The 115,343-nt window shown below is 60.5% G+C and carries 96 protein-coding genes and 3 pseudogenes (1 of these 99 running past the window's edge); 49 read left to right on the top strand and 50 right to left on the bottom strand.

The window, feature by feature from the left end; translation table 11 throughout:
* Positions 1 to 71 precede the first annotated feature (71 nt).
* Positions 72 to 542, bottom strand: a complete 471-nt coding sequence (ybaK, locus tag H097_RS11290; RefSeq protein WP_032859903.1) for a Cys-tRNA(Pro) deacylase — start codon at positions 540 to 542, stop codon at positions 72 to 74.
* A gap of 371 nt (positions 543 to 913) precedes the next feature.
* Here ybaK and H097_RS11295 point away from each other — a divergent pair, with 371 nt between their 5' ends.
* The 11 genes from H097_RS11295 to H097_RS11345 all read left to right on the top strand — a co-directional run bounded on the left by H097_RS11295 (position 914) and on the right by H097_RS11345 (position 13,447).
* Positions 914 to 1,768 (top strand): MIP/aquaporin family protein, encoded by an 855-nt coding sequence (locus H097_RS11295; RefSeq protein ID WP_032859904.1) that lies wholly within the window; start codon positions 914 to 916, stop codon positions 1,766 to 1,768.
* 78 nt (positions 1,769 to 1,846) lie between these two features.
* Positions 1,847 to 3,352 carry a glycerol kinase GlpK gene (gene glpK, locus H097_RS11300; protein ID WP_032859905.1) on the top strand — a complete coding sequence of 502 codons (1,506 nt, stop codon included), beginning with the start codon at positions 1,847 to 1,849 and terminating at the stop codon, positions 3,350 to 3,352.
* Positions 3,353 to 3,449: 97 nt separating this feature from the next.
* Positions 3,450 to 4,205, top strand: a complete 756-nt coding sequence (locus H097_RS11305; RefSeq protein ID WP_032859906.1) for a DeoR/GlpR family transcriptional regulator — start codon at positions 3,450 to 3,452, stop codon at positions 4,203 to 4,205.
* A 294-nt stretch (positions 4,206 to 4,499) separates the two neighbouring features.
* A complete protein-coding gene (glpD, locus tag H097_RS11310) occupies positions 4,500 to 6,038 on the top strand; it encodes a glycerol-3-phosphate dehydrogenase (RefSeq protein ID WP_032859907.1) in 1,539 nt (512 codons plus the stop codon).
* Between the two features lie 385 nt (positions 6,039 to 6,423).
* On the top strand, positions 6,424 to 7,356 hold the full coding sequence (locus H097_RS11315) for a glutamate/aspartate ABC transporter substrate-binding protein (RefSeq protein ID WP_029295166.1): 933 nt from the start codon (positions 6,424 to 6,426) through the stop codon (positions 7,354 to 7,356).
* Between the two features lie 192 nt (positions 7,357 to 7,548).
* Positions 7,549 to 8,295: an amino acid ABC transporter permease gene (locus H097_RS11320; RefSeq protein WP_032859908.1), complete on the top strand. Its 747-nt coding sequence runs from the start codon at positions 7,549 to 7,551 to the stop codon at positions 8,293 to 8,295.
* Positions 8,295 to 8,966 (top strand): ABC transporter permease subunit, encoded by a 672-nt coding sequence (locus tag H097_RS11325; RefSeq protein WP_032859909.1) that lies wholly within the window; start codon positions 8,295 to 8,297, stop codon positions 8,964 to 8,966. The genes H097_RS11320 and H097_RS11325 overlap by 1 nt, the downstream gene beginning before the upstream one ends.
* Positions 8,963 to 9,697, top strand: coding sequence for an amino acid ABC transporter ATP-binding protein (locus H097_RS11330; RefSeq protein WP_032859910.1), 735 nt, complete (start codon positions 8,963 to 8,965; stop codon positions 9,695 to 9,697). The genes H097_RS11325 and H097_RS11330 overlap by 4 nt, the downstream gene beginning before the upstream one ends.
* Before the next feature lie 162 nt (positions 9,698 to 9,859).
* Positions 9,860 to 11,761, top strand: a complete 1,902-nt coding sequence (locus H097_RS11335; RefSeq protein ID WP_032859911.1) for a sensor histidine kinase — start codon at positions 9,860 to 9,862, stop codon at positions 11,759 to 11,761.
* Positions 11,758 to 13,098 (top strand): sigma-54 dependent transcriptional regulator, encoded by a 1,341-nt coding sequence (locus tag H097_RS11340; RefSeq protein WP_032859912.1) that lies wholly within the window; start codon positions 11,758 to 11,760, stop codon positions 13,096 to 13,098. The genes H097_RS11335 and H097_RS11340 overlap by 4 nt, the downstream gene beginning before the upstream one ends.
* Positions 13,099 to 13,108: 10 nt before the next feature.
* Positions 13,109 to 13,447 (top strand): GlpM family protein, encoded by a 339-nt coding sequence (locus H097_RS11345; protein ID WP_032859913.1) that lies wholly within the window; start codon positions 13,109 to 13,111, stop codon positions 13,445 to 13,447.
* A gap of 57 nt (positions 13,448 to 13,504) precedes the next feature.
* On the opposite strand, the gene H097_RS11350 is transcribed toward H097_RS11345, so the two are convergent.
* The 6 genes from H097_RS11350 to H097_RS11375 all read right to left on the bottom strand — a co-directional run bounded on the left by H097_RS11350 (position 13,505) and on the right by H097_RS11375 (position 20,903).
* A complete protein-coding gene (locus H097_RS11350; RefSeq protein WP_032859914.1) occupies positions 13,505 to 14,902 on the bottom strand; it encodes a sigma-54 dependent transcriptional regulator in 1,398 nt (465 codons plus the stop codon).
* Positions 14,892 to 16,670: an ATP-binding protein gene (locus H097_RS11355; RefSeq protein ID WP_032859915.1), complete on the bottom strand. Its 1,779-nt coding sequence runs from the start codon at positions 16,668 to 16,670 to the stop codon at positions 14,892 to 14,894. Before H097_RS11355 ends, H097_RS11350 begins: the two co-directional genes overlap by 11 nt.
* Positions 16,667 to 17,794, bottom strand: coding sequence for a GNAT family N-acetyltransferase (locus H097_RS11360; RefSeq protein WP_032859916.1), 1,128 nt, complete (start codon positions 17,792 to 17,794; stop codon positions 16,667 to 16,669). Before H097_RS11360 ends, H097_RS11355 begins: the two co-directional genes overlap by 4 nt.
* Positions 17,795 to 17,966: 172 nt before the next feature.
* Complete coding sequence (locus H097_RS11365; RefSeq protein ID WP_032859917.1) at positions 17,967 to 18,821, bottom strand: alpha/beta fold hydrolase; 855 nt, start codon at positions 18,819 to 18,821, stop codon at positions 17,967 to 17,969.
* A complete protein-coding gene (locus H097_RS11370) occupies positions 18,818 to 20,212 on the bottom strand; it encodes an aminotransferase class III-fold pyridoxal phosphate-dependent enzyme (RefSeq protein ID WP_032859918.1) in 1,395 nt (464 codons plus the stop codon). Before H097_RS11370 ends, H097_RS11365 begins: the two co-directional genes overlap by 4 nt.
* Complete coding sequence (locus tag H097_RS11375; protein WP_032859919.1) at positions 20,205 to 20,903, bottom strand: MtnX-like HAD-IB family phosphatase; 699 nt, start codon at positions 20,901 to 20,903, stop codon at positions 20,205 to 20,207. Before H097_RS11375 ends, H097_RS11370 begins: the two co-directional genes overlap by 8 nt.
* Positions 20,904 to 21,132: 229 nt before the next feature.
* Between H097_RS11375 and H097_RS11380 the strand changes: the two genes are divergently transcribed.
* Positions 21,133 to 21,897 carry a MipA/OmpV family protein gene (locus H097_RS11380; protein ID WP_032860145.1) on the top strand — a complete coding sequence of 255 codons (765 nt, stop codon included), beginning with the start codon at positions 21,133 to 21,135 and terminating at the stop codon, positions 21,895 to 21,897.
* Positions 21,898 to 22,051: 154 nt separating this feature from the next.
* Here H097_RS11380 and H097_RS11385 read toward each other — a convergent pair whose 3' ends face one another.
* From H097_RS11385 to H097_RS11405, 5 genes are all read right to left on the bottom strand, one after another.
* Complete coding sequence (locus H097_RS11385) at positions 22,052 to 22,465, bottom strand: EamA family transporter (RefSeq protein WP_029297410.1); 414 nt, start codon at positions 22,463 to 22,465, stop codon at positions 22,052 to 22,054.
* On the bottom strand, positions 22,462 to 22,842 hold the full coding sequence (locus H097_RS11390) for an EamA family transporter (RefSeq protein WP_032859920.1): 381 nt from the start codon (positions 22,840 to 22,842) through the stop codon (positions 22,462 to 22,464). Before H097_RS11390 ends, H097_RS11385 begins: the two co-directional genes overlap by 4 nt.
* Positions 22,839 to 23,759 (bottom strand): arginase family protein, encoded by a 921-nt coding sequence (locus H097_RS11395; protein ID WP_032859921.1) that lies wholly within the window; start codon positions 23,757 to 23,759, stop codon positions 22,839 to 22,841. Before H097_RS11395 ends, H097_RS11390 begins: the two co-directional genes overlap by 4 nt.
* Positions 23,760 to 23,902: 143 nt before the next feature.
* Positions 23,903 to 24,556 carry a DsbA family oxidoreductase gene (locus tag H097_RS11400; protein ID WP_032859922.1) on the bottom strand — a complete coding sequence of 218 codons (654 nt, stop codon included), beginning with the start codon at positions 24,554 to 24,556 and terminating at the stop codon, positions 23,903 to 23,905.
* 61 nt (positions 24,557 to 24,617) lie between these two features.
* Complete coding sequence (locus H097_RS11405) at positions 24,618 to 25,637, bottom strand: alpha/beta hydrolase (RefSeq protein WP_032859923.1); 1,020 nt, start codon at positions 25,635 to 25,637, stop codon at positions 24,618 to 24,620.
* Positions 25,638 to 25,819: 182 nt separating this feature from the next.
* Between H097_RS11405 and metR the strand changes: the two genes are divergently transcribed.
* Positions 25,820 to 26,737, top strand: a complete 918-nt coding sequence (metR, locus tag H097_RS11410) for a transcriptional regulator MetR (RefSeq protein WP_032859924.1) — start codon at positions 25,820 to 25,822, stop codon at positions 26,735 to 26,737.
* Between the two features lie 4 nt (positions 26,738 to 26,741).
* On the opposite strand, the gene H097_RS11415 is transcribed toward metR, so the two are convergent.
* The 3 genes from H097_RS11415 to H097_RS11425 form a co-directional block, all read right to left on the bottom strand.
* On the bottom strand, positions 26,742 to 27,380 hold the full coding sequence (locus H097_RS11415) for a LysE family translocator (protein WP_032859925.1): 639 nt from the start codon (positions 27,378 to 27,380) through the stop codon (positions 26,742 to 26,744).
* 25 nt (positions 27,381 to 27,405) lie between these two features.
* Positions 27,406 to 27,819 carry an NUDIX domain-containing protein gene (locus H097_RS11420; RefSeq protein WP_032859926.1) on the bottom strand — a complete coding sequence of 138 codons (414 nt, stop codon included), beginning with the start codon at positions 27,817 to 27,819 and terminating at the stop codon, positions 27,406 to 27,408.
* A gap of 163 nt (positions 27,820 to 27,982) precedes the next feature.
* The gene (locus tag H097_RS11425; protein WP_032859927.1) at positions 27,983 to 29,326 is read right to left on the bottom strand and encodes an HD domain-containing phosphohydrolase; all 1,344 of its coding nucleotides are present in this window, start codon (positions 29,324 to 29,326) and stop codon (positions 27,983 to 27,985) included.
* 254 nt (positions 29,327 to 29,580) lie between these two features.
* On the opposite strand from H097_RS11425, the gene H097_RS11430 reads away from it, so the two are divergent.
* The 4 genes from H097_RS11430 (at position 29,581) to H097_RS11445 (ending at position 35,644) form a co-directional block, all read left to right on the top strand.
* Complete coding sequence (locus H097_RS11430) at positions 29,581 to 31,455, top strand: GGDEF and EAL domain-containing protein (RefSeq protein WP_032859928.1); 1,875 nt, start codon at positions 29,581 to 29,583, stop codon at positions 31,453 to 31,455.
* A gap of 63 nt (positions 31,456 to 31,518) precedes the next feature.
* Positions 31,519 to 32,460 carry a cytochrome c peroxidase gene (locus H097_RS11435; RefSeq protein ID WP_239695283.1) on the top strand — a complete coding sequence of 314 codons (942 nt, stop codon included), beginning with the start codon at positions 31,519 to 31,521 and terminating at the stop codon, positions 32,458 to 32,460.
* A complete protein-coding gene (locus tag H097_RS11440; protein WP_032859929.1) occupies positions 32,457 to 34,262 on the top strand; it encodes a DAHL domain-containing protein in 1,806 nt (601 codons plus the stop codon). Before H097_RS11435 ends, H097_RS11440 begins: the two co-directional genes overlap by 4 nt.
* A gap of 2 nt (positions 34,263 to 34,264) precedes the next feature.
* A complete protein-coding gene (locus H097_RS11445; RefSeq protein ID WP_032859930.1) occupies positions 34,265 to 35,644 on the top strand; it encodes an ATP-binding protein in 1,380 nt (459 codons plus the stop codon).
* Between the two features lie 22 nt (positions 35,645 to 35,666).
* Here H097_RS11445 and H097_RS11450 read toward each other — a convergent pair whose 3' ends face one another.
* On the bottom strand, positions 35,667 to 35,939 hold the full coding sequence (locus tag H097_RS11450) for a type B 50S ribosomal protein L31 (RefSeq protein WP_032859931.1): 273 nt from the start codon (positions 35,937 to 35,939) through the stop codon (positions 35,667 to 35,669).
* Between the two features lie 280 nt (positions 35,940 to 36,219).
* On the opposite strand from H097_RS11450, the gene H097_RS11455 reads away from it, so the two are divergent.
* The 4 genes from H097_RS11455 (at position 36,220) to H097_RS11470 (ending at position 39,758) form a co-directional block, all read left to right on the top strand.
* Positions 36,220 to 37,839: an FMN-binding glutamate synthase family protein gene (locus tag H097_RS11455; RefSeq protein WP_032859932.1), complete on the top strand. Its 1,620-nt coding sequence runs from the start codon at positions 36,220 to 36,222 to the stop codon at positions 37,837 to 37,839.
* Between the two features lie 12 nt (positions 37,840 to 37,851).
* A complete protein-coding gene (locus H097_RS11460; RefSeq protein ID WP_032859933.1) occupies positions 37,852 to 38,136 on the top strand; it encodes a putative quinol monooxygenase in 285 nt (94 codons plus the stop codon).
* Between the two features lie 59 nt (positions 38,137 to 38,195).
* Positions 38,196 to 38,492, top strand: coding sequence for a cupin domain-containing protein (locus tag H097_RS11465; protein WP_032859934.1), 297 nt, complete (start codon positions 38,196 to 38,198; stop codon positions 38,490 to 38,492).
* A 132-nt stretch (positions 38,493 to 38,624) separates the two neighbouring features.
* On the top strand, positions 38,625 to 39,758 hold the full coding sequence (locus H097_RS11470) for an OpgC domain-containing protein (RefSeq protein ID WP_032859935.1): 1,134 nt from the start codon (positions 38,625 to 38,627) through the stop codon (positions 39,756 to 39,758).
* Positions 39,759 to 39,946: 188 nt separating this feature from the next.
* Here the strand turns inward: H097_RS11470 and H097_RS11475 are convergent, their stop codons facing one another.
* Positions 39,947 to 41,365, bottom strand: a complete 1,419-nt coding sequence (locus H097_RS11475; protein ID WP_032859936.1) for an amino acid permease — start codon at positions 41,363 to 41,365, stop codon at positions 39,947 to 39,949.
* Positions 41,366 to 41,853: 488 nt separating this feature from the next.
* Between H097_RS11475 and H097_RS11480 the strand changes: the two genes are divergently transcribed.
* The 3 genes from H097_RS11480 to H097_RS11490 all read left to right on the top strand — a co-directional run bounded on the left by H097_RS11480 (position 41,854) and on the right by H097_RS11490 (position 55,681).
* The gene (locus H097_RS11480) at positions 41,854 to 44,955 is read left to right on the top strand and encodes a transglycosylase domain-containing protein (RefSeq protein ID WP_032859937.1); all 3,102 of its coding nucleotides are present in this window, start codon (positions 41,854 to 41,856) and stop codon (positions 44,953 to 44,955) included.
* 391 nt (positions 44,956 to 45,346) lie between these two features.
* Entirely contained in the window at positions 45,347 to 50,269 is a 4,923-nt protein-coding gene (locus H097_RS11485) for a DUF6543 domain-containing protein (RefSeq protein ID WP_229752305.1), read from the top strand.
* A gap of 336 nt (positions 50,270 to 50,605) precedes the next feature.
* Entirely contained in the window at positions 50,606 to 55,681 is a 5,076-nt protein-coding gene (locus H097_RS11490; protein WP_032859938.1) for an NEL-type E3 ubiquitin ligase domain-containing protein, read from the top strand.
* 195 nt (positions 55,682 to 55,876) lie between these two features.
* Here the strand turns inward: H097_RS11490 and H097_RS11495 are convergent, their stop codons facing one another.
* The 7 genes from H097_RS11495 to H097_RS11520 form a co-directional block, all read right to left on the bottom strand.
* Positions 55,877 to 57,109 (bottom strand): hypothetical protein, encoded by a 1,233-nt coding sequence (locus H097_RS11495; protein WP_050593341.1) that lies wholly within the window; start codon positions 57,107 to 57,109, stop codon positions 55,877 to 55,879.
* 23 nt (positions 57,110 to 57,132) lie between these two features.
* Positions 57,133 to 57,261 (bottom strand): hypothetical protein, encoded by a 129-nt coding sequence (locus H097_RS29015; protein ID WP_268241186.1) that lies wholly within the window; start codon positions 57,259 to 57,261, stop codon positions 57,133 to 57,135.
* A gap of 31 nt (positions 57,262 to 57,292) precedes the next feature.
* Positions 57,293 to 57,778, bottom strand: a complete 486-nt coding sequence (locus tag H097_RS11500; RefSeq protein WP_032860151.1) for a CS1 type fimbrial major subunit — start codon at positions 57,776 to 57,778, stop codon at positions 57,293 to 57,295.
* Positions 57,779 to 57,783: 5 nt separating this feature from the next.
* Positions 57,784 to 58,545 carry a pilus assembly protein gene (locus H097_RS11505; RefSeq protein WP_032859939.1) on the bottom strand — a complete coding sequence of 254 codons (762 nt, stop codon included), beginning with the start codon at positions 58,543 to 58,545 and terminating at the stop codon, positions 57,784 to 57,786.
* Between the two features lie 74 nt (positions 58,546 to 58,619).
* Positions 58,620 to 59,372: a hypothetical protein gene (locus H097_RS29100; protein WP_308447962.1), complete on the bottom strand. Its 753-nt coding sequence runs from the start codon at positions 59,370 to 59,372 to the stop codon at positions 58,620 to 58,622.
* Between the two features lie 494 nt (positions 59,373 to 59,866).
* Positions 59,867 to 62,386, bottom strand: a complete 2,520-nt coding sequence (locus H097_RS11515; protein WP_032859941.1) for a CS1-pili formation C-terminal domain-containing protein — start codon at positions 62,384 to 62,386, stop codon at positions 59,867 to 59,869.
* 118 nt (positions 62,387 to 62,504) lie between these two features.
* The gene (locus tag H097_RS11520; RefSeq protein WP_032859942.1) at positions 62,505 to 63,005 is read right to left on the bottom strand and encodes a CS1 type fimbrial major subunit; all 501 of its coding nucleotides are present in this window, start codon (positions 63,003 to 63,005) and stop codon (positions 62,505 to 62,507) included.
* Between the two features lie 500 nt (positions 63,006 to 63,505).
* On the opposite strand from H097_RS11520, the gene H097_RS11525 reads away from it, so the two are divergent.
* Both H097_RS11525 and H097_RS11530 read left to right on the top strand, forming a co-directional pair.
* The gene (locus H097_RS11525; protein ID WP_032859943.1) at positions 63,506 to 64,078 is read left to right on the top strand and encodes a PadR family transcriptional regulator; all 573 of its coding nucleotides are present in this window, start codon (positions 63,506 to 63,508) and stop codon (positions 64,076 to 64,078) included.
* Positions 64,075 to 64,842, top strand: coding sequence for a siderophore-interacting protein (locus H097_RS11530; protein ID WP_032859944.1), 768 nt, complete (start codon positions 64,075 to 64,077; stop codon positions 64,840 to 64,842). The genes H097_RS11525 and H097_RS11530 overlap by 4 nt, the downstream gene beginning before the upstream one ends.
* A gap of 36 nt (positions 64,843 to 64,878) precedes the next feature.
* Here the strand turns inward: H097_RS11530 and H097_RS11535 are convergent, their stop codons facing one another.
* Together H097_RS11535 and H097_RS11540 are read right to left on the bottom strand one after the other, a co-directional pair.
* Positions 64,879 to 65,502, bottom strand: coding sequence for a Pr6Pr family membrane protein (locus tag H097_RS11535; protein ID WP_032859945.1), 624 nt, complete (start codon positions 65,500 to 65,502; stop codon positions 64,879 to 64,881).
* Complete coding sequence (locus H097_RS11540; protein ID WP_032859946.1) at positions 65,499 to 65,732, bottom strand: VF530 family protein; 234 nt, start codon at positions 65,730 to 65,732, stop codon at positions 65,499 to 65,501. The genes H097_RS11535 and H097_RS11540 overlap by 4 nt, the downstream gene beginning before the upstream one ends.
* Positions 65,733 to 65,924: 192 nt before the next feature.
* On the opposite strand from H097_RS11540, the gene H097_RS11545 reads away from it, so the two are divergent.
* From H097_RS11545 to H097_RS11555, 3 genes are all read left to right on the top strand, one after another.
* Complete coding sequence (locus H097_RS11545; protein WP_032859947.1) at positions 65,925 to 67,943, top strand: TonB-dependent receptor; 2,019 nt, start codon at positions 65,925 to 65,927, stop codon at positions 67,941 to 67,943.
* 223 nt (positions 67,944 to 68,166) lie between these two features.
* Complete coding sequence (locus tag H097_RS11550) at positions 68,167 to 69,504, top strand: carbohydrate porin (protein ID WP_032859948.1); 1,338 nt, start codon at positions 68,167 to 68,169, stop codon at positions 69,502 to 69,504.
* Positions 69,505 to 69,604: 100 nt separating this feature from the next.
* Positions 69,605 to 72,016: a glucose/quinate/shikimate family membrane-bound PQQ-dependent dehydrogenase gene (locus H097_RS11555; RefSeq protein WP_032859949.1), complete on the top strand. Its 2,412-nt coding sequence runs from the start codon at positions 69,605 to 69,607 to the stop codon at positions 72,014 to 72,016.
* A 199-nt stretch (positions 72,017 to 72,215) separates the two neighbouring features.
* Here the strand turns inward: H097_RS11555 and H097_RS11560 are convergent, their stop codons facing one another.
* The 8 genes from H097_RS11560 to H097_RS11595 all read right to left on the bottom strand — a co-directional run bounded on the left by H097_RS11560 (position 72,216) and on the right by H097_RS11595 (position 81,189).
* Entirely contained in the window at positions 72,216 to 74,552 is a 2,337-nt protein-coding gene (locus H097_RS11560; RefSeq protein ID WP_032860152.1) for a bifunctional diguanylate cyclase/phosphodiesterase, read from the bottom strand.
* A gap of 179 nt (positions 74,553 to 74,731) precedes the next feature.
* Positions 74,732 to 75,931: an extracellular solute-binding protein gene (locus tag H097_RS11565; protein ID WP_032859950.1), complete on the bottom strand. Its 1,200-nt coding sequence runs from the start codon at positions 75,929 to 75,931 to the stop codon at positions 74,732 to 74,734.
* Positions 75,928 to 76,908, bottom strand: a complete 981-nt coding sequence (locus H097_RS11570) for a GTP-binding protein (RefSeq protein ID WP_032860153.1) — start codon at positions 76,906 to 76,908, stop codon at positions 75,928 to 75,930. The genes H097_RS11565 and H097_RS11570 overlap by 4 nt, the downstream gene beginning before the upstream one ends.
* Before the next feature lie 15 nt (positions 76,909 to 76,923).
* Positions 76,924 to 77,232, bottom strand: a complete 309-nt coding sequence (locus tag H097_RS11575; RefSeq protein ID WP_032859951.1) for a hypothetical protein — start codon at positions 77,230 to 77,232, stop codon at positions 76,924 to 76,926.
* 13 nt (positions 77,233 to 77,245) lie between these two features.
* Positions 77,246 to 77,995, bottom strand: coding sequence for an SDR family NAD(P)-dependent oxidoreductase (locus tag H097_RS11580; RefSeq protein WP_032859952.1), 750 nt, complete (start codon positions 77,993 to 77,995; stop codon positions 77,246 to 77,248).
* A 42-nt stretch (positions 77,996 to 78,037) separates the two neighbouring features.
* Entirely contained in the window at positions 78,038 to 78,799 is a 762-nt protein-coding gene (locus H097_RS11585; RefSeq protein WP_032859953.1) for an SDR family NAD(P)-dependent oxidoreductase, read from the bottom strand.
* 11 nt (positions 78,800 to 78,810) lie between these two features.
* Positions 78,811 to 80,151 carry an MFS transporter gene (locus tag H097_RS11590; protein WP_032859954.1) on the bottom strand — a complete coding sequence of 447 codons (1,341 nt, stop codon included), beginning with the start codon at positions 80,149 to 80,151 and terminating at the stop codon, positions 78,811 to 78,813.
* Between the two features lie 159 nt (positions 80,152 to 80,310).
* The gene (locus H097_RS11595; RefSeq protein WP_032859955.1) at positions 80,311 to 81,189 is read right to left on the bottom strand and encodes a polysaccharide deacetylase; all 879 of its coding nucleotides are present in this window, start codon (positions 81,187 to 81,189) and stop codon (positions 80,311 to 80,313) included.
* Between the two features lie 377 nt (positions 81,190 to 81,566).
* Here H097_RS11595 and H097_RS11600 point away from each other — a divergent pair, with 377 nt between their 5' ends.
* From H097_RS11600 to cmoB, 6 genes are all read left to right on the top strand, one after another.
* The gene (locus tag H097_RS11600) at positions 81,567 to 82,556 is read left to right on the top strand and encodes a GntR family transcriptional regulator (RefSeq protein ID WP_032859956.1); all 990 of its coding nucleotides are present in this window, start codon (positions 81,567 to 81,569) and stop codon (positions 82,554 to 82,556) included.
* Positions 82,557 to 82,664: 108 nt separating this feature from the next.
* Positions 82,665 to 85,085, top strand: a complete 2,421-nt coding sequence (gene lon, locus H097_RS11605) for an endopeptidase La (RefSeq protein WP_032859957.1) — start codon at positions 82,665 to 82,667, stop codon at positions 85,083 to 85,085.
* Positions 85,086 to 85,268: 183 nt separating this feature from the next.
* Entirely contained in the window at positions 85,269 to 85,661 is a 393-nt protein-coding gene (locus H097_RS11610; RefSeq protein ID WP_032859958.1) for a protease inhibitor I42 family protein, read from the top strand.
* A 1-nt stretch (position 85,662) separates the two neighbouring features.
* A complete protein-coding gene (locus tag H097_RS11615; RefSeq protein ID WP_032859959.1) occupies positions 85,663 to 86,319 on the top strand; it encodes a lysoplasmalogenase in 657 nt (218 codons plus the stop codon).
* A gap of 35 nt (positions 86,320 to 86,354) precedes the next feature.
* Entirely contained in the window at positions 86,355 to 87,098 is a 744-nt protein-coding gene (gene cmoA / locus H097_RS11620; RefSeq protein WP_029297461.1) for a carboxy-S-adenosyl-L-methionine synthase CmoA, read from the top strand.
* Positions 87,095 to 88,051, top strand: a complete 957-nt coding sequence (gene cmoB, locus H097_RS11625; protein ID WP_032859960.1) for a tRNA 5-methoxyuridine(34)/uridine 5-oxyacetic acid(34) synthase CmoB — start codon at positions 87,095 to 87,097, stop codon at positions 88,049 to 88,051. The genes cmoA and cmoB overlap by 4 nt, the downstream gene beginning before the upstream one ends.
* 58 nt (positions 88,052 to 88,109) lie before the next feature.
* On the opposite strand, the gene tadA is transcribed toward cmoB, so the two are convergent.
* Positions 88,110 to 88,601 carry a tRNA adenosine(34) deaminase TadA gene (gene tadA, locus H097_RS11630; protein ID WP_032859961.1) on the bottom strand — a complete coding sequence of 164 codons (492 nt, stop codon included), beginning with the start codon at positions 88,599 to 88,601 and terminating at the stop codon, positions 88,110 to 88,112.
* Positions 88,601 to 89,983 (bottom strand): multicopper oxidase family protein, encoded by a 1,383-nt coding sequence (locus H097_RS11635; RefSeq protein ID WP_032859962.1) that lies wholly within the window; start codon positions 89,981 to 89,983, stop codon positions 88,601 to 88,603. Before H097_RS11635 ends, tadA begins: the two co-directional genes overlap by 1 nt.
* Positions 89,984 to 90,075: 92 nt before the next feature.
* On the opposite strand from H097_RS11635, the pseudogene H097_RS29105 reads away from it, so the two are divergent.
* Positions 90,076 to 90,183: pseudogene (locus tag H097_RS29105) on the top strand (outer membrane lipoprotein carrier protein LolA); the annotation flags it as partial.
* A gap of 13 nt (positions 90,184 to 90,196) precedes the next feature.
* Here H097_RS29105 and pdxJ read toward each other — a convergent pair.
* The 8 genes from pdxJ to lptF form a co-directional block, all read right to left on the bottom strand.
* The gene (pdxJ, locus tag H097_RS11640) at positions 90,197 to 90,940 is read right to left on the bottom strand and encodes a pyridoxine 5'-phosphate synthase (RefSeq protein WP_032859963.1); all 744 of its coding nucleotides are present in this window, start codon (positions 90,938 to 90,940) and stop codon (positions 90,197 to 90,199) included.
* A gap of 51 nt (positions 90,941 to 90,991) precedes the next feature.
* Positions 90,992 to 91,681 carry a DNA repair protein RecO gene (gene recO, locus H097_RS11645; protein ID WP_032859964.1) on the bottom strand — a complete coding sequence of 230 codons (690 nt, stop codon included), beginning with the start codon at positions 91,679 to 91,681 and terminating at the stop codon, positions 90,992 to 90,994.
* A gap of 166 nt (positions 91,682 to 91,847) precedes the next feature.
* Entirely contained in the window at positions 91,848 to 92,750 is a 903-nt protein-coding gene (gene era, locus H097_RS11650) for a GTPase Era (RefSeq protein ID WP_029297473.1), read from the bottom strand.
* Entirely contained in the window at positions 92,743 to 93,432 is a 690-nt protein-coding gene (gene rnc / locus H097_RS11655) for a ribonuclease III (protein ID WP_029297476.1), read from the bottom strand. Before rnc ends, era begins: the two co-directional genes overlap by 8 nt.
* 154 nt (positions 93,433 to 93,586) lie before the next feature.
* Positions 93,587 to 94,441, bottom strand: a complete 855-nt coding sequence (gene lepB / locus H097_RS11660) for a signal peptidase I (RefSeq protein WP_032859965.1) — start codon at positions 94,439 to 94,441, stop codon at positions 93,587 to 93,589.
* Positions 94,442 to 94,446: 5 nt separating this feature from the next.
* The gene (gene lepA / locus H097_RS11665; protein WP_032859966.1) at positions 94,447 to 96,246 is read right to left on the bottom strand and encodes a translation elongation factor 4; all 1,800 of its coding nucleotides are present in this window, start codon (positions 96,244 to 96,246) and stop codon (positions 94,447 to 94,449) included.
* Positions 96,247 to 96,398: 152 nt separating this feature from the next.
* Positions 96,399 to 97,478, bottom strand: a complete 1,080-nt coding sequence (gene lptG, locus H097_RS11670) for an LPS export ABC transporter permease LptG (protein ID WP_032859967.1) — start codon at positions 97,476 to 97,478, stop codon at positions 96,399 to 96,401.
* On the bottom strand, positions 97,471 to 98,589 hold the full coding sequence (lptF, locus tag H097_RS11675; RefSeq protein ID WP_032859968.1) for an LPS export ABC transporter permease LptF: 1,119 nt from the start codon (positions 98,587 to 98,589) through the stop codon (positions 97,471 to 97,473). Before lptF ends, lptG begins: the two co-directional genes overlap by 8 nt.
* Before the next feature lie 282 nt (positions 98,590 to 98,871).
* Between lptF and H097_RS11680 the strand changes: the two genes are divergently transcribed.
* Positions 98,872 to 100,362 (top strand): leucyl aminopeptidase, encoded by a 1,491-nt coding sequence (locus H097_RS11680; RefSeq protein WP_032859969.1) that lies wholly within the window; start codon positions 98,872 to 98,874, stop codon positions 100,360 to 100,362.
* Between the two features lie 23 nt (positions 100,363 to 100,385).
* Here the strand turns inward: H097_RS11680 and H097_RS28715 are convergent.
* A pseudogene (locus H097_RS28715) lies at positions 100,386 to 100,496 on the bottom strand (outer membrane lipoprotein carrier protein LolA); the annotation flags it as partial.
* Positions 100,497 to 100,519: 23 nt separating this feature from the next.
* Here H097_RS28715 and H097_RS11685 point away from each other — a divergent pair.
* The 4 genes from H097_RS11685 to rlmF all read left to right on the top strand — a co-directional run bounded on the left by H097_RS11685 (position 100,520) and on the right by rlmF (position 105,577).
* Positions 100,520 to 100,948: a DNA polymerase III subunit chi gene (locus tag H097_RS11685; protein WP_032859970.1), complete on the top strand. Its 429-nt coding sequence runs from the start codon at positions 100,520 to 100,522 to the stop codon at positions 100,946 to 100,948.
* 7 nt (positions 100,949 to 100,955) lie between these two features.
* On the top strand, positions 100,956 to 101,339 hold the full coding sequence (locus H097_RS11690; RefSeq protein ID WP_032859971.1) for a hypothetical protein: 384 nt from the start codon (positions 100,956 to 100,958) through the stop codon (positions 101,337 to 101,339).
* A 147-nt stretch (positions 101,340 to 101,486) separates the two neighbouring features.
* Positions 101,487 to 104,333: a valine--tRNA ligase gene (locus H097_RS11695; protein WP_032859972.1), complete on the top strand. Its 2,847-nt coding sequence runs from the start codon at positions 101,487 to 101,489 to the stop codon at positions 104,331 to 104,333.
* A 227-nt stretch (positions 104,334 to 104,560) separates the two neighbouring features.
* Positions 104,561 to 105,577: a 23S rRNA (adenine(1618)-N(6))-methyltransferase RlmF gene (rlmF, locus tag H097_RS11700; RefSeq protein WP_032859973.1), complete on the top strand. Its 1,017-nt coding sequence runs from the start codon at positions 104,561 to 104,563 to the stop codon at positions 105,575 to 105,577.
* Positions 105,578 to 105,773: 196 nt separating this feature from the next.
* Here the strand turns inward: rlmF and H097_RS11705 are convergent, their stop codons facing one another.
* A complete protein-coding gene (locus H097_RS11705; RefSeq protein WP_032859974.1) occupies positions 105,774 to 106,055 on the bottom strand; it encodes an HU family DNA-binding protein in 282 nt (93 codons plus the stop codon).
* A 396-nt stretch (positions 106,056 to 106,451) separates the two neighbouring features.
* Between H097_RS11705 and yejK the strand changes: the two genes are divergently transcribed.
* Both yejK and H097_RS11715 read left to right on the top strand, forming a co-directional pair.
* On the top strand, positions 106,452 to 107,456 hold the full coding sequence (yejK, locus tag H097_RS11710; protein WP_032859975.1) for a nucleoid-associated protein YejK: 1,005 nt from the start codon (positions 106,452 to 106,454) through the stop codon (positions 107,454 to 107,456).
* Positions 107,456 to 107,809: a glutaredoxin family protein gene (locus H097_RS11715; RefSeq protein ID WP_032859976.1), complete on the top strand. Its 354-nt coding sequence runs from the start codon at positions 107,456 to 107,458 to the stop codon at positions 107,807 to 107,809. Before yejK ends, H097_RS11715 begins: the two co-directional genes overlap by 1 nt.
* Before the next feature lie 205 nt (positions 107,810 to 108,014).
* Here H097_RS11715 and H097_RS11720 read toward each other — a convergent pair whose 3' ends face one another.
* The 4 genes from H097_RS11720 to H097_RS11735 all read right to left on the bottom strand — a co-directional run bounded on the left by H097_RS11720 (position 108,015) and on the right by H097_RS11735 (position 110,548).
* Positions 108,015 to 108,299, bottom strand: a complete 285-nt coding sequence (locus H097_RS11720) for a GIY-YIG nuclease family protein (RefSeq protein WP_032859977.1) — start codon at positions 108,297 to 108,299, stop codon at positions 108,015 to 108,017.
* Between the two features lie 36 nt (positions 108,300 to 108,335).
* Entirely contained in the window at positions 108,336 to 108,806 is a 471-nt protein-coding gene (locus H097_RS11725; RefSeq protein WP_032859978.1) for a nuclear transport factor 2 family protein, read from the bottom strand.
* 94 nt (positions 108,807 to 108,900) lie between these two features.
* Positions 108,901 to 109,536, bottom strand: a complete 636-nt coding sequence (locus H097_RS11730; protein WP_032859979.1) for a response regulator transcription factor — start codon at positions 109,534 to 109,536, stop codon at positions 108,901 to 108,903.
* Between the two features lie 202 nt (positions 109,537 to 109,738).
* Positions 109,739 to 110,548 (bottom strand): response regulator, encoded by an 810-nt coding sequence (locus tag H097_RS11735; protein WP_032859980.1) that lies wholly within the window; start codon positions 110,546 to 110,548, stop codon positions 109,739 to 109,741.
* A gap of 413 nt (positions 110,549 to 110,961) precedes the next feature.
* Here H097_RS11735 and H097_RS11740 point away from each other — a divergent pair, with 413 nt between their 5' ends.
* From H097_RS11740 to H097_RS11765, 6 genes and pseudogenes are all read left to right on the top strand, one after another.
* Positions 110,962 to 111,582: a DUF1120 domain-containing protein gene (locus H097_RS11740; RefSeq protein WP_032859981.1), complete on the top strand. Its 621-nt coding sequence runs from the start codon at positions 110,962 to 110,964 to the stop codon at positions 111,580 to 111,582.
* Positions 111,583 to 111,614: 32 nt separating this feature from the next.
* Complete coding sequence (locus H097_RS11745; protein ID WP_032859982.1) at positions 111,615 to 112,235, top strand: DUF1120 domain-containing protein; 621 nt, start codon at positions 111,615 to 111,617, stop codon at positions 112,233 to 112,235.
* A 38-nt stretch (positions 112,236 to 112,273) separates the two neighbouring features.
* Positions 112,274 to 112,894 carry a DUF1120 domain-containing protein gene (locus tag H097_RS11750; RefSeq protein ID WP_032859983.1) on the top strand — a complete coding sequence of 207 codons (621 nt, stop codon included), beginning with the start codon at positions 112,274 to 112,276 and terminating at the stop codon, positions 112,892 to 112,894.
* An 89-nt stretch (positions 112,895 to 112,983) separates the two neighbouring features.
* Positions 112,984 to 113,606 (top strand): annotated as a pseudogene (locus H097_RS11755) (DUF1120 domain-containing protein).
* 33 nt (positions 113,607 to 113,639) lie between these two features.
* Positions 113,640 to 114,341 (top strand): fimbria/pilus chaperone family protein, encoded by a 702-nt coding sequence (locus tag H097_RS11760; protein WP_032859984.1) that lies wholly within the window; start codon positions 113,640 to 113,642, stop codon positions 114,339 to 114,341.
* 95 nt (positions 114,342 to 114,436) lie between these two features.
* Positions 114,437 to 115,343, top strand: partial view of a fimbria/pilus outer membrane usher protein gene (locus H097_RS11765; protein WP_241495425.1) — the 5' end (the start) only. The gene runs 1,526 nt beyond the window's last position; only the first 907 of its 2,433 coding nucleotides appear in the window; its start codon is at positions 114,437 to 114,439; its stop codon lies beyond the right edge, outside the window.

The following is a 115,343-nucleotide window of genomic DNA, read 5'->3' on the forward strand; positions in this document are numbered from 1 at the left end:
GGCTGCTAGCTGAAACTGTCCAACTTTTCGGGGGCAGTCCATTTAGATTGCCAATACCTTCGAAATTGACGTCAGGCCCGGCCAATCGGCGCAAATTTACCCTGGGTGTGCTCTGCCAGCACTGCTGCTCCCAACTCTACCTCCAGCCCTCTCCTGCCGGCGCTGACAAAAATTGTCGCAAAAGGCTGGGCACTCACATCGATGAACGTGCGCAAGCGTTTCTTCTGCCCCAACGGGCTGATCCCGCCCAACAAATAACCGGTAGAACGCTGCGCCGCAGCCGGGTCGGCCATCTCGACTTTCTTGACGCCTGCTGCGTGAGCCAGGGCCTTCAAATCCAGACTTCCGACGACTGGCACCACCGCCACCAATAACTCACCTTTTTCGCTACTGGCGAGCAAGGTCTTGAACACCTGCGCCGGGTCAAGGCTCAACTTTTCCGCGGCCTCCAGGCCATAAGAGGCGGCCTTGGGGTCATGTTCATAACTGTGGATACGATGTTCGGCGCGAACTTTCTTCAACAAGTCCAATGCGGGTGTCATGGAGGCTCCAGGCTTGGGGAAAACGTGGAAAAGCAGACCGCCGATTCTAGGACAAACCCAGGCAAAACGCTCTAGTGCAGGGCGCCGTGCGGCGAATCCGCGCAGAGCCTGACCCCGCTTGCCGCCCATTCATTTGTCGTGCTGTCGCGATCATTCATCACACTAATAGTTAGAAAATGACCGACCGTTCACTTTCGACCTTTGACAGCAGTGTTTCTTGTCTATATTTTTTCGTTTCCGAATACCGTACGAATCTTCCTGCAGTAATCGAGCAGTAAGCCACGAACAGGATGGGGATCCTGTCCATGGTGAAAATCGCGCCTTGTCCGTTGTGACAACGCGCCAGACAAGAAAAAAAACCGAGGTTTTCAATGACAACTGCTCTTCAACAGCCTTCACTTTCAAGCCAATGCATGGCCGAGTTCCTCGGCACCGCGCTGCTGATCTTCTTCGGCACCGGCTGCGTCGCTGCGCTCAAGGTCGCGGGTGCCAGCTTTGGCTTGTGGGAAATCAGCATCATCTGGGGGATCGGCGTGAGCATGGCGATCTACCTGAGCGCCGGCATTTCCGGGGCTCATCTCAATCCAGCCGTCAGTATCGCGCTGTGCATTTTTGCCGACTTCGACAAACGCAAACTGCCCTTCTATATCATCGCCCAGGTCGCCGGCGCCTTTTGTTCCGCCGCGTTGGTTTACACGCTCTACAGCAACCTGTTTTTCGATTACGAACAAACCCACCAGATGGTCCGTGGCTCCGCAGCCAGCCTGGAGTTGGCCTCGGTGTTCTCCACCTACCCTCACGCCTTGCTGAATACAGCCCAGGCGTTTCTGGTGGAAATGGTCATCACCGCCATCCTCATGGGCGTGATCATGGCCCTGACCGATGACAATAATGGCCTGCCCCGCGGCCCCCTGGCCCCGCTGCTGATCGGTCTGTTGATCGCCGTCATCGGCAGCGCCATGGGCCCTTTGACTGGGTTTGCGATGAACCCGGCCCGTGATTTCGGCCCCAAACTGATGACCTTTTTCGCCGGTTGGGGTGAAATGGCCTTCACTGGCGGGCGCGACATTCCGTACTTCCTGATTCCGATCTTTGCACCGATTGTCGGTGCCTGCCTCGGCGCTGCGGCCTATCGCGGGCTGATTGCCCGCCACTTGCCCAACGCCGCACCTGCTACAACTGATGCAGCCGACACCGCCGCCAGCGGTAATACCCGAACATCCTGATAGCGGTAGCCTGAGCCCTCCTGCCCTTTGCGGCCCAGGCTACTCACCCACTCCCTTTTTCCGTCCAAGGCAATCGACATGACCGACACACAGAATAAGAACTACATCATTGCCCTTGATCAGGGCACCACCAGTTCACGGGCGATCATCTTTGATCGTGACGCCAACGTGGTGTGCACCGCCCAACGTGAATTCGTCCAGCACTACCCGCAAGCCGGCTGGGTCGAGCATGACCCGATGGAAATCTTCGCCACCCAGAGCGCCGTGATGGTCGAGGCCCTGGCGCAAGCCGGCCTGCACCACGATCAGGTCGCCGCCATCGGCATCACCAACCAGCGTGAAACCACGGTGGTCTGGGACAAGATCACCGGCCGCCCGATCTATAACGCCATCGTCTGGCAATGCCGCCGCAGCACCGAGATCTGCCAGCAGCTCAAGCGCGACGGCCACGAGCAATACATCAGCGACACCACCGGCCTGGTCACCGACCCGTACTTCTCCGGCACCAAGTTGAAGTGGATCCTCGATAACGTCGAAGGCAGCCGTGAACGCGCGCGCAATGGCGAGCTGCTGTTCGGCACCATCGACAGCTGGCTGATCTGGAAATTTACCGGTGGCAAGACCCACATCACCGACTACACCAACGCCTCGCGCACCATGCTCTTCAACATCCACACCCTGGAGTGGGACGCGAAGATGCTGGAGGTGCTGGATATCCCACGGGAAATGCTGCCAGAAGTTAAATCCTCCTCGGAAATCTATGGCCGTACCAAAAGTGGGATTGCCATCGGCGGTATCGCTGGTGACCAGCAAGCCGCCCTGTTCGGCCAGATGTGCGTCGAGCCGGGCCAGGCGAAAAACACCTACGGCACCGGCTGCTTCCTGCTGATGAACACCGGCGACAAGGCAGTCAAATCCAAGCACGGCATGCTCACCACCATCGCTTGCGGCCCCCGTGGCGAAGTGGCCTATGCCCTCGAAGGCGCTGTCTTCAACGGCGGCTCCACCGTGCAATGGCTGCGTGACGAGCTGAAGATCATCAACGATGCCCACGACACCGAATACTTCGCCAACAAGGTCAAGGACAGCAACGGCGTGTACCTGGTGCCGGCCTTCACTGGCCTGGGTGCGCCGTACTGGGACCCGTATGCCCGTGGCGCGCTGTTCGGCCTGACCCGTGGCGTACGCGTGGATCACATCATTCGTGCAGCCCTGGAGTCGATTGCCTACCAGACTCGCGACGTGCTCGACGCCATGCAGCAGGATTCCGGTGAACGCCTCAAATCCCTACGGGTAGACGGCGGCGCAGTGGCCAACAACTTCCTGATGCAGTTCCAGGCCGACATCCTTGGCACCCAGGTCGAACGACCGCAAATGCGCGAAACCACTGCATTGGGCGCCGCTTACCTGGCCGGCCTGGCCTGTGGTTTCTGGGGCAGCCTGGAAGAACTGCGTGGCAAGGCGGTGATCGAGCGTGAATTCGAACCGCAACTGGACGAGCCAGCCAAAGAAAAACTCTACGCCGGCTGGAAAAAAGCGGTCAGCCGCACCCGCGACTGGGAACCCCACGAAGGCGCCGAATAAGCCAAGCGCCGGACCCACTTAGGGTTGTAACTGGCAGGGAGCAGATTCCTGCGTCATCATGGGCCACTTTTTTGTACGGCAGCCCAAAGGACGCCCCATGAATCTGCCTCCCCGTCAGCAGCAAATCCTCGAACTGGTCCGCGAACGCGGCTACGTCAGCATCGAGGAAATGGCGCAGCTGTTCGTTGTCACCCCGCAAACCATTCGCCGCGATATCAATCAACTGGCAGATGCCAACCTGCTGCGGCGCTACCACGGCGGCGCGGCCTATGACTCCAGTGTCGAAAACACCGAGTACGCCATGCGTGCCGACCAGATGCGCGATGAAAAACAGCGTATCGGCGAAGCCATTGCCGCACAGATCCCCGATCACGCCTCGCTGTTCATCAATATCGGCACCACCACCGAATCCATCGCCCGGGCGCTGCTCAACCACAGCCACCTGAAAATCATCACCAACAACCTCAACGTCGCCATGATGCTCAGCGCCAAGGACGACTTCGATGTGCTGCTGACCGGCGGCAATGTGCGCCGTGACGGCGGTGTGGTGGGCCAGGCCAGCGTGGACTTCATCAACCAGTTCAAGGTCGACTTTGCCCTGGTAGGTATCAGCGGCATTGATGAGGACGGCAGCCTGCTGGACTTCGACTACCAGGAAGTGCGGGTTTCCCAGGCGATCATTGCCAATGCGCGCAAGGTGATCCTGGCGGCGGACTCCAGCAAATTCGGGCGCAATGCCATGATTCGCCTGGGGCCGATCAGTTTGATTGATTGCCTGGTCACCGATCAGCCGCCGGTGCCGGCGCTGGTGCAGTTGCTCAATCAGCATAAGATTCGCCTGGAAGTCGTCTGATCTATCCCTCAGATCTCTGGCGCCTGGACCACCGTCATCGCGGGCAAGCCCGCTCCCACAGGTTGATCGCATTCCAACTGTGGGAGCGGGCTTGCCCGCGATGGCTGCCTGTAGGGCAACCACTCTCTTGAGCCAGCACCCGGCTCAATGTTCACAAATTTTCCTTTTTCGGCCCTTCGATGAGTTTTTTCAATCGAAGTCGACTGGCTGCGCCTGCGTTTATGAGCTACCATTTTCGCAAATGAACATTAATGTTCGAATTCAAATATTAAAAATACATCGTGAGGCCCGCCGATGCCCCTTTCTACCTTGCCTGCTCCACCCCTAGCCGAAGTCTATGACGTCGCCGTTATTGGCGGTGGGATCAATGGCGTGGGCATCGCGGCAGACGCGGCCGGTCGCGGCCTGTCGGTTTTCCTTTGCGAAAAGGACGACCTGGCCAGCCACACTTCGTCCGCCAGCAGCAAGCTGATCCACGGCGGCCTGCGCTATCTTGAACATTACGAATTCCGCCTGGTGCGCGAAGCCCTGGCAGAGCGCGAAGTGCTGCTGGCCAAGGCCCCGCACATCGTCAAGCAGATGCGCTTTGTGCTGCCCCATCGCCCGCACCTGCGCCCGGCCTGGATGATTCGCGCCGGCCTGTTCCTGTATGACCACCTCGGCAAACGCGAAAAACTCGCCGGCTCCAAAAGCCTGAAGTTCGGCGCCGACAGCCCGCTGAAAAGCACAATCACCAAAGGCTTCGAATACTCCGACTGCTGGGTGGATGACGCGCGCCTGGTAGTGCTCAATGCCATGGCAGCCCGGGAAAAAGGTGCACATATCCACACCCAGACCCGTTGCGTCAGCGCCCGTCGCAGCAAGGGCCTGTGGCATCTGCACCTGGAACGTGCCGATGGCAGCCTGTTCTCGATCCGCGCCAAGGCGCTGGTGAACGCTGCCGGCCCGTGGGTAGCCAAGTTCATCAAGGATGACCTGAAGCTGGATTCGCCCTACGGCATCCGCCTGATCCAGGGCAGCCACCTGATCGTGCCGAAACTGTACGAAGGTGCCCACGCGCACATCCTGCAGAACGAAGACGGGCGCATCGTCTTCACCATTCCGTACCTCAATCACCTGACCATCATCGGTACCACCGACCGTGAGTACACCGGCGATCCGGCAAAAGTGGCGATTACCGAAGGTGAAACGGACTACATGCTCAATGTGGTCAATGCCCACTTCAAGCAGCAGTTGAGCCGCGACGACATCGTGCACACCTATTCCGGCGTGCGCCCGCTGTGCAACGACGAATCCGACAACCCGTCGGCCATTACCCGCGACTACACCCTGGCGTTGTCGGGCACGGGCGAAGAAGCGCCGATCCTGTCGGTGTTCGGCGGCAAGCTGACCACCTACCGCAAATTGGCCGAATCGGCACTGGCGCAACTGGCCCCGTACTTCCCACATATCAAGCCAAGCTGGACCGCCAAGGCCAGCCTGCCCGGCGGCGAAGACATGACCACACCAGAAGCCCTGGCCACGGATATTCGCAGCAAGTTCGAGTGGATCCCCAGCGAAATCGCCCGGCGCTGGTCGACGACCTATGGCAGCCGCACCTGGCGCCTGCTTGAAGGCGTGCAATCGCTCGAAGACATGGGTGAGCACCTGGGCGGTGGCCTCTACACCCGGGAAGTCGACTACCTGTGCGCCGAGGAATGGGCGACCCAGGCCTACGACATCCTGTGGCGCCGCACCAAACTCGGCCTGTTCACCACCCCCGACGAGCAGGAGAACCTGCAGCGCTACCTGATCAAGGTCGAGCAGAACCGCAGCAAGATCGAAGCGGCCTGATTAACGAAGCCCCTGCACCGGAAGGTCCAGGGGTTTTTTATGGCCGTCTTAATGTGAAATGCGATCAATGTGCGAGCTGGCTTGCCTGCGATGGCGGACTGACTGATGACAATCGACGGCAAGCCAACACCTATGGATTCGGTTTTCCGAACACGCTGCTGTCGCCGATTCGGTTTGCCGGACTTAAACATCGATTAAACAGCGTCACATAAAGTTAATAACCATATAAATCATATAGTTAGACTTTTATTAACGGTCTGGCACGACTCATGCTCTACACTTGGTACGTGTTTGCCTGAGATGCTTCAGGAGCCGTCACAGGCATTCGCTGTATCGAAAGAGCCGTCCAGGCTTCATAAAAAAAACAAATGTCGAGGAAGTATTGATGCGTATCGTTCCCCATATTTTGGGCGCAGCTATCGCTGCCGCTCTGATTAGCACTCCAGTTTTTGCCGCTGAGCTCACCGGCACCCTGAAGAAAATCAAAGAGTCGGGCACCATCACCCTGGGCCACCGCGACGCCTCCATCCCGTTCTCCTACATCGCAGACGGCTCGGGCAAGCCAGTGGGCTACTCCCACGACATTCAACTGGCCATCGTCAAGGCTGTCGAGAAAGACCTCGGCATGAAAGAAGGCGAGTTGAAGGTCAAATACAACCTGGTCACCTCGCAAACCCGTATCCCGCTGGTGCAGAACGGCACCGTGGACGTTGAATGTGGTTCCACCACCAACAACGTCGAGCGTCAGCAGCAAGTCGACTTCTCCGTCGGCATCTTCGAAATCGGTACCCGTCTGCTGTCCAAAAAGGACTCGACCTACAAGGATTTCGCTGACCTCAAGGGCAAGAACGTCGTAACCACCGCCGGTACCACCTCCGAGCGCATCCTCAAGTCCATGAACGCTGACAAGCAAATGGGCATGAACGTCATCTCCGCCAAGGACCACGGTGAATCCTTCCAGATGCTGGAAAGCGGCCGTGCCGTTGCCTTCATGATGGACGACGCACTGCTGGCCGGTGAAATGGCCAAGGCCAAGAAGCCAACCGACTGGGCCGTGACCGGCACCCCACAATCCTTCGAAATCTACGGCTGCATGGTTCGCAAAGGCGATGCCCCGTTCAAGAAGGCTGTGGATGACGCCATCGTCGCTACCTACAAGTCCGGCGAAATCAACAACATCTACACCAAGTGGTTCAGCTCGCCGATCCCACCAAAAGGCCTGAACCTGATGTTCCCGATGAGCGACGAACTCAAGGCCCTGATCGCCAACCCGACTGACAAAGCGGCTGACGACAAAACGGCTGAAAAAAAGTCCTGATTCCGAACTAACCTTATCCCCTGAGGGAGCCAACCCTCCCTCAGGTGCCTGTTACTACCTGCTGGCATTATTTGGAACACTCGACCTGGCGGTTTCCGAGCCGATCGCGTGTGCCTGACGTTCACCGTCAGGCGGGAATGGATTTTCCCCAAGCGGGTGCTTGTACATCGATCGATTTCGGGGGAGACCCTAATGAATTACAACTGGGACTGGGGCGTATTCTTCAAGTCCACCGGCGTGGGCAGCGAGACCTATCTCGACTGGTTCATCTCCGGTTTGGGCTGGACCATCGCCATCGCCATCGTGGCCTGGATCGTCGCCTTGCTGCTGGGCTCGATGCTAGGCGTGATGCGTACGATGCCTAACCGCCTCGTGGCCGGCATCGCGACCTGCTATGTAGAACTTTTTCGTAACGTGCCACTGCTGGTTCAGCTGTTCATCTGGTACTTCCTGGTACCCGACCTGCTGCCGCAGAACCTGCAGGACTGGTACAAACAAGACTTGAACCCGACCACCTCGGCCTACCTGAGCGTTGTCGTGTGCCTGGGCCTGTTCACCGCCGCCCGCGTATGTGAACAAGTGCGTACCGGCATCCAGGCGCTGCCCCGTGGCCAGGAAGCCGCCGCGCGCGCCATGGGCTTCAGCCTGTCGCAGATCTACTGGAACGTGCTGCTGCCCCAGGCCTACCGGATCATCATTCCGCCGCTTACCTCGGAGTTCCTCAACGTCTTCAAGAACTCCTCCGTGGCGTCCTTGATCGGCCTGATGGAACTGTTGGCGCAAACCAAGCAGACCGCCGAATTCTCGGCCAACCTGTTCGAAGCCTTCACCCTGGCCACGCTGATCTACTTCACCCTGAACATGAGCCTGATGCTGCTGATGCGCCTGGTCGAGAAGAAAGTCGCAGTGCCCGGCCTGATTTCCGTGGGGGGTAAATAATGGAATTCGATTTCAGCGGCATTATCCCGGCCATCCCCGGCCTGTGGAACGGCATGGTCATGACCTTGAAGCTGATGGTCATGGGCGTGGTCGGCGGCATCATCCTCGGCACCATCCTGGCGTTGATGCGCCTGTCCTCCAGCAAACTGCTGTCGCGCGTGGCTGGCGCCTATGTGAACTACTTCCGCTCGATCCCGCTGCTGCTGGTGATCACCTGGTTCTACCTGGCGGTGCCGTTCGTATTGCGCTGGATCACCGGCGAAGACACGCCAATCGGTGCATTCACCTCCTGCGTCGTAGCGTTCATGATGTTCGAGGCGGCGTACTTCTGCGAAATCGTGCGGGCCGGCGTACAGTCGATCCCCAAGGGCCAGATGGCTGCAGCACAAGCGATGGGCATGACCTACGGCCAGACCATGCGCCTGATCATCCTGCCCCAGGCGTTCCGCAAGATGACCCCGCTGCTGTTGCAGCAGAGCATCATCCTGTTCCAGGACACCTCGCTGGTCTACACCGTGGGCCTGGTGGACTTCCTCAATGCTTCGCGCGCCAATGGCGACATCATCGGGCGTTCCAATGAGTTCCTGATCTTCGCCGGTGTCGTCTACTTCATCATCAGCTTTGCCGCCTCGCTGCTGGTCAAGCGTCTGCAAAAAAGGTTTGCCGTATGATCTCTATCAAGAATATCAACAAGTGGTATGGCGACTTCCAGGTGCTGACCGATTGCAGCACTGATGTCAAAAAAGGCGAAGTGATCGTGGTGTGCGGGCCGTCCGGCTCGGGCAAATCCACCCTGATCAAGTGCGTCAACGCCCTGGAACCGTTCCAGAAAGGTGACGTTGTGGTCGACGGCACCTCGATTGCCGACCCGAAGACCAACCTGCCAAAACTGCGCTCGCGCGTCGGTATGGTGTTCCAGCACTTCGAACTGTTCCCGCACATGACCATCATCAAGAACCTGACCGTCGCGCAGGTGAAAGTGTTGGGTCGCAGCGAAGAAGAGGCCAAGAAGAAAGGCCTGCAATTGCTGGAACGTGTGGGTCTGTCGGCGCACAAGGACAAGCACCCGGGCCAACTGTCCGGCGGCCAGCAGCAGCGCGTGGCGATTGCCCGTGCACTGGCCATGGACCCGATCGTCATGCTGTTCGACGAACCGACCTCGGCCCTGGACCCGGAAATGGTCAACGAAGTACTGGACGTGATGGTGCAACTGGCCCAGGAAGGCATGACCATGATGTGCGTGACCCACGAAATGGGCTTCGCCCGTAAAGTGGCCGACCGCGTGATCTTCATGGACGCCGGCAAGATCATCGAAGACTGCCCCAAAGAGGAGTTCTTCGGTGATATCAGCGCCCGTTCCGAACGTGCGCAGCACTTCCTCGAAAAAATCCTGCAGCACTAAAAAAGCCGCAACTCGCTCCTCTGTTGTAGGAGCGAGCTTGCTCGCGAAAAACTCAAGGGCACCGCGTTCATTCAGGATGCACGCGTCATCGTTGGCGTTTTTCGCGAGCAAGCTCGCTCCTACAAGGAGCAGGCAAGCTGTAGCTGACCCAAGGCATCTGTGATGAAATGCGACCCCACCCTCTATCGCGCCGCGCCGCCATCCCTTGCCGTGAAGCCTCGTCTGATTCGCCAGTTGTTCCTGCCGCCCCTGATCATCCTGTTGATGATCGGCCTGGGCTTTATCGGCTTCTGGACCAGCGAACACTACGGGATTCGCACCCTGGGCGAGAACGGCGAGCGCCAATTGGAGTTGCATGCGCGCACGGTCGAGAGTGAGATCAGCAAGTACACCTACCTGCCCAGCCTGCTGGAGCTGGAATCCAGCGTCTCCAAACTGCTGGCCGACCCGAGCCCGGAACACCGGCAAACGGTCAACGAATACCTCGAAGGCCTGAACCGGCGCAGCCGCAGTCGGGCCATTTATGTGATGGACACCACCGGCCGGGTAATGGCCACCAGTAACTGGCGCGATGTCGACAGTTACCTGGGGGAAGACCTGTCGTTCCGCGCCTATTTCCAGAATGCCGTGCGTGGCCAGCCGGGCCGATTCTATGGGATCGGCAGCACCAATGGCGAACCCGGCTACTACCTGGCCCATGGCCTTGAGGAGCGCGGCAAGATCATTGGTGTCGCAGTGGTCAAGGTGCGCCTGGAAGCGCTGGAAGAACGCTGGCAGCGCGCGCGCCTGGAAGCCTTTGTCAGCGATGAGAACGGCATCATCATCCTCTCCAGCGACCCGGCACGCCGGCTCAAGGCCGTGCGCCCACTGAGCGACGACACCAAGGAGCGCCTGGCCCGCAGCCTGCAATATTACTGGGCGACCCTCAACGAACTGCAACCCCTGGCCCGTGAACACCTTACTGCAGGCAGCGAAAAACTGACCTTCCCGGCCAACAGTGAAGTGGTGGCCGACGAGCAGGAAGTCACCTACCTGGCCCAGACCCGGCCGCTGAACGACACACCGTGGAACTTCACCCTGCTCACCCCGCTCAACGACCTGCGCCAGGCCGCGATCAACCAGGGCATCCTCGTCGCGGTGGCCTTTGCCCTGGTGGCGTTCCTGCTGATTGCCTGGAATGAGCGGCGCAAGGTCATCGCCACGCGCCTGGCCGCCCGCGAAGCCTTGCAGGAAGCCAACAACCAGTTGGAACGGCGGATCGCCGAACGCACCACTGACCTGCGTGCCAGCAACGAACGGCTCAAGGCGCAGATCCGCGAACGACGCCAGGCCGAAGAGACCCTGCGCCGTGCCCAGGACGAGTTGGTCCAGGCCGGCAAGTTAGCGGCCATTGGCCAGATGTCCACCAGCATCGCCCATGAACTGAACCAGCCCCTGGCCGCCCTGCGCACCTTGTCCGGCAATACCGTGCGCTTCCTGGAGCGCGGGGCACTGGAGACCGCCAGCACCAACCTCAAGACCATCAACGAACTGATCGACCGCATGGGCCGCATCACCGCCAGCCTGCGCTCGTTTGCCCGGCGCGGTGACGATCAGGGCGAGGCCAGCCTGGGCAAGGCCGTGGACGCGGCGTTCCAGGTCCTGGGCAGCCGCCTCGACAGCCTGCCACTGACCGTACACCGCGGCTTCAGCCAGGCCATGTTGCAGATCGACCAGACCCGCCTGGAACAAATCCTGGTCAACCTGATCGGCAACGCCCTGGATGCGATGCATGCCCAGCCCGCTCCCGAGCTGTGGCTGGAAAGTGAGATCAGCGACGGCAAATACCGCCTGCGGGTGCGCGATAACGGGCATGGCATCGCCCCCGAAACCCGCAAGCATCTGTTCGAACCTTTTTTCACCACCAAACCCGGCGAGCAAGGGTTGGGCCTGGGCCTGACCCTGTCGGCCAGCCTTGCGGCGGCCACCGGCGGCAACCTGGCCGTCGAACATCCGGCCGTTGGTGGTACAGCCTTTGTCCTGAGCCTGCCCCTGGCAGGCCATCAACCCGGCGAATCGACATGAACAGCCAACCCAACACCGAACTCACCGTGCTGATCGTCGAAGACGATCCCCATGTGTTGCTCGGCTGCCAGCAAGCCCTCGCCCTGGAAGACATCCCCAGCGTCGGCGTGGCCAGTGCCGAAGAGGCTCTCAAGCGCGTCGGCGAAAATTTCGCCGGCATTGTGATCAGTGATATCCGCCTGCCCGGCATCGACGGCCTGGAGCTGTTGACCCGCCTCAAGGCCCTGGATAAAAGCCTGCCGGTGGTGCTGATCACCGGCCATGGCGATATATCCATGGCCGTGGGTGCGATGCGCAATGGCGCCTATGACTTCATGGAGAAACCTTTTTCTCCGGAGCGCCTGGTGGACGTGGTGCGCCGCGCCCTCGAACAGCGCGGCCTGGCCCGCGAAGTCTGGGCGCTGCGCCGGCAACTGGCCGAGCGTGACTCGTTGGAAGGCCGGATCATCGGCCGCTCGCCGGCGATGCAGAACCTGCGCGAATTGATCGCCAACGTCGCCGACACCTCGGCCAACGTGCTGATCGAAGGCGAGACCGGCACCGGCAAGGAACTGGTCGCCCGCTGCCTGCACGACTTCAGCCGCCGCCATGCCCACCAGTTCGTCGCCCTGAACTGCGGCGGCCTGCCGGAAAACCTGTTTGAAAGCGAGATTTTCGGTCACGAAGCCAACGCCTTCACCGGTGCCGGCAAACGGCGTATCGGCAAGATCGAACATGCCCATGAAGGCACGCTGTTCCTCGACGAAGTGGAAAGCATGCCGATGAACCTGCAGATCAAACTGCTGCGGGTCCTGCAGGAACGCACCCTGGAGCGCCTGGGCTCGAACCAGAGCGTGGCGGTGGATTGCCGGGTGATCGCCGCCACCAAGTCCGACCTCGACGAGTTGAGCCGTGCCAGCCAGTTCCGCAGCGACTTGTACTACCGCCTGAACGTGGTGACGCTGGAGCTGCCGCCGCTGCGCGAGCGCCGTGAAGACATCCTGCAACTGTTCGAACACTTCCTGCAGCAATCGTCCCTGCGTTTCGACCGCATCGCGCCAGAGCTGGACAACCAGACCCTGTCCAGCCTGATGAGCCACGACTGGCCCGGCAACGTGCGTGAACTACGCAACGTCGCCGAACGGTTTGCCCTGGGCCTGCCGGCCTTCAAGAAAAGCGGCACCAGTGCCGGCAACCATGGCCTGGCCTTTACCGAGGCAGTGGAAGCCTTTGAACGTAACCTGCTCAGCGACGCCCTGCAACGCAGCGGCGGCAACCTGACCCAGGCCAGCCTGGAACTGGGCATGGCCAAGACCACCTTGTTCGACAAGGTCAAGAAATACGGCCTGAGCCACTAAGGAGTCGCACATGGACTTAGTCTTCAAGGCTGCCCTGGGTGCAGCCGTGGTGTTGATCCTGGCGATGCTGGCCAAGACCAAGAATTACTACATTGCCGGGCTGGTGCCACTGTTTCCGACCTTCGCGCTGATTGCCCACTACATCGTCGGCAAGGGCCGCTCGGTGGACGACCTGAAGACCACCATTGTGTTCGGCATGTGGTCGATCATTCCGTACTTTGTGTACCTGGCGACGCTGTATGTGATGGTCGACCGCATGCGCCTGGAGGCCTCGCTGGCAGTCGCCGCAGTAGCCTGGCTGATGGCGGCGACGGTGCTGGTCAGCGTCTGGGTACGCATCCACGCCTGATTCACCTCAATCAAATGTGGGAGCGGGCAAGCCCGCTCCCACATTTTGATCAGTGTTTCAGCGCACGATCTTGTCGATCTGGATCCCGAGCTTTTTCAGGCGATACCAGAAGCTGCGCTCGGAGATCCCGATCCTCGTCGCCGCTGCCGCCTGCACGCCATTGCTCTCTTGCAACGCCGCCAGGATGTACGCCTTCTCCACCTCTGCCAACGCTGCATCCAGGTCCTGGGGCACGCCCGGGCCTTCACTGAGGATCGTCGTCACATCGCCCGCCGTCGGTTGGGACGCGAACAGATAGGCTGGCAAGTCGATATCTTCAATCACCGGGCTGGCCGCCACGATGGTCGCGCGCTCCACACAGTTTTGCAGCTCGCGGATATTGCCCGGCCAGTTGTAGGCGGCCATGGCCTGCAAGGCGTCGGCGCTGAAGCCCGTGATGCGTTTACCGGCATTGGCGCTCAGGCTACGGGCAAAGTGCCGGGCCAGCGGGGCGATGTCTTCGACGCGCTCGCGCAACGCCGGCAACGGGATCGGGAAGACGTTGAGGCGATAGTAAAGGTCTTCGCGAAACTCCTTGTTCGCCACCGCGTCCAGCAGGTTCTTATTGGTCGCGGCGATCACTCGCACATCGACTTTACGCTCGCGGGGATCGCCCACCGGCTCGATCACCCGCTCCTGCAAGGCGCGCAGGATCTTGGCCTGCAACGCCAGGGGCATATCGCCCACTTCATCGAGAAACAGCGTGCCCTTGTCGGCCTGCATGAAACGCCCTACCCGGTCGGCCACGGCGCCGGTAAAGGCGCCCTTGCGATGGCCAAACATCTCGCTTTCCAGCAAACCTTCGGGGATCGCGGCGCAGTTGACCGCCACAAAGGGTTTGTCGGCACGGTTGCCATGTTTGTGAATGGCGCGGGCGACCATTTCCTTGCCGGTGCCGCTTTCACCGGTCAGTAGAATGGTCGCGTTGCTTTCGCGTACCGAATCCACCGCCTGCAGCACTCGCCGGAACGCCGGACTGTCGCCCACTAGACTGTCGAATTGCGCATGCTCGTCGAGCTCGGCACGCAACCGTGCGTTGTCGCGCATGATGTCGCGAAACTGCAAGGCCTTGGCCACGGTGATGTCCAGCTCGTCGATGTCGAAGGGCTTGGCAATGTAGTCGTAGGCACCGTTGCGCATCGACTGTACGGCATTCTTCACTGTGCTGTAGGCCGTCATCACGATCACTGGCAACTGCGGGTAACGCACCTTGATCTCAGCCAGGAGCTGCGGGCCGTCCATGCCGGGCATGCGCCAGTCGCTGATCACCAGGTCGATATCTTCCTGCTCCAACACCTTGAGGGCATGCAGGCCATTGCCGGCGATAAACACCTGGATATCGTTCTGGCTCAGGGCCGACGCCAGCAAATCGCAGAGTTTGGGCTCGTCGTCGACCACCAATATGTTATGCGTCATGACTGTCCTCGTCGTCGCCGTCATCTTCACCGTTGGCCGGAATGTACAGGCTGAAGGTCGCGCCGGCATCCTTCTCACTGGTGCATTCGATGCGGCCGTCGTGACTTTCCATGATCGAATAGACTTTCGCCAGGCCAAGGCCCGTGCCCGAGGCCTTGGTGGTGACGAAGGGGGTAAAGATCCGCTCGATCATCTCTGCCGGAATGCCCTGCCCGCTGTCGCTGACACTGATCACCGTGGATTGATCGACGCGGCTGATGCTCAACGTCAGGCGCCCGCCCTGGGGCATGGCGTCGATGGCGTTGAGAATCAGGTTCAGGCACGCCTGCTTGAATTGCTTGGCGTCCACATAGAGAGTCGCGCCAGGCGCCTGGTCGTCGAGGTGCGCGTCGATGGCGTGGCTCGCCAGCTCCGGCGCGCAGAACCCCAGGATCTCTTCCACCAGCGGCCGCGCCAGTTGCTGGCTGCGCAGTGGCTCGCTGGGTTTGGCGAAGTCGAGAAAGTCAGTGATCAGGTCATTGATCCGGCTGACTTCGCTGACCACGTATTCCAGGTGGCGCTTGTCAGTCTCCGGCAGGTCCGTGCGGCGGTGCAGCAGTTGCGTCGCGGTCTTGATAATGCCCAGTGGGTTGCGGATTTCATGGGCCAGGCCCATCGCCACTTCGCCCAGGGCATGCAGGCGGTCGCGCCGACGCAGTTGGGCTTCGAGGTGATGCAACTCGCCCAGGCGCTCGGTCATATGGTTGAAGGTGCTGCTCAGTTGCGCCAGCTCGTCGCCGCCGGTGACGGCCACGCGGTGTTGGTAGTTGCCGCTGATCACCGCACTCACGCCCTGGGACAACTCACGCAGCGGCCGGGTCAGGTGCCGGGAGACCAGCACGCCGGCCCCCAGGGACAAGGCGGAACTGAGCAGGAAGATCAGCACGAACAGATTGCTCTGGTTCACCAGCCCCACCAGGCTGGTGTGGCGCAGCAGGCCGCTGAAGATCACACCCTGCAACTCGCCGGTGTCATTGAAGATCGGCCAGTACAGGCCACTGTAGTTGCTGGTGAATTGCTCGCTAGGCTGCTTGGTGCTGCGCAGCAGGGTTTCGACGGATTTGGGCACGCGGGTCGGGTGGTCTTCAAAGCGCTGGGTCGAGAAAATCTCCGAGAAACCGTCGGTATTGGCCAGGTACAGGCGCAAGTCCAGGGAGTGCACCTCGGCGACACTGGTGAGGAAGCTGCTGTCCAGGTACGTGCCCACCAGCAGTTCATAATCGACGCCATCCTGACTGGTCTCGAACGAGGAAATCACGGCCCCGGTGGCCACGCCGCCGACCTGCACGGTTTGCAATACAGCATTGGGTGCGAGGCTGATTTGTTTCACCACATCATCGCCCACAGTGCTGAACATCACTTTGCTGTCACTGCTGCGAATCAGCGTGACCACGTCAATATCTGTGGCGCTGGCAATGTCTGCGATCAAACGGTCATGACGCATCGCTTCATGGGTGGAAGGCGGACGCACATAACGCAGGAAGATCTGCGCCACGCGGGCGTTGTCGTGCAGGATGTCGCTGACTTCGTCCTTGACGATACGGGTCGATTCTTGCAGCCAGATGCGCACGTTACTGTCGAAAATCTGCGACAAGGTGGTGGCCGCCAGTTCAGCGGCAATCATCGTCGGGATCACCGTCACCAGCCAGAACGCCAACACCAGCTTGCGCTGCAGGCTCCAGCGGGAAATGGCAAACGGGCGGGCTTTCTGGCGGGTTTTGGCGATCATCGGGTTTCGCTTATTGCAGCAGCCATGGCAGGGTCGGATCGATCCGGGCGAATAAACACTTTTACCACTTTGAGCAGGGTGTCGAGCAGGCGGTTGCGGTGCTGGAAGAACAGCGTATTGCCGGCGAACTCACAACCCAGGCGCAGCTTACTGGCATAACCGGCCTGCCCGCACTCATACAACGCAATTTTGTGCTCGATGCAGTAGTCGACGTTGGTCAGCCAACTGCGAAAGTACAGGTTGTGTTCGCGGCTGTGGGCCAGGTCGTGGGCAAAGAACTTGTCGATCAGCCGGTGCTGGTCGAGCAGGACCAGGTTGAACGCCACCAGTTGCTCGTCCACCCAGTAAAGTACACACAGCGCCCGTTGATCAAGCTGGGCGAGCACCTGGCTGAAATAACCGGCGGGCAGGCGTTCGAACTGCAGGTCGGCACGGGCCAGGGTCGCTTCGTAGAGGCGCATGATCTGGGGCAATACGTCATCGACATTGCGCCGCCACTCCACCTGTGGCCCCGGCGCACGGAGCTTGCGCCGCAAATCCTTGCGCGTGGATTTGCCCAGGGAACCCAGGTAGGCATCCACCGAGCCGTAGGGCAGCGGCAGTAGCCCAGTAGGCAAGCTCGGCATGCTGTGCAGGCCGGCGGCCTTGCAACTGTCGGCCCAGTCCTGATCCCGGGTCGGAGCATCCTTGACCGCCAGCAGGCCGATGCCGAATGCATCGGCATCCCGGCGCGCAGCGGCCAGCAGTTGCGCCAGCAGGGCAGCACGTCGTGCAGCCGGCACATGGCTGGCGACACCGGCATGGCATTGCTCGGCCACTGGCGAACCGATGGCGTACAGGCCCAGGCGCAATGCGCTGGGCCACCAGCGTTCCAGGCGTTGGGTGAAGCGTTTGCCAATGCCCGAGACGGTGGTGTCGAGGCGGTAATGGGTGATGAACGCCGGCGCGACGGCCAGCAGTTGCCCGTTTTCGTAGAGGGACAGATAGCGCCATTGGAAATCGTCGATGGCGGCGTTTTCCACGGCGACGTAGTAGTCCCAATCTTCCAATGCCAGGGGAAAGCAGTCGTTCCAGGCACTGCGGTCGATGGCTTGGATGGTTGAATAGGCTTTAGTGCTGATCACAGCGTTTCCTTAATCTAAAAACACCGCGTAAACCGGGCCACATGCGTCCATCGCCGGCAAACCGACGCCTACAGAGGGTGCGCTGTAGGAGCGAGCTTGCTCGCGAAAAACCTGACACCCAGCGTCGCTCTCAGGTTTTTCGCGGGCAAGCCCGCTCCTACAGGGGGCGGGGTCAAGCCCGGCGGTATTCGTCCACAGGGGTGGTGTGCTGCTCGATGAAGTCGGCACTCAACTCGATCACCCGGCGGTATTGCAGGTCGACGGTGATCATGTGATAGCAGTTGTCCAACAGGATCTTGGTCACCGGGCCGCCGAGGTGGCGCTCCACGTAGTCGGCATTCCAGCGGCTGGTGATGTCGTCCTCGATGGAGTGCAGCACCAACGCCGGGGTCTTGATCGACGGCATGCGTTTTTTCACCACGGCGTTCATCCAGTGCAACTCGCGCACGGTGACGCCTTCCATGGTCAACAGCCCGGCCTCGCTGCTCTCGCCTTCTTTCATCTGCCGCTCGACGATGGCCCGCAGGCGTTCGTTCTTGATGCCGTAGGGCGGCTTCTCGGTAAAGCGGAACAGGCGCACGCCGAACGGGATGCGGATCAGCAACGGCGTGATGAACGCCATTTTGTTGATGCTCCAGCCGTCGTACTTGAGGGTCGTGGAGTACATCAGCAACCCGGCGATCTGGCCCGGAAATTCCGAAGCCAGGTACATCGACATCACCGCGCCCATGGACAAGCCACCGACGAACACCTGCGCATGGCGCTGCTGCACCCCGACAAAGGTCTTGCGCACGCCCTCGTACCAATCGCGCCAGCCGGTGGCCTGCAGGTCGTCGTTGCCCCCGCAGTGCCCGGCCAGGGTCGGCACGTACACCGTGCAATTACCCGCCTTGACCAGGCCCTGGGCCACCCGACGCAACTCGGTCGGGGTGCCGGTCAGGCCGTGGATCAACAGGACCCCGACCGGACCGTTGCCGAGAACGAAGCCGGCGTTGCCTTCGCCGAGATCGATATCGGCCAGGTTCACCGCTTCATCGCTCGGGTCAGCAGTTGCTCCAGCAGCTTCAAGCCCAGGTCGATTTCCGGGTAGCTGATTTCCAGTGACGGCGCCAGGGTGATCACGTTCTTGTAGTAGCCGCCCACGTCGAGGATCAGGCCCAGTTTCTGACCGTCCACTAGCATGTCGCCTTTCATGCCTTCCTCAACCATGTAGTCCAGGGCTGCCTTGTCTGGGGTGAAACCGTCCGGCCCGCAGATTTCGCAGCGCAGGGCCAGGCCCAGGCCATCCACATCGCCGATGATCGGGAAGCGCTTTTGCAGGTCCTGCAGGCCTTCGAGGAAGTATTTGCCCTTGGCCATGACCATCGCGCCGTAGTCGACTTCGCTGGTCATCTTGAACATTTCCAGGCCCACCGCGGTGCCCAACGGGTTGGAGGCGAAGGTGGAGTGAGTGGAACCCGGCGGGAACAGTTTCGGGTTGATCAGCTCTTCCTTGGCCCAGATGCCGCCCAATGGGTTGAGGCCGTTGGTCAGGGCTTTACCGAACACGATCACGTCCGGTTGCACATCGAAGTGCTCGATCGACCACAACTTGCCGGTGCGCCAGAAGCCCATCTGGATTTCATCGACCACCATCAGGATGCCGTGCTGGTCGAGTACTTGCTTGAGTTCGCTATAGAAGTTCATCGGCGGGATCACGTAGCCGCCGGTGCCCTGGATCGGCTCGACGTAGAAGGCTGCGTATTCGCTCTGGCCGACCTTCGGGTCCCACACACCGTTGTATTCGGTCTCGAACAAGCGCGCGAATTGCTGCACGCAGTGGCTGCCGTATTCTTCCTTGGTCATGCCCTTTGGCCCACGGAAGTGGTACGGGAACGGGATGAAGTTGGCACGCTCGCCAAAGTGGCCATAGCGACGACGGTAGCGGTAGCTGGAGGTAATCGACGACGCGCCAAGGGTGCGCCCGTGGTAGCCGCCTTCGAAGGCGAACATCAGGCTCTTGCCGTTGCAGGCGTTACGCACCACTTTCAGCGAGTCCTCGATGGACTGCGAACCGCCGACGTTGAAGTGCACACGGCCATCGAGACCGAATTTCTTCTTGGCGTCCACCGCGATCATTTCCGACAGCTCGATCTTGCCCTTGTGCAGGTACTGGCTGGCGATTTGCGGCAGGGTGTCGATCTGCTGTTTCAGCGCATTGTTCAGGCGCGGGTTGGCGTAGCCAAAGTTGACCGCCGAGTACCACATTTGCAGGTCGAGGTAGGCCTGGTCTTCGGTGTCCCAGACGTAGGAGCCTTCGCAACGGCTGAAGATGCGCGGTGGGTCGATGTAGTGGACGGTGTCGCCGTAGGAGCAGTATTTGGCTTCTTTATCCAGCAGAACCTGGTCTTCGGCGGTAGCGATGCGGATATCAGACATGATGAAAGAGTTCCTGAGTGTCAGACGTAAAGTGAGTGGCGTTGGCGGCCATGCCCTGGGGCAGTTGGGCCAGTAATGCAGGCAGTTCGGCAAAGCTGTCGAAGCGCATATGAGGGATGTCGTGGGCCTGGCAGTACTGCGCCAGGCTGCCTTTGGCGAAGACGAAGTCGGCGGTGGCCGACACACACATGTCGGACTTGCCGTCGCCGATCACCAGCACCCGCTTGTTGCGCGGGGTGGACTTGCATTTGCAGTTGCCCGAGGCCGCGCGACAGGCGTCGCTGGTGTGCGGGAAGTCGATGCGCCAGCTGTTCTGGTCAACCTGGCGCAAGCGGTTGGCGATGATCGGTAGCAGGGTCACGTAGTTGCGCGAAAGGATCCGCGCGATGCCTTGTTCGATGCCGTCGCTGACCACTTCCAGGGAAGCACCGAGGCCGAGCACATGGTCGACGAAGTCCGGGAAGTCCGGGTCGATCTCGACCGTGTCGAAGTACGCCAGCAGTTCGGCCGGCGTCGCCTTGATCAGCGCCAACTGGCGGCTCAGGCATTCACGCGAACCGATATGGCCGTCCAGCCATTGCTGCTCGATGGTTTCCCATTCGGGGCCGGCGAAGCGTTGGAGAACGTTGTCGATGACATCGGTGGGTGTGATGGTCCCGTCGAAGTCACACACGATATGCCAGTCATTCATCTGCGTTTACCTTGGATGCTAGCGCGCTGATGCGCCGTTGACAGGGATAGAGCAGGGACTGTGCCAAGTGGACAAAACCCAGCGGGGCTGGGGCTCGCGGGCATGCATGGGAAATAAACGCAGCACCGAAGCTACAATTTTTGTAGGTCGCTACAAACAACATGAGTGCTTGCACACGCCCCGCGCCTGCGCGTTCATGCGCGTATGTTTTCGAGAGGGCAATAACATGATGTGCAGGATGAGTTCGGCGCTGTTCGCCGGTGTGCTTGGCCTCTGGGCGGGCTCGGCGCTGGCTGAAGGCATTAGCGGTGAGGTCGGCCTTGGCGCCAGCTACCAAGCCCGGGAACCCACTGGCAGCCGCTATCACACGGTACCGGTGCCCTACTTCGACCTGGACTGGGGCAATGTCAGCCTGGATACCGACGACGGTCTGACCTGGAGTGCGCTCAACCACAATGGTTTCAGCGCTGGCCCCTACCTCAACTACCTGGCGGGACGTACGGCCAATGGTCCGCTACGGGGCTTGCGGGACGTGTCGGACATGGCCGAGATCGGCGGGTTTATCCAGTACGCACCGGCCGACTTCTGGCGGGTCTATGCGCAACTGGGGCGCAGTGTTGGCGGCGCTCACGAACAGAGCGGCGTACTCGGCAAGCTCGGCGGCGAACTGGGTTATCCGCTGGGCGGCGGGGTCATTGGCAGCACGGGGCTGGTGGCGCACTTTGCCGACGAGAGCCAGACCCAGACGTTTTTCGGGGTCGATAAGCATGAGGCGCAGGCCTCGGGGATTCGTCCGTACAACGCCAGCGGCGGGTTCCAGAACCTGACATTGACCCAGAGCCTGCAGATCCCGCTGGCGCCCAAGTGGTCGCTGCTGGCCAGTGCCAGTTGGGTACACCTGACAGGCTCGGCGGCCGATAGCAGCATCGTGCGCCAGACCGGCAAGGTGAACCAGGGACAGGTGCAGACGGCGATCAGCTATACCTTCGATTGATTGTCCAAAGCCCAATACCCATCAAAATGTGCAAGCTGGCTTGTGTGGGAGCTGGCTTGCCTGCGATGCAGGCGCCTCGGTGCATCAGTTAAACCGCGGTGATGCTATCGCAGGCAAGCCAGCTCCCACATTTGTCCAGCATTCCAGTCTGCGCTCAGTTTTCTTCGCCCTCTGCCAGCAGCGCGATCCCGCCAATGATCACCACCACGCCCACCCAGTGCAGAAAGCTGATGTGCTCGCCCAGGCCCAGCCATGAGCCGAGCAGCACCACCACAAACACCAGCGAACTCAGGGGGAAGGCCAGGGACAGGCTGCTGCGCCGCAGGATCAGCATCCACACAAAAAACGCGCCGATATAACAGGCGATGGCCGCGAGGATCCCCGGGTTGACCGCCACCGCCGCCAGCCATTGCCAGTTGAAATCCATCTGCCCCAACTGATCGCCGGCCACCTTGGTAAACAACTGGCCGCCGCTTTCGGTCAAGATCAACAACGCCCACAACACCAGCGTCCCCAGGCGACCATGCAGCCAGCCCACCGGACGGATAGCGATATTTTCCGAGTTCATGCTTGAGTCCCCGCAACAGCGACCAGCATCACGCCGGCCGTAATCACCAGGGTGCCCAGCCAGCGACGGCGGCTGACGGTTTCCCCCAGTACGACTTTGCCCACCAGTACCACCAGGCAATACGCCAGCGCCGCCAGCGGAAACAACAGGCTCAGCGGCGCACGGGACAAGGCCTCCAGCCACACGAAAAATTCAATCACATAGGCGCCGATGCCCGCCCAGAGCAGCGGCGCATTGAGCACCTGGCCCCAAAATGCACCCAGGCGAAAACCGCCACTGATCTCGGGCAAGCGGTCCACGCCCAGCTTGAAACACAACTGGCCAATCACATCGAGCACGATGGAAAAGACCAATAACACCACCACGGTCAGGGTCACGGATACAGCTCCTCGAACAGGTTGATCAACGCCTCATTGGTCGCCGCGTTGCGCAGCAAATCGTCCGCGCTCCAGCGCTCGGCCGGCGGCTGGTCGGACTTGGCTTCCCAGCGTTTGAACGCGTTGCTGAACGCAGGCTGGGCAAACTCGCCACACACATCGATACCGATGATCCGCTTGCTCGCCGCCAACGCACGCAGGGCTTGCAACAGATGCGTCAGGCGCATGCCGCCCTGGTCCCAGTTGGTGGCGGCGTCTTCGCTGGCCAGCACGTCCTTGTCAATGGTGATCCACACCGCCTCGGTGGGCAGGCTGGCAATCATTTGCTCAAGGAATGCAGCCCAGTCGAGCTCAGCCAGGTTGCGCCAGTGCAGGTGGTTTTCCTGTTGCGCATGGCCGGCACCATCCCCTACCCGACCCCAGACTTTCGACGGTGGGTGCTGCCAGGGAAACAACTGCAAATGCCCGCGCTTGAGGGCGCCCAGGTTGCCACCGCGCAGTTGCGGGTTGTGCAGGTCGTCACTGCACGGGCCGAGGGTGACGATACGTTTGATCGCCGGCATCTTCAGCGCCTGGTTGACCCACGAGCCGCAATGCCGGCGCGGTGCCAGGCGCACCCAGTCAGGGTGGTTGTCGAAGTGGATCAGGCTGATCGGTTCCTGCACTTCGGCGAGAAAAGCCGGGGTCAGGTGGTGATAGTCGCCGGAGCCGACGAAGAAGATTTCCGGGCGCAGCGTACTTGGCCGGGGCCGCTGGGCCAGGCGCTGGGCGAAGTGTTTCCAGGTTTTTTCGGTGGACCACAGGCGCAGTTTCGGGCCCAGGTCGAGCAGGTCCAGACGCGTGGCCTGACCGTTGGCCAGGCGCAGGGCAATCGGCGCCTGGGCTGTGAGGCTGTGGTCGAGATCGAGGATATTCAAGGTAATGTTTAACCCCTTGGCAGCGCCCAACCGCACGCCGGCTGGGCTTTAAGGGGGTAATGCAAGGGATGGGCCAGGGGGGGGGGCAACAATGATCCAATGTGGGAGCGGGCCCGCTCCCACATTTTGCTTTGCGCTCGGCTTTAGGCCTTGGACTCCTGGATGATCTGGCGGATTGCGCCGACGAACGCTTCAGCCGGCTGGCCGCCGCTGACTGCGTACTGGTCGTTGAACACAATGGTCGGCACCGAGGTCACGCCACGGGAGACCCACAGTTGTTCCTGCTCGCGGACTTCGGCGGTGTACTCGTCCGAAGCCAAGATCTCGGCTGCACGCTTGAGATCCAGCCCGACGCTTTCGGCAATGATCGCCAACGTGGGGTGATCGGAAGGGTCCTGGCCATCGCTGAAGTAAGCCTTGAACAACGCTTCCTTGAGGTTGTACTGCAAGCCCTCAAGCCCGGCCCAATGCAGCAGGCGATGGGCGTCGAAGGTGTTGTAGATGCGGCTCTGGCCATCGGTACGAAAGGCAAAGCCCAGCGCGGCGCCCATGTCGCGGATGCGGGCGCGGTTGGCCTGGGATTCTTCGGCAGTGGAGCCGTATTTCTCGGTGATGTGCTCAACGATGTTCTGCCCTTCGGCGGGCATGTTCGGGTTCAGTTCGAAGGGCTGGAAGTGGATCTCGGCCTGCACTTCGGTGCCCAGCTGGTCCAGGGCTTCGGTCAGGCCGCGCAGGCCGATGATGCACCAGGGGCAGGACACGTCGCTGACGAAATCGATTTTCAGGGAAGTACTCATTTACGCAACCTCGCAGGCATTACACGCCACAAAGTTCGCACCATACACCCCTAGGCCGCTCTCATAAAACCTTGGAAGGTAGCCTGGGCTCAACCTGCGCCCAATGCGTCGCATCCTCGCGGTGGGCTTGCAGGTACGGCAACACCGCCGCCAGCAAGGGTGCCTTGAACGCCTCCTGGAAACGATGGGCCAGGCCCGGAATCAAGCGCAACTGGCTGCCCTGGATATGCGCCGCCAGATGCACACCGTGCATCACCGGCAGCAGCGGGTCGGCCGTGCCGTGGACCACCAGGGTCGGCACCCGCAACTGGTTGAGCAAGGGTACCCGGCTCGGCTCGGCAAGAATCGCCATGATCTGACGTTTCACGCCCTCGGGGTTGAACGCCCGGTCGTAGGACTGCGCCGCCTGATGCAGTAGTGCCTGGCGATCATCCTTGACCTCGGGGCTGCCCAGGGCCGCCAGCAAGTCGGCCTGTTGCTCCAGGGCCACTTCGCGGTTGGGCGCGCTGCGCCGTGACAGCAATTGCACCAGTGCAGCATTGGGTGCCGGCAGGCCTTCGGCGCCGGAACTGGTCATGATCAGGGTCAGGCTTTCCACGCGCTGCGGCGCCATGGCCGCCAGGTGCTGGGCGATCATCCCGCCCATGCTGGCCCCCAGCACATGGAACTGGCGGACCTGCAACGCATCCATCAACCCCAGGGCGTCGTCGGCCATGTCGGTCAAGGTGTAGGGCGCGGCCACCGGCAGGCCCAGTTTGTAGCGCAGCACTTCAAAGGTCAGGTTGGCGCTGGCAGGCGCCTGGCGCCAGGTGGACAGGCCGACGTCACGGTTGTCATAGCGGATCACCCGAAAACCTTGCTGACACAGGGCGACCACTACCTCGTCGGGCCAGTGGATCAACTGCCCGCCCAGGCCCATCACCAGCAACAAGGCCGGATCGGAAGCACGACCAATGCTCTGGTACGCCAGGCTCACCTGGTCCAGGTCGACCCGTTCAGTCGGGACATTGACATCACATCGAGAAGCCGCAAACGACGGCAGGCCGAACAATAAGGCGGCCAGTAAAAGCAACACGCGCATGAAAAACACCGAAACGCAGAACCCCAGTAGAGCGCGAGTCTGATGAAGTTTGTTCAAGCGCGCTGCCACAGTTACGTGACAGTTTGATGAAGAGCGCCCAGCGGTCATGGTCGACAGCGTTGGCAACATGAGACAAACTCACGCTATCCGAACTTGTCACAAATTGTCTTCATGGAGAGCCCGTGCTCGAAATCCGTCATCTCAAGACCCTGCACGCCTTGCGCGAAGCCGACAGCCTGGTGGAAGCCGCCGAGCGACTGCACCTGACCCAGTCGGCACTTTCGCACCAGTTCAAAGAGCTGGAAGAGCGCATGGGCATGCCGCTGTTTGTACGCAAGACCAAGCCCGTGCGCTTCACCAGCGCCGGCTTGCGCCTGCTGCAACTGGCGGATGCCACGCTACCGCTGCTGCGCGGTGCCGAACGGGATATCGCCCGCCTGGCCGGAGGCACTGCCGGACGCCTGCACATGGCGATCGAATGCCACAGCTGCTTCCAGTGGCTGATGCCGACCATCGATCAGTTCCGCGATGCCTGGCCGGAAGTAGAACTGGACCTGGCCTCCGGTTTTGCCTTCGCCCCGCTGCCGGCCCTGGCCCGTGGTGACCTGGACCTGGTGGTGACCTCCGACCCACTGGAACTGGCGGGCATCACCTATGTGCCGTTGTTCACCTACGAAGCGATGCTCGCCGTGGCCAACCAGCACGCGCTGGCGAACAAGCCGTATATCGTGCCCGAGGATCTGCTCAGCGAAACCTTGATCACCTACCCCGTGGAGCGCGACCGCCTGGATATCTTCACCCGTTTCCTGGAACCGGCCGATGTCGAGCCGGCCCAGGTCCGCACTTCAGAGCTGACGGTGATGATGATGCAGTTGGTGGCCAGCGGCCGCGGCGTATGTGGCATGCCCCACTGGGCGCTGCATGAGTACAGCTCGCGAGGCTATGTGAAGGCCAAGCGGCTGGGGGAGAAAGGGCTGTTCGCCACGCTGTACGCCGGGATCCGTGCCGATATGCTGGATGCGCCGTACATGCGCGACTTTTTGCTGACCGCCAAGGACACCTCGTTTTCGACCCTGGACGGGGTCAGCGCGGTGCGTTGATTGTTTATGCGCTGCGCCGTTGCTCCAGCATCAGGCGCACCGCCAGGGCCGCCAGCACAAACCCCATGAAGTAGCGTTGCACCGCCAGCCACGTGGGGTTGTGGATAAACCAGGCGGCGATGCTGGCGGCGCACAGCGAGATCAGCAGGTTGACCACAAAGCTGACGCTGATCTGGGTAAAGCCCAGCATCAGGCTTTGGGTAAAGACCGAACCGTGCTCCGGGGTGATGAACTGCGGGAATACCGACAGATAGAACACCGCGATTTTCGGGTTCAATGCACTGGTCAAAAAGCCCATGGTCACCAACTTGCGTGGCGAGTCAGCAGGCAGTTGCTGGGCTTCGAATGGCGAGCGGGCGCCCGGCTTCACGGCTTGCCAGGCCAGCCACAACAGGTACAGCGCACCGGCCCATTTCAGGACTTCATAGGCCATTGGCACCGTGAGAAAGACGGCGGTCAAACCTGCGGCCGCGGCGAACAAATGCACAAAGAACCCTGCGACCACCCCCAGCAACGACGTCACCCCGGCCTTGCGGCCCTGGCAGATCGAACGGGAAATCAGGTAGATCATGTTCGGCCCCGGCGTCAGGACCAACAGCAGCGAGGCGGCGGCAAAAATCAGCAAGTCATTGAGGGGGATCACGGGTCAGTCCTTTGCGCCCGACAGCTCAGGCAGTGGTGGTCAGCGATGCACGATAGAACGGCAGGATCAGGTCACGTGTCAAGGGTGCCAACTGCAGGCCGCCGTCGCCCGCCGGGTCGATCCAGCGCACTTCCTCGATCTCGGCAGCGGGGGTTACCGGTACGTCGATACGCACCTCAAACAGCTCGGCCTCCACGGTAAACCCCGGCTCATTGGCCGCCGGAGCCGAGAAGTGGCCAAGGTAGTGCGCTTGTGCCGGATCGATACGCAGCCCCAGTTCTTCGTGCAGCTCACGCGCCAGGGCCTGCGCCGGTTGCTCGCCCGCATCGATCTTGCCGCCCGGCTGCATAAAGGCCTGGGTGCCGCGCTTGCGCACCAGCAGGGTCTGGCCGTTGCTGCCGATCAACAGGGCGGCGGCGATGCGGATGGTCTTGGACATGAAATAAACGCCTTGGAGTAGAGGCCGCAAAGGATCACACGACTCCCCTGCTCCTCGCAATCGATGTAGGCGCTGACTTGCCGGCGATGGCGCCAGTAAGATCGCCGCTGGGTGTCAGGTGTTCATCCGTCATCGTTGACGACCATCGCGGGCAAGCCCGCTCCTACAAGGTTTGGGGTTCCTCGGGCTCCTTGATGAACACGCTGTATTTGGCGCCTTCCATGGCTTCGAAAGCGATCAACTTGTCCACCAGCGGCAGGTTCAAGACCTTGCCCGCGTTGAGCAACAACATGCCGTTGTCGGCATTGAGGTTGCGCGCCAGGACCATGCCCTCGGTCAACTCACGAGTGCCCAGCACTTTGACCGTCGGGTCCCCCAGGGTCACGTCACTGAGAAACGCCGCACAGGCCTGGACGAAGTCTTCCACCATGTCCGGGTCATACAGGCGGCCTGCGTATTTGCGGATATACAGCAGCGCCTCGTCGCTGTTCATCTGCCGTTCAAGAATCAAGCCGCGTTGCAACTCGATAAAGTCCACTGCCAGCTTCAACAGACGCGAACCAACAGGGATCGCCTCGCCCTTGAGGTGATCGGGGAAGCCGCTGCCATCCCAGCGTTCCTGGTGATGGCGGATGATGCGCGCTGCATCCTTCATCGGTTCCAGGGTCATCAGCAGCGATTCGCTCTGGGTCGGGTAAGACCGATAAAGCTCGCGGTCGGTGCTGTGCAGCAGGTCAGCGGGGGCGATCATCATTCTGTCGGTCCAGCTCAACTTACCGACGTTGTAGAGCGCCGCAGCCATGGTCAGGTCGCGCACACTGGACTCATCCATCGCCTGGGATCTGCAGTAGACCCGGATCAATTCGATCAACGGGCGGTTGGTCTGCTTTTCCTTGGGCAGCCGCAGGTTGGCCAGCAGGGAAAACACTTCGGTGCCGGTCACGTAGCTGCGCTTGAGTTCATCGTAGGCCAGGTCAAGCATGTCGGCGGTCTGCTGCAGCTCGCTGGTGCGCGCGAGCACGCGTTTTTCCAGGGTGGCGTTGAGGGCCTTGAGCTGATCATTCTGTTGCCGGGTCAGTTGCTCCAGGCGCAGCCGCTCGCGGTCGGAATGCTGGTGCTCCAGGGACTGGCGCAACACCAGGAGCATCTCCTCATCGTTCCAGGGCTTGCTGATGTAGCGGTGGATCTGTCCTTCGTTGATGGCCTTGATGATCATCGTCAGGTCAGCGTAGCCCGTCAGCAGGATGCGCGACGTCGCCGGATACAGACGGTGGGTCTCGGCCAGCAACGTCGCCCCATCCATGACTGGCATCCGCGCGTCGCTCATGATCAGGTCCACGGGCTGGGTGGCCATGATCTCCAGGGCCTGGGCAGCACTTGCAGCCAGCAATACTTCATAAGGCTGGCCACGCAGTAGGCGGCGCAGGCTGTTGAGGATCGATTCTTCATCATCGACCAGTAGAACAGTGGGCTTGTAGGGGGAAACTGTAGCGAGCTGCTCATCCATGGCGACACCTGCTAACACTTGAACTAAATTGAACCCTGACACCCGCAGTCGACTGTACGCAGTGCTGGCCCAGGCAGACAGCGCACGCTATCAAAGGGTGAACTGCCGCTGATTTGACGCCAACTGGCCGACGAATTCAAGGGAGCCGACTACGCTTGAAGGTGAGGTCCGTGATTGACTCACCCAACCCAGCCATTGAGGAAAGGAAGCCTTATGCGCCCATCCACTTTGTTGCGTGCCAATGGGTACACGTCATGACGCTTCGGCCCGAAGGGACGAACCGACGCATTCTGATCGTCGACGACACGGCGTCGATCCATCAGGATTTTCGCAAGATCCTCTGTGCCGAGGCCATTGCCGACCAGACGCTGGAGAGCATAGAGCAAAGCCTGTTCGGCACTGCGCCAACCACCCGCCAGCGTTATACCCTGGACTCTGCGTACCAGGGCCAGGAAGCCCTCGATTTGGTCACTCGGGCACTGGCTGACGACGCACCGTATGCCCTGGCATTTATCGACATGCGCATGCCGCCGGGATGGGATGGCCTGGAAACCATCGAACAGCTATGGAACATCGACCCCAACCTGCAAATCGCCCTGTGTACGGCCTATTCCGACTACTCCTTCGAAGCGATTGAAGCCCGCTTGAAGTTCAATGATCAGTTGCTGATCCTGAAAAAGCCGTTCGATCACATGGAGATCCGCCAGATGGCCAGTGCCCTGACCTGGAAATGGCAGTTGGCACAGGACGCGTTACTCAAAGTGTTGGGCCTTGAGCGCATGATCGAAGAGCGGGTCCAGGAGTTACTCAAGGTTTCGCACTTGTTGCACTACGATGCTCTCACAGGCCTGCCCAACAGCACGCTGCTCGGCGACCGGCTGACCCAGGCCATTGCCCTGGGCCGGCGCCACGATACGCAACTGGCGGTGATGTTTATTGGCCTGGACCGTTTCAAGCGCGTCAACAATGCACTGGGCTACCCGGTGGGTGACCAGGTGTTGCAACAGATCAGCGAGGATCTGCTGGCAACGGTGCGTGAATCCGACTCGGTGTTCCGCTATGGCTCCGATGAATTCGTGATGATCCTCAACGACATTCATCACCCTCAACAAACCATGAGCATTGCCGAGAAGATCCTCAAGGCCCTCGGGCGTACCCGCCATGTCGCAGGCCATGACCTGCGCGTCACCGCCAGCCTTGGCATCAGTATTTACCCCAATGACAGTTTCAACGCCGTTGAGTTGATAAAGAACGCGGAAACCGCCATGCATAACGTCAAGGAGCACGGGCCTGGCAACTTCAGCTTCTTTATCGAAGACATGAACCTGATAGCGCGCCGGCAACAAACCCTGGAGACCGCGATTCGATGGGCTCTGGAGCACGACGAGTTTGTCTTGCACTACCAACCGAAACTGGACTTGAAAAGCGGGCGAGTGGTCGGCGCTGAAGCGTTGATTCGCTGGTATCGTCCCGAGCATGGCTGGGTTTACCCGTCCGCCTTCATCCCGGTGGCCGAAGACAGTGGCCTGATCGTGCCCTTGAGCCAATGGGTATTACACCAGGCCTGCACACAGGCACAGCGTTGGCAGGCGCAGGGGTTGGCGCCCATTTGCGTCTCGGTGAACATCTCGGCCATCGACTTCCGTCAGCGCGACTTTGTCCCCAACCTTGCCGCCACACTTGAGCAAACGGGCCTGGCGCCCGCACTGCTGGAGTTGGAGATTACCGAAAGCGTGCTGATGCAAAACGTCGAGGACACCGTTGCCACCCTGCGCGAAATCAAGAAGATGGGGGTAAGGCTGGCCATCGATGACTTCGGCACCGGTTACTCCAGCCTCAGTTACCTGCGGCGCTTTCCCGTGGATGTGCTAAAAATCGACCAGTCGTTTATTCGCGGCATGGGCGAAAGCACCCAGGACATGCAACTGATCAGTGCCATTATCAGCCTGGGCAAAAGCCTGGACCTCAATATCATTGCCGAGGGCGTGGAGACAGTCGAACAACTGGAGTTCCTCAAGGCCCGCAACTGTGAGGAAGGCCAGGGTTATCTGTTCAGCAAAGCCGTGGCGGCCGAGGATTTTGCCCTGCTACTGGAAACAGGCCCACATCATCTGATGCCCGGTCAATGATCCTCAGCTCACAAGGAATTGAAGTTGAGCAATACACCACTGCGTTACCCGTCGGCACCGGTCATAAGCCTTGTATCCGGTGTATGGCTGGGCAGTTGCGCGGTATTCGCCGCGCCGCTCGATGAGCCACTCAAACCCCTGCCTGCAACACCGGTGCTGGATGCATCCCGCGTTGAACTGGGGCGTCGGCTGTTCAATGAAACACGCCTGTCGATCAATAACACCCTGTCTTGCGCCAGTTGCCATCACCTGGACAAAGGCGGCGCCGATGACAAACCCTTCTCCCTTGGCTTCGACGGCAAGCCAGTGGCGCTCAACACCCCCACCGTGTTCAACGCCAGCCTGAACTTCAAACAGTTCTGGAACGCCCGGGTGGACACTCTGGAGGCACAGATCCAACAAGTGGTGACCAGCCCTGCAGAAATGGGCAACGACTGGAAAACCGTAGTCGCTACGCTAGCCGCAGCACCTGAATATCAACGCGCATTCAGCCTGGCCTACCCCGACGGCGTCACTGCCGCCAACGTGCAGAATGCCCTGGCCACTTACGAGCGCACCCTGATCACGCCCAATTCACGTTTCGATCAGTACCTGCTGGGCAACACCGATGTCCTCAGCTACGACGAAAAACAGGGTTACCTGCGATTCAAGGAGTACGGTTGTATTGCCTGTCATCAAGGGGTCAATATCGGGGGCAACATGTACCAGAAGTTCGGTGTGATAAAGGACTACTTCGAAGCCCGAGGCAATCCGATTGAAGCCGACCTGGGGCGCTACCTGGTGACCCTGGATGAGGACGATCGCCATGTGTTCAAAGTGCCGAGCCTGCGTAACGTCGCCGTCACCGCCCCCTACTTTCACGACAGCTCGGCCAAGACCCTGGAAGAAGCGGTCGACGTGATGTTCGAGTACCAGTTGGGGCGTACACCTTCGGCAGACGACAAGACTCGGATTACCCTGTTCCTCAAGACACTGACGGGTGAATGGGAAGGCAAACCGCTATGAAGCTCAGTCGCCGCTCCAGCCTGTCCCTGCTCGGCGCCATCACCCTGGTGCTGGCCTCGATACTGGTATTTTTATACGTCAAATCCTCGTCTGAGCAGAGCACCACCTACACACAGTCCCGCGACTTGATCCGCCATATCAAACAATTGAACGCACAATGGGACAGCGAGGTACTCAAGGCCCGGATAGCCCTGACCCACAATTACGACCCCCTGGTCGCGCCGCTCAACGAGATGAACAGCCTTTGGGCCGAGCTGGAAGCGCGCGAGTCCTTGCACCAACATACCGATCCAGGCAACTGGCAAGCTGTGCAAAACAACTATCGGGAGGCGGTCCAGGAAAAAGCGCGACTGGTAGACCAGTTCAAATCCCATAACGCGTTGTTGCGCAACTCCCTGGCTTTCCTGCCGACCGCCGAGGACGATATCCAGGCGCAATTCGGCCTGCTGGACGCCAACAAACGACTGCAATTGCAAAACATTGCCACCGACACCTATGACTTATTGCTCAGCAGTCTTGAGTTCGCTCTGGTCACCAGTGACGACAAGGCCGCCGAGATACTCGTCGGGCTGAACAAACTGACGATCAACAAGGAACTTCTGCCCGAGGACTTCCAGGCTCCGGTGGAGATCCTCAGCAAGCACATCGCCCTGATCCTGCGTGAGCAACCCTTGGTCAACGGCGTGCTGGAGCGCATCGCGGCGATACCGCTGCCCGAGCAGTTGGATGATCTGACCAACCAACTCAATCAGGATCAACGGGTCGCCGACCTGAGCGATCAGAAATACCACCGCTACCTGCTGGTGTTTTCGACGTTACTGATGCTGGTGCTGGTGTACCTGGCCATTCGCCTGTTGCGCAGCTTTGCCGAGATCAACCGGGTCAACCGGGCCTTGCAGACTGCCAACGAAGGCCTCGAACAACGGGTCGAGGAACGCACCCGGGAACTCAGGGACGCTCAAAGCGAGTTACTCGACAGCGCCCGCCAGGCCGGCATGGCGGAAATTGCCACCAATGTGTTGCACAACGTCGGGAACGTGCTCAACAGCGTGAATGTGTCTGCCGACCTGGTGACCCGTAAACTACGGGCCAGCAAGGCCCTTGGGTTGGGCAAGGCCATGCAGATGATCAACGAACACCCCCATGACCTGGGCGCCTTCCTCATGGAGGACGAAAAGGGCAAATTGCTGCCGGGGTATTTGAACCAATTGGTGGACGCCATCGCTGTCGAGCAGCAGGGCATGGCTGAAGAATTGGCGCAATTGACCAAGAGTGTCGACCACATCAAGGATATCGTCTCCACCCAACAGTCCTATGCTGGCGCCTCCAAACTGCTGGAGCCCGTGCATATCAGCGCCATGGTCGAAGACGCGCTGCGCATGAATTCCGGCGCCTTGAGTCGCCACCATGTCACGGTGGTCAAGGACTATCACCCGGTGCCCGAGGTCATGGCCGACAAACATCGGTTGCTGTTGATTCTGGTGAACCTGATCAGCAACGCCAAGTACGCCATGTCCAACCTCAGCGACCGGCCACGCCAGATAACCCTCACGGTCCGCGCCCTGGATGACGACACGTTGCAGATCAGCGTCAAAGACGAAGGTGAAGGCATCCCCGCAGAAAACATGACGCGGATCTTTACCCACGGTTTCACCACCCGCAAGGAAGGTCACGGTTTTGGCCTGCACAGCTGCGCCCTGGCCGCCATCGAAATGAATGGCCGCCTGACCGCACACAGCGACGGACCCGGCCAGGGCGCCCTGTTTACCTTATATATTCCTCTTGAACGTGCCGAGAACTGACCATGCCCTCTCTCCACAACCGGCGCATTCTGCTGATTGATGACACGCCGTCGATCCACGAAGATTTTCGCAAGATCCTCATGCCGCCCGTCGAACAGAACCCAGCGCTGGACGAACTGGAAAGCACGCTGTTCGGCGCAACCGCCGCCCCCCTCGCCCAACCCTTTGAACTCGACTCGGCCTATGGCGGCCAGGAAGGCCTGCAACAGCTGTGTAGCGCTATGCAACACGACCGTCCCTACGCCCTGGCGTTTGTCGACATGCGCATGCCCCAAGGTTGGGATGGCGCCCAGACCATCGAGGAACTTTGGAAAGTCGACCCGGACCTGCAGGTGGTGGTGTGCACGGCTTACTCGGATTATTCCTGGGAGGAGCTGCTGTCACGCCTCAAGGCCCACGACCGGCTACTGATCCTGAAAAAACCCTTCGACAACATCGAAGTCCAACAGATGGCCAATACCCTGGCTACCAAATGGGACATGGCCCGCCGCGCCAACCTGAAAACCATTCATCTGGAGCAGTTGGTGGAACAGCGCAACCAGGCATTGCAGCTGGAAATCGATGAGCGCAAGCAACTGCAAAGCCAGTTGATCCAGTCGGAGAAACTGGCCTCCCTGGGGCAGATGGCTGCCGGGGTAGCCCACGAAATCAATAACCCCGTGGGTTTTGTCAGCTCCAACCTCGGCACACTGGACGGTTACTTCAAGCAGTTGCAACGGATGCTTGATGCCTATCAACAGGCCCAAGAAGCATTACCGCCTGGAGCATGTATTGAGCAATTGAACGCCCTGCGCAAAGATCTGGACTTGGACTTTCTCAAGGAAGACATTCCGATCCTGATCCGGGAGTCCAAGGACGGGATCGCTCGTGTGACGCAGATCGTCAAGGACCTGAAGAACTTCTCCCGGGTCGATAATGACGAGAATTGGCAATGGGCGAACCTGCAGCACGGGATCGACTCGACCCTGAATATCGTGGCCAGTGAACTCAAACACAAGGCGGATGTGATCAAACACTATCAGCCACTGCCTGACATCGAATGCCTGGCTTCACAAATCAACCAGGTGGTGATGAACCTGGTGATCAACGCAGCCCAGGCGATGGGGTCGGAGCGCGGCACAATCACCCTCAGCAATGGCGTGGAGGGCGATCAGGTCTGGCTGGAAGTGGCAGATAACGGCTGCGGGATTGCCCCTCACAGCCTGCAGAAAATCTTCGACCCGTTTTTCACCACCAAGCCGGTGGGTGAAGGGACGGGCCTGGGGCTTTCTCTGTCCTACGGCATCGTCAAAAAACACCATGGGGAGATTTCAGTGAGAAGTGAAGTCGGCACGGGCACCACATTCCGGGTGGTGCTGCCGATCCGGCAGACTGCGGCGTGACACCCGCCGCGCCTGCCATCGGTCAGGCCTGGGCTTTCTTCGGACTCGAACCAAACGAAGCAAATCGCTTGTTGAACCCGGCAATCCGCCCTTCAACCTGGGTCTTGCGCTGCTGGCCGGTGTATATCGGGTGGGAAGCGCTGGACACGTCGAGGGCCATGTAGGGGTAAGTGTTGCCGTCGGTGTGTTGGTGGGTACGGTCCGTGTCGACCGTGGAGCCGATCAGGAAGAACACATCGGCGGCAGTATCGTGGAACAGCACTTTGCGGTAGTCAGGATGGATACCAGCTTTCATGGGGCCTCCGAGGGCGTCTGGGTAGATTTAATACGTTATACAGTAACGCAATAGTGCATCCAAACGAGAACGTATTGCAATACCGAAATAGACAGCGGTTCTCTGTGGTTGCCCCGGCAAGGAACTCCCCCGTAAGCTGGGACTCCGTGAGAGAGCACAGGCATCCATAGCCTGGAGATCCTTGTAGGAGCTGGCTTGCCAGCGATAGCGCCACCAAAAACGCCATCGCCAGCAAGCCGGCCTCTACAGGTCATAAAGAGTCCGAACCCAAGGAAACCGTATGAGCCTGTCCTTGCTTAGTCGTTATGCATTTTTTGCCGTGTGTGTCATTTTCACCCTCGCCAGCCTCCCTTTTATCCAACACGAATGGCTCTGGCCGATTACCCTGGTGACCGGAGTGCTCAGCCTGATCGGCGTGTTCGACCTGCTGCAAAGCCCCCACGCGGTGCGCCGCAATTACCCGATCCTGGGCAATATCCGTTACCTGGTAGAGGGCATCCGTCCGGAAATCCGCCAATACCTGCTGGAGTCCGACAGCGACGCCCTGCCCTTCTCCCGGGCCCAGCGCTCGCTGGTGTACTCACGGGCCAAGAACGAAAGCGCCGACAAACCCTTCGGCACCCTGATCGACGTGTACCAGTCGGGCTTCGAGTTCATCGGCCACTCCATGCGCCCGGCCCCATTGAGCGACCCCAGCGCGTTCCGCGTGATGGTCGGCGGCCCGCAGTGCACGCAGCCGTACTCGGCGTCGGTGTTCAATATCTCGGCGATGAGTTTCGGCTCGCTGAGCGCCAACGCCATCCGCGCGCTCAACCAGGGCGCCAAACTCGGCAACTTCGCCCACGACACCGGCGAAGGCAGCATCAGCGCCTATCACCGCGAAAACGGCGGCGACCTGACCTGGGAACTGGGCAGCGGCTACTTCGGCTGCCGCACCAGCGACGGCCGCTTTGACCCGGAACGTTTTGCCGTGCAGGCGCAAAACCCGCAAGTGCGGATGATCGAAATCAAGATGAGCCAGGGCGCCAAGCCCGGCCATGGCGGGATCCTGCCCAAGCACAAGGTGACCAAGGAAATCGCCGAGACCCGCGGCATCCTGATGGGCGAGGACTGCATCTCGCCGTCACGCCACAGTGCCTTCTCCACGCCAATCGAGCTGATGCAGTTCATCGCCCAGTTGCGTGAACTGTCCGGCGGCAAGCCGGTGGGCTTCAAGTTCTGCCTGGGCCACCCGTGGGAGTTCATGGGGATTGCCAAGGCCATGCTGGAAACCGGGATTCTGCCGGATTTTATCGTGGTCGACGGCAAGGAAGGCGGCACCGGTGCCGCGCCCGTGGAGTTCACCGACCATATCGGCGTGCCCCTGCGCGAAGGTCTGCTGTTTGTACACAACACCCTGGTGGGCCTGAACTTGCGCGACAAGATCAAGCTCGGCGCCAGCGGCAAGATCGTCAGTGCCTTCGATATCGCCAGTGTCCTGGCCATCGGAGCCGACTGGGCCAACTCGGCCCGGGGCTTTATGTTCGCCATCGGCTGTATCCAGTCACAAAGCTGTCACACCAACAAATGCCCGACCGGCGTGGCCACCCAGGACCCCTTGCGCCAACGCGCACTGGTGGTGCCGGACAAGGCCCAGCGCGTGTTCAACTTCCACCGCAACACCCTCAAGGCCCTGGCGGAAATGCTTGCGGCGGCGGGCCTGGATCATCCATCGCAATTGTCGGCCAAGCATTTGGTGCGCCGCATGTCTGCCACCGAGATCAAGCTGTTCTCACAGTTGCATGTGTTCCTCAAGCCAGGGGAGCTGTTGACCGGCGAGGTGAACGGCGAGTTCTATTCGCGCATGTGGCAAATGGCACGGGCCGACAGTTTCGAGCCCCATGAAGAAGTAGCTGCTTGAAGGACCGATCAGATGTTGAAAGTAATCGCTGAAGACTTTATCAAACCCGAACACCTGGACACGGTGCGGCCCTGGTATGCCGAACTGGTGGAAAAAACCCGCCAGGAACCGCTGTGCATCGCCTACGATCTGTTTGTCGACCAGAAAGACCCGGGGCACTTTATCTTTGTCGAGCAATGGCCCGACCAGGCCGCACTGGATGCTCACTGCCAGAGCGAGCACTTCACCCGGTTGGTGCCACAGATCAACGCGTACCAGGCCAAGCCGTGCCGGGTGTTGTTGATGGATGCGTTCTGACTAATCCCCCTGTGCTGAACCGGACCACCGACGGCATCGTTGAACCCAGGAGATTCACCATGCCGTTTCTGGACTTTGCCGCACTTGCCGGGCAACTGCCCACCCCTTGGAAATCATCACGGGTCGGCCACGTCGGCCCTGCGCAGCTCAAGGTCCTGCGCATGGACGAGCAGGCCTACGCAGAAGAAACCCACGACTACAACGAAGGGTTGCTGGTCATCAGCGGCTGCCTGCGCTTGTCCATCGGCAAACAGACTGTCGAGGTGAGCGCCGGGCAGATGTATCTGGTCGAAGCCGGCATTGCCCATGGGGTACTGGCCGGCAGCCATGGCACGCTGCTGATCATCGATGTCTAGCGGACAGGCATGAGACATTCAGTAATACCCAACCTTTGCAATTGCTTACAAATACCGCCAACCTGCGCCCGCCCGACGCACGGCAGGACCCTGCGCGTCGCTATTTAAACCATTGTTCAAGAGCCCGCAGCCATGCTTAACGGACGCGACCCGCGCATCGACTTTTTTCGGGGCCTGGCGTTGATCTTTATTTTCTGGGATCACGTGCCCCACAACCCTCTCGGCCAGATCACTCTGCGCAACTTCGGTTTCAGCGATGCCGCCGAGGTCTTCGTATTTCTCGCCGGTTACGCGTCCGTGCTGGCCTACAGCAAGGTGTTGCAACGCGAAGGCTACTGGATGGCCTGCCTGAAAATCCTGCGCCGCGCCTGGGTGTTGTATGTGGTGCATATCTTCTTGCTGGCGATGCTGATGGGCATCGTGTTCTTCGCCAACAGCAAGGTGGAAACCCGCGATCTGGTCCAGGAAATGGGCCTGACGCACTTCATCACCAACCCGCAACAAGCCCTGACCGACGAGCTGCTGCTGCGCTTCAAGCCCAACCTGATGGACCCGTTGCCGTTGTACATCGTGCTGCTGCTGGGCTTGCCTCTGGCCCTGCCGGTGCTGGTGCGCAAGCCCCTGGCAGTGGTCGCGGTGTCGTTGACTGTGTATCTACTGGCCCCCAGGCTGGGCTGGAACCTGGCGGCGATTGCCGACGGTGTGTGGTACTTCAACCCGGTGACCTGGCAATTGCTGTTCATACTCGGTGGTGCCGCTGCCATTCACGCCAGCCAGCCACGGGCGCCTGAAACCCGGCCCTTGCACCACCAGCCATTGTTTCTTGCGGCAGCCGCCTATGTGCTGCTGGCCGGCATCATCACCCTCTCCTGGCGCTGGCCTGAAATCCACGATGCTGTGATGCCAGCAGCCCTGAGCAATCTGTTGTACCCCATCAGCAAGACAGACCTGTCGCCCGTGCGCCTGCTGCACTTCCTCGCCCTGGCCTACGTCACCGCCAAACTGTTGCCCGGTCGCGGCTGGACCCAGAACTGGCTGGCCCGACAAAGCTGTCGTATGGGCCGTTACTCCCTGGAGGTGTTCTGCCTGGGGGTATTGCTGGCGCCGCTGGCAGACATGCTCAACGCCCAGGTCGATGATGCCTGGCCGATGCAGATATTCAGCGCCCTGCTGGGGCTGGTATTGATGGCCGGGCTAGCGGTGTGGCTGGAGTTCAACAAGCACTTGAACCTGTCGGCCGCACAGCGATCCATCGCGATTAAATAGTTAGCCCCCGGGCCTGCATGCGCGATGCGTCCATCTACCCTCCACTTATCGTGAAAGGTAGAGCGCATGCCACTCAACAATGACTCGGCGGCCTGTCCGGCAATCTGCAATCGAGTACCTCCAGGCCCTGGATGGCCTGGACGCCGAAACACGACCAGCCTGCCGCAAGGGGCAGGCCGTGTGTCAAATCATGCCGAATGCGGCGAACCCTGGCTGGCCTGGGTCGGCTGCAGCTTGAACACGTAGAACAGCACCGTCAGGAACAGCAGGAACACCGGGCCGACATACAGCGCGATGCGAGTGTCCGGGAAGTACGCCATCAGGCCCACCACCAATACCAGGAAGGCCAGGGCCAGGTAGGAACTGACCGGGTATAGCCACATACGGTACTTCAGGGCTTTCTGCTCGGCCGGGCTCAGGCTTTTGCGGAACTTGAGCTGGGCCAGCAGGATCATCACCCAGGTCCAGATCGCACCGAAGGTAGCGATGGACGTGACCCAGACAAACACCTTGTCCGGCACCAGATAGTTGAGCAATACGCCCAACAGCAAGGCGAAGATCGACAGCAGCAGCGCCTTGCGCGGCACGCCGTTGCTGGAGGTGGTGCCGAAGGTTGCCGGGGCCTGGCCGTTCTGCGCCAGGCTGTAGAGCATGCGCCCGGTGCTGAAGATCCCGCCGTTGCACGATGACAGCGCGGCGGTGATCACCACGAAGTTGATGATGCCAGCCGCGGTCTTGATGCCGAGGCGCTCGAAGGTCATCACGAAGGGGCTGCCCTGGGTACCGATTTCATTCCACGGGTAGATCGACAGAATCACGAACAACGCACCGACATAGAACAGCAGAATCCGCCAGAACACCGAGCCGATCGCGTTGGGAATGGTCTTCTGTGGGTTCTTCGCCTCACCGGCGGTCAGGCCGATCATTTCCACGCCCAGGTAGGCAAACATCACCATTTGCAGGGACATCAACACACCCTGCACACCGTTGGGCAGGAAGCCGCCATGGGCCCACAGGTTGGAAATCCCCAGCGCTACACCGTCATTGCCAAAGCCGAAGGCAATGATGCCGACGCCGCCGATGACCATCGCAATGATGGTGACGATCTTGATCAGGGCAAACCAGAACTCGAACTCACCGAACGCCTTGACCGCGATCAGGTTGATGGTGCCCATGCTGACCAGCGCCGCCAGGGCCCAGATCCAGCGTGGCGTATCGGGAAACCAGACGCCCATGTACACCGCCACGGCGGTGATTTCCGCGACGCAGGTCACCAGCCACAGGAACCAGTAGTTCCAGCCGGTGAGAAAGCCCGCCAACGGGCCGAGGTAATCCTGGGCGTAACGGCTGAACGAGCCGGCGACGGGGTTATGCACCGCCATTTCACCGAGGGCACGCATGATCACCAGGATCGCCAGGCCGCCAATGATGTAGGAAAGCATGATTGCCGGGCCGGCCATTTCAATGGCCTTGGCCGAGCCGAGGAACAGACCGACACCGATGCAGGCGCCGAGCGCCATCAAGCGAATATGCCGTTCACCCAGTTCACGTTTGAGCGGGCCGCCGGAAGCGGTCTCGCCATGGGGCAGGTGGTTGCCAGCTGGCATAGGGATACAACCTCATTTTGTTATTGGATTGAACCACCGAGCGTTCAGTGGCACGGCCGGTCGCCATGACACCGTCCTGCCGGGCTCACCTTGTGGGTAAACCCGTCTGGCCGCGCAAATCGGCCAGCTCAGGGGGCATGCAGTATAAAAAGCCAGAAGCAGGGCTTTTCACTCTATAAACAACAATATTCAGCGAGTTTTCTCGGCAAGTGCCGCTTCTGCGGAGGGGCATCACCTGAACGATGTAGGCATCGTCTTACGTAAACGGCGGCGAGTATTGCACAGCATTGGTGCATCGTCATGCCCCTACCCTGGTCGTATTTACCCAGCCGAAGCGCTCTAGTCCGTGGGTCAGTCGCGCTCAACCACCACACATCCACTGTGCGCAGAGTGACCGCCATGGGATTGCGACAAATTCCCTGTCCACCTCAAACAGCGTCTACGCTTCACTCAAGTCCGATCAATCTGCGTGAATGGATCAATCGACTATGGGCGCTTTATGGCAAACCGATTCGACCAAGGCTGCGGGCCCCGCCGACAACCTGGATGAACAGCCATTGCCACAAGGCCCCCGCAAGCGGCGGTATGGGTGGCGAATGATCTGGCTACTGCTGGTGATCGGGCTGATCGCTGCAGGTTTTGCCGCCAATCGGGAAATGCGCACCTCTTATTGGCAAGCCCGGGAGTTGAGTCGACTCGCCAAGACCTTGAACTACCAGGTACAACCGGGCGCCAGCGATGCCATCGTTTATCCGGGTGATGGCCCGTTTGACAAGCGCCTGGGCTACAGCGCCCTGGGCGAGTTCCTGCCGCGCCTGATCAAGCGTGACTACCTGATCCAGCAGCAGGCGCGCTTTTCCAGCGCACTGCTCGATTACAGCCAATACGGCCTGTTCATCCCCTACCCCGAGAAGATCCAGGCCGGCCTGTCGATCACCGATTGCCGGGGCGCACCGCTGTACCGCTTCACTTACCCACAGCAGGCGTACCAGCACTTCACCGATATCCCGCCCGTGATCGTCAACAGCCTGCTGTTCATCGAGAACCGCGACCTGCTCGACCCCGCCCAGCCCCAGGCCAACCCGGCGGTGGATTGGCCGCGTTTTGCCAAGGCGGCCTGGTCGCAAATTGCCCGCCTGCTGCATTTGCCGGGGCAGACCGCCGGCGGCAGCACCCTGGCCACACAACTGGAGAAGTATCGCCACTCACCCGACGGGCTGACCCTGAGCGGTGGCGAGAAAATCCGCCAGATGATTTCTGCCAGCGTACGCGCCTATCAGGACGGGCCAGACAACCTGCAGGCGCGCCAGGACATTGTGCGCGACTACCTCAACAGCGTGCCGCTGTCTGCCGTGCCCGGCCACGGTGAAGTGCATGGCATGGCCGAGGGCTTGCGGGTCTGGTATGGCGCCGATTTCAAGCAGACCAATGCCCTGCTCGCCGGTAACGATCCGCACAGTCTCGGGCAAAAAGGCCTGGCCCTGCGTGAGGTGTTGTCGCTGATGATTGCCCAGCGCCGACCGTCCTACTACCTCACCAAAGGCCACGCAGACCTGGCGAACCTGACCGACAGTCATATCCGGCTGCTGACGCAAAACGGGGTGATCGACCCAGCGCTGTCCAGAGCCGCGCTCGACAGCCAGGTCAGCTACCGAGACTGGCAGCAACAGCCCACGATCCAACCCATCGAAACCAACAAAGGCATCAGTGTCGCCCGCAGCCGCCTCGCAACCCTGCTCAAACGCCCGCTGTATGACCTGGACCGCCTCGACCTGTCCGCCACCAGCACCTTGCAAAACGACCTGCAAACCCAGGCCACCGCCTACCTCAAACACCTGGCCGACCCCGCCTTCGCCGGACAACTCGGCCTGCTCGGGCCGCGCCTGCTGACCCCAGCCAACACGGCCCAGGTGCGTTACAGCTTCAACCTCTACGAGATGACACCCGATGGCGCCCGCGTACGGGTACAGACCGACAACACCGATCAACCCTTCGACATCAATGAAGGCAGCAAGCTGGAACTGGGCTCCACCGCCAAACTGCGGGTACTGACCACCTACCTGCAGATCATCAGCGAACTGCATGACCGCTACGCCGGGCAAGCGCCCGCCGCACTGAAGAAAGTCAACGTCGATGACCAGGATCGCCTGTCCCGCTGGGCCGTGGATTACCTGGCGCAAAACAGCGACCAAAGCCTGCCGAAAATGCTCGATGCGGCCCTCAACCGGCAGTACTCGGCCAGCCCCGGCGAAAGCTTTTTCACCGGCGGCGGTTTGCATCACTTCCACAACTTTCGCAACGAAGACAACGGCCGCAACCCGACCTTGCGCGACGCCCTGCGCGAATCGATCAACCTGCCGTTCATTCGCCTGATGCGCGACCTGGTGCGCTACAGCACCTACCACGGTGCCAACAACAGTGCCGAGTTGCTCAAGGACGACAACGACCCGCGCCGCCAGGAATACCTGGCCCAATTCGCCGACCGCGAGGGCACTACCTTTCTACTGCGCTTCTGGAAAAAGTACCGCAACAAGGACACCCAGGCCCGACTCGACACCTTCCTCGACAGCATGCACCCCACCGCCATCCGGCTGGCCGCCGTGCACCGCTACCTGTTGCCCCAGGCCAGTCAACAGAGTTTCAACAGCTTCGTACGGGCCCACTTGATCCACACCAAGGCCCCGGAAAAGCTCACCGATGAACGTCTGGAAAAGCTCTATCAAAACTACGGCCCCGGCGCCTATGACCTGCCGGACCAAGGCTACATCGCCAAGGTCCACCCCCTGGACTTGTGGCTGCTCGGCTACCTGTTGAACAAGCCCGACGCCACCTTCACCCAAGCCGTCGCCGCCAGCGAGCACGAGCGTCAGGAAGTCTATGGTTGGCTCTTCAAAAGCCGCCACAAGAGCGCCCGCGACAGCCGTATCCGCACCATGCTGGAGATCGAGGCGTTCCTGGATATTCATCAACGCTGGCAGGCCGTCGGCTACCCCTTCGACCATCTGGTGCCGTCCCTGGCTACCGCCATCGGCAGCTCGGGCGACAAGCCCGCAGCCCTTGCGGAATTGGTAGGAACGATCCTCAATGACGGCGTGCGCCAACCGACACTGCGCATTGACAGCCTGCACTTTGCTGCCGCCACGCCTTATGAAACCCGCTTGATCAATGACCCGAATCGCGGCAAACGCGTGATGCCCAGCGAAGTCGCCAGTGCCTTGCGCGAGGCGTTGTCGCAAGTGGTGGATGCGGGAACGGCGAAAAGGGTTTCCGGCAGTTTCAAACTCACAGACGGCATGCCGCTGGCCATGGGCGGTAAAACCGGTACCGGGGATAACCGCATTGAAACCATCGGTGCCGGCGGACGCATTCTCAGCTCCAAGTCGATCAACCGCACTGCCACGTTTGTCTTCTACATCGGTGAACATCACTTCGGCACCCTGACCGCCTTCGTACCTGGCGCCTCGGCCCAAGGCTTCACGTTCACCTCGGCCTTGCCAGTACAAGTACTCAAGGGCATGGCCCCGATTTTGACGCCTTACCTACAACCCGGCACCCGGAGCTTGTGCCGGCCACCGACAGCCGGCGGTTAATCGCAACTAAGTTTTTCCGCATGCTCCCGAGCCAATACCCTGCCCGTCAAGGCATTCGCAGCTGGGCGTTACTTGTCTACTTTTCAGTCCCGAATTGTTCATTCAACACCCCCTGTTCCGAGCAACATTTTCGAGGTTTGAATGGCGTGTTCCCGCACACAATCGGATGACCCAAGCATTATCAAAAGGTCATCCAACCATGCCTACCACTGTCATAGAACAACCACTTTCGATCGCAGAAAAAAAACCGGTTCATTACGACTTCATCAAACAACAACTGCCTCGCTGGCTACTCGATACCGGGCCCCAGCGACTGACAACACTAAAAACACTCAAGCCAGACATCTCCGGGCCCCACACAAACGCACTCACGCCACCGTTACACACGGCCATGAAACAGGCTCTGGACAAGCATTGGTCCACCCAGAACACCCTCGACAAAAAATTTGCCCATCTGAATGACGTCCAGGCCTTTGCCAAGCCGCTACTCAAAGAGGCGCTGCGCGCCTACGGTGACATTGATGTGTCGCACACCTTCATTCGCCTCTATTCCCCCGTCAGCCGGCCCTGGTGGTCGATAATAGATCTGTACCCTGGCGTTAGCAGCCGAACCGTCACGTTGCTCGATGCCGCACTGCACAATTTCTCGGCCTCGGAAACCTTCGCCGACTACGCCTTCCTGTCCGATGAAGATGCCCGAGGCCAGCGCCAGCTATTGACGTTCACCCATAACGTGAGCGGCCAGGTGCTGACCGCCGACACGTTCAAGACGCTCTGTCGCAACCTCGACATTGGCGCGCGCTATCAACAGCAACTTCGGGCCTCGTTGGGGTTCGATAATCCGTCGGTCGCCGACGCGCTACGACACGAAGTCATCGACAACCTGCGGGCAGCCCTGGACAGCGCGGCCCATATGGCCCTGGCAAAAAAGCACATTGCCGAGGACGCCTATGAGCTGATCCAGCTCATGGTCACAGGCACCCCCGGGCTGCTGATGCTCGACGCCAAGCCAATCGAGTTCTACACCCTGGAACTGTTGGATACCCGCCTGGCCAGCATCCTGATCATCACCTCGCAAATGGCTGACTGGAGGGACGGGCGGATGTTGGTCTATGTCCCCCATGACCCGGAACACCCCCTCAAGGAATACGCTTCGTCACTGGACTTCGTCATAGAACTGACCCGCCAGTTACGTGACAAGACGCCAACACCGGGTTCGCCTCACCTCAGCTATCAGCAATTCTTCAGTCAGTTCGTTCCCCATCAACAGCGCGGGCGCCTCTTTAACCAACTCAACAACCTGCTCTCGCCCGTGCGCTGGAACCCGAGGGAACCGGGTGACAGCAGCCCGAACTGGCGAGAAACCCCTGTACAGGCACCCAACCTGCAGTTTCGCACTCATTTTGTACGCGATGACGTTACTAGCTATACCAGCGAGGATCTGTGGCGTTATCTGTACCAGGACAAACTGAACAAAATCATCAACGATGCTCTGGAAGTCGCCATTTCCACAAGCTATGCCGACCGTATGGCCCGCTGGGTATGGTGGGACAATCTGGAAAAGATGCTCACGGACATTTTCAACGTCGCCCTCATGGTCATCACCCCATTCGTACCCTTCCTGGGTCTGCTGATGTTGGCCTATACCGCCTACCAACTGCTCGACGACATGCTCGAAGGCATCATCGATTGGAGCGCAGGCCGGCAAATTGAGGGGTGGCTGCATATCTTGGCGGTTGCCGAAAACGTTATTCAACTGGGGACATTCCACGCCGGAGGGCAGCTCGCAGCAGTCGCCCGCCTGAAGTTGTCTCCCTTTGTCGACAGGCTTAAACCCGTACAGATGCCTTCCGGCGATACCCGTTTGTGGAACCCTGACTTGCGGCCTTATCAACACAGGGTGCAGGATCTGCCAGAACCGCAAGAAAATGGCCTGCACTCCCACCAGGGCAAGCAGATCGTGCGTGTGAATAACCGTCATTATGAAGTCCGGCAGAACCCCGAAACCCAGGCATTCCAACTCGCCCACCCCCAACGCTCCGACGCCTATCGCCCACCCGTAACACTCAACGGCAGCGGCGCCTGCGTACTGGAAGGCGAACAGCCGCGCACATGGAGCAATGCCCGATTACTGCGCCGGCTGGGGCCACAGACGGATGGCTTGAGCAACACAGAACTTGAGCAAGTACGCGTCATCAGCGGGGTAGAGTACGGCGCGTTGCGCCAGATGTACGTCAAGAATGAACCGACTCCGCCGTTGCTCGCCGACACGTTGAAACGCTTCAAAAATGACCATCAGATCAAGGCCAGTATCGAAAAAATTCGCATGGCACAACCGCTTGACTCTGCGTCCAGTTGGTTTGAGCAAATGGTCACCGAGCTTGAAGGCTGGCCGCAGGACAAAGCGCTGCGGGTCTATCAACACTCCGACCTGTCCGGCGACTCCCGTTTCTATGGCAGTTCGACTGCCCAGGGAGATGACGTGCTGACGCTCAGCATCGCCGACGTCATGTCCGGCCAACTGCCGGAAAAAGTCGTGGCGTTTCTCGACCCACAACAGCTCACCCGCTTACTGGGCGAAACCCTGCCCGCACCGGAACAGGTACAGGCACTGCGTGATCGGTTGGCCGAGCATGTCGAACAACAGAGTCAATCGCTCACCCGGCACCTTTACCTCGAACAAGAAGCCACTGACGACCCGCATGTCCAATTACTGCGCACCCAGTACCCTGACCTCCCCCTGAGCATCGCCCAACGGTTGGTCCGTCATACCCGAAACCGCCACCTAAAGGTGATGACCGAGGACCAACGCCTGCCACTGGACGTCAAGAACCAGGTCCGGGAACTGGAGTTCGAGGTCACCAGCACACGGGTCTTCGAGCAGATCCTTCAAGACCATCCCCTGTCGGAAGAGGCCGAACGCCTAGCGCTCAATACCTTGAGAATCTACACCGACGCGCTGGCGAACTTGCGTATCGAAATCCGTGAAAGAACCCCGACTGGCGACTTGCGGATTCAGGTCGGTGAACAGGACGCTGCAAACCTGCGCATCCTGGTGCGCAACAAAAAGGCCCAATACCGGGTCTTTAATGCTCAAGGCACACTGCTGCATGGGACGACAGACTTCTATAGCGCGGTCTTCCATACCCTGACCACCGACGCACGCTTCATCGACGGTGAGCGCCTCAGGTCATGGCTTATCGCAAAAAATACGGCCCCCGCAGAGCGGCGCCTGATAATGGCTGAACCACCGATCCGCGTACAGGCCGAACGTGAAACCCTCACCTTGCTGGGGGGCGGCAACACCAGCACTTTGCGGGGGGCACTGGCCGAAGACAGCTCTACCGTCACCTTGCAACAACGCATCAAAAAATGGCTCCCCGAAATGTCAGAGCAAGGTGTAAGACGCTTTTCTCAAGTGGCGGAAACAGCGGAAGGCCTACAAAAACTGGAGCGCCTGGAAACCGAAGGCCAAGCCTTTGAAAACACGCTAAACGACTACGTCAGATCCGCAACAAAGTTTCCTGCGGGCCATCGCCTGGAGGCCGTGACTCGTCGTACTAGAGCCCTGTTTGCTGACAGCCTGATGCAGGCTTGGCGTGAGGGCTATACGCGACTGCATGACGAGTTCAACACTCAGCGCGGTGGCGTCAAGCTGGATTTATCTGAAACGCCATGGCCGGACAAACTGCCCATGCTGCCCACCGAAATGCGACAGGTCACTCGCTTGTACATGATCGACCGCGAGCTCTCTTCGGACAGCGCCAACTTCCTACAGCACTTTCCAAACCTGAGGATCCTTGATCTGACAGGCAACGCTCTAACAACGCTGCCTCCCGCCATTCAGCGCATGCCCCATCTCAGAGAGCTGAACCTGGCCGAAAACAACATTGTCCTGGACGCCTCGACCTCCGAGCAGTTGAGTAACCTGTCGCGCCTACGCGCTCTAAACCTGGCCAACAACCCGTTGGGCATCGTGCCGGATGTCAGCAAGATGCCCGAGTTAGATCTACTCCTGTTAAGCGATACCGGTATCAGTGAATGGCCTGCCGGCTTGTTTGCACAACCACGCAACGAGGCTTTTATCCTGGAACTGCGCGGTAACCCCATTACCACCGTCCCCGTGGTTGCCAGCAACTCCGAATCGGCCATCGTTGTCGCCCAGACCCGCCTGGACCGTGCAAGACTGACCGTTGAGGCCCAGGAGCGCTATGAGGCCTATAGAACCGCCGTTGGGCTTGACCCTTATCGGACCTATGAGCCCCAAGGCGACAGCCGTTACTGGCTCGACGATCTGGACGATGAAAACCGCTTTATTTATAGAGCACTCTGGAAAGACCTGGAGCATGAACACGGCTCCCAAGGTTTTTTCGAAGTGATCAAATCCCTGGAGCCCCCAGAGTTCTTCGAAGACCCGAGCGACGAGGCCCTCTATGAACAGAACAGCGCAATGATGAGATCACAAGTGCAGCGCATGCTGTCGTCCATGCACGACGACCGCGACTTGCGGCAAATACTGTTTCGGATGTCCAGTTTCCCCGGGTTGTGCCCCGATGCGGGTATGCAAATATTCAACGGTATGGGTATCGAAGTTGAGGTGAGTCAGGCCAGGCGTTTCAGCAAAACACCCGCTGAACGTGAAGAGCGACTGATCAAACTGGCCAAGGGGGCGGCCAACCTCAAGCTGTTGAACCACGTGGCGCGCGCCGACATCGCTCAGCGCCTCAAACCTGTCGAACAAGGCGGGCTCGGCCTGCGACTGACCTCAGACGTGATCAACGGCGAGCCCGGAACCGTTGATGAAGTAGAAGTTCACCTGGCCTACCAGACGCGCCTGGCCCGCAGGCTCGGTTTGCCCTGGGTCAGCGAACACATGCTGTACCGGGAGACCGCCAGGGTCAGTGAGCTATCCATCACACGAGCGCACACGGCAGTACTGGCCTTGAGTGAAGGTGACGGGCTGGTGGATCAAATACTGCTTGAGCCTTACTGGGAAAACTTCCTCAAGGAGCACTATGCGACAGACTACGAGGCCAACGAGAGCAGCATTGATGAACAATTTGCCCTCCTCGATGAACTGCAAAGCGAACAGCAAGCGTTGACCCAATCCCCGGACCTGACCGAGGCGCAGAAAGTTGAAAAACGCGAACAACTGAAACTCATGGTCGAGCAATTACAAATCGAAGACCGAGTAGTGCCTGACGAGCCGATGTCCGATGAGCTCTACAACCAATTGCTCAATGACCTGGGCCGGCGACGCCAGGAATGGTTGCGGGAACAGACCCGCCTGTCGCTGGGACGGATCGACGAATAAGACGCCGAGGCATGTCTTAATACCAGGTGTGTAGGAGCGAGCTTGCTCGCGAAGGTCGTGAACGATAACGCGTATTGGCTGGATAAACGCGGCGTTCTTGAGTTTTTCGCGAGCCCGCTCGCTCCTACGGCATTATTGGGAGTTACACATTTATCAGGAGGCTCCGACAGGGACTCGTTAGTTAACGCAGACCTCAGGCATTAGTTATATATATTTCACATCTGAATAACGAAACCCCAACACACTTAACACTTAAAAATTGCTCAGCATTTTGAACTTTTATTCTCCACCACAAAGGATACGCTAATAATTAAAACCCTCTACGAGTTTAACTTAATGCCAAAACATTCAATCCCATCCAGTACGCCTGCAACGCCCTATAAAGGCCCGCATTATGATCTGATCAAACAAAAAATCCCGGACTGGCTATCCACAACTTCCCTGGCGAGAGTCAGTCAGTTAAACAATGCGGTCCTTTCTCGACCGGCCTGGCATACCAGCGCCACGCCCGACCAGCATCAAGCCCTCAAGACTGCCAATGTCGAGGGCTGGCGTGCGCAAAACGCCGTAGACCAGCAACTGAGCAACGTGCAGGATGCGTATGCCTTTGCCGAACCGCTGTTGAAAAAGGCCATTCAGGACAAGTACCAACTCGACCTGGACGTCAAGACAACCTTCCTGAACCTGTACATCCCCAAAATGCTGCCCAGGTACGCCTTCAATATCGCCCAGGGGGTGACTTCGCGAAAAGTGTCCCTGCTGGACGCCGCGTTGCATAACTTTGCCGATAGCGAAACGTTTGAAGACAACTCCTGTTACATCAGCCAGCCTGACTATCGCGGTCACTTCACCATCAAACCGTTAACCGACGCGATGTCCATCGACCAGTTCAAAGCGCTGTGTCGTGAACTGGACCTCGGCGCCCGGTACCAACAACACTTGAACACCCATCTGCTGCCGACGAACCTCACTGCCCGCGCGAAATTGAAGAAGCAGGTCACCGCCAGCCAGAAAGCCACGCTCATGGCCGCAGTGCAACTGGCCTGCCTGAAAACCGATGCGCAACAGGTGCCGGACCTGGGGATGGCCACCTACCATGTGTTGATGCGCGCGTTACGCGGTGAACGAGGCGTCATGCAGTTCTACCAACTGAGCATTCTGGAGACGGCGCTGAGCGGTATTCTGCTGATTGCAGCAGACCCGGATCAGGCCACCAGCGAGTCGAAAGTGATCGCCTACATACCCCATGACCCAGAGAACCCCGTCAAGGAGTACAACTCGATCCCTGCGTTCATGCGCGACCTGACCCGCAAACTGCAAGCCAACGCGCCCATCCCTTCTCGTCAGCAACAGACTTACCAGCAGTTCTTCAGTCAGTTTGTCGATCATGCCCAACGCGGGCATTTCTTTGCCGGGCTGGATCAACGGCTGTGCACGCTCCAGGGGGGCCAGAAAGTCCCACAGGACGATCCCAAGCTGCGGTCCTCCTCACGCAGAATCGAGGGTGACCTGTGGGAATACCTCTACCAGCAATCCTTCAACAAGATCCTTAACGATGGACGAAGCATCGCCATCTCCACGGCCGATACCGACAGCGCACAACGTTGGGCCTGGTGGGATAACTTTACAAAAATCCTCTCGGATATTTTTAACGCGGCCCTGATGGTCATCACCCCGTTCGTGCCGGGCCTGGGCGAGTTGATGCTGGTCTACACCGCCCTCCAACTGGCCAACGACGTGCTCGAAGGGATTGTCGACCTGGCGGAGGGGCAGGTCATAGAAGGCGCTGAGCACTTCATCGGCGTGGCGACCGATTTGATCCAACTGGCAATCTTCGCCGAGGGTGGAGAAGTTGTGAGCGTCTTCAAACGCTCCTCCTTCGTCGATGGCCTGCGGGCAGTCAAGGTGGGGGATCAACAACGCTTGTGGAACCCTGACCTTGCACCTTATGCCAAGAAAGACCTGCAGTTGCCGAGCGACTCGCGTCCCGATGAGCTGGGCCTGCATTCACACCAGGAGCAAAAAATCCTGCCCTTGGATGACCAGCACTACGTCGTCGAACACGAAGAAATCTCTAATACTTACCGGATCAAACACCCCACCCGTCCCGAGGCCTATTCACCCACGCTCGACCATAACGGCAGTGGCGCCTGGGCCCATGAGGGGGAGAACCCGAACACCTGGGACAGCGAAACCTTACGCCGCCGCCTCGGGCCCGTGGTCAAGGGTCTCTCCCCCGCTCAACTCGAACAAGCCTGTGAAACCAGCGGCACCCATGACGGCGCCTTGCGCATGATGTACGCCAACCGCGATACCCCACCGCCCCTGCTGGCCGATAGTCTCAAGCGCATGAAGCTACGCGGGGAACTCGAACGCATGCCAGAAAAAATCCGCACCGGGGCCACGACTGAGCTGCCAACCAACTGGTCGGCGCAAACCACCAGTGAACGTGCGGGTTGGCCGTCGAACAAAGCCATCAAGGTGTTTATAAGTGACGACTTGGTGGGTAACGCCATGCCTTACGGGGCCCAGGACGCCACGGAGGCCAACACCCTCAAGATCAGTCACCGGGACGTGGAAGCGGGCAAGTTGCCCGAGCAACTCGTCGCCTTTTTGAGTGAAACAGAGCTCGCTACCCTGCTGTCCACCCCCGTACCTGAAACCCCGGCCGGACGAATCAAGGCCCTGCGCGATCTGCTGGCCGATGCCCTGATGCAGGAAAAAACTGCCGTATTCAGCCACCTTTACAGCACCCGAGAGGTTATCGACACGCCTCATGGCCGGTTGATTCAACAGCAGTTCCCGCAATTGCCCAAAGACCTGGTGGCGACACTGCTGCTACGCATTTCGCCGCAAGAACTGACAATAATGAGCAGCGAACAACGAATCCCTCTGCGCCTGAAAAACCTGGCCCGGGAACTGGCCAACGAAGTCCGCGCCAGCCACGCGGCTGAAGGGTTCTACAACGACGATTTGCTGACAGCGGATACCGAGCGCATGGCGCTCAATATCGTGCGTTTGCACACCGATGCCCTGGGTGACTTGAACATTGCCATTCATGAGCAATCCCCCAACGGCGCCTTGCGTTGCCAGGTGGGGCCCGCAGACGCCGGCACGAAAAAAATACTCGTGTACAAGAGCCCCGGGCGCTACCAGATCTACGATGCCGAACCCTCTGCCTCCCAGGCGCAATACAGCTTCTACGAGGCGCTGTTGCGTGCTACCCCCGCGAACACACTCGACTACCTGCCGGGCCAGGGAGGCATATTCAAGGCATGGCTCATCGAGCAACTTGAACCCTTGGCCGAACGCCGCAAGGTGCTGGAGGAACCCACTCGCCGCCAGGCCGATGACCGCACGACACAACGCTTACTGCAAAAACCCATGCTCGGGGCCTTCCGCCGCTTACTTCGGAGAAATCCACCGAGGCAGCCACCCACGCTCAAAGAAACACTGACCCAACTGTGCCCCCGTTTGAGCGAGGAACAGATACAGAAAGTGATGCCCTACCTGAGCACGCCGGAGGGGGAACAGTTGCTGAAAACGCTGATAACCGACCGAGCGACGCTGGACGAAGACATGGACATATTTCGCAGAGAAAAACCAGCACTCATCAGGGCAAGCGCCACGATAACGCTGAATGAAAAACTCATGCGAGACCTGATCATCAATGAACTGAAAACCTGCTGGGCAGAAGGCGCCTACCAGCGCATGCTCCCCCCTGAACCCAGACCACGCGGTACGTTGCTGGACTTGAGCGAGCTGGTCCTGGGTCGCTACATACGTCGCCTGGCGCCGCTGAGGGCAAACTTCAGCCATGTCACACGACTGAACCTGGGTGGTACGCGGTTAAGTGATGGGGATACGGGCTTTCTCGACAACTTCCCCAACCTGCGCGCCCTGGACCTGTCAGACAATGGCCTGGGGGAGGTACCGTCACGACTGCTGAACATGAAAAGCCTGACCGCTCTGAACCTGAGCGAGAACTCAATCGTATGGTTACCCTCCGACTATCAGACCCTTGAACAATGCTCATATCTGCGCTCATTGAACCTGGAAGGTAACCGCCTCCTGGAAGTCCCGCCGAACATCAACCAGATGCTGGATCTGCGGCTACTGGTACTGCGCAGAACCAACATTACCCAATGGCCGGTCGGACTGGACAGCCCAAGACGCTCCATCCCGACGCTGGACCTGAGCAACACCCAGGTCAAGACCGTTCCCGCGTTCGCCCAGGGCTCTGTAGGCGCTCAAATAGTGGCCAACAGTTGGGTGGATCGCACAAAGCTTGGGCGCCTGGATGAAGACTTGTTTGTCAGCTATCGCCGCGCCTTCGGTATCGACCCTTACCGCACCGCACCACGAGGGGGCAGCGCCGACAGAGAATACTGGCTGCTTGGCCCGACAGAAGCCGATAACCTCTTCTTTGCAACGGTTTGGGATGATGTCGAAAAGGAGCACGGCTCCCAGGGTTTCTTCGATGTCCTCAAACTGTTGCAACCGCCTGAGGCGTTCCAGACGGATATCGATGAGCTGTTGTTTCAACGAGGCCGGGGTAACCTCTCTGTTCGCGTCTGGCAACTACTGTTTGCTGTAGATGAAAACCCACAATTTCGCGACCGGATGTTCAGTCTGGCCGGTGCCCCCGCCAACTGTGCAGACGCCGGCGCTCATATTTTCAACCGCATGGGCGTCGAAACCCTGCTGGAAAACATCCGCAAAGATGACTCCCCGCAAGGCCTATCGACCCGCGAAAAGAAACTGGTAACGCTAGCCAGGCAATCCTGGCGCCTGGAACGGGTCAACCAACTCGCCCACCAAGAAATCCAGCATCGTGTAGCCCCAGAGAGTGAGGGTGGGCTGGGGCAGACATTCGGCCTCGGTGAAAACACCGTCGACGACGTGCAGGTGTACCTCGCCTACCAGACCGGACTCAAGACGCGCCTCGACCTGCCGTGGCTATCCGAGCACATGGTCTACCGCAACACAGCCAATGTGACGCAAGCGCATCTCGACCAAGCGGCGGCCAGTATCGCCGAGCAAGAGCAAGGCGATGGCCTGGTGAACGGCCTGCTTGAACAACCGTTCTGGAGCGACTACCTGCAAGACGCGCACCTGGAAGAGTTCAACACCCAACGTGAGAAACGCAACAACGCCGGCAGTCAACTGGAGGACTTGCTGGACGCTCAAAAGGAATGGGCTAGCCCGCAAGTGACACCTGAGCGTAAAGCTGAACTGCGCGAACAACTCATCACACTGGCCAATGAGCTGGTTATCCCGCACCTCGTGGTGCTCACCGAACAGCCGTTATCGGACGCTACCGTGCGTAAGCTCTACGACGATATTCAGCATGATTACAATGAGCTGGGCCGGCAATTGACACGCCAGGCACTGAAAAACGCAGGCCTGTAACACCCGCCCGGAGGCATATGTAACACTCAAAAGAGCCAATGCCGATCAGTTAAGCGGACGAGACCTCCTGTAGGAGCGAGCTTGCTCGCGAAACACTCAAGGACAGCGTGTACATTCAGGCAGCACGCCTAATCGTTGACGTTTTTCGCGAGCAAGCTCGCTCCTACAAAAAAGCAAAAACTGCAGGCTTCATGTTTAGACCTCAGAGTCCCAGACCGCGGTCACCACGCCCGAATAGGTACTGCCTGGCCGGCTGAGCATCTCGCGCATGTCATCACTGAGCACTTCAAAGTGCAGGATGCCGGGGCGGTCATTCACGTAAAACAGCGGCTGGAACAGCTCGGTGCCCGTGCCATCCAGCCGCAGGGGGCGTTTGCGAACCGCCTGGTCGCCTTGCCCGTCGATGCCACCTGGCAGCGTCACGGCAACCTGCACCGGCACCTCATCACCGTTGCCGTTGCGCAAGCCACAGGTGTTGCCCATGACAATCGAGCATTCCAACTGCATCTTGAACCGTGAACTGGCGGCGATACGAAAGGTCTGGTCGCGGTACAGCCGGGTCGGCGTACGCCCCCGATCAAGCCAGGCTTGCCAGCCGCCTTCGGGGAGTAACTCGATACGATTGCCGCCGGGCGGAATATCGACCTTGAGGGCGTGCTCCACGCTCAGGGTAAAGTTGAAGGTAATGGCGTTTTTCGAGGGGACTATGACGTCGCCAAAATCATAATCAGCACCTGGCCCTATGCTGTAGGTGATGCCACCCACGTACTGGCCGCTGGACATTCCCAATGGATTGGGGGTCCTGAGTTCGTAGGCGTACTCCATGGTATTAAAGGTCATGGAGGCCAGGTCCTGCGATGGTTGACGACTGCAAGGCCCAGCGTTTTCAGGGGTCAGCCAAAAATACGAGGCGAAGGAAGTACCTGCCGCCAGGTGGTTGGTGCTTTGACAAGGACTCGGAGCATTCCTCCATTGTCTATCCCAGGTGACTCCAGGTTGCGCCCAGGCAGACACACCCGGTGGCCTGGGCACAGTCCATAACGAGCCAACCCCGGCGATCCGCAGTTGCACCGTCTCGGTTTCGCCAGTGACGGTATGGGTCACCTGCAGGTCGCGCCAATCGGACGGCACCTTGACCATGAAGCCCTGTCGCTCATCCTCGTGATTGGCCATGATCCGCGCATTGGCAGCCAATCTGAAGTTAGTGTCCCGGAGGCTGAAAATATTCAATGCCTTGCACCTGGCCGGGATGTGCGCCGCACAGATCGTACTGATCGGCGTGGTGTTCTCGAATCTGTTCAACATCGGGTTACTGGCATCCGGCCGGAACCGCGCCGTGATCTCCTGAGTGGCCTGTGCCGACGAACTGAACAACAGCGCCGCGCCCATCGCCCCCATCTGTATGATCAATGTATTGATGCGTTTCATTGTGAAAGGTCTCGTCATTGCACTTAACCTGCGGTCTGAGTGCCGCAAGTGTTTTCAGCCAAGGTGTCCGGCGTGTAGCGCAGGTCACCGATCATCAGCACGTCGTTTTCGTTGGCCGCCGTGGTTTGAGCGAACAGCAGGCCTTTGCCCAATCCCTGGGCCTGACACGCAAGAGGGCCCCGCTCACGGTGCCAAAAAATCAAACACGAGGTGCACCGTGCCGTAATACTCGCCGCCGTTATAACCACCCGGGGGCTCGATCGCCGAGATGTCCAGCTCGGCCCGGGTGCCGACGCGCGCCACCTCGGCGTTGACCACCTCCGTCGCGTCCAGGGTCAAGGGGATACGGTTGAACAGCACCTGCAAATCGATGCGCCCCTGCCCGTTGTTGGACAGGTACGGCGTATCCCCCAACCGGGCAGCGACACCGCCATGGAGGTTCTTCACATCGAAGTTCTTGCGCAAATGGCTGAGCTGGGACGTCACCAGGTTCCAGGCCAACAGCTGGTCCTGGCCCATCCAGTCTGGCTCGGACGGCAGCACATAGGCCTCATGGACCGGAATGGTCACCGACACATCAAAGGAATGGCGCTCCTGGATCGCTCCAGCCTGGGTGCCCGACAGCATCAAGGCCGCCAGCACACCGAGTCTTGTCAGTTGCTTGAACATCATGATCACCCGTTATTGTTCCCGACCTTCATCGGCTTTTTGACCTGCCCTTCGACCAGTACGAAGCTGTAACGCCGGTCCGGCTTCTTCTCGAACGTCAACTGACGCCCCGGAAGGATGTGGTGCTTGGTGGTGGGCACGCAGTCAGCCGCACTGGTCGCCGAACAGTCGTAAAACTCGTCGAGCACCACCACACTGTTGCCGGCGTTACGCAGTTGGTACTCGCTGCTCGTTTCATTGATTTGGGTATCGAAACGGGTGTGCTTGGGGCGCACGAAAAACACCGTGCCGTAGCCGGCCATCACGTTGATCCCGGCAGCCAGATGGTCTTTGTATTCGGCCCGCTCTTCGTCGCTGATACCAAAGTTGTCGTCTTTCTCCGGCACCACCGGGATGAAGCGCAGGCGGAAATAACGCTCTGTGTCCCGCGCGCCCATGTACAACAGTCGGGTGCCCTGACGTCCGTTCGCCGGCACGATCATTCGTGCGGGACTGGCCATCAGCCCGTCGCGGCTGGTGGTGTTGCCCTTGCCATCGGTCATCGAGGCGACAGGCACTTCCCGGGTGGTACCGTCTGCGTTGTAGAGGATCTCCAGCACATTGACCTTGATGAACGCGGTGCTGGTGCCGCCATTGAACACGCGCTTGAGGTAAGAACTGCGATCACCTTCCAGGTAGTCGTACACCACCCCGACATTGATCAACGGCCCGGCGTGGGCCGTCAGCGACATCAGGCACAACCCGATCCATAACACTGCATGCTTCATGTTTACTTCACCTCATTGATTGAACGCGGCGCGCCTGGGCAAAAGTACCCGGCCGCCGGTGTTGTAGGGCCGGCCTAGACCTCGGAGTCCCAGACCACGGTCACCACGCCCGAATAGGTACTGCCTGGCCGGTTGAGCATCTCGCGCATGTCATCACTGAGCACTTCAAAGTGCAGGGTGCCGGGGCGGTCATTCACGTAAAACAGCGGCTGGAACAGCTCGGTGCCCGTGCCATCCAGCCGCAGGGGGCGCTTGCGCACTGCCTGGTCGTCCTGGCCGTCGATGCCGCCGGGCAGGGTCACGGCCACCTGCACCGGCACTTCATCGCCTGTGCCGTTGCGCAAGCCACAGGTGTTGTTCATGACAATCGAACACTCCAACTGCATCTTGAACCGTGAACTGGCGGCGATACGAAAGGTCTGGTCGCGGTACAGCCGGGTCGGCGTACGCCCGCGATCGAGCCAGGCTTGCCAGCCGCCTTCGGGGATCAATTCGATGCGATTACCGCCGGGAGGAATATCGACCTTGAGGGCGTGTTCCACGCTCAGGACAAAGTTGAGGGCTACCGTGTTGATGCTGGGGATCAGCACATCCCCCATATCAAAGTCCATCCCCCGCCCAATGGAATAAGACAGCGAGCCACGGTACTCACCGGCGCGCATATTCAGCGGGTTGGGGGTACGCAGTTCATACACATAGTCAATGCCACTCCAACGGAAGTAAGGAATCGTCACCGACGGCGTTCTTGCGCAAGCCCCGGCACCCTCGGGTACCAGCCAGAAAAACTGGGCAAAAGAGGCACCCGCCAACATGAAATTGGTACTCATGCAGGGGGCGGGAGCCGATTGCCACATTGATTGCCAGGTAGCCCCAGGCCGGGCCCAGGCACTCACCCCGGGTGGACGAGAAAGGTTCCAACTACCACCGATACCGGCAATGCGTATCTGGACGACTTCCGTCTCACCTAGACTGTTGCGCACCTCCACATCCCGCCAATCTGAAGGCAGGGTGAGCATGAAACCCTGCCGCGGGTTTTCATGATTAGCTTCAATCGCCTGCTCGGTAACGAACGAAAGCTCTGGAAGCCTCAGGCTGAAAATACCCAACGCCTTGCAACGTGCAGGCATGAAGGAGGCGCAGACACCCGCTTGGGGCGTTTTATTCTCAAAGCGGTTGACCATCGGGTTAGACGGATCCGGGACAAACGTCGCCCGGATCTCCTGAACCGCAGCCTGCGCCGACGAACTGAACAACAGCGCCGCCCCCATCTGTATGATCAATGTCTTGACGCGTTTCATCGTGAAGAGTCTCGTCATTGCACTTAACCGGCGCTCTGAGTGCTGGAAGTGTTTTCAGCCAGGGTGTCCGGTGTGCAGCGCAGGTCACCGATCATCAGCACGTCGTTTTCATTGGCGGTCGTGGCCGGATCCAGGCGGAACTGGCAGAGCAACTGGTTCTGGTATCGCACTTCCAGGGTCGGTGAACTGGCGCTCATTTCCATGGAGAAGAACCCATCCACTTCGCTCACCCCACGGCTGGCGTGGTTGATCACGTGGTGCCCCTTGAGCGGCTGCCCTTGGGCATCGAGCAGGCGCCCGAGCACGCTGACGGTTTTCATCACGGTGATTTTCCGGTAGTCCACCCCGCCCTTGTTCAGGTGATAGGTGGTGCGCGCCGGCTGGATGTTCGCGGCCGGTGGGTGGTTGCCTTCAAAGTCGAAGTTGACGGTGCTGCTCTTGTAGGCCGACACCGGCACAAAGTTGCGCCCCGGTCGCAGCAGCGCACCGCCGCCGTTGAAGTCATCGGCCCGCAGGGCAAGGCTGTCCAGATCGGTTTCGACATCGATGATCATGCCCGCGCCATTGCTCTGGTACTGGCTGGTCAGCAGCATCTTGTCGGCGCCGGCAACAAAGGTGCTGTGCAGGTTCAAACCACCGGTGAAGTTGCCGTTGAACGAACTGCGCTGGACAAAACCATCACCGCTGACAACGTCGGTGTCGAAACTGGCCATGCTCGACAAACCGGCGCCATAGGTGTCGGTGATCGCCGTAACCGAGACGCTTTGCAACAGGTGGTCGGTGAGGTCCTGGCGGTAGGTGACCGAAGCGTTGTTGTCGCGACCGCCATCACGGGCAGTACGGGTGCCGATGCTGCCGGAAATCTGCCGGCCATCACTCCCCAGGGCCAGGCTCAAGCTGATATCGACGCCACGGTTGCGCTGATCATCGGTACCGGCGTTACCGGGACGATCGAACACCGAGAAACGCCAATTGGCATCGCTGCCCATCACAGTGTCGCGGCGGCTCCAGCCCAGGTCCAGCCCGGCACCTTCGGCGTTGCCTTCGCTGTGGGAGAGTCGCAGGTTCCACGAATTTTTCGCATCGACCCGATGGTTGACGGAGACCGCCGAGTTGCTGGTTTGGCCCACGAAGGTATTACGCCGCAGGCGTGTACCGTCGGGCAGGGTTTCGTAGGTGTCGCGGGTGTCGAGCCAGCTGCGGTTATGGCTCAATACCAGGTTGGTGGCGCCGAAGGTATAGAGCCCCTGCAGGTCCATGCCGGTGCCGTGTTCCTTGGTCTGATAGAGGTTGGTGTAAAGGCTGGTGTTGTTGGCAACGGTCCAGTCGACCGAGCCGCCATATTGCAGTTGCTCGCGCACTTCGCGCGCCGACAGGCCGAGAATCACCCGTGGGTGCACCAGGTAGTTGACGGAAGCGCCGGCGGTCATTGCACCTGTGGACTGTTCGTCCCAGTTGCTGAACAACTTGGTTTCACGCCCGGCGAATACGTTATAGCGCCAGCGGTCATCGACGTTGCGCCAGTTACTGGGCTTGTAGACCAGTTCCTGGGTGGTGCTGACGGTCAGGCCGTCTTCCACCAGGCGCACTTCTACTTCGTAGATACCGCCAGGCAAGGGGCGCGTGTCCAACGTCTGCAAACCGGCCGACACGGCCTGGGTATTGATCAACAGGCCATTGCGGTAAATCTCCACGGCGGCCTGGCGATTGGCAGTGACGTAGATCGGGTAAACACTGGCCTTGGCATTGTTGATGGCCAGGCTGTCAGAGCTGCCATACATGACGCCCAGGGCCGTATCGGGGCTGGTACCAAAGCTGCGTAACTGACGCGTCAGGCCATCGGAATTGGGGGTGAAATGGCCCAGGCGCAGAAACTGGCCTTCCAGTTCACGCTGGGTATACAGCTCGTGGATCGCGTGGCGCAGTTCTTCTTCGTCGCCACTCTGGCGAGCCAGTTGCAGGTTGAACACTTGGGTCCAGTTGCCCAGGCTGGCGCTGGCCTGCAAACCGTAACGTCCGCCCAGGTCTTCGTCCTGACCGCCGTTGAGGTTGAGCTGGTTGTTGATGATCAAGCCACGGCTGCCGCCATCGGGCTGTGGGTAGTAGCGCGGGGCGTCACTGGCGTGTTCGACGTTTTGGGTGATGATCGACAGCTGGGAGTTTTCAAGGTTGTAGTGCATGGATACCAGTTGCTGCGGGCAGGACTGGGTACACGAACCAAGGGCTATGCCCTTTTCCAGCGCCGACTGCCAGGTATCGCGCGTCGCGGCAGGAACCTTGCTCTCGCCTGGATCGGTAAATTCCAGCAGGGTCACACGCTCATCCTGCGACAAGACAATCAGCGCCTCCCCCAACAGTTGCTGATCCAGCTCAACCCGTACCGCCAGTGGCACGTCGAAAAAATGATCACTGAACCCGGCAGGCAAACCCTGGGCCTGGGTCAGCAGGTTGGTCGACGTCACAGCGCCGAGCGTCGGCGCGGCCAAGGCACTCGTACACACCAAAAGCGCAAGCGCAATCGCGATGGGCATCATCGGGAACATGAAAGAAATACTCTGAGGGCCAAGAGACAAGATGAAAACCAGGCCAGCCACTGGGGAAAATCAGCCGGCCTGAACGCAAATGCCCGCAGGCACAAAGGCCTTACGGGCACTCACACCATCAAGGTGCTGGTGTTGGCAGCACCGCGTCGAACACCAGCGCCACAGCAGAGGTGTACGCCCCACGCTGGGCGGCCGAAGGCTTGGCAGCCGTGATGCGCAATTCCGCCCCGACACCTGGGGTGGAATCAGCGTCGTTCACCACTTCGGTTGGCGTACCGGTCAGGGTGACGCCATGCAGGGTGGTGGTCAGTGGGATGTTCTGCGCTGGGGTACCGTTGAACAACACCGCCGGGCCACCTTCGATGTAGGCGTGAACCGAGCCGTTGGTGTTTTTCAGGTCGTAGATAGCAGTAAGAGGAGTCAGCTCACCGCTGACCAAGTTGTAGTTCATGGTTTCGTCCCGACCGAAGTTCGGGTCACGGGGTTGGGCGTGAAACACAGTAGTTGGGATATTTGCCTTGAGATTGACGGTATGGCTGGCCTCACCGGCGGCAAACACTACCGAGGAGCTCAGTGCCATAAGAGCCAGGGGAGCAGCAATCGCAAACTTCTTGAACATGGTCGATACCTGTTTCATTTTGGGCATTGGATTGAACCACTGAAAGTTGACTTAACCTCAACTGACAATGAGAGCCGTTACCGCCCGTGAAGGAGCAGCACAACACCCGAGCAATAATCCACCAACTTAGAATGCAAGTATGCAATCCACTTCCCACAACTTCGTAGCCGATAAATAAATATACCGCAGGAAAAACATGGCACTTTGCCAAAACTTCAACACTAGCTGTAAGATTTGGACTACACGATTAGCAATACAACTTATTAGTTGAATATTCCGTAAGAACGATACCACAACCTCAATTAAACCATCGAGCACCAGAAGCAAAATTAGAGCGCCTACTCAAGTTAACGGCCATAAACCGAAATACGTAAATTTGCATTACGTTATTTGTGAATCCATCCATGGCTCTGCTGCTGATGACCGTTGGTCGGGCAAGCCTACCCAGGCATTAAGATATATCTTACGTTATGTCTAAATCACACAAAGAGAGCATGACGATGAGAGACCCTCATTCCCACCGAGAACACGGTGATGGCCGCGACGGCTTCGAAAAACGCCCCGGTCGCGAACGTGGCGGCCGAGGCCCACGGGTCTTCGCCCCTGGCGACCTGAAGCTGCTGCTACCCGCGCTGATTGCCGAACAGCCTTGCCACGGCTACGCCCTGATCCGCCAGATCGAAGGCCTGTTCGACGGTGCCTACAGCCCCAGCCCCGGGGTGATCTACCCCACCCTGACCTTTCTTGAAGAGAGCGAATTGATCACCGGCGATGCCGAAGGTGGCAAAAAACGCTACACAATCACCGACGCCGGACGTCTGTTCTTAAGAGAGCAAGCCATTGCCCTGGACGGTGTGCGCATGCGCATTGATGTGAGCAAACGCTCGCTACGCGGCCATGACCGGCCACCCGAAATCCACGAGGCGGTGCATAACCTGCGCCATGCCCTGCAATTGCACCACGGGCGCTGGAGCCCGGAAGAAATCACCCGTGTCGCGGCGCTGCTCAACAGTACCGCCCAAGCCATTGTGGATGGCCCGGCCGTCCAACCTGTACAGGGGAAAAACGTATGAGTACGCCTGTCATTCACCGTGTGACCCACGAGATCAAACGCCGGCGCCTGGAGGTGCTGCGCGTGGTCGACATCACCCCGCGCATGCGCCGCATCACCCTGGGTGGCGAACAGTTGGCCGGGTTTGCCAGCCTGGGCAGCGACGACCATATCAAGCTGCTGTTCGCACAGAATGCTGCCGAGCAAGCGGCCCTGGAAAGCCCAACCTTCAGCGTCAAGGGCGAGGGACCGCAACCGGCGATGCGTGACTACACCCCGCGCCGTATTGACTTGAGCAGCGGTGAGTTGGATATCGACTTCGTCCTGCACGGCGATGGCCCGGCCTCGACCTGGGCCGAACAGGCCAAGCCCGGCCAACACCTGCACATTGCCGGCCCGCGCGGTTCGATGATCGTGCCGGATATCTTCGACAGCTACCTGCTGGTCGGCGACGAAACCGCCCTCCCGGCCATTGCCCGGCGCCTGGAAGAACTGCCGGCTGGGCGCAAGGTGCTGGCGGTGATCGAGATTGCCGATGAGCATGAACAGCAGGCACTCGACAGTGCGGCGGATGTAGAGGTGATCTGGGTAGTGCGGGGCCGGGATGATTTGCTTGGCGCCGTGCGTGAACTGCAGGTTCCACAAGGTTCGTTGTATGCCTGGGTCGCGACAGAAACCAAGTTGTCACGCCAGGTCCGGCGGGTGCTGCTCGATGAGCACACACTCAACGATGAGTTCGTCAAGGCCGTGGGTTACTGGCGTGCCGAAGGCAGCAGCGAAGAATAAGACCCTGTGGGAGCGGGCTTGCTTGCTCCCACAGTTTTACGCTGCCCGCTTCAGGATCTTGTCCAGCCCTACTAGCGCCAACGCCACACACACAAACCCCAACAATATCCCCCCGGCATTCATGAACACCTGTGGATAACCCAGCGTCCCCGCATCAATAAACGGATATGGGTACTGCCCCAGCAGATGCCCGCGCAGCAGCACATAAACGAAGTACACCAGCGGGTAAATCACCCAGTAGCCGATGTGATTGAGGCGCAAGGTGCCCTTGGGTACCCAGAACCACCAGTAGCCCAGGAACAGCAGCGGCATCACATCGTGAAGCAATTCGTCAGCGATAAACTGCCAGCCCTCGGGGCTCCACAAATGCCGCAGCAGCAAGCTGTACGCCAGGCCTACCACAACAATGCTCACCGCAATCCCACTGCTGACCGCTGGCCGCAGGAAAAACCGGCGCCCGGCAGAAGGGCGACTCACCAGTGCATAACTCAACACCACTGCCGCCAGGGTGTTGGTCAGCACCGTGAAGAAGCTGAAGAAATTCACCAGGCCGCCTAACAGGCTGGCATCGGCCATCCAGCGCGAATAGACAATCAGGTACTGCTGAATCGCCAGGCCTGCCCAACCGGCCAGGGCTGCCCCTGCCACATAGGCCCTCATTCCAGTGGGCGTTTGGTGCGCATCAGCTTGACGTACAACCCTTCGACCTTCTCCCGCGCCCACGGCGTCTTGCGCAAGAACGTCAGGCTCGACTTGATGCTCGGGTCGTTCTTGAAGCAGCGGATGTCGATGCGCTCGGCAAGGCCTTCCCATTCGTAGTGCGCCACCAGCGCGGTGAGCACCTGCTCCAGGGTAACGCCGTGCAGTGGGTTGTTGTTCGGTGCGGTCATGCCAAGCCTTTGCCAAGAGTTGAAGAAGAAGCCGCGCACCTTAGCCGAGGTGCCTGGCCGGTGGAAGCATTGCCGTGATTGTAGCCCCACCTCCTACAGGATTTATGGAAAGTTCCACCTCCCGGCCAGAAAAGAGATGTTATATTGTAACTATAAATATCCAACTCTCTTGCTTTACCAAGGAACCTCCCGATGTCCCTCTCCCCTCTCTGGCGCCTGACCCCGCTGGCCGCTGCCCTGTTGATCGGCTCCCAGGCCCACGCCCTGGAACTGCAACCCCAAGTCATCACCGGCAACCCATTGGGCAGCCAGCAACTGGCCTCGCCCACGACGGTGCTGGAAGGCGACGACCTGACCCTGCAACAAAAAGGCAGCCTCGGCGAGACCCTGAACAAACAGCCTGGCGTGTCGTCGTCGTACTTCGGCCCAGGCGCCAGCCGCCCGATCATCCGTGGCCAGGACGGCGACCGCATTCGTATCCTGCGCAATGGCGTGGGCGCGCTGGACGCCTCGTCGCTGTCCTATGACCATGCGGTGCCGCTGGACCCGGTCAACGTCGAGCGCATCGAGATCGTGCGTGGCCCGGCCGCCTTGCTGTATGGCGGCAGCGCCATCGGTGGCGTGGTCAACACCTTCGACAACCGCATCCCCACCGAAGCCATCGAAGGCATCCACGGTGCCGGTGAACTGCGCTACGGCGGCGCCGACACCACCCGCAGCAGCGCTGGCAAGCTGGAGGCCGGCAACGGCACCTTCGCCCTGCACCTGGATGCCAGCGCCCGCGAGTTCAATGACCTGAAAATCCCAGGCTTTGCCCGCAGCCGCCATGCCCCGGAAAGCGAAAATGGCCCCGGTAAAAATGGCCGCCTGGGCAACAGCAACGGGCGCCAGGACAGCGGCGCGGTGGGCAGCTCCTACACGTGGGACGATGGTTACGCCGGGCTGTCCTACAGCAACTCCGACAGCAACTACGGCTCGCCCGCCGAACAGGACGTGCGCATCCGCATGCAGCAGGAGCACTACGCCTTCGCGTCCGAGATTCGTAACCTGCAAGGCCCGTTTACCTCGGTGAAACTCGATGCCGGCTACACCGATTACGAACACCGCGAAATCGAAGGCGGCGAAACCGGTACCACCTTCAAGAACAAAGGCTATGAAGCCCGTGTCGAAGCACGGCACCAACCTTTGGGGCCGTTCGACGGCATTGTCGGCGCGCAGGTCAGCCGCAGTGAATTCTCGGCATTGGGCGAAGAGGCCTTCGTCCCACAGACCGATACCCATGCTGGCGCGCTGTTTATCCTCGAAGAAATGCAGGCCACCGAGCGCCTGAAACTCAGCCTGGGCGCACGCCTGGAACACACCACCGTCGACCCGGACGGCAAGGGCAACGAGCGTTTCGCCAAGGCCAACAGCTCCAGCAGCTTCACCGCCGGCAGCCTGTCGTCGGGCGCGGTGTATACGCTGACGCCCATCTGGTCGCTGGCCGCGACCCTGGGCTACACCGAGCGCGCGCCGACCTTCTACGAGCTGTATGCCAACGGCGCCCACGTCGCCACCGGTACCTATGAAGTGGGCGATGCCAAGCTGTCGAAGGAAAAAGCGGTAGCCAGCGACCTGGCCCTGCGCTTTGACAATGGCACCCATAAGGGCAGCTTCGGCGTGTTCTACAGCCACTTCTCCAATTACATCGGCCTGCTGAACAGCGGCCGCACCTTGAATGACGAGGGCGAAGAAGACGCCGATGGTATCCCGGAGTACACCTACTCGGGCGTGCGCGCACGTTTCGTCGGCTTCGAAGCCCAGGACCACTGGAAACTCGGCGAAGGCGCCTACGGCAAATTCGCCCTGGAGCTGTCGGGCGACTACACCCGCGCCACCAACCTGGATACCGGCGAAGCCTTGCCGCGCATCGCCCCACTGCGCTTGAACAGCGGTTTGTTGTGGGAACTGGACCGCTGGCAGGCGCGCATTGATGTCGAGCACGCTACCGGCCAGGGCCGTGTACCGCGCAACGAAAGCGGAACCGACGGCTACACCACCTTGGGCGCCAGTGCCGGTTATCGCTTCAACCTGGGAGGCAGCCAATGGCTGGCGTTCGTCAATGGCGAGAACCTGACCAACCAGACCGTGCGTTATGCCAGCTCGATCCTGCGCGATATTGCGCCGGCTCCGGGGCGTAGTGTGCAAGTGGGCCTGCGCACGACCTTCTAACAGACACTGCTGTTCAACCCTGTGGGAGCGGTGTTCTGTCGCACTGTTACCAAATCCGAAAGAATCCATCTTGCGATTAGCGCTTTCTCTCCCCGAGCCAGCGCTTTATCCTTGTCTGCAACAACCTGAAACGTTTCACCTTTCAGCCAAACCTGACGAACGCCCACCCCCGGCCGCCGTTTGCGTACCCAAAACCAAAAACTATTAAGACCTGCCCTTGCCTATGCCTGCTTTCCCAACACTGCGCCTGTGCGCTGCGCTGCTGCCTTTGTGCCTGATCACCTGCGCCCAGGCCGCGCCGGCCTTTGACCGTGAGTCCCCGTGGATGCTGGGTGATTTCGGCGGTTCCCGGACAGCGCTGTCTGAGCAAGGCTACGACTTCAAGATCGACTACACCGGCGAGATGGGCAGTAACCTGCACGGCGGCTCGAACCACGACCGCACTGCGCGCTACAGCGATCAATGGGCCTTCGGCAGCCACCTGGACCTGCAGAAGATTTTCGGCTGGCAGGATGCCGAGTTCCAACTGACGATCACCGAACGCAGTGGCAACAACATCACGAACGATCGCATCAACGATCCGCGGGTTGGCGGCTTTACTTCGTCCCAGGAGGTCTGGGGCCGTGGCCAGACCTGGCGCCTGACGCAGATGTGGTATCAGCAGAAGTTCTTCGACCAGAAGCTCGATATCAAGGCTGGGCGTTTTGGCGAAGGTGAAGACTTCAACAGCTTCCCCTGCGACTTCCAGAACCTGGCGTTCTGCGGCTCACAGGTGGGCAACTGGGTCGGTGGCATCTGGTACAACTGGCCGGTGAGCCAATGGGCACTGCGGGTCAAATACCACCTGACGCCCGAGTTGTACGCGCAAATCGGCGCCTATGAGCAAAACCCGTCCAACCTCGACCGCGGCAATGGCTTCAAGCTCAGCGGCAGCGGCACCCAGGGCGCCCTATTGCCGGTGGAGCTGGTATGGACGCCAAAGGTCCACGGCCTGCCGGGTGAATACCGCGCCGGGTATTACTACAGCAGCGCCAAGGCCAGCGATGTGTACAAGGACCGCAACGACCAGCCCGCGGCCCTCAGTGGCGAGGCCTATCGCAGCGCCTCCAGCAAGCACGGCATCTGGCTGGGCGTGCAGCAGCAAGTCAGCAGCCTGGCCAGCGACAACACCCGGGGCTTGAGCGTGTTCGCCAACGCGACGATGCACGATAAGAAAACCAACGCTGTGGATAACTATGTCCAGGCCGGCGTGGTCTACAAAGGCCCGTTCGATGCTCGTGCCAAGGACGATATCGGCTTTGCCGTGGCCCGCGTCCACGTCAACCCGGCGTACCGCAAGAACGCCCAGGCCAGCAACCAGGCCCGCGCGGTCTACGACTTTGACGACGCCGCCTACCTGCCGGTGCAAGACACCGAGTACAGCGCCGAACTCTATTACGGCGTGCACGTCAGCCACTGGCTGACGGTGCGCCCGAACCTGCAGTACATCCGTCATCCGGGGGCCGTCGCCCAGGTGGATGACGCGCTGGTCGGCGGGATCAAGCTGCAAGCGTCCTTCTAAATCTGAATAAACGCAATTAGCCCTGAACCAAGCCTGCGCGCAAACGTCATCTACAGTGAACATGCGCGGGACTACCTTAAACGTCACGGAGAATCACACTATGAGCACTGATGGTGCTTCAAGTCCAAGCCGCCTGCTGCCCAGGCTGCTGGGGATCTTGCTGCTGATCATGGGCCTGGCCTTGTTGGCCGGGGGCATCAAGCTGAGCATGCTCGGCGGGTCGCTGTACTACCTGCTGGCCGGTATCGGCATCACCCTGACCGGCCTCCTGCTGCTGGCCACGCGCCGCGCGGCGCTGGGCTTGTACGCGGTGGTGCTGTTCGCCAGTACCGTGTGGGCCCTGTGGGAAGTCGGCCTGGACTGGTGGCAGTTGGTGCCGCGCCTGGCCCTGTTGTTCGGCCTGGGCATCGTCATGCTGCTGCCATGGTTCCGTCGCCCCTTGCTGCGTGGCCAACCTGCCCCACTGGGCACTGGCGCACTGAGCGTGGCCGTGGTCTTGGCCGGCGCCACCGCCGTGGCCAGCCAGTTCACCAACCCCGGTGAAATCAAGGGCCAACTGGACCGTGATGCGGTACCGGGCATGACCAATGCCGCCCCGGCCCAGGCCGATGGCGACTGGAACTCCTATGGCCGCTCGGCCTTCGGTGATCGTTACTCGCCCCTGGCGCAGATCACCCCTGAGAATGCGCACAAACTGGTGCCGGCCTGGACCTATCGCACCGGCGACCTGCCTGGCCCGGGCGACCCCGGTGAAACCACCGCGGAAAACACCCCGCTGAAAGTCAACGGCATGCTCTACGTGTGTACGCCGCACAGCCAGGTGATTGCCCTTGATCCGGACACCGGCAAGGAAATCTGGCGTTTCGACCCTAAGCTCTCGACGCAAAAAGCCGCGAACTTCAAGGGTTGGGCGCACATGACCTGCCGTGGCGTGACCTATCACGATGACGCCGCCTACGCCGCCACCGCGCAAAGCCCGGCCACTGACGCCGCTGCGCCGGCTGCCAACGCCTGTCCGCGCCGGATCTTCCTGCCGACCGCCGACACCCGCCTGATCGCCCTGAACGCCGACACCGGCAAGATGTGCGAAGACTTCGGCGACAAAGGCCAGATCGACTTGGGTGCCAATATCGGCGCCTTCGCCCCAGGTGGCTACTACTCCACCTCGCCGCCCGCCGTCACCCAGAACCTGGTGGTGATTGGTGGTCACGTCACCGATAACGTCTCCACCGACGAACCAAGCGGCGTGATCCGCGCGTTCGACGTACACACCGGCAAACTGGTGTGGAACTGGGACAGCGGCAACCCGGACGACACCACGCCGATTGCCGAGGGCAAGACCTACACCCGCAACTCGCCGAACATGTGGTCCATGTTCGCCGTCGATGAAAAACTCGGCATGCTCTACCTGCCGATGGGCAACCAGACCCCGGACCAGTTCGGTGGCTACCGCACGCCTGCGTCGGAGCTGCACGCTGCCGGCCTGACAGCGCTGGATATCGACACCGGTAAAGTGCGCTGGCACTACCAGTTCACCCACCATGACCTGTGGGACATGGACGTGGGCGGCCAGCCAAGCCTGATCGACATCAAGACCGCAGCCGGCGTGAAGCAAGCGGTGATGACTTCGACCAAGCAAGGCAGCATCTACGTGCTGGACCGTGCGACCGGCGAGCCTGTCGTGCCGATCAACGAAATCCCTGTGCCGCAAGGCGCGGTGGCCGGTGATCACACCTCGCCAACCCAGCCCAAGTCCGACCTCAACTTCATGCCACCGCCCCTCAAGGAACGTGACATGTGGGGTGTGACCCCGTTCGACCAACTGCTGTGCCGGATCGACTTCAAGTCCCTGCGCTACGACGGCCCGTTCACCCCGCCATCGCTGCAAGGCTCGATCGTCTACCCAGGCAACTTCGGCGTGTTCGACTGGGGCGGCATCTCGGTTGACCCGGTGCGCCAGATCGCGTTCGTCAACCCGAGCTACATGGCGTTCAAATCGACCATGATCCCGGCGGAAAAAATCGCCGCCATGGGCCCACGCGTCAGCGAAACCGAAGGCGTGCAGCCGAACAAAGGCACGCCGTACGGCGTGGTCCTCGAAGCGATGCTGTCGCCCATGGGCCTGCCGTGCCAGGCTCCGGCCTGGGGTTATGTGGCTGCCGTGGACTTGACCAATAACCAGACCATCTGGATGCACAAGAACGGCACCGTGCGTGACAGCTCGCCGGTTCCCATCCCCCTGAGCATGGGCGTGCCAAGCCTGGGCGGGACCTTCACCACCGCCGGTGGCGTGTCCTTCCTCAGCGGTACCCTCGACCAGTACCTGCGTGCCTATGACGTGAAAAACGGCAAGCAACTGTGGGAAGGTCGCCTGCCTGCAGGCGCACAGACCACCCCGATGACCTACACCGGCAAGGACGGCAAGCAGTACGTGCTGGTCGTGGCGGGCGGTCATGGTTCCCTGGGGACCAAGCAGGGTGACTATGTGATGGCGTTCAAGCTGGCGGATTAAGCGGCAGCTGCAATAAAAAACCCCGGAATTCCGGGGTTTTTTATTTGAAATACAGTCCAAATGTAGGAGCGGGCTTGCCCGCGATGGCGTCTGTAAGAGCGCCGCAGGGTGTCAGTTACCCAACGTCATCGTTAACGACCATCGCAGGCAAGCCAGCTCCCACACAAGCCAGTCCCCACATGAGGTTGTGTTGAATCAGTCAGACCGTGCTGCGATCTCGACGCATCCACATTTCAAACGCCATGGCATTCAACGGCCGGCTGATCAGGTAACCCTGGGCCGTGTCGCAATTCCACTGTTTGAGCAGCCTCAGGCTCGGCTCGAACTCCACCCCTTCGGCCACCACCTTGAGCCCCAGGTTGTGGCTCATCTCGATGGTCGAGCGCACGATCACCGCATCGCCGCTGGTGCTGTCGAGGTTGCGCACAAACGACTGGTCGATCTTCAGTTCCTGCACCGGCAGGCGCTGCAACTGGGCCAGGGATGAGTAGCCGGTGCCGAAGTCGTCCACCGACAGGCTGATGCCACACCCGCGCAGTTGCTCAAGGATGCGCAAGGCCTGTTCCGGGTTGTGCATGATTGCGCTTTCGGTGATTTCAAAGATCAATTGCCCGGCCAGCACCCCGTGTATCTCCAGCAACTCGGTCACCCGTGGCGCCAGCCCTTCGTCGCCCAGGTCATCCACCGAAATATTCACCGACAGCTGCACCTCCAGCCCACGCACGCTCCACTCTGCCAATTGGCGGATGGCCTCTTCGATCACCCAGTGGGTCAGGCTGGACATGCTGCCGGAGCGTTCGGCCAGGGGAATGAATTCGGCGGGCGATACCAGCCCCAGGGTCGGGTGTTGCCAGCGTAACAGCGCTTCGGCCTGGCGCACGTAGCCATGGCGCAGGTCGAGCTTGGGTTGATAACACAGGTATAACTCACCCTCGATGGCGGCGCGGCGCAGGTCGCGGATCAGGCTGATCTGGCGTTGATGGGCGAGGTCTCGGTCCTGTTGATAGATCTGCAGATAGCCGGGCTGCGCGGCGGCATCGTGGCGTGCAATGGCCGCGCGGCTGATCAGTTCTTCGACCTGCCGGCCATCTTCAGGGTAGGTCGCAATACCCATGCTCACTTCGTGCCGCAACTCATCACCGCCGACCCGCTGCGGTTCGGTCAGCAGCGCGTACAAGCGGTCGGCACGGGCCACCGCGCTGTCGATCCGGGTATTTTCCAGCAGCACCAGGAACTCGCTGCCCGTGATACGGGCCGCCGTGTCGCCAGCGGCCAGGCTCGACAGCAGACAGCGGCTGGCTTCGCGGAGCATTTCTTCAACGCCTTGCGGGCCAAAGCCTTCGTTGATCACGCGGTAGTTTTCAATCCCCAGGTACAGCAACACCACCGGGCGCCGCGCGCTGATCGCGCTGCCCAGGCGCTCCATGGCCAGGGCGCGGTTGGGCAGCCCGGTCAGGGCATCGTGCAAGGCGTTATGGGCCAGTTGCCGTTCGCGCACGGCGATGCCGCTCTGCATTGCGTTGAAGGCGCGGGCCAGCAGGCCGAACTCATCCTTGCCACGCACCGCCACCGGTGTGCGGTAATCGCCGGCGCCAATCCGTTCGGCCGCCTGCACCAGGGCATTGAGTGGGCGCGACACCCGGCGCGCCATCAACAGCGCGCCCACCAACGACACCAGCAATGCGGCCAGAGCGATGCCGAGAAATTGCCGGTCCAGCGGCGCAAAGGATTGCAGGGCGTGGTCCAGCGGGCTTTGCAACAAGGCCATGACTTGCCCGCCCTCCCCACTGTTGGCCAGGGGCAGCACCTGGCTGAGAAAACGCTGGCCGCGAAACTCGATCATCTGCCCCCGCGCGGTAGTACTTGAATCTTGCAGCGCCTGGATGATCGCCGGGCGATCCTCCATCGGCTGAGTGCTGAACAAGGTACCCGGCTCACCGTGGTCCAGGCTCATGAATGACACTTCCAGGTTGCTCAGGGAGCGCAACTCGCTGGCAAACGTCTCATCCATGGAAAACCCCATGACCACCCGGGCCACGGGCAACGGATCGAGAACCTCTTCCTCGACCAGCAGGAACGGCTGGCCAGCCAGGGCGACGATCAGGATTTGCAGGGAGTTGCGCCGGGCCTGGCGCAGGGCATGGGCGTAAGGGAAGACTTGCTGGCGGGGAACGCCAGCCAGGGTACTGACGATGACCTGCCCGTCGAGTCCCAGCACAAACACCTCGCTGCTGCGGACCCCTGTGCCATGGCGCTGCAAGGCGGCAATAATCTGTGACGGCTGGCCGGCGGCAACGGCCCGGCGGAACTGCGCGTCCACCGTCAGCCAGTCCAGGCCGTATTGCAGGCGCCGCCCGCGCAGGTCCAGCAAACGCTCGAATACCCGGCTGCCGGTTTCCAGCTGCACCTGGGCCTGGTTTTCCACCGCCCGGGTGGTGGCGCCCTGGACGGCGAAATACACCGCGCCCACCACAACCAGCAGCAGTAACGCCAACACCCCAGCCAGGCGCGTCTGGAAGGCGTGGCGCCAGCCAATCCGCTTGCCCTCCGGCAGCGTTCGCCCACCCCAGCTCAAGCGTCCTTTTGTCATACGCATCCCTCGCGACTACAAACCCTGCCTCAAAAAAATGCCCTTTCATTCAGGGCATTTGGACATCCAGATTAGTCTTCGCCGGGCAGAAGTAAAACCTAATAAATGCGGGAGGGCCGCTGACATTATTTTGACGACAAATCACCGCCTAAACGGCAGCGGGCCCGCATGAAATCGCCCCAGCGGCGCACCAGGTAGTTGTGCTCGTCCATCACCGAATTCCACACCGCGATATGCCCCATGCGCTGCTCGTAGGAGCCGCCATCGCGGACTTCGCCGACGTCGATCAGTGGCAGGCCATCGCTGCCCAGCAACTCTTCGCGGGCGGGTTTTCCTGCGTACCAGTAGTCCCACTCGGCGCTGCTCAGGTGGTCGCGGCTGCGCGCCGGGTTGCCGATGTAGTAACCCTGGCGGGCCATCACCGCACCGGGCCAACCCGACAGCCACCAGTTGAGGTAGGCATAGGCCGCGTCCAGCACCGGGCCTTTGGCATGGCGCGACAGCGACAGGCCGCCGAACCAGGCGCGATAGCCTTCGCGGGGCACAGCCAGACGGTATTTGACCCCGGCCCGATGCAGGCGCATCAAGGTCGGCGACCACAGGCTCTGGATATCGATGCTGGGGCTGAGCATCAATTGCGCCGCTTCCTCATCGTCGGACCAGAACGCGGCGAAATGGCCTTCCTTCTGCTTGCGCACAAGAATGTCGGCCAGCACATCGATCTCTTCGATGCTCATATTGCCGATGTCATTGAAGTCGGCCAGCCCCGCGCCCTGCACCGCCAGCGCCGCATCCAGGGCGCCGATGGCCGCGTCGCTTTGCAGCGCGGTGCGTGCGCTCCAGGCCGGGTCCAAAAGCCAGCCCCAGCTTTCATTGCTGCGGCAAAAGCCCTCGGGCAAGCGCTCGGGACGATAGGCAAAGCTGTCGGCGTTGTGGGTCAAGGGCAACATGCTGATGCGCTCGCTGACGGTGCTGCCGAGGCTGCCATCGTGCTGCACGAACAGGCGTTCGCTGGGCACGCTACCGCCGCCCAGGCGATCATCAGCACTCAGGCGCCCGCGCTTGGGCAGGTCGTTGATCTCGTGCCACAGGGCGATACGCCGGGTGTCGATTGGCTGGATCGCCCGTGCCGGCCACACAAAGTCGACGTTGTGAAACCACTGGTCATAGAGGTCATAGCTGTCCGGCTGCATCACCGCGATGCGCTGCGCCTGCTCGACATCGTGGACCTGATACACCAGGCGAATGCCCAGCTCCTGTTCGGCGCGCACGCGCAAACATTCCAACAGGGTCACCGAGGTGCCCAGCACTCTTAGGGTAATCATGGGGCGAACCTGCGGCAGAACACATCAAAGGAGCGGCGCAGCAACGCCGGGTCAAGGCCGCGCAAGATAAACACCAGGCGCGACTGACGCTCCGTGCCCGGCCATGCAGGCAAATGAACCGGGGCATGCAGGCAATGCTGCACGCCATGAATGACGATGGGGGCTGAGCTGGCGTTCACGTTGAGCAGTCCTTTGACGCGAAGAATGCGTTCGCCGTGGCATCTTAACAGCATCGATAACCAGACCCCGAAGCCCACCCAGTCCAGGGGCTGGTCGAAGGTCAGGCAACACACTTGCGCCGCGCCGTGGGTCGAGGGTGTGGAAGCTGCCTGATGCAATTTCCAGCGCCCCACTTCCAGCGCTGGCGTGGCGCTGCGCAGACCTTCACCCAGCAGCAATTGGTCGCCACTGTGGACCTCATCCGTGTTGAGGATCGGCGTGCCGGCGTTCAGCGCGGCCAGGTGTTGGCGCAAGTCATCGCAGTGATCCACCAGGTCGGTCTTGCTCAACAGCAAGCGATCGGCCGCCGCCACTTGGGCCAGCCACTCCGGGTGCAGGCGCTCTTGCAGGGCGGCGTGGCTGGCATCGACCAGGGTCACCACCAGGCCGATATGAAAACGCCCGCGCAGTTGCACATCGTTGTTCAAGGTGGCGAGGATCGGCGCCGGGTCGGCCAGGCCGGTGGTTTCCAGGATCACCCGCTTGAAGGCCGGGATTTCGCCACGTTCGCGGCGTTGCAGCAGGCCCAGTAGCGCGTCTTTCAATTCGCCACGGATGGAACAGCAGATGCAACCGCTGGGCAGCAATACCGTGTCGGGCGCCACTTCTTCGACCAGGAGATGGTCGATGCCGACATCGCCAAATTCATTGATCAGCAGCGCCGTGTCACCGAGGCTTTCGCCTTGCAACAGGCGCTTGAGCAAGGTGGTCTTGCCGCTGCCGAGGAAGCCGGTGATCACATTCAGCGCAATACTCATATTCATCCCCCACATTCAAAGGCGGTCCGGGGCAACTTCCAGATGGTTGAGCAAGGTTGGGTCCAGAGGATCCAGCGGGCGCCCCAGCATGCTTTCTGCGGCACGCCATAGCTGATCCAGGCCGCTGGCCAGTTCCTGCTTGCCGGTGGCGCCGAGCAGCAGGTAAGAGGCGCCCTGGAAGTCTTCGACCTTGAGCCGGAACACCGCCAGCACCTGGTTGATCGCGGCAATCCGGCGCAGGCGTTCGCGGCGCCGTGGCAGCTCGTCGCCCAAAGGATCGCTCCAGTGCAGGTCTTCGCCCAGCAGTCCACAGAGTCCGCACATGCTTAAGCTCCGCTCATGGCATGACATCGCCGGAGTTCGGCCCCAGTGTCTGGCCAACAAACAGGTTGCCACCCGGCTCACTGGCCAGCAGCACCGCCGTGGGCGCCACTTCATCGGCCAGGCCGAAGCGTCCCAGGGGCAACTCGGCGGCCTTGGCGCGCTTCCAGGTGTCACTGATGCCGCCCACCAGCGGCGTTTCAATCGGGCCGGGGGCGATGGCGTTGACCAGTACGTTGTCCTTGGCCACTTCCAGGGCCAGGGATTTGGTAAAACCGATCACCCCGGCCTTGGCCGCCGCGTAGTGGGTGAGTTCAGCGCCGCCCTTGATCCCCAGTTGCGAAGCGACGTTGATAATCCGCCCCCAACGCTGGGCGAGCATATGGGGCAAGGCGCGCTGGCTGGCGATAAACACGCTGGTCAGGTCCACGCGCAGCATGTCGTTCCACATCTCGATGGACAGGTCGACACAGCGCGCCTGGGTCAGCATGCCGGCGTTGTTGACCAGGATGTCGATGCCGCCGAAACGGGCGACGCAACTGTCCACACTGGCCTGGGCGCCTTCGACGGTGCCGACATCGGCGATGCACTCAAACACCTCGGCACCAAGGTTGCGACAGGTGATGGCGGTTTCGGCCAGGCTCGCGGCGTCGCGGTCGGCCAGCAGCAGGCGTGCGCCTTCGATGGCGTAGGCGCGGGCGATGGCAGCGCCGATACCGCTGCCGGCGCCGGTGATCACGGCGCGGCGGTTGCTGAGTTGAGGCATATAGATTCTCCTGTTCCTGAGACGGGTGAGCGTCCCATAGGGTTAATCGGGCCAGCGCACGGTCAGGCCGCCATCGATGACGATGCTCTGCCCGGTCAGGTAGCTGGAGGCATCGCTGGTCAAGAACTGCACCAGCGATGCCACCTCATCCGCCCGCCCAACCCGGCCCAGCGGGATCGCCCGCGCGGCTTTCGCCAGGCCTTCGGGGCCGAGGGAGTTCTTTGCATCCAGCGACTGCGGCGTCTCGATCAACCCCGGGATCACGGCGTTGCAACGGATCCCCAGCGGCGCCAACTCCACCGCCAGCGAGCGACACAAACCCGGTACGCCCGCCTTGGCCGCCGCGTAATGCGCGTGCTCCTGCCAGCCGTACACGCCACCGGCAATCGACGAGATCGCCACCAGCGCCCCACCCTCTTTCATCTGCCGGGTCGCCGCGCGGAAGGTGCGCATCACCCCCGTCAGGTCGACGTTGAGCATCTCGTTCCACAGCGCGTCGGTCATCTCCAGCAATGGCGCGCGGCGCAACAGGCCGGCGTTGGCCACCGCATAGTCGAGGCGGCCAAAATACTGGATCGCCTGCGCCGCCAGGTTATCCACAGAGGTGGTATCCCCCACGTCCAGCGGCAACATCACGCATTCACCACTGGCCGCTTGCACCAGGTCTGCGGTGATTTGCGGGTCATGGGGATCGGCCGGGTAATACCCGCCCACCACCGCCACGCCGCTGCGCGCATAAGCCACGGCGAGGGCTTGGCCGATGCCACTGGCGGCACCGGTAATCAAGGCAACTTTACGGCTCATCAATACACTCCTTACTGGACAGTTTCCGGACGCACGTGGCGTGCGGCAAACATCAGCGCGCCGGAGAGGAAGCACGGCAGCGCACCGAAATACAGGGCGGCGGTCTGCCAATCACTGCCGGCAGACAACACCTGGGTCGCGCCAAAACCGGCGACCACGGCGCCAATCGGGCCCATGGCGTGGATGATCGCGCCGCCGGTGGCACGGATGCTGGTAGGGAAACTCTCACTGATGAAAAACAGCGCCGCCGAGTACGGGCCGATCAGGAAAAACAGGCCCAGGCTGTACAGCCCGACCACCATGGGCATATTGCTCGGCCCATACAGCATGCCGGCGAACGCCAGGCCGCCAAGCATCCAGCCCAGGCCGATCACGTTGCGCCGACCGATCTTGTCGCCCAGCCAGCCGTGGGTCAGGTAGCCGCAGTAGCCCACCAGGTTGGACAGCACAAGGATGATCAGCGAGTTCTCGAACGAGATGTGGTGCACGCTGATGATCACCGAGGTGCCAAGCACGCTGAACACCTGGATCGCCGCCCAGTTGAGCAGGATCGCCGCGCCGATCACCAGGGTCGCCCGGCGTGCCGGACCACGGAAGGCCGCCTTGAGGCCGGCCTTGCTGTGTTCATCGTAGTCCACGCCGTAGGTCAGGGCGACGTTCTGCGCCTCGCTCACCGCGCCGCTTTTACGCAGTTGGGTGATGCGCTGGTGGATCTGGAACTGCGGGCTCTCCTTGAGCTTGCGCGCCATGATCGCAATCACGATGGCCGGGATGGCCGCGAAGATGAAGCAGCCCTGCCAGCCGATGATCGGCAACAGCAGCGCAGTCAGGCCCGCAGCGATCAGCGCGCCCACCGGCCAGCCGCCTTGTACCAGGCTGTAGATAAAGCCACGGCGCTTGGCCAGTTTCGGGTCGTCGGAAGCGGCGTACAGCTCGCTCAAATAGGTAGCGTTGACCGTTTCCTCGGCATAGCCCAGGCCACCCAGGGAACGGATAAAGATCAACGGTGACTTGCCCCACGCGCCGCCAATGGCCGTCAGGGCCGAGCACACGGCGGAGCCGGCGACGGTGAAGATAATCCCGGTGCGCCGTCCCAGCTTGTCCACCAGCGGGCCGATGGCCAGCGCCACCACGGCAGTCCCCACCGCCACCCAGGTCGCAATCTCGGCTTGCTCCACCTCACCCCAGCCGAAATGCCGGCCGATTTCCGGCAGCAACGTGCCGAACAGGATGAAGTCATACACCGCAAACACCCAGGCAAAAAACGCAATCCAGGTGGCGAAACGCACCTCCTTGGACGTCAGTTGCCGGGGTTTCCAGCCAGTCAGGTCGAGCTTGTTATAGATAGACATGGATCGCGCCTCGATGGGGGCAAAGGGTCAGGTACGCATGGGGCCCCCTGTAGGAGCGAGCTTGCTCGCGAAAAACCCAAGTGCGCCGCGTACATCCAGGATGCCCGCGTCATCGTCAGCGATTTTCGCGAGCAAGCTCGCGCCTACAGGGGGGCCAGGTCAGGTACGGGGTTGGCGGCGGATAAAGTCGTCGGCGATCTCGTCGAAGGTGACGAAGCGCACACCGGCATGGCCCTGGATGTGTTCGATCAAGCGTTCCAGCATCAACAGCACTTGCGGGCGACCGGACACGTCGGGGTGGATGGTCATGGTGAACACCGCGTGCTCGTGCTCGCGGTAGACCCAGTCGAACTGGTCGCGCCACATTTCTTCCAGATGGCGCGGGTTGACGAAGCCATGGCTATTGGGCGCTTTCTTGATGAACATCATTGGCGGCAGGTCGTCGAGGTACCAGTTGGCCGGGATCTCCACCAGGTCGGTTTCTTCGCCGCGCACCAGGGGTTTCATCCAGGTATCGGGGTGCTGGCTGTAGTCGATCTTGGTCCAGGTATCGCCCTTGCGCACGTAGTAGGGATGGAAGTCGTTGTGCATCAGGCTGTGGTCGTACTTGATGCCTTTTTTCAGCAGCAACTCATTGGTGACCTTGCTGAACTCCCACCAGGGCGCGACGTAGCCGGTGGGGCGCTTGCCAGTGACCTGGGTGATCAGTTCGATGGACTTGTCGAGGACGATTTCTTCCTGCTCGGCCGTCATGGCAATGGGGTTTTCATGGCTGTAGCCATGCACACCTATTTCGTGGCCGGCATCGGCCACGGCCTTCATCTGCTCAGGAAAGGTTTCCATCGAGTGACCCGGGATAAACCAGGTGGTGCGCAGGCCATAGCGCTCGAACAACTTGAGCAGGCGCGGCGCCCCGACTTCACCGGCGAACAGGCCACGGGAAATATCGTCCGGGGAGTCTTCGCCGCCATAGGAACCGAGCCAGCCGGCGACCGCGTCGACGTCGACGCCAAATGCACAGAGGATGTCTTTAGCCATGGGGTATCTCCCTTCAAGGTTGATTGCGGCTTCAACGGCCAGGGCGGCCCACCACAAAAACGTACATATTAATAAAATGTACATTTAACAAAGGCAGATTTCGTGCCAGCCTGTCTGCGCACTCAAGCCCAGGATCGGACGACCTGGCCAAGACCTACGGGATAGATGGTGTTGAGTCCGGGGAAAAAATCTTGCACCGCATCCGCGATAGGCCTTCAATGAAATAATGTATCTTTTATTAATAAATACATTTTGGTGCAGAAAGGTAACACCCCAACATTCCAGGCCCCAAAAAAGTGCCGCCGATGTGGCGCAGAGTGACAGGCGCATCTATGAGAGAATCCCCGGCCACCGTCCTACATGCCTCAGAGAAAGCAATGAAAGCAGTGTCCGCCTCGGCCTCCCGCTACGCGATGATTCACCAGTTGTTGCGTGATGCGATCGTCAGCGGCACCGCGCGCCACGGGCTGGTCCTGCTGGAGGCGCCGCTGGCCGAACTGTTCGGCACCAGCCGCGTGCCGGTGCGCAAGGCGCTGGACCTGCTGCACACAGAAGGGTTGATCTGCCGTTTCGATGGCCGGGGTTACCTGATCAACCCCGAAGGCCTGGACCTGGAGCCGTTGCGCCTGCCCCTGAGCCATGCGCACCTGGGCCTGAACGGCGAAGATGAACTGGTGGACACCCGCCCCCTGGGTGAACGCATCGTCGAGGAAATCGGCGCGGCGCTGTCCACCTGCATTGCCTTCGGCCACTACCGCCTCGATGAACAGGCCGCCGCCGATCACTACGGCGTCAGCCGCGCGGTGGTGCGTGAAGCCTTGATGCGCCTGCGCGACCGCGGCCTGGTGGAAAAGGAGCCGTACTCGCAATGGCTGGCAGGCCCGCTGACCGCCCGGGAAGTCACTGAAGACTACGAGCTACGCGCCTGCCTGGAGCCGGAAGCCTTGCGCCAGAGCGCGCCGGGCCTGGCCCGCGAGGTGCTCGAAGCCATGTTGCAGCGGGTGATCGACGCGCAAAACAGCGCCCACTGCAGCCTTGAAGACATCGAGCAACTCGAAGCCGACCTGCACCAGCACTGCCTGGCGGGCCTGCAGAACCGCAAGATCGCCGCGCTGATCCGCCAGGGCCAGAGCCCGATGATCATCAGCCGGATCTTCTACCGTTTGCTGGGGATCGGCGCAGACCCGGCGATGCTCGCCGAACACCGGCTGATCCTGGAACTGCTGCTGCACGGGGCCTTCGATGCCGCGGCGCTGAACCTGCGCGAGCATTTGCAGCGGGCACGCCAGCGCATGTTGCAGCGGTTGAAGGTGTTGTCGGTGCTGCCGGAGCAGCCATTGCCCGCCTACCTGCACAAAATCAGCTGACCTACAGGTTGGTTAATATCATGCAATTTGTTGCTAACCACGCCGCGCCATTGAAACCACCGCTCACCTGCCCCATCTAACCTGCATACTTCACTATGCAGGTGCCCCATGAGCGACCAGCAAGAATTCCCCGATATCGACCTCAACGACTACGCCGACCCCGAAAACGCCCAAGCTCCGTCGTCCAACACCGGCCTCGCCCTGCCTGGGCAGAACCTGCCGGACAAGGTCTATATCATCCCGATCCACAACCGGCCGTTCTTCCCGGCGCAAGTATTGCCGGTGATCGTCAATGAAGAGCCCTGGGCCGAGACCCTGGAGCTGGTAAGCAAATCCGACCATCACTCCCTGGCCCTGTTCTTCATGGACACGCCACCTGAAGACCCACGGCATTTCGATACCTCCGCCCTGCCGCTGTACGGCACCCTGGTGAAGGTCCATCACGCCAGCCGCGAAAACGGCAAGCTGCAATTCGTCGCCCAGGGCCTGACCCGTGTGCGGATCAAGACCTGGCTCAAGCACCATCGCCCACCGTACCTGGTGGAAGTCGAATACCCGCACCAGCCCAGCGAGCCGACCGACGAGGTCAAGGCCTACGGCATGGCGCTGATCAATGCGATCAAGGAACTGCTGCCGCTCAACCCGCTGTACAGCGAAGAGCTGAAGAACTACCTCAACCGCTTCAGCCCCAACGACCCATCGCCCCTGACCGACTTCGCCGCCGCGCTGACCTCGGCCACGGGTAACGAGTTGCAGGAAGTGCTGGACTGCGTGCCCATGCTCAAGCGCATGGAGAAAGTGTTGCCGATGCTGCGCAAAGAGGTGGAAGTCGCGCGCCTGCAAAAGGAAATCTCCGCCGAAGTTAACCGCAAGATCGGCGAGCACCAGCGCGAGTTCTTCCTCAAGGAACAGCTCAAGGTGATCCAGCAGGAGCTGGGGCTGACCAAGGACGATCGCAGCGCCGACGTCGAGCAGTTCGAGCAACGCCTGGAAGGCAAGGTGCTGCCGGCCCAGGCGCAGAAACGCATCGATGAAGAACTGAACAAACTGTCGATCCTGGAAACCGGCTCGCCGGAATACGCGGTCACGCGCAATTACCTGGACTGGGCCACCTCGGTGCCGTGGGGTGTGTATGGCGAGGACAAACTCGACCTCAAGCACGCACGCAAGGTCCTGGACAAACACCACGCCGGCCTGGATGACATCAAGAGCCGTATCCTCGAATTCCTCGCCGTCGGCGCCTATAAAGGCGAAGTCGCCGGCTCCATCGTACTGCTGGTGGGCCCGCCGGGCGTGGGCAAGACCAGCGTCGGCAAATCCATTGCCGAGTCCCTGGGCCGGCCGTTCTACCGCTTCAGCGTCGGCGGCATGCGCGACGAGGCCGAGATCAAGGGCCATCGCCGCACCTACATCGGCGCCCTGCCGGGCAAGCTGGTGCAGGCGCTTAAAGATGTGGAGGTGATGAACCCGGTGATCATGCTCGACGAGATCGACAAGATGGGCCAGAGCTTCCAGGGCGACCCGGCCTCGGCGCTGCTGGAAACCCTCGACCCGGAGCAGAACGTCGAATTCCTCGATCACTACCTGGACCTGCGCCTGGACCTGTCCAAAGTGCTGTTCGTGTGTACCGCCAACACCCTGGACTCAATCCCCGGCCCCCTGCTGGACCGGATGGAAGTGATTCGCCTATCGGGCTATATCACTGAAGAGAAAGTCGCCATCGCCAAGCGTCACCTGTGGCCCAAACAGTTGGAAAAGGCCGGTGTGACCAAGAACAGCCTGAGCATCACCGACGGCGCCCTGCGCGCCCTGATTGATGGCTACGCCCGCGAAGCCGGGGTGCGCCAGTTGGAGAAACAGCTGGGCAAGCTGGTGCGCAAAGCCGTGGTCAAGCTGCTGGACGAGCCGGACTCGGTGATCAAGATCGGCAACAAGGACCTGGAAGGTTCCCTGGGCATGCCGGTGTTTCGCAACGAGCAAGTGCTGTCGGGCACCGGGGTGATTACCGGCCTGGCCTGGACCAGCATGGGCGGCGCGACCTTGCCGATCGAAGCGACGCGCATCCACACGCTCAATCGCGGCTTCAAACTCACCGGGCAGTTGGGCGAAGTGATGAAGGAATCCGCCGAAATCGCCTACAGCTACATCAGCTCCAACCTGAAGTCGTTTGGCGGTGATCCGAAGTTCTTCGATGAAGCCTTCGTCCACCTGCACGTACCGGAAGGCGCCACACCCAAGGACGGCCCGAGTGCCGGGGTGACCATGGCCAGTGCCCTGCTGTCGCTGGCACGCAACCAGCCGCCGAAAAAAGGCGTGGCCATGACCGGTGAACTGACCCTGACCGGGCATGTGCTACCGATTGGCGGCGTGCGTGAGAAAGTGATTGCGGCACGGCGCCAGAAGATTCATGAACTGATCCTGCCGGAGCCTAATCGCGGGAGCTTTGAAGAGTTGCCGGAATACCTGAAGGAAGGGATGACGGTGCACTTTGCCAAGCGCTTTGCGGATGTGGCGAAGGTGTTGTTCTGATAGATCTGTAGCGCCTGCACTGGCCTCATCGCGGGCAAGCCCGCTCCTACAGGGTACGCATTCCAACTGTAGGAGCGGGCTTGCCCGCGATAGGGCCAGCACGGCCAACATAACCCCCCTGCTGTAACACCTTGTCTCATCTTCGGTTATGCTCGCTCTTCGTCGTCAATCAACGGAGCTTTCATGACCGCTGCCCGCCTGCTTCTTCCGTTAAGCCTCGCCCTGCTCGCGGCTTGCGCCAGTGCACCGAAGCAAAACGTCACCGTGGAAAAACAGAGCGCCTGCCCGCTGGTGCTCAAGACCGGGCAAAACCTGATCCTGACCTTGCCCAGCAACCCCACCACCGGCTACCGCTGGGCGATCCAGGATTCGGCTGGCGGCGTGCTGCGCAGCCTGAGTCCCGAGGTCTACAGCAATCCCGAGGATGCCGGCGTGGTCGGGGCCGCCGGGCAATCGACCTGGCGTTTCCAGGCGTTTACCGCCGGTAGCGGCCGCCTACGCCTGACCTCCCAACAACCCTGGGCCCCGGAAGTGAATCCGGTGGACACCTTTGACTGCGCCATTACGGTGAACTGATATGCCATGGATGATTCTTGCGTTGATGGGTGCGGGGACCTTTATCTACGGCCTGAGCACGCACGCCACCTTGCTTTGCCTGTTGGTCAAGCCGCTGCCGGTACTGGCGATGTTGGGCTGGCTGCATGATGCGCCACCCAGCGACTATCGACGCTGGATCAGCCTCGGGTTGATTTTTTCCCTGGTGGGCGATGTGTTGCTGGCCTGGCCCGGCGACCTGTTTATCTTTGGCCTCGGTGCGTTTCTGTTTGCGCACCTGGCGTACCTCAAGGCCTATTTCAGCGACTGCCGCCGTGCAGCGCTGCCGGCCTTGATACTGGCGCTGGTGGTGGGCGCGATCTTGCTGAGCATCCTGATTTCCCATGGCCTGGGCGACTTGTTGATTCCGGTGGTGGTGTATGCGCTGGTGATCAGCGCCATGCTCTGGCGTGCGTTGGCCCGGTTGGGCAGCGATGTGCCCAAGCGCTCGGCACAACTGGCGGCCATTGGCGCGGCGTTGTTTGTGTTTTCCGACACGCTGATCGGGATCAACCGCTTTGTGGTGACCTTTGATGCTGCGCCGTATTTGCTGATCATTACCTACTGGCTGGGGCAATGGGGGATCACCGCGTCGGCGTTCCATCAGACAACCCGCGCATCCAAGGAGCAAGTTGGCTAAAATGCCGGCCTTTTCCCCTTGTCGCCGGAACAGCCGTGAGCAAAGAACCCGATCGCCTATTCGCCCAGCCCTTGCCCCAGGTGCCGGACTTCGCCTTTAACGAGGACGTGGTGCGGGTATTCCCGGACATGATCAAGCGCTCGGTGCCCGGCTACCCGACCATTGTCGAGAACCTCGGTGTGCTCGCCGCGCAGTTTGCCCAGCCCAATAGCGTGCTGTATGACCTGGGCTCGTCCCTCGGCGCGGTGACCCAGGCCCTGCGCCGCCACGTGCGCACCGACGGTTGCCGGGTGATCGCTGTGGATAACTCGGCGGCGATGGTCGAGCGCTGCCGCGAATACCTCAACGGCCAGGACTCGATGTTCCAGGAGCTGTTGCCGGTGGAGGTGATCGACGGCGATATCCTCGCCCTGCAGTTCCAGCCGGCCTCAGTGGTGGCGCTGAATTTCACCCTGCAATTCATCGCCCCTGAGGAGCGCCTGGCATTGCTTGGGCGGATTCGCCAGGCGCTGCTGCCAGGTGGCGCGCTGATTCTCTCGGAAAAACTGCGCTTCAATGATCCCCAAGAGCATGCGCTGCTCACCGACCTGCATGTGGCGTTCAAGCGCGCCAACGGCTACAGCGAGCTGGAAATCGCCCAAAAGCGCAGCGCCATCGAAAACGTCATGAAGCCCGACAGCCTCGAAGAACACCGCGAGCGCCTGCTGGCGGCCGGGTTCTCGAAAGTCGTGCCGTGGTTCCAGTGTCTTAACTTTGCCTCGTTGATTGCCTTGCCATGATTGATCTGTCTCCCCTCGCCCGCCATCTGGTCGGCACTCCCCTGGCCGTTTGGGCCCAAGGCGTGCAAGCGCAACTCGATGCAAAAATGGAAAAGGGCCATGGCGACCTCGCGCGCTGGCAAAGTGCATTGGACGCATTGCCCAAGATCCTGCCCAGCGAAATCGACCTGCTGAACGGCCTGACCCTCGACACCGATTGCGATGACGCAACCCGCACGCAGATGCATGCCGCGCTGATGGGCCTGAGCCCGTGGCGCAAGGGGCCGTTCAACCTGTTCGGGGTGCATGTGGACACCGAATGGCGCTCGGACTGGAAATGGTCGCGGGTCGCGCCGCACCTGAACCTCAAAGGCAAGCGCATCCTCGATGTCGGCTGTGGCAACGGCTATTACATGTGGCGCATGCTCGGCGCCGGTGCCGACAGCGTGATTGGCGTCGATCCCAACTGGCTGTTTTTCTGCCAGTTCCAGGCGGTACAGCGTTACTTGTCGGCCCCCAACGCCTGGCACCTGCCCTTCCCGTTCGAAGACCTGCCGCCGAACATGGAAGGTTTCGACACCGTGTTCTCCATGGGCGTGTTCTACCACCGCCGCTCGCCGATCGAGCACTTGCTGGCACTCAAGGATTGCCTGGTCAAGGGTGGCGAACTGGTACTGGAAACCTTGGTGATCGAGGGTGACCAGCAGCAGGTGTTGGTGCCGGAAGACCGCTATGCGCAGATGCGCAACGTGTGGTTTCTGCCATCCGTGCCGGCACTGATGTTGTGGCTACGCCGTGCGGGTTTCAGCGATGTACGTTGCGTGGATGTCAGCGTGACCACGGTCGAGGAACAACGCGGGACGGAGTGGATGAAGTATCAGTCGCTGAGTGATTTCCTCGACCCTGAGGATCACAGCAAGACGATTGAAGGGCTGCCGGCGCCGATGCGGGCGGTGATCATCGCCAAGAAATAACCCATCCCTGTAGGAGCCGGCAAGCCGGCTCCTACATTGATTGGGTTTTTACATGAGGTCAGGGTTTAGCCCGGCGCGCCTTGAAGAACTCACTCAACACCGCCCCACACTCCTCGGCCAGCACCCCGCCTTCATACAACACCCGATGATTCAAAAAGCCCTGGGTAAAGAACTGCCCCTGGCTTTGCACAATCCCGGCCTTGGGCTCCAGTGCGCCGTACACCACCCGGGCGATGCGCGAATGCACGATCAGCCCGGCGCACATGCTGCACGGTTCCAGGGTCACATACAGCGTACTGCCCGGCAGGCGGTAGTTGCTGATGGCCTGGGCGGCGGCGCGGATGGCGACCATTTCGGCGTGGGCGCTCGGGTCGCTGCCGCTGATCGGGCAATTGAAGCCGCGGCCGATGATTTCACCGTCCTGCACCAACACCGCGCCGACCGGCACTTCACCGAGGGCCGCGCCTTGGGCCGCGAGGGCCAGGGCCTCGCGCATGAAGTCCTGGTCGCGGCTGCGGTCGATAATCGCCGTCGGGCGAATCTGGCGCATCACGCCACCTCGATGGCGGCCATCAGGCCGGTTTCCATATGGTCGATCACATGGCAATGGAACATCCACACCCCAGGGTTATCCGCCACCAACGCCACGCGGGCGCGTTCGTTCTTGCCCAGCAAGTAGGTGTCGGTGAAATACGGCGTGACCTTGTGGCGGTTCGAAGCGATCACCTTGAAGCTCATGCCATGCAGGTGGATCGGGTGCTGGTACTGGGTCATGTTTTTCAATTCAAAAATATAGCTCTTGCCCAGTTCCAGCTTGGCAATCGGGCGGTCGGCGCAGGTCTTGTCGGTGATGTCCCAGGCCTGGCCGTTGATCTGCCACAGGCTTGGCGGTTTGCCGTTCTCGACGTTGACCGAGACCGAGCCCACCCATTCGAAATTGAAGTTGAGCTTTTCGGCATTGGCCAGGTCCGGCTCGGCAATCGGGTTGGCCGGCAAGGCGGGCGGCCACTCACCGGGCGCATCCGTATTGGCCACCGAGCGGAAGGTACCCAGGCGCACCGGGCCATTGCGGATCGACAGTTCTTCGCCGGCCGGCGGAGCCTTGATCGCCAGGCAAATGCGCATGCCCGGGCCCAGCCAATAGTCCTTGCCCAGCGGCCGTGGCTCGATGGGGTTGCCATCCAGCGCATAGATCTGCGCTTCAGCATTGGGGATGTTCAGGCGATAGGTCAGCGTGTTGTCGAGGTTGAGCAGGCGCACACGGGTGATTTGCCCGGCCGGCAGGTCGATGACCGCCTGCGGTACACCGTTGATGGTCGACAGGCGCCCGGCCGTACCGCCACGGGCTGCTTCGCGGGGGATGCTGAATTCGACAAACTCACCCTGTTCGTCGATATGCCAGTTTTTCAGGCTCAGGGTGCGCTCATGCTTGAAGCCGGTGGGCTCGCGCTCTTCGACAATCAACGGGCCGACCAGGCCGCGGCCCAGTTCTTCGCTGCTGCTCACATGGGGGTGATACCAGTAGCTGCCGGCATCCGGCACGCGGAATTGGTAGTCGAAATACTCGCCGGGCAACACCGGCAATTGAGAAACGTACGGCACGCCGTCCATTTCCAGGGGCAGGCGGATGCCGTGCCAGTGGATGGTGGTGGCAACCGGCAGGTGGTTGATAAAACGCACCCGCAGCCACTCACCCTGGCGCACACGCAACTCGGTACCCGGTGCCGATGGGCCGAATGCCCAGGCCTGGGTTGTGTGCCCTGGCACCAGTTCCACATCCAGGGGCGCGGCGATCAGCTCGTAATCGCGCCCGGCGCTGGCGTCCGCGACTTTCCCCAGCCAGTAGCGATAGGCGCCACCGGCACCGACGCCCACCACTGCCAGGCCGGCGAGGCCACTAAGGATTTGTCGACGGGAAAAGGATCGGGACACAACAACCTCACGTATCTGCGCGGGCGCAAGGCCCGCAAAGGGCAAATACGATACACCCCCGCCGGCTAAACAGTAAGGCTTCGCATTGCCGCATGAAACCTGTAGGAGCGAGCTTGCTCGCGAAGGTCGTTAACGATGACGCGGGAATTCTGGCTCCCCGCGCTGTTCTCAGGCTTTTCGCGAGCAAGCTCGCTCCTACAGGTTGATCGACGGTCAGTGCTTGGCGGCGGCCAGGATCAGCGCTTTCATCTCGGCAACCGCACCTTTGAAACCGACGAACAGCGCATGGGCGACCAGCGCGTGGCCGATGTTCAGTTCGTTGATGCCCTTGATCGCCGCCACGGCTTCGACGTTGTGGTAGTGCAGGCCATGGCCGGCGTTGACGATCAGGCCCTCGCGCAAGCCGCAGGCCACACCGTCGATGATGCGTTGCAGTTCGTCGGCGACCTCGGTCGGGGTGGTGGCATCGGCGTAGCGGCCGGTATGCAACTCGATGGCCGGCGCTCCCACGCGGCGCGAGGCTTCGATCTGCCGCTCATCGGCGTCGATAAACAGCGAAACTTCACTGCCAATCTGCGACAGGCGCTCGACCGCCGCCTTGATCCGCGCTTCCTGGCCGGCCACGTCCAGGCCGCCTTCGGTGGTCAGTTCCTGGCGGGTTTCCGGGACCAGGCAGATATGCGCCGGGCGGATGCGCTCGGCGAAGGCCATCATTTCTTCGGTGATGCCCATTTCGAAGTTCATGCGGGTTTGCAGCACGTCCTTGAGCACCAGCACATCGCGCTCCTGGATGTGCCGGCGGTCTTCGCGCAGGTGCACGGTGATCCCGTCGGCGCCTGCTTCTTCGGCGTCCAGTGCGGCCTTGACCGGATCAGGGTAACGGGTGCCCCGGGCCTGGCGCAGGGTGGCAACGTGGTCGATGTTGACGCCAAGAAGAATGCGATTGCTGGTGGTCACGGAAGCGCTCCTGAAAAGGGAAAGAATCGGCGCACAGCATACACGGGGATGTCAGGGCTTTCGAAACAACTCGCGACTGACCAACGGCCGACCGCCCAAATGCACGGCCAGGGCCTGGCGCATCAGGCGCTTGGCCGCCGACAGGGCGCCAGGGGCACTCCAGTCGGCCTCGGCCATGGCCAATAACTCGGTGCCCTGGAACAGACCGGGTTGCAGCAGGTAGACGCGCTCCAGGCCGGCGTCCACTTGCAGGCGGTACATGCCATCGGCCGCGATGGGCTCGCCGTGCAAGTCGTTGTTGAGTTCGAAGCCGTAGCCCAGGTCGTCGAGCAGGCGCCATTCGAAGGCGCGCAGCAGCGGCTCGAGTGGGCGGCCTTCGGCCAGGGCCAACAAGGTGGCGGCGTAGTGATCGAAGACCGCAGGGTGCGGGTCTTCGGCGGGCAGCAGGCGGATCAGCAGCTCGTTGAGGTAGAGCCCGCTGAACAGCGCCTCGCCATTGAGCCAGGCCGAGGTGCCGATGCTTTCCAGGCGCCCGACGTTTTTCAACTCACCCTTGCCGCGAAACTCCACGTCCAGCGCCACGAATGGCCGCGCCAGCGTCCCCGCCTTGCCCCGCGCGCTGCGCAACACCGCGCGCAGGCGGCCTTGAGGCGTGAGGAAATCCACCAGGGCGCTGGTCTCGCGGTAGGCGCGGCTGTGCAGGACGTAGGCGGGTTGGCTGGGGGGTGGGGATTGGGACATTGGGTTCTCGCTGACGGAACACGGTCTTGAAAACTACGACGATCCAATGTGGGAGCGGGCTTGCTCGCGAATGCGGTGGGTCAGCCAAAGCATCCGGTGACTGATCCACTGCATTCGCGAGCAAGCCCGCTCCCACATTTTGTCCTGCGGCGTTACTGGAGACTGATTACAGGTCGCCGTAGCCCAGGGAGCGCAGCGCACGCTCGTCATCGGACCAGCCACCCTTAACCTTCACCCACAGGTTAAGCATGATCTTGGAATCGAACAGCAACTCCATGTCCTTGCGCGCTTCGGTGCCGATGCGCTTGATGCGTTCGCCCTTGTCGCCAATGATGATTTTCTTCTGGCCGTCACGTTCGACGAGGATCAGCGCATGGATATGCAGGGTCTTGCCCTGCTGCTTGAACTCTTCGATTTCGACGGTGATCTGGTACGGCAACTCGGCGCCCATCTGGCGCATGATTTTCTCGCGTACCAGCTCGGCGGCAAGGAATCGGCTGCTGCGGTCGGTGATCTGGTCTTCCGGGAAGAAGTGCTCGTTCTCCGGCAGGTAGCCTGCGATCACGCGCTCCAGGGCTTCGAGGTTGTGCCCGTGCTGGGCCGAGATCGGCATGATCTGGGCATTCGGCAGTTGTTCCTGCAACCAGCTCAGGTGCGGCATCAGTTCGGCTTTGTCTTCGATGCGGTCGGTCTTGTTCAACGCGACGATCAACGGCCCGGTGACGTACTGCACACGCTCCAGCACCATCTGGTCTTCATCGGTCCACTTGGTGCGGTCGACCACGAAGATCACCACGTCGACGTCTTTCAACGCGGCCGAAGCGGTCTTGTTCATGTAGCGGTTCAGCGCTTTCTCGCCGCCTTTGTGCATGCCCGGGGTGTCGACGTAGACCGCTTGCACGTTGCCTTCGGTCTTGATGCCCAGCATGTTGTGGCGGGTGGTCTGCGGCTTGCGCGAGGTGATCGCCAGCTTCTGCCCCAGGATATGGTTCAGCAGCGTGGACTTGCCCACGTTGGGACGGCCGACGATGGCAACATAGCCACAGCGTGTTGCGGTTGAATCAGTCATGGCCATTCTCCACGCCCAGGGCAATCAGTGCTGCAGCGGCCGCTACCTGTTCGGCAATACGACGGCTCACACCCTGACCTCGGCTTTTTTCGTTCAATAAGGTGACTTCGCATTCGACGAAGAACACACGGCAGTGCGGTTCACCCTGGATATCCACCACTTCGTAGCGTGGCAGTTCGCAGCCGCGCGACTGCAAAAATTCCTGCAGGCGGGTCTTGGGATCCTTGTTGGTATCCACCAGGGTCAGGCTGTCGATTTCCGACGCCAGCCAGGCCATGACCCGCTCCTTGGCCACTTCCATCCCGGCATCCAGGTAGATCGCACCGATCAGGGCTTCCAGGGCATCGGCCAGGATCGACTCGCGACGGAAACCGCCGCTCTTCAACTCACCGGAACCCAGGCGCAGGTATTCGCCCAGGTCAAAACCACGGGCCAGTACGGCCAGGGTCTCGCCCTTCACCAGGCGCGCGCGCAGGCGCGACAGCTGGCCTTCACGGGCCAGGGGGAAGCGGTTGAACAGGGCTTCGCCAGCGGCGAAGTTAAGGATGGCATCACCGAGGAATTCCAGGCGTTCATTGTTGCGCCCGGCAAAACTGCGGTGTGTGAGGGCAAGGACCATCAATTCCTGGTCCTTGAAGGTGTAGCCGAGCTGACGCTCAAGACGACTCAAAGAAACGCTCACGGTTTACCTACTTTCAGTACGTGGCGGCAAAGGCCATCGACGATTAACGCTGTGTTCAAATTCAAATCCTGGCAATGCTGCGTATTGCTCGAAGCCGGACCAATGTCCAAGCCCCAGAAAAGCATTCGGCGCTGTGTTCACAGCGCCGCATGGATTACTTGATCAGCCCCACCCGCGAGAAGTTCGGCAGGTGGCTGAGTTTGGGTTCCGGCCAGCTCATCCAGACCGCGAAGGCCTTGCCGACGATGTTCTGGTCGGGAACCATGCCCAGCAGCTCCTTGGGAATGCTTGGATCATCCCAGTAGCGGCTGTCATTGGAGTTGTCGCGGTTGTCGCCCATCATGAAGTAATGCCCGGCAGGCACTGTCCACTGGTTGTCGGGCGGCGAACGGTAGCGGCTCATTTCCTTGCGGATCTGGTGCTCTACCGCCCCGAGTTTTTCCTCGTACAGCTCGGCGCTGCCCAGGGTGTTCGGCTCGGAGCCGATGAGTTTCTCGGCCACCGACTCGCCATTGACGAACAGGCGCTTGTCGCTGGTGTAGCGAATCACGTCACCCGGCAGGCCAACCACCCGCTTGATGTAGTTGACGTTCGGGTCGCTTGGGTAGCGGAACACCATCACATCGCCGCGCTGCGGATCACCCACCTCGATGATTTTCTTGTCGATCACCGGCAAGCGGATCCCGTACGAAAACTTGTTCACCAGGATGAAGTCGCCGACATCCAGGGTTGGCTTCATCGACCCCGAAGGGATCTGGAACGGCTCCACCAGAAACGAGCGCAGCACCAGCACGATGAACAACACCGGGAAGAACGACTTGCCGTATTCAACCAGCAAGGGCTCTTTGTTGAGCTTCTCGATCACCACGCCATCGGGCTGGCTGACGCTGCCCTGATAGGACGCGATGGCCGCCCGACGACGCGGGGCGAAGAACAGCAGATCGAGCAGCGCCAAGAGACCACAGACGGCAACGGCGATGACCAGCAACAGCGGGAAATTTAGTGACATAGGACCTAACTATCCAACCTGAGCACCGCAAGGAAGGCTTCTTGTGGAATTTCCACGTTGCCCACTTGCTTCATGCGTTTTTTACCGGCCTTTTGCTTCTCAAGCAGCTTGCGCTTACGGCTGACGTCGCCGCCATAGCATTTGGCCAGTACGTTCTTTCTGAGTGCCTTGACGGAGGTCCGCGCAATGATCTGCCCGCCAATGGCGGCCTGGATCGCGACGTCGAACATCTGGCGCGGAATCAGTTCTTTCATCTTCTCGGTCAGTTGGCGACCCTTGTAGTGCGCATTGTCCTTGTGGACGATGAGCGCCAGGGCATCAACCTTGTCACCGTTGATCAATACATCGAGCTTCACCAGGTTGGCCGATTGGTAGCGGTCAAAATGGTAATCCAGCGAAGCATAGCCGCGACTGGTGGATTTGAGGCGGTCAAAGAAGTCCAGGACCACTTCGTTCATCGGCAAATCATAGGTCACTTGTACCTGGGTACCGAGGAACAGCATGTCGTGCTGCACGCCACGCTTTTCGATACACAGGGTAATGACGTTACCCAGGTGCTCTTGCGGCACAAGAATATTGGCCCGCACGATCGGTTCGCGCATGTCTTCGATGGACGACAGATCCGGCAGCTTGGACGGGTTGTCGACGTAAATCGTTTCACCGGTTTTGAGCAACAGCTCAAAAATAACCGTTGGCGCGGTGGTGATCAGGTCCAGGTCGTACTCGCGCTCCAGGCGCTCCTGGATGATTTCCATGTGCAGCATGCCCAGGAACCCGCAGCGGAAGCCGAAGCCCAGGGCGTCGGAGCTTTCCGGGGTGTACTGCAACGACGAGTCGTTGAGGGTCAGCTTTTGCAGGGCTTCGCGGAAATCCTCGAAGTCGTCGGAGCTGACCGGGAACAGGCCGGCGTAGACCTGTGGCTGGATGCGCTTGAAGCCTGGCAGCACATCGACGTCCGGCGTGGAGCTGAGCGTCAGGGTGTCACCGACCGGTGCACCGTGGATGTCCTTGATACCGGCGATGATGAAGCCTACTTCACCGGCTTTCAGATCAGTGGTAGCGGTGTGCTTGGGGTTGAATACACCGACGCTGTCCACCAGATGGATCTTGCCGGTGGACTTGACCAGGATCTTGTCGCCCTTCTTCACCCGGCCATGGCGCACACGTACCAGGGACACAACGCCCAGATAATTGTCGAACCAGGAATCGATGATCAACGCTTGCAGCGGATCTTCGTAGTTGCCGGTTGGTGCGGGAATGGTCTTGACCAGGCGTTCGAGCACTTCGTCGACACCCAGGCCGGTCTTGGCGCTGCACTCGACGGCGTCGGTGGCGTCAATGCCGATGATTTTTTCGATTTCTTCTTTCACGCGGTCCGGATCGGCCTGTGGCAGGTCGATCTTGTTCAGCACCGGCATGACTTCCAGGCCCTGCTCGATAGCGGTGTAGCAGTTGGCCACGGACTGGGCTTCTACGCCCTGACCCGCGTCCACCACCAGCAGCGCACCTTCACAGGCCGCCAGGGAACGGCTGACTTCGTAGGTGAAGTCGACGTGGCCCGGGGTATCAATGAAGTTCAGCTGGTACTTGATACCGTCTTTGGCGGTGTAGTACAGGGTAACGCTGTGGGCCTTGATGGTGATCCCGCGCTCGCGTTCGAGGTCCATGGAGTCCAGGACCTGGGCTTCCATTTCACGCTCGGCAAGGCCGCCGCACATCTGGATGAATCGATCGGCCAGCGTCGACTTACCATGGTCAATGTGGGCGATGATGGAGAAATTGCGGATATGACTCAAATCACTCACGGATCAACACTCAAAAAGGCTGCAGGCAGATTGCCCGCTGAAAAATAGCCGGGAATTGTACCTGATGCTCGGGCCAGACGTCATCTTTGGCGACCAATAACAAAAATGCCCCACTCTTGCGAACGGGGCATTTTTTGCTCAACAACAGCGGATCAACCGGCCCGCCGCAGCAGCCAGAACCCGGCCAGGGCACAGATGCCGGTTGGCACCAGCACCGCAAACAGCGGCGAGAAGCCGAATACCAGGCTCGACGGCCCCAGCAGATCCTGGGCAATGCGGAAGGTGAAACCGACCAGCACCCCGGTAAATACGCGCTGACCCAGGGTCACCGAGCGTAACGGGCCGAAAATAAACGAAATCGCCATCAACACCAGCGCGGCGGTCACCACCGGCTGCAACACCTTGACCCAAAATGCCAGCCAGTAGCGGCCGTTATTCAGGCCCTGCTCCTTGAGGTAGTGGATATAGCTCCACAGACCGGAGATCGGCAGGCTTTCGGGGATCATCACCACCGTATTGAGCAGTTCCGGCTTGAGCGCGATGTCCCAGGCCTGTGTCGGCTCGTTGATCACCTCGGTGCTGGCCTCGGTGCCTTTACCAGGGTTGCGGAAATGCGTGGTGGTCACATCGCTCAACACCCACTGGTTATCACTGAACTGTGCCCGCTTGGCAAAGCTCGACGACAGCATGTGGCGTTCTTCATCAAAACGATAACGGGTGACACCGACCAACAGGCCGCCGGGTTGTACCGCGTTGATGTGAATAAATTCATCACCCTGGCGGTGCCACAGGCCCCGCTTGGAGCTCTGGGCATCGCCCGAACCCTGGGCCAGCGCACGGTTGGCCTGGGCCGTGGTTTCCGCCGGTGGCGCCACGTACTCGCCGATCAGCACACTGGCAGCCATCAGCAGCAGCATGGGTTTCATCACGGCCCAGACGATACGGGCAACGGACACCCCCGCCGCACGCATGATGGTCAGTTCGCTGTTGCTGGCCAGGCTGCCCAGGCCGATCAGGCAACCGATCAGCGCGGCCATCGGCATCATGTCGTAGAGGCGGCGCGGCGCGGTCAGCGCCACGTAGCTCAGTACGTCAGTGACCGTATAGGTATCGGTGACGTTGCCCACTTCATCAATGAAGGCAAACAACGACGCCAGGCCGAGGATGATGCCCAATACCGCCAGGATGGCGACCAGTACGCTGCTACCGATGTAGCGATCCAACTTACCCACGAGCCATCTCCTTCATGCCGCGACGGCTCTGCATTTTCAAACGAATCGGTTCCCAGTACAGCAGGCCCAGGCCAATCATCAGGAAGATGCCGTGGACCCACCACAACCCCAGGGTCGGCGACAGCTTGCCCTTCTCCAGGGAGCCACGGGCGGAAATCAGGATGGTCAGGTAGGCCATGTACAGCAGGATCGCCGGCAGCAACTTGAGGAAGCGGCCCTGGCGCGGGTTGACCCGGGACAGCGGCACCGCCATCAAGGTGACGATAAACACCAGCAGCGGCAGGGAAATACGCCATTGCAGCTCGGCAATCGAGCGTAATTCCTTGCTGCCGATCAGGGCCTGGGTCGGGATGGCATCGCGGTCGGTAACCTCGCCACTCACATCCGGCCGGGCCAGCATGACCCCGTAGGTGTCGTACTTGATGGCGCGGTAGTCGGCCTGGCCGGGGCTGCCGTCGTAGCGATAGCCGTTCTCCAGGATCAGGTATCGGCTGCCGTCCGGACGCACTTCCTGGCGCCCGCTATCGGCCACCAAAACGGAAATGCCACGGTCTTTCTTGTCCTGGCCCAGGCGCTTCTCGGAGATGAATACACCGCCGAGGTTGGCCCGATCATCGGTCATGCGCTCGGTGTAGGTCACGCGGGTGCCATCGTTGAGGGCCTGGAAGCGCCCCGGTTCGAGGGTGTCGAACTCGGTCATGGCGTCCTGTTTATTGAGCACCAGTTGGAACTGCATGGCGCCCTGGGGGGCCAGGCTCAGGCTCAGCCAGGCCACCACCAGCGCCACGCCGGTGGCCGGGACCATGGTCATCGCCAGCAGGCGCTGCTGGCTCATGCCGGTGGCCGACAGCACGGTCATCTCGCTTTCGAGGTAGAGCCGGCCATAGGCCAGCAGGATCCCGAGAAACAGGCCCAACGGCAGGATCAACTGCAAAAAGCCTGGCAGGCGAAAGCCCATGATCAGGAACAGCGAGCCCGGATCCAGGGCACCCGAGGCGGCCTGGGCCAGGTATTTGACGAAACGACCACTCATGATGATGACCAGCAATACCGCACTCACGGCACTCAGGGTCAGCAGAACTTCGCGGGACAGATAACGGAAGACGATCAAACCAGACACTCCAGGGTTGTCAGGCTAAGGCGGCCAAACAAGCAAGCATATCAAGTCGCCCCGTTGACACGGGCCGGCGAAAAAGATGGCGCATTATCCTGTGATTGTCCGCGCCTGTCACGGAGCTTGCTCACACCGGTGCACAAAGCTGGCGTCAAGGGTTGTCAGGCCTGGGCGGCGCGGTACAAACTGCGGGCTTTGTCGCGGTCGCCTACAGGTGGCCCAGCCTACAGGCCGGAGTACAGACTCCAGGCTCTTTGACCTTATATAAGGGACCCGAACATGGAATTGGTTGTAAAAAGCGTTAGCCCCGAAACGTTGAAGACCGCCACCCTCGTGGTCGCCGTCGGCGAAGGCCGCAAGCTCGGCGCCGCCGCCAAGCAAGTCGACGAACTGAGCGGTGGCGCCATCAGCGCCGTGCTCAAGCGTGGCGACCTGGCCGGCAAGGTCGGGCAAAGCCTGCTGCTGCAAAGCCTGCCTAACCTCAAAGCCGACCGCGTATTGCTGGTAGGCGTGGGCAAGGACGCTGAACTGGGCGACCGCCCGTTCCGCAAGATCATCAGCGCCATCCTCAGCACCCTCAAGGGCCTGGGCGGCAGCGATGCGGCACTGGCGCTGGACGAAATCGTGGTCAAGGGCCGCGACAGCTATGGCAAGACCCGCCTGCTGGCCGAAACCCTGCTGGATGGCGGCTACACCTTCGACCAGTTCAAGAGCCAGAAAGCCGAACCCCGCGCCCTGAAGAAAATCACCCTGCTGACCATCAAGGCCGCACAGGCTGAAGTCCAGCGCGCCGCGACCCACGCCCAGGCCATCGCCGCCGGCATGGCGTTCACCCGCGACTTGGGCAATATGCCACCAAACATCTGCCACCCGACCTACCTCGGCGAACAGGCCAAGGCACTGGGCAAAGAGTTCAAGGGCCTGAAGGTCGAGGTCCTGGACGAGAAGAAGATCAAGGAACTGGGCATGGGCTCGTTCTATGCCGTGGGCCAGGGCAGCGACCAACCACCACGCCTGATCGTCATGCAATACAACGGCGGCAAGAAAGCCGACAAGCCGTTCGCCCTGGTTGGCAAAGGCATCACCTTCGATACCGGCGGCATCAGCCTCAAGCCTGGCGCCGGCATGGACGAAATGAAGTACGACATGGGCGGCGCCGCCAGTGTCTTCGGTACCCTGCGTGCCGTGCTCGAACTCAAGCTGCCGATCAACCTGGTGTGCATCCTGGCCTGCGCCGAGAACATGCCGAGCGGCGGTGCTGCCCGTCCAGGCGATATCGTCACCACCATGAGCGGCCAGACCGTGGAAATCCTCAACACCGACGCCGAAGGCCGCCTGGTGCTGTGCGATGCCCTGACCTACGCCGAGCGCTTCAAGCCGCAGGCGGTGATCGACATCGCCACCTTGACCGGCGCCTGCATCGTTGCCCTGGGTTCCCACACCTCGGGCCTTTTGGGCAACAACGACGAGTTGGTCGAGCAACTGCTCAGCGCCGGCAAGGCTGCCGACGACCGCGCCTGGCAATTGCCGCTGTTCGATGAGTACCAGGAGCAACTGGACAGCCCGTTCGCCGACATCGCCAACATTGGCGGGCCAAAGGCCGGCACCATCACCGCCGCTTGCTTCCTGTCGCGCTTTGCCAAGAACTTCAACTGGGCCCACCTGGATATCGCCGGCACTGCCTGGACCAGCGGCGGCAAGGACAAGGGCGCTACCGGTCGTCCGGTTCCGCTGCTGACCCAGTACCTGCTGGATCGCGCCAAGGCCTAAACCTCACGGCCACTGCTTGACCCTGTAGGAGCGAGCTTGCTCGCGAAAAACCTGAGGACAATGCGTTCATTCAGAATGAACGCGTCATCGTTAGCGATTTTCGCGAGCAAGCTCGCTCCTACAGGGGAAAGCAGGCAAGGCTGCTCCAGGAAATGTAATGACCCAAGTCGACTTCTATATATTGCCCAGCGCCGATCCATCCGCTCGCCTGGACTTTGCCTGCAAGCTCACGGAAAAGGCCTGGCGCATGGGCCACCGCATCTACCTGCATTGCAGCGATGCCGCCCAGCGTGACGACCTCGATGCCCGCCTGTGGCGCTTCAAGGGCGAGAGCTTCGTGCCCCATGGCCCTGCAGAATCAGAGCCAGACGGTTTGGTGGCATTGGGCCTGGGCGACAGTTGCGGCGATCACCATGACCTGCTGGTCAACCTGGACCTGAAAGTGCCGGCCTTCGCCAAGGGTTTCGCCCGCGTGGCGGAAGTGGTGGTGGAAGATCCGGCTATTCGTCAGGCCGCGCGGGAGAGTTTCCGTTTCTACCGCGAACAGGGCTATTCTCTGCAAGATCACCGATTACAGCGACTCTGAGCACACGATGGACACTCCCAACCCGATTAAAAAAGATGACCACCTGCTGGACGACCTTGAATCGATCCGCCAGTTGCTGGGTGATGACAACCTGCAACCGCCGCTGCTGACCGATACCGTCGCAGAAGAGGTACAGATTCCCCTGCTGTTCGATATGGTCGGCGCCAAACCCGCCGCTGCCGAGCCAGTCGAGCCGCCCACCGTCCAAGCCGAACCCGTCGCCGAAAAGGCCCCCGACGCCCTGCTGCTGCACCTGGACAACGAACTGCGCGCCGCTGCGCAATTGATCATGCAGGACGTGATCGACGATTTTGCCCCGCATATCGAAACCGAGATCAAGCGCCGGATGGATGCGCGCATGGAGCGGTTGCTCAGCCAGTACCAGTCTTAAGCCACGCAGATACCCCCTGTGGGAGCAAGCCCGCTCCCACATTTGGTCAGCGCAAGTCTTAAGCCCCTCTTCATCTCGCCCTCTCCCCTATCCCCCGTTATACTTGTCGGCTTTCCTGAATAAATGCCAACTAGGGTCCCGCCGCGCATGGATAAGACCTACCAGCCGCACGCCATTGAAACTTCCTGGTACAACACCTGGGAATCCGAGAATTACTTCGCCCCTCAAGGCGCGGGTGATTCCTACACGATCATGATCCCGCCGCCGAACGTCACCGGCAGCCTGCACATGGGTCACGGTTTCAACAACGCGATCATGGACGCCCTGATCCGTTTCCGCCGCATGCAGGGTCGCAACACCTTGTGGCAGCCGGGCACCGACCACGCGGGTATCGCCACCCAGATGCTGGTGGAACGCCAACTGGAAGCCACCGGCCAAAACCGTCACGACCTGGGCCGCGAGAAGTTCCTGGAGAAGGTCTGGGAATGGAAGGACCAGTCCGGCGGCAATATCAGCCGTCAGATCCGTCGCCTGGGCTCGTCGGTGGATTGGAGCCGCGAGCGCTTCACCATGGACGATGGCCTGTCGGAAGCGGTGAAGGAAGCCTTCGTGCGCCTGCATGAAGATGGCCTGATTTATCGCGGCAAGCGCCTGGTCAACTGGGACACCAAGCTGCACACGGCGATTTCCGACCTTGAAGTGGAAAACCACGACGAGAAAGGTTTCCTGTGGAACCTCAAGTACCCACTGGCCGACGGCGCCAAGACCGCCGAGGGCAACGACTACCTGATCGTCGCCACCACCCGTCCGGAAACCATGCTCGGCGACTCCGCCGTGGCCGTTAACCCGAACGATGAGCGCTACCAGGCACTGATCGGCAAGTTCGTCGAACTGCCGCTGGTGGGTCGTCGCATCCCGATCATCGCCGATGACTACTGCGACCCTGAATTCGGTACCGGTTGCGTGAAAATCACCCCGGCCCACGATTTCAACGACTATGAAGTCGGCAAGCGCCATAACCTGCCGCTGCTGAATATCTTCGACAAGAATGCCGCCGTTCTGCCGGCCTGCCAGGTGTTCAACCTCGACGGCACGCTCAATGACAGCATCGATGGCAAGATCCCGGCCGAATACGCCGGTCTCGATCGTTTCGAGGCGCGCAAGCAGATCGTTGCCGCCTTCGACGCTGCTGGCCTTTTGGTCAGCGTGGATGACCACGCCCTGAAAGTGCCGAAAGGCGACCGCTCCGGTACCATCATCGAGCCATGGCTGACCGACCAGTGGTACGTCTCCACCAAGCCGCTGGCAGAACCTGCGATTGCTGCCGTGGAAGATGGCCGTATCCAGTTCGTGCCCAAACAGTACGAAAACATGTATTTCTCGTGGATGCGCGACATCCAGGATTGGTGCATCAGCCGTCAACTGTGGTGGGGCCACCGGATTCCGGCCTGGTACGACGAGTCGGGCAAGGTCTATGTCGGCCGTGACGAGGCCGAAGTGCGCGCCAAGCACAACCTCGGCGCAGACGTGACGCTGCAACAGGACAACGACGTACTGGATACCTGGTTCAGTTCGGGCCTGTGGACCTTCTCGACCCTGGGCTGGCCGCAGCAGACCGAGTTCCTGAAAAAATTCCACTCCACCGACGTGCTGGTCACCGGTTTCGACATCATTTTCTTCTGGGTTGCCCGGATGATCATGCTCACCATGCATTTGGTGAAGAACGAGGACGGCACCCCGCAGGTGCCGTTCAAGACCGTGTACGTGCACGGCCTGGTCCGCGACGGCCAGGGCCAGAAGATGTCCAAGTCCAAGGGCAACGTCCTCGACCCGCTGGACATCATCGACGGCATCGACCTGGAAACCCTGGTGCAGAAACGCACCTCGGGCCTGATGCAGCCGAAACTGGCGAAAAAGATCGAGAAGCAGACCCGCGACGAGTTTGCCGACGGCATCGCCAGCTACGGCACCGACGCCCTGCGCTTCACCTTCTGCTCGCTGGCGTCCACCGGTCGCGACATCAAGTTCGACATGGGCCGCGTCGAAGGCTATCGCAACTTCTGCAACAAGATCTGGAACGCGGCGCGCTACGTGCTGGACAAGGGCGAAGACTGCGGCCAGAACGGCGAAGCCTTTGAACTGAGCCTGGCCGATCGCTGGATCATCTCGCAGTTGCAGCGCACCGAAGCCGAAGTGACCCGCCAACTCGACCAGTTCCGTTTCGACCTGGCCGCGCAGGCCTTGTACGAGTTCATCTGGAACCAGTATTGCGACTGGTACCTGGAACTGTCCAAGCCGGTGCTGTGGGACGAAAACGCCCCGATCGAACGCCAGCGCGGCACCCGTCGCACCCTGGTGCGCGTGCTGGAAGTGGCGCTGCGCCTCGCGCACCCGTTCATGCCGTTCATCACCGAAGAAATCTGGCAGCGCCTGGCGCCGCTGGCCGGTATCGAAGGCAAGACCATCATGCTGCAACCTTGGCCAGTGGCCAATGAAGCCCGCATCGACGAGGCGGCCGAAAGCGATATCGAATGGCTCAAGGCCCTGATGCTCGGCACGCGCAATATCCGCGCCGAGATGAACATCGGCCCGGGCAAGCCATTGGCGGTGTTCGTGAAGAACGCCAGTGCCGAGGACCAGCGCCGTCTCACCGAGAACGACGCCCTGCTCAAGAAGCTGGCCAAGCTGGAGTCGATCACCGTATTGGCCGCTGGCGCCGAAGCACCGCTGTCCGCTACCGCACTGGTTGGCGAGATGGAAGTGCTGGTGCCGATGGCCGGCCTGATCGACAAAGATGCCGAACTGGCGCGCCTGGACAAGGAAATCCTGCGCCTGCAAGGCGAGGTGCAGCGCGTCGGCGGCAAGCTGTCCAACGCCGCCTTCGTTGACAAGGCCCCGGCCGAAGTCATCGACAAGGAACGCGCCAAGCTGGCCGAGGCCGAGCAGGCCTTGGGCAAGTTGGCGGAGCAACATGCGCGGATTTCCAGCCTGTAAGGGCCGGCCTGCGTTAAAAAAGAGACCTTCGGGTCTCTTTTTTTTGGTGTTGAAACCCAATCAATGTGGGAGCTGGCTTGCTCGCGAATGCGGTATATCAGACACACACCCAATAACTGACACACTGCATTCGCGAGCAAGCCCGCTCCCACATTTAACCGAGATCAACTTCGGAATGTGTGACAATACCCACCACTTTTGAAGCAACCCCAGAATCGACGTAGCCCATGACCGCCCCCAGCACGCCAAAACCTCCGCGCAAGAAGCCGAAAACCGCCGCCACGGCCAAGCCCGTCGTGCCACGCAAAGAGGCCACTCTGCACCCACGCAACCGCCACCAGGGCCGTTACGACTTCCCGGCGCTGATCAAGACCACGCCGGAACTGGCCCAGTTCGTGATCCTTAACCCTTACGGCAAGGAAAGCATCGACTTCGCCAGCCCCGATGCGGTGCGGGTATTCAACCGGGCGTTGCTCAAGGCGTTCTATGGCGTGCAGCACTGGGATATCCCGGCTGACTACCTGTGCCCACCGGTGCCGGGCCGTGCCGATTACGTGCACTTCCTCGCCGACCTGCTGGCCAGTGTCAATGACGGCAAGATTCCCCGTGGCTCGATCGTCAAGGTGCTGGACATCGGCATGGGCGCCAACTGCGTCTACCCGCTGATCGGCTACATGGACTACCGCTGGAATTTCCTCGGCTCCGAGATTGACCCGACAGCGGTCGCCGCGGCCAAGGCCATCGTACAGTCCAACGACCTGAGCAAGGTGATCCAGCTACGCCAGCAAACCAATCCCAAGCACATCCTGCTGGGCCTGCTGGAGCCGGGTGAGCGGTTTGACCTGACCATGTGCAACCCGCCCTTCCATGCGTCCATGGACGAAGCGACCAAAGGCAGCGAGCGTAAATGGCGTGCCCTGGGCAAGGCCGACCCCAAGCGCAAGTTGCCGGTGCTGAACTTCGGTGGCCAATCGGCAGAGCTGTGGTGTGAAGGCGGTGAAGCACGCTTTGTCACGCAGTTGATCGCCGAAAGTGCGCACTTTGCCCATAAAGTGCTGTGGTTCAGCACCCTGGTGTCAAAAGCCTCCAACCTGCCCGCCATCGAGACTGCGCTGAAAAAAGCCGGTGTGCTGGAAAGCCAGGTGGTGGAGATGTCCCAGGGCCAGAAACAGAGCCGTTTTGTGGCCTGGACCTTCCAGACCAAGAACGAGCAGCAGCTCTGGCGCCAGCGCTGGGTGCGCTAAGCTCGCTCCTGTAGGAGCGAGCTCGCTCGCGAAGAACGCCAACGATCACGTGTTCTCCCTGGTTTAACGCGGTGTGCTTTAGTTCTTCGTCGGAACGCCGCCCGGAGACAAGCTCGCTCCTACAGATAAAGCAAAAAACGCAGGCAACAAAAAACCGTGCCCGGATCGCTCCGGAGCACGGTTTTTTTACTGCGTCTTACTTGTTGACCGAATCGGTCAGGCCTTTGGCCACAACCAGCTTGATCACTTTCTTGGCAGCGATTTCGATGGCAGCGCCAGTCGAAGGGTTACGGCCGGTACGGGCTGGACGCTCGGTCACTTTCAGTTTGCCAACACCTGGCAGAGTGATTTCGCCGCCGTTGTCCAGCTGGTCACCAACGATCTGAGCCAGTTGCTCCAGTACTGCACGTACTTGAACCTTGGTGGTGTCAGTGGATTCGGCGATATCAGCGATCAGTTGGTCTTTAGTCAAAGCCATTGTGGTGTTCCTTCCCTATCAAATTCATTTGGATTGCAGAGTGCAGTGTCAGCCATCGAGCCCGACCATCATGGCCTGGCACCCCTGGCCATAACCGCGAGAGATCGGGGTTATAGATGCCTGAAACGGGGTTTGGTTCGACCTGACAAATGCTGAATGCACGCTTAACGCCGATACATCGCGTAAGACGGGGCAAAACTAGCACAGAGACGGGGAAATATCCGCTTCTACCTACCCATTTGGTCAGCTTTATCGCTCTAAACCGTGAAAAAAAGGCATATGAGCCGTCAGAGGGCTCCCGAAACCGCTTCAAACGACGCCGGAACCAGCGGGTGCGGTACACTGGCAACTTTTTCCGGGAGGCCGACCACTCCCGCCCAACCAGCCGAGAAGCCCATGCCGATCCGTCATTGCATCGTCCACCTGATCGACAAAAAACCCGACGGCACGCCCGCAGTTCTCCACGCCCGTGACTCCGAATTGGCCGAGTCCGCCGCCATCGAGAACATGCTCGCCGATCTCAACGAGAGCTATAACGCCAAACAAGGCAAGGCCTGGGGTTTCTTCCATGCCGAGTCCGGCGCGCACCCGTTCAGTGGCTGGTTGAAGGAGTATTTCGACGGCGCCAAGGATTTCACCGCCTTCAGCCGGATCGCGGTGGAACATCTGCAGAAACTGATGGAGGAGTCCAACCTCTCCGTCGGCGGCCACGTGCTGTTTGCCCACTACCAGCAGGGCATGACCGACTACCTGGCCATCGCCCTGCTGCACCACAGCGAGGGCGTGGCCGTGACCGATCAGCTCGACGTGACCCCGTCGCGCCACCTGGACCTGGGCCAATTGCACCTGGCGGCGCGGATCAACGTCTCCGAATGGCAGAACAACAAGCAGTCCAAGCAGTACATTTCCTTTATCAAGGGTAAGAACGGCAAGAAGGTCTCGGAGTACTTCCGCGACTTTATCGGCTGCCAGGAAGGGGTCGATGGGCCGGGCGAGACCCGTACCCTGCTCAAGGCCTTCAGCGACTTCGTCGAGAGCGAAGACCTGCCGGACGAGTCCGCCCGCGAGAAAACCAAGACCCTGGTGGACTACGCCAGCAGCCAGGCCAAGCTCGGCGAACCGATGGGCCTGGAAGAACTTTCGGGCTTGATCGATGAAGATCGGCCAAAGGCCTTCTACGATCACATCCGCAACAAGGATTACGGCCTGTCCCCGGAAATCCCGGCGGATAAGCGCACCCTCAACCAGTTCCGCCGCTTCACCGGGCGCGCCGAAGGCTTGTCCATCAGCTTTGAAGCGCATTTGCTGGGCGACAAGATCGAGTACGACGAGGCTGCCGGCACCCTGATCATCAAGGGCCTGCCGACCCAACTGACCGACCAGCTCAAGCGCCGCAACTGATGCTTGGCGGGGTCCTGAAAAAAGTCCTGCTGGTGTTGCTGGTGGTGGTGGTATTCCAGAACTGGGGCAAGATCCAGCGGGTGTTCAACCCCTCGCAGGTGGTCTCGGAGCAGACCCGGGCGTCAGCGCGGGTGGTGCTTTATGCCACCCAGTGGTGCGGCTACTGCAAGCAGATCCAGCGATTCCTGGATCAGAAGGGCATTCCCTACAAGAGCGTCGATATCGACCAGGATCCCGAAGGCCGCAAGGCCTATCAAGCGCTGGGCGGCGGCGGGATTCCGTTTGTGGATGTGAACGGCACGCTGATTCGCGAATACAACCCCGAGGCCATCCTGTCGGCACTAACCCCGTAGGAGCGAGCTTGTCTCCGGGCGGCGTTCCGACGAAAAACGTACAGGCGACGCAGGTTAACTGTTAGCGCTGCGTTATCGTTGACGTTCTTCGCGAGCAAGCTCGCTCCTACAGTGGGATACCCCAGGCGCGGGAAGTGCCACGGCCGAAGCTCAATACCCGCGCATACCAGGCCGGCGGCCTACCGTTGGGCCTGATGGGAACTGATCAATCAGATTGATAAGCCCGCGCCAGACACTCCTTGGCGCTTTTCCTGAGTTTTTTGATCAGCCGCTCCTGGCGCAGGGCTTCGCCCTTGCTGGCACAGGCTTCGGTGTAGACCAGTGCCACGGCGGGGCTGGACAGGAAAAACCGCGCACCCTTGCCGCTCTGGTGCACAGCAAAGCGGCGTACCGGGTCGTTACTGATCCCGCAATAGAGCGAGCCATTGGCCGCACGCACCAAGTAGACAAACCAAGGCTTGGGAGCGACGGGTTCAGAAGGATTGTTCACAACGGACTCTGGCCAAGCAAAGAAACGCTGATCTTATCAACGACTGGCCTGGAACGCCTTCAACCCTTTTAATGCCTGGCTACGCACCGCATTGCGCACCAACGGCGTCCAGCCCAGCAACAGGCCCTTGGTACCCAGCGCCTGGCGCGACCAACGCCACAGGTCGAAGTGATCGTGGTGCTCGCAGATCTTGCCATCGCGAAACACAAAGCGCGCCTGGATATCGTTGACCACGGTGTTGCCGGTCTGGCTGAACAGGTAGGTGGCCACCCAGTGGGCGTTGCCGGTGGCGTCATCGCTGCGCACGCTGTCGAAGGTCAGGGAAAAGTCCTTGGCCCGGGTGGTGAGCATGCGCCACATGTCACCGGCATCACGTCCACGTAGTTCGCCGAACGCCGGGTCGCTGAACACCACGTCGTCGGTATAGCAGGCGCTCATGGCCTCGGCATCCAGGCGCTTGAAGGCGCTGTAGAACTCGGTAATCAGGGCGTTATGGGCATCGCGCATGGGCAGCATCCAGCAAAGGCTTGGAAAGTCACGATAGTGTGCAAAGACCTGGAGCACCATCGATATTGACGCCCGAAATGCCAAGGGTGTGCCCCTATGGCACCATGCCGCAGCTGCGGGCATAGGCAAATAGATCCACATCGGTGGAAATACATAGCCGGTTCATCGCTGTGCTTTTCTGTTTGCTGATGGTGGAGATGCTGCGATTGACCCGTACGGCGATCTGACTGACCGTCATGCCGCTGGCGAGCATACGCACCACTTCCCGCTCCTTGCCGGACAACTGTGGCTGCTGCGACTGATCCCCCGTGCCAGCCTCCACCAGTTGAACCCGCAGGCATTCGCTGACAAAGGTCTGCCCAGCGCTCACCGCCTTGATCGCCTGGGGCAACTCTTTGGCCGAGGCACTTTTGGCGACAATGGCCTGGGCGCCATGGGCAAAGGAGGCACGCAAGGTGGCGACATTGGCAAACATGGTCACCAGAATCACGGGCAACTTCGGATACTGGCGGCGCAGCAGGCTCAGCAAGCCATAGCCGTCGGCCTGCTGGCCTCCCGGCATAGCGAAATCAGTCACCAGCACATCACAAGAAGTGCTTTCCAGCAGCCGAAGCAATTCATCCGGGCCCTCGGCTTCCCCCACCACTTTGCATCTGCTATTCGCCTCGATCACCACTCTCTGCCCGATACGTACAATGGGATGATCGTCAGCAATAATTACGCGAAGCATTAGGTACCCACGAATGATGGCAATTTGAGTCCGCGCAAAATACCTCCGCCAGCCGCCCTCAACAACCGCCTAAGTCCCGCGCTTTTTTCGCCGAGATCAATGTTTGGTAGTTACCCAACCAAAACCTACAAAATAAAAAGAAAACACCTACATCCAAAGCCTTCAACACAGAACTCCATCCCCCTACAAATCGCCGAGCACATCACAACGAGCCCAGGTAAACGAGGTAGGCCCGCAGGTCCGTCTGGAACGCTTCCAGCTGCGGTTTTGTCAACACAATGCCTTGGGTATGGACATGCTCGATCAGGCGCATCCCGCGCAACTCCAACTCTGCGACGCCGAGAAAGGCCAGACTTCCCACCAGGCGATGCAGGCGTTCGGCAGTCAGCGGCACATTCAGGGTCATGCGGGCGTGATCCAGGGCTGCACTGTCTTCCCGGGCCTCACAAAGCAGACTGGCGAGCATCTGATTCACCACGCGGGCATCACCAAAGCTTTCGATCAGGTCAATACGGCTCGGCCAGAGTGCCGAGACCGGCGCGTGCAGCTTCGCATCGGCCGGGCCGGGCAGCCACAATGCCAATACGCTATGCAGTTGCTCAAGGGACAACGGCTTGAGCAACCAGGCGTCCATACCCGCATCGCGACAGCGTTGGGGATCGTCGTGTACCAGGTTACCCGTCAATGCAATGATCGGCACTCGCGCCAGGTCGTTGGCACACTCACGACGACGGATAGCACGACTCATGCTGTAGCCGTCCATCAGTGGCATCTGGCAATCGCTGATGACCAGATCGAAAGGGCATTCGGCGAGGGCCGCCAGCCCGTGTAGCCCATCGCCAACCAATTGATGGCCCAACCCTAGCTTCTTCAGAAACCACCCCATCAAGGCGCGATAGGCAGAGTGGTCCTCCACCACCAATACCTTCAGATGTTGCCAATGCGGTGGCGGAACGGTCGAGGGTCTCAGTTCACGGGAAAGCACTGCGTTCAACGATACGCCAGTCTCCATGTTCACCTCAGTGTTGCGATCAGTTCTACAGCGCCCGGCTGGCACTGACGCAACGGTCAGAGAGCGCATCACAAACACTCATATGACCGCCATCGCCACCTAAAAATATCGCTATGAACGCCTTGGTGACGATGCAACTACTACGAAAAAACCACTTGTCCTACATGCCAAACAAACTATTCCGACATGGCACAAGCGGTTTTTTATCCGCCCCGCCATTGTCGTAATAGTTGTATTCCCCCAGTCCCCGCCTCTCGATAAATTGCGCCCACCCCAACCAGAGGGAACAGGGATGCCGCACTGCGGCAGACCTGAAACAGATACGCCAAGCCGCCTTGCAACCTGCCCCTGTCCAGGGAAAGGCATTGCCCTGCGCGCTTCAACAGCCGACCTTGCACTGGAACAACCTGAAAATGAACAAATCCCTAACCCTGCTGGGCACTGCCCTGTTGCTCGCCAGCTCTGCATCTGCCTTTGCCGCCAGCTCCGTGGACCTGACGGTAAAGGGCCTGATCACACCCAACGCCTGCACACCAACCCTCTCCGGCGGCGGTGTTGTCGACCATGGAAAGATCGCCTCCAAGGACCTGGTACAGAACAACCCGACATCCCTTCCCAGGTTCACGCTGCAACTGACGATCAATTGCGAAGGCCTCACCGCCATGGCCATCAGGCCCATCGACAACCGTGCCGGAACATCCACCGGCAGCAGCGATTTCGGCCTGGGCCTGATCAATGAGAACAAGAAACTCGGCAGGTTTTATCTGACGCCTCTGAACATGGTGGCTGATGCCGTCGCTGTACAACCCATCGCGTCTAGCGATGGTGGCAGTACCTGGTATGCAGAGAGGCTCTGGGAACTGCAAACCCTGTGGGGTGTGGGTGCCCTGGATGATGCCACGGCGCTGATCCCGGTAAAGGATCTGGTCATGGACCTTGAAGTAGCCACCCAAATCGCTCGCGCGGATCAGTTTGATTTCAGCGAAGAGCAGCCTATCGACGGTTCCGGAACGCTGGAAGTGATGTACCTGTAATGCCAAACCAGAACGCCAGGAGGGCTCACACAATGCACTTTCTTCGCAGCATCCCCTTGGTTGCCTGCCTAGCCGGCGTATCGTCAATCGCAATGGCCGCCAGCAATACCGACCTCACGGTCAAAGGCAGTATCACCCCCAGCGCCTGTGCCCCACTGATCTCCGGAGGAGGCATGGTCGACTTCGGAAAATTGGCGGTCAAAGACCTGAACGCCGAGCAGTACACCTCACTGCCCAACCAATCCATACAATTGAGCGTGCGCTGTGAAGCACCGACGTTTTTCACCCTGACCACCATCGATAACCGCGCAGGCTCCTCCGCCAATCACGACTTCTGGCATGGACTGGGGATGACACCGGAAGGCGAAAAGCTCGGCGGTACCGCCTTTCATCTGTATGCCCCTGTGGCTGATGGCGTCGCTGTACGCACCATCACCTCACAAGACGGCGGCGTGACGTGGCTGCCGACCAGCCTGCTCACCCACACCATGCTGACGGCCGTCGCAATAGGTAACCAACTGGTACCCATCGCGGTACAGAATTTCGACGCCGAGATCCGCCTGTACGCCCATATCGCCCCCGCCGACGACCTGACCCTGACCGATGAAGTCCCCGTCGACGGGCACGCCACGGTCCAGGTCAACTACCTCTAAGCGCCACACATAAACGCTATCAAAAGGAATTCGCCGCCATGAAGCCCCTGTTTACGGCCATCGCCACCGGCCTGATGTTCCTCGGTTCCACCACCGCTTATGCTGCCTCCACCGTGGACCTGACCGTCAAGGGGCTGATCGTGCCCAGCGCCTGCACACCGAACATGAGCAGTGGCGGGATCATCGACCACGGCAAGATCTCCGCAAAAGACCTGCGTCCGGACAATCCCACATTGATCGGTACACACGTCATGACCCTGGTGGTGGTATGCGACGCCCCCATCCAGTTTGCCCTGCACTCCATCGATAACCGTGCCGGTTCATCCATCATGTCTTCCGACTATGGCCTGGGCCTGATCAACGGCACCCAGAAGCTGGGCTGGTTCCAACTGATGCTACGCAACGCCGTTGCCGATGGGGCACAGATGCAAACAATCGCTTCGTCCGATGGCGGCAATACCTGGTACAGCGAAAAGCTCTGGGACGCCGGCTTGTACATGGCGCTGGCCACTCTGGACGATGCCACCCAACCGGCCGCCATCAAGGAACTGGTAACCGAGTTGGTGGTAGACACCTCCATCGCCCGCACCGATGGCCTGGACCTGAGCAACGAGGTCACGCTCGACGGCTCGGCCACCCTTGAAGTGAAGTACCTGTAAGCCTTGGGCGCCCATGCCTGGCTGGAACAGGCAGGCATGGGTATTTTTTCCGTAGCGGCCGTCTGCACCTCGGCCAGTGGCGCCAACCGATGAATACCTACCCTCGCCTCCTGGCGATAGTGCTTTTGCTGAGCAACGTCACTACGGCCTTCGCCGCATCTTTTGTCGAAATCACCGTGACCGGGCGGCTGACGCCGGATGCCTGTCACGTCGAGCTATCAGACGAGGGCATGGTCGATCACGGAAAAATTCCTGCTCATACCCTCAACCCCAATGAGTTCACCATGCTGCCCAGCCGCTTACTGGAACTGAGTGTGCAGTGCTCCAGGCCCATGCTGTTTGCCCTGGTAGGGGTCGACAACCGAGCCGAGTCCTCACTGGGCCCAAGCGTTTACAGCCTGGGCAGAAACATCCACGTGCCTGCCGAGCGCCTGGGGTCAGTGGCGCTGTCTTATCGCAACCCGCTGGGCGACGCGCTCTCCATGCAAGCCCTGGCCTCCAGCGACAACGGTGAAACCTGGGCACCGGCCCCCAATGCCCCCCCAGATCCTACGTCGGCTTTGCTCCCCCCGGTGATCGGCAGCCCGACTTCATCGGCCAGTTAAGCGCCCAACTGCAAATCGACACCGCCATCAACTTTGCCCAATACCTGACCCTGAATCAGGAGGTGCCCCTCGATGGCTCCATCGTGCTGGATTTGCGCTACCTCTGAGCTCTTCATATTTCCCCTATGGAAAACCCCGTCATGACGACAGCATTGTTGAAAACTGTGGCCAGTATCGCGGCCCTGACGCTACTGTTTGGCACGTGTGCACAGGCCGACGGAATGGTTCCGGATACCTCCGTGGTGATCATTTACGAAGCCGATGGCGAAACCGCCGTGTCGGTCACCAACACCGACAGTCAACTCGCCTTGCTGCACGTCACCCTGGAAGACATTCCCGAAGACACCGAACCGTTGTTAGTGGTCACTCCACCGCTATCGCGGGTCGAGGCGTCCAAATCACAACTGGTACGTTTCATCCTGCAAAATCAGCAACCCTTGCTCACCCAGCGCCTCAAGCGGGCAATCTTCGAAGGCATGCCTCAGGGCCGTCCAGCCACTGAAGCCGGGCATGCGCGGGTTGGCGTGACGGTGCGCCAGAACCTGCCGGTGATCATTCATCCCAGGGGCCTGGCCCCCAATCGCACACCGTGGACCGGGCTTGCCTGGTCGCTAAATGACAACACCTTGCAGGTGCGCAATGACAGCCCGTATGTCGTACGCCTGGCCCAGGAACTGCGCCTGCTCCCGGGTGACGGCAAGGCGATGCTGCCGCGCACCTACGTGTTGCCGGGAGAAACCCTGAGTGTGCCAGCCACCGGCGGCCCGGCCAGCAAAGTCCGACTGCAGCCGGCCACGGTGTATGGCTTTGCAGTCGCCGCCTACGAAGCTCCGATTACCTGACCACTAAACATCAGGCGCCCGGCGCCTGCATAACGAAGTGACGGCTCGAAGACCGTCACCAGGGCGCACCAACGCCCATCATTTGAGTGCCCTTCGTGAAAATAGTATTGAGCTACCGTGACGGCAAAGCCGTGCCCGAGATTCCTGCGCGTATCGCCTTGCCCGCGCTGCTGTTGGCATGCGCCCTGTTGCCCGGCAGAGGCTGGGCCGCAGAACGACCAGGCTTTGATGCCACGACCCTGCACCAGCGTGGTATTGATCCACAACTGGCCAGCCTGTTGCTGGACGCACCGCGCTTTACCGCCGGCCGGCATGCCGTCAGCCTGCAGGTCAACGGCCAGCGCCGGGGGCGGCTGGAAGTGGGCTTTGATCAACAGGGTACGCTGTGTTTTGACCGTGCCCTGTTGGACGCTGCCAACCTGTTGGCCCCCAGCGACGACGGCCCCTGTCATGCCTTTCTCGCACAATATCCACAAAGCGTGGTGGAGCCCGACCCGGCCAGTCTCACGGTCTCTCTGGTCGTACCGACCGAGGCCTTGCGGCCATTGCAACAGGACATCTCGGGTTATGAAACCGGCGGCGTTGCCGGCCTGCTCAACTACGATCTCACCGGGTTTTACAATCGCTTTGGCGATGGCGACAGCCGGTTTGGCTCGGCCAATACCGAGGTCGGCTTCAATGCCGGTGACTGGATCGTGCGCAGCCGCCAGGTACAGACCTGGCAGGACAGCCTGTCGCGCAGCACCCATCTGGAGGCTTATGCGCAACGCACCTTTGCCAGCCATCAGGCGGTGCTGCAAGCCGGGCAGATCAATCTCTACAACCCGGTGTTGTCCGGCGCGCAAATCACGGGGGTCCAGGTACTCACCGAACAGGCCCTTCAAGAACAAGGCCAAGGCGCGACCATCAACGGTATCGCCAACAGCCCGGCGCAGGTCGAAGTGCGGCAGAACGGCGCGTTGATTCACTCAACAGTGGTCCCCGCCGGGCCGTTTTCCCTGA

It is taken from the genome of Pseudomonas sp. FH4 (assembly GCF_000510915.2).
GTDB lineage: Bacteria > Pseudomonadota > Gammaproteobacteria > Pseudomonadales > Pseudomonadaceae > Aquipseudomonas > Aquipseudomonas brenneri.

Coding starts and splice junctions, on each gene's coding strand:
- ybaK (WP_032859903.1), bottom strand. CDS start 542: ATGACACCCGCATTGGACTTGTTGAAGAAAGTTCGCGCCGAACATCGT.
- H097_RS11295 (WP_032859904.1), top strand. CDS start 914: ATGACAACTGCTCTTCAACAGCCTTCACTTTCAAGCCAATGCATGGCC.
- glpK (WP_032859905.1), top strand. CDS start 1,847: ATGACCGACACACAGAATAAGAACTACATCATTGCCCTTGATCAGGGC.
- H097_RS11305 (WP_032859906.1), top strand. CDS start 3,450: ATGAATCTGCCTCCCCGTCAGCAGCAAATCCTCGAACTGGTCCGCGAA.
- glpD (WP_032859907.1), top strand. CDS start 4,500: ATGCCCCTTTCTACCTTGCCTGCTCCACCCCTAGCCGAAGTCTATGAC.
- H097_RS11315 (WP_029295166.1), top strand. CDS start 6,424: ATGCGTATCGTTCCCCATATTTTGGGCGCAGCTATCGCTGCCGCTCTG.
- H097_RS11320 (WP_032859908.1), top strand. CDS start 7,549: ATGAATTACAACTGGGACTGGGGCGTATTCTTCAAGTCCACCGGCGTG.
- H097_RS11325 (WP_032859909.1), top strand. CDS start 8,295: ATGGAATTCGATTTCAGCGGCATTATCCCGGCCATCCCCGGCCTGTGG.
- H097_RS11330 (WP_032859910.1), top strand. CDS start 8,963: ATGATCTCTATCAAGAATATCAACAAGTGGTATGGCGACTTCCAGGTG.
- H097_RS11335 (WP_032859911.1), top strand. CDS start 9,860: ATGAAATGCGACCCCACCCTCTATCGCGCCGCGCCGCCATCCCTTGCC.
- H097_RS11340 (WP_032859912.1), top strand. CDS start 11,758: ATGAACAGCCAACCCAACACCGAACTCACCGTGCTGATCGTCGAAGAC.
- H097_RS11345 (WP_032859913.1), top strand. CDS start 13,109: ATGGACTTAGTCTTCAAGGCTGCCCTGGGTGCAGCCGTGGTGTTGATC.
- H097_RS11350 (WP_032859914.1), bottom strand. CDS start 14,902: ATGACGCATAACATATTGGTGGTCGACGACGAGCCCAAACTCTGCGAT.
- H097_RS11355 (WP_032859915.1), bottom strand. CDS start 16,670: ATGATCGCCAAAACCCGCCAGAAAGCCCGCCCGTTTGCCATTTCCCGC.
- H097_RS11370 (WP_032859918.1), bottom strand. CDS start 20,212: ATGTCTGATATCCGCATCGCTACCGCCGAAGACCAGGTTCTGCTGGAT.
- H097_RS11375 (WP_032859919.1), bottom strand. CDS start 20,903: ATGAATGACTGGCATATCGTGTGTGACTTCGACGGGACCATCACACCC.
- H097_RS11380 (WP_032860145.1), top strand. CDS start 21,133: ATGTGCAGGATGAGTTCGGCGCTGTTCGCCGGTGTGCTTGGCCTCTGG.
- H097_RS11385 (WP_029297410.1), bottom strand. CDS start 22,465: ATGAACTCGGAAAATATCGCTATCCGTCCGGTGGGCTGGCTGCATGGT.
- H097_RS11400 (WP_032859922.1), bottom strand. CDS start 24,556: ATGAGTACTTCCCTGAAAATCGATTTCGTCAGCGACGTGTCCTGCCCC.
- H097_RS11405 (WP_032859923.1), bottom strand. CDS start 25,637: ATGCGCGTGTTGCTTTTACTGGCCGCCTTATTGTTCGGCCTGCCGTCG.
- H097_RS11420 (WP_032859926.1), bottom strand. CDS start 27,819: ATGTCCAAGACCATCCGCATCGCCGCCGCCCTGTTGATCGGCAGCAAC.
- H097_RS11425 (WP_032859927.1), bottom strand. CDS start 29,326: ATGGATGAGCAGCTCGCTACAGTTTCCCCCTACAAGCCCACTGTTCTA.
- H097_RS11430 (WP_032859928.1), top strand. CDS start 29,581: ATGACGCTTCGGCCCGAAGGGACGAACCGACGCATTCTGATCGTCGAC.
- H097_RS11440 (WP_032859929.1), top strand. CDS start 32,457: ATGAAGCTCAGTCGCCGCTCCAGCCTGTCCCTGCTCGGCGCCATCACC.
- H097_RS11445 (WP_032859930.1), top strand. CDS start 34,265: ATGCCCTCTCTCCACAACCGGCGCATTCTGCTGATTGATGACACGCCG.
- H097_RS11450 (WP_032859931.1), bottom strand. CDS start 35,939: ATGAAAGCTGGTATCCATCCTGACTACCGCAAAGTGCTGTTCCACGAT.
- H097_RS11455 (WP_032859932.1), top strand. CDS start 36,220: ATGAGCCTGTCCTTGCTTAGTCGTTATGCATTTTTTGCCGTGTGTGTC.
- H097_RS11460 (WP_032859933.1), top strand. CDS start 37,852: ATGTTGAAAGTAATCGCTGAAGACTTTATCAAACCCGAACACCTGGAC.
- H097_RS11465 (WP_032859934.1), top strand. CDS start 38,196: ATGCCGTTTCTGGACTTTGCCGCACTTGCCGGGCAACTGCCCACCCCT.
- H097_RS11470 (WP_032859935.1), top strand. CDS start 38,625: ATGCTTAACGGACGCGACCCGCGCATCGACTTTTTTCGGGGCCTGGCG.
- H097_RS11475 (WP_032859936.1), bottom strand. CDS start 41,365: ATGCCAGCTGGCAACCACCTGCCCCATGGCGAGACCGCTTCCGGCGGC.
- H097_RS11480 (WP_032859937.1), top strand. CDS start 41,854: ATGGGCGCTTTATGGCAAACCGATTCGACCAAGGCTGCGGGCCCCGCC.
- H097_RS11485 (WP_229752305.1), top strand. CDS start 45,347: ATGAAACAGGCTCTGGACAAGCATTGGTCCACCCAGAACACCCTCGAC.
- H097_RS11490 (WP_032859938.1), top strand. CDS start 50,606: ATGCCAAAACATTCAATCCCATCCAGTACGCCTGCAACGCCCTATAAA.
- H097_RS11495 (WP_050593341.1), bottom strand. CDS start 57,109: ATGAAACGCATCAATACATTGATCATACAGATGGGGGCGATGGGCGCG.
- H097_RS11500 (WP_032860151.1), bottom strand. CDS start 57,778: ATGTTCAAGCAACTGACAAGACTCGGTGTGCTGGCGGCCTTGATGCTG.
- H097_RS11505 (WP_032859939.1), bottom strand. CDS start 58,545: ATGAAGCATGCAGTGTTATGGATCGGGTTGTGCCTGATGTCGCTGACG.
- H097_RS29100 (WP_308447962.1), bottom strand. CDS start 59,372: ATGAGTACCAATTTCATGTTGGCGGGTGCCTCTTTTGCCCAGTTTTTC.
- H097_RS11515 (WP_032859941.1), bottom strand. CDS start 62,386: ATGTTCCCGATGATGCCCATCGCGATTGCGCTTGCGCTTTTGGTGTGT.
- H097_RS11520 (WP_032859942.1), bottom strand. CDS start 63,005: ATGTTCAAGAAGTTTGCGATTGCTGCTCCCCTGGCTCTTATGGCACTG.
- H097_RS11525 (WP_032859943.1), top strand. CDS start 63,506: ATGAGAGACCCTCATTCCCACCGAGAACACGGTGATGGCCGCGACGGC.
- H097_RS11530 (WP_032859944.1), top strand. CDS start 64,075: ATGAGTACGCCTGTCATTCACCGTGTGACCCACGAGATCAAACGCCGG.
- H097_RS11535 (WP_032859945.1), bottom strand. CDS start 65,502: ATGAGGGCCTATGTGGCAGGGGCAGCCCTGGCCGGTTGGGCAGGCCTG.
- H097_RS11540 (WP_032859946.1), bottom strand. CDS start 65,732: ATGACCGCACCGAACAACAACCCACTGCACGGCGTTACCCTGGAGCAG.
- H097_RS11545 (WP_032859947.1), top strand. CDS start 65,925: ATGTCCCTCTCCCCTCTCTGGCGCCTGACCCCGCTGGCCGCTGCCCTG.
- H097_RS11550 (WP_032859948.1), top strand. CDS start 68,167: ATGCCTGCTTTCCCAACACTGCGCCTGTGCGCTGCGCTGCTGCCTTTG.
- H097_RS11555 (WP_032859949.1), top strand. CDS start 69,605: ATGAGCACTGATGGTGCTTCAAGTCCAAGCCGCCTGCTGCCCAGGCTG.
- H097_RS11565 (WP_032859950.1), bottom strand. CDS start 75,931: ATGATTACCCTAAGAGTGCTGGGCACCTCGGTGACCCTGTTGGAATGT.
- H097_RS11570 (WP_032860153.1), bottom strand. CDS start 76,908: ATGAGTATTGCGCTGAATGTGATCACCGGCTTCCTCGGCAGCGGCAAG.
- H097_RS11575 (WP_032859951.1), bottom strand. CDS start 77,232: ATGTGCGGACTCTGTGGACTGCTGGGCGAAGACCTGCACTGGAGCGAT.
- H097_RS11580 (WP_032859952.1), bottom strand. CDS start 77,995: ATGCCTCAACTCAGCAACCGCCGCGCCGTGATCACCGGCGCCGGCAGC.
- H097_RS11585 (WP_032859953.1), bottom strand. CDS start 78,799: ATGAGCCGTAAAGTTGCCTTGATTACCGGTGCCGCCAGTGGCATCGGC.
- H097_RS11590 (WP_032859954.1), bottom strand. CDS start 80,151: ATGTCTATCTATAACAAGCTCGACCTGACTGGCTGGAAACCCCGGCAA.
- H097_RS11595 (WP_032859955.1), bottom strand. CDS start 81,189: ATGGCTAAAGACATCCTCTGTGCATTTGGCGTCGACGTCGACGCGGTC.
- H097_RS11600 (WP_032859956.1), top strand. CDS start 81,567: ATGAAAGCAGTGTCCGCCTCGGCCTCCCGCTACGCGATGATTCACCAG.
- lon (WP_032859957.1), top strand. CDS start 82,665: ATGAGCGACCAGCAAGAATTCCCCGATATCGACCTCAACGACTACGCC.
- H097_RS11610 (WP_032859958.1), top strand. CDS start 85,269: ATGACCGCTGCCCGCCTGCTTCTTCCGTTAAGCCTCGCCCTGCTCGCG.
- H097_RS11615 (WP_032859959.1), top strand. CDS start 85,663: ATGCCATGGATGATTCTTGCGTTGATGGGTGCGGGGACCTTTATCTAC.
- cmoB (WP_032859960.1), top strand. CDS start 87,095: ATGATTGATCTGTCTCCCCTCGCCCGCCATCTGGTCGGCACTCCCCTG.
- tadA (WP_032859961.1), bottom strand. CDS start 88,601: ATGCGCCAGATTCGCCCGACGGCGATTATCGACCGCAGCCGCGACCAG.
- recO (WP_032859964.1), bottom strand. CDS start 91,681: ATGTCCCAATCCCCACCCCCCAGCCAACCCGCCTACGTCCTGCACAGC.
- era (WP_029297473.1), bottom strand. CDS start 92,750: ATGACTGATTCAACCGCAACACGCTGTGGCTATGTTGCCATCGTCGGC.
- lepB (WP_032859965.1), bottom strand. CDS start 94,441: ATGTCACTAAATTTCCCGCTGTTGCTGGTCATCGCCGTTGCCGTCTGT.
- H097_RS11680 (WP_032859969.1), top strand. CDS start 98,872: ATGGAATTGGTTGTAAAAAGCGTTAGCCCCGAAACGTTGAAGACCGCC.
- H097_RS11685 (WP_032859970.1), top strand. CDS start 100,520: ATGACCCAAGTCGACTTCTATATATTGCCCAGCGCCGATCCATCCGCT.
- H097_RS11690 (WP_032859971.1), top strand. CDS start 100,956: ATGGACACTCCCAACCCGATTAAAAAAGATGACCACCTGCTGGACGAC.
- H097_RS11695 (WP_032859972.1), top strand. CDS start 101,487: ATGGATAAGACCTACCAGCCGCACGCCATTGAAACTTCCTGGTACAAC.
- rlmF (WP_032859973.1), top strand. CDS start 104,561: ATGACCGCCCCCAGCACGCCAAAACCTCCGCGCAAGAAGCCGAAAACC.
- H097_RS11705 (WP_032859974.1), bottom strand. CDS start 106,055: ATGGCTTTGACTAAAGACCAACTGATCGCTGATATCGCCGAATCCACT.
- yejK (WP_032859975.1), top strand. CDS start 106,452: ATGCCGATCCGTCATTGCATCGTCCACCTGATCGACAAAAAACCCGAC.
- H097_RS11715 (WP_032859976.1), top strand. CDS start 107,456: ATGCTTGGCGGGGTCCTGAAAAAAGTCCTGCTGGTGTTGCTGGTGGTG.
- H097_RS11725 (WP_032859978.1), bottom strand. CDS start 108,806: ATGCGCGATGCCCATAACGCCCTGATTACCGAGTTCTACAGCGCCTTC.
- H097_RS11730 (WP_032859979.1), bottom strand. CDS start 109,536: ATGCTTCGCGTAATTATTGCTGACGATCATCCCATTGTACGTATCGGG.
- H097_RS11735 (WP_032859980.1), bottom strand. CDS start 110,548: ATGGAGACTGGCGTATCGTTGAACGCAGTGCTTTCCCGTGAACTGAGA.
- H097_RS11740 (WP_032859981.1), top strand. CDS start 110,962: ATGAACAAATCCCTAACCCTGCTGGGCACTGCCCTGTTGCTCGCCAGC.
- H097_RS11745 (WP_032859982.1), top strand. CDS start 111,615: ATGCACTTTCTTCGCAGCATCCCCTTGGTTGCCTGCCTAGCCGGCGTA.
- H097_RS11750 (WP_032859983.1), top strand. CDS start 112,274: ATGAAGCCCCTGTTTACGGCCATCGCCACCGGCCTGATGTTCCTCGGT.
- H097_RS11760 (WP_032859984.1), top strand. CDS start 113,640: ATGACGACAGCATTGTTGAAAACTGTGGCCAGTATCGCGGCCCTGACG.